The 112,489-nt window shown below is 65.8% G+C and carries 101 protein-coding genes, 2 tRNA genes and 7 pseudogenes (2 of these 110 only partly in view); 66 read left to right on the top strand and 44 right to left on the bottom strand.

Annotated features, from left to right (window positions below):
• Together DIE03_RS11920 and DIE03_RS11915 are read left to right on the top strand one after the other, a co-directional pair.
• On the top strand, positions 1-981 hold the 3' portion of the coding sequence (locus DIE03_RS11920) for a helix-turn-helix transcriptional regulator (RefSeq protein ID WP_124450453.1). It extends 165 nt beyond the left edge of the window; the window shows 981 of its 1,146 coding nt (coding positions 166-1,146); its start codon lies beyond the left edge, outside the window; the stop codon is at positions 979-981.
• A gap of 100 nt (positions 982-1,081) precedes the next feature.
• The gene (locus DIE03_RS11915) at positions 1,082-2,080 is read left to right on the top strand and encodes a 2-dehydropantoate 2-reductase (protein ID WP_124450451.1); all 999 of its coding nucleotides are present in this window, start codon (positions 1,082-1,084) and stop codon (positions 2,078-2,080) included.
• Between the two features lie 170 nt (positions 2,081-2,250).
• On the opposite strand, the gene DIE03_RS11910 is transcribed toward DIE03_RS11915, so the two are convergent.
• Positions 2,251-2,700 carry a MarR family winged helix-turn-helix transcriptional regulator gene (locus DIE03_RS11910; RefSeq protein WP_069256909.1) on the bottom strand — a complete coding sequence of 150 codons (450 nt, stop codon included), beginning with the start codon at positions 2,698-2,700 and terminating at the stop codon, positions 2,251-2,253.
• Positions 2,701-2,762: 62 nt separating this feature from the next.
• Positions 2,763-3,932, bottom strand: a complete 1,170-nt coding sequence (locus DIE03_RS11905) for a glycerate kinase (protein WP_124450449.1) — start codon at positions 3,930-3,932, stop codon at positions 2,763-2,765.
• A 388-nt stretch (positions 3,933-4,320) separates the two neighbouring features.
• On the opposite strand from DIE03_RS11905, the gene tig reads away from it, so the two are divergent.
• The 7 genes from tig (at position 4,321) to DIE03_RS11870 (ending at position 13,166) form a co-directional block, all read left to right on the top strand.
• A complete protein-coding gene (gene tig, locus DIE03_RS11900; protein ID WP_124450448.1) occupies positions 4,321-5,667 on the top strand; it encodes a trigger factor in 1,347 nt (448 codons plus the stop codon).
• Positions 5,668-5,807: 140 nt separating this feature from the next.
• Positions 5,808-6,461 carry an ATP-dependent Clp endopeptidase proteolytic subunit ClpP gene (clpP, locus tag DIE03_RS11895; protein ID WP_010092137.1) on the top strand — a complete coding sequence of 218 codons (654 nt, stop codon included), beginning with the start codon at positions 5,808-5,810 and terminating at the stop codon, positions 6,459-6,461.
• A gap of 164 nt (positions 6,462-6,625) precedes the next feature.
• Entirely contained in the window at positions 6,626-7,897 is a 1,272-nt protein-coding gene (gene clpX, locus DIE03_RS11890; RefSeq protein ID WP_006489345.1) for an ATP-dependent Clp protease ATP-binding subunit ClpX, read from the top strand.
• A 197-nt stretch (positions 7,898-8,094) separates the two neighbouring features.
• Positions 8,095-10,518, top strand: a complete 2,424-nt coding sequence (gene lon / locus DIE03_RS11885; protein WP_124450446.1) for an endopeptidase La — start codon at positions 8,095-8,097, stop codon at positions 10,516-10,518.
• 206 nt (positions 10,519-10,724) lie between these two features.
• A tRNA-Val gene (locus tag DIE03_RS11880) sits at positions 10,725-10,800 on the top strand.
• Positions 10,801-10,823: 23 nt separating this feature from the next.
• Positions 10,824-10,900, top strand: a tRNA-Asp gene (locus tag DIE03_RS11875).
• Positions 10,901-11,231: 331 nt separating this feature from the next.
• Complete coding sequence (locus DIE03_RS11870; protein WP_124450444.1) at positions 11,232-13,166, top strand: SurA N-terminal domain-containing protein; 1,935 nt, start codon at positions 11,232-11,234, stop codon at positions 13,164-13,166.
• Positions 13,167-13,238: 72 nt separating this feature from the next.
• On the opposite strand, the gene DIE03_RS11865 is transcribed toward DIE03_RS11870, so the two are convergent.
• Positions 13,239-13,907 (bottom strand): arylesterase, encoded by a 669-nt coding sequence (locus DIE03_RS11865; RefSeq protein ID WP_124450442.1) that lies wholly within the window; start codon positions 13,905-13,907, stop codon positions 13,239-13,241.
• Here DIE03_RS11865 and DIE03_RS11860 point away from each other — a divergent pair.
• Positions 13,906-14,607, top strand: coding sequence for an ABC transporter ATP-binding protein (locus tag DIE03_RS11860; protein WP_124450440.1), 702 nt, complete (start codon positions 13,906-13,908; stop codon positions 14,605-14,607). The two genes, DIE03_RS11865 and DIE03_RS11860, sit on opposite strands and share 2 nt — an antisense overlap.
• Positions 14,608-14,679: 72 nt before the next feature.
• Here DIE03_RS11860 and pgi read toward each other — a convergent pair whose 3' ends face one another.
• The 3 genes from pgi to DIE03_RS11845 all read right to left on the bottom strand — a co-directional run bounded on the left by pgi (position 14,680) and on the right by DIE03_RS11845 (position 19,313).
• Complete coding sequence (pgi, locus tag DIE03_RS11855; RefSeq protein ID WP_124450438.1) at positions 14,680-16,302, bottom strand: glucose-6-phosphate isomerase; 1,623 nt, start codon at positions 16,300-16,302, stop codon at positions 14,680-14,682.
• Positions 16,303-16,413: 111 nt separating this feature from the next.
• On the bottom strand, positions 16,414-17,958 hold the full coding sequence (locus tag DIE03_RS11850; protein ID WP_124450436.1) for an NAD(P)H-hydrate dehydratase: 1,545 nt from the start codon (positions 17,956-17,958) through the stop codon (positions 16,414-16,416).
• A gap of 53 nt (positions 17,959-18,011) precedes the next feature.
• On the bottom strand, positions 18,012-19,313 hold the full coding sequence (locus DIE03_RS11845) for an FAD-dependent oxidoreductase (RefSeq protein WP_124450434.1): 1,302 nt from the start codon (positions 19,311-19,313) through the stop codon (positions 18,012-18,014).
• Positions 19,314-19,641: 328 nt separating this feature from the next.
• On the opposite strand from DIE03_RS11845, the gene purL reads away from it, so the two are divergent.
• Positions 19,642-23,706, top strand: coding sequence for a phosphoribosylformylglycinamidine synthase (gene purL / locus DIE03_RS11840; RefSeq protein WP_124450432.1), 4,065 nt, complete (start codon positions 19,642-19,644; stop codon positions 23,704-23,706).
• A 5-nt stretch (positions 23,707-23,711) separates the two neighbouring features.
• Positions 23,712-24,255, top strand: a pseudogene (locus DIE03_RS11835) (GNAT family N-acetyltransferase).
• A 138-nt stretch (positions 24,256-24,393) separates the two neighbouring features.
• On the opposite strand, the gene DIE03_RS11830 reads toward DIE03_RS11835, so the two are convergent.
• From DIE03_RS11830 to DIE03_RS11810, 5 genes are all read right to left on the bottom strand, one after another.
• Complete coding sequence (locus tag DIE03_RS11830) at positions 24,394-25,176, bottom strand: peptidylprolyl isomerase (RefSeq protein ID WP_124450430.1); 783 nt, start codon at positions 25,174-25,176, stop codon at positions 24,394-24,396.
• Between the two features lie 18 nt (positions 25,177-25,194).
• Positions 25,195-25,503, bottom strand: coding sequence for a BolA family protein (locus DIE03_RS11825; protein ID WP_124450428.1), 309 nt, complete (start codon positions 25,501-25,503; stop codon positions 25,195-25,197).
• Between the two features lies 1 nt (position 25,504).
• Complete coding sequence (locus DIE03_RS11820) at positions 25,505-26,035, bottom strand: septation protein A (protein ID WP_124450426.1); 531 nt, start codon at positions 26,033-26,035, stop codon at positions 25,505-25,507.
• Positions 26,036-26,179: 144 nt separating this feature from the next.
• Positions 26,180-26,611 carry a peptide-methionine (R)-S-oxide reductase MsrB gene (gene msrB / locus DIE03_RS11815; RefSeq protein ID WP_124450424.1) on the bottom strand — a complete coding sequence of 144 codons (432 nt, stop codon included), beginning with the start codon at positions 26,609-26,611 and terminating at the stop codon, positions 26,180-26,182.
• A gap of 45 nt (positions 26,612-26,656) precedes the next feature.
• Positions 26,657-28,225 (bottom strand): YdiU family protein, encoded by a 1,569-nt coding sequence (locus tag DIE03_RS11810; RefSeq protein ID WP_124450422.1) that lies wholly within the window; start codon positions 28,223-28,225, stop codon positions 26,657-26,659.
• Positions 28,226-28,405: 180 nt separating this feature from the next.
• Between DIE03_RS11810 and DIE03_RS11805 the strand changes: the two genes are divergently transcribed.
• From DIE03_RS11805 to DIE03_RS11785, 5 genes are all read left to right on the top strand, one after another.
• Positions 28,406-30,049 (top strand): 3-(methylthio)propionyl-CoA ligase, encoded by a 1,644-nt coding sequence (locus DIE03_RS11805; RefSeq protein ID WP_124450420.1) that lies wholly within the window; start codon positions 28,406-28,408, stop codon positions 30,047-30,049.
• Positions 30,050-30,238: 189 nt separating this feature from the next.
• The gene (locus tag DIE03_RS11800; RefSeq protein ID WP_124450418.1) at positions 30,239-32,323 is read left to right on the top strand and encodes a 3-hydroxyacyl-CoA dehydrogenase NAD-binding domain-containing protein; all 2,085 of its coding nucleotides are present in this window, start codon (positions 30,239-30,241) and stop codon (positions 32,321-32,323) included.
• 44 nt (positions 32,324-32,367) lie between these two features.
• On the top strand, positions 32,368-33,000 hold the full coding sequence (gene pncA / locus DIE03_RS11795) for a bifunctional nicotinamidase/pyrazinamidase (RefSeq protein ID WP_124450416.1): 633 nt from the start codon (positions 32,368-32,370) through the stop codon (positions 32,998-33,000).
• 61 nt (positions 33,001-33,061) lie between these two features.
• A complete protein-coding gene (locus DIE03_RS11790) occupies positions 33,062-34,240 on the top strand; it encodes an acetyl-CoA C-acyltransferase (protein WP_124450414.1) in 1,179 nt (392 codons plus the stop codon).
• Positions 34,241-34,507: 267 nt separating this feature from the next.
• On the top strand, positions 34,508-35,908 hold the full coding sequence (locus tag DIE03_RS11785) for a GGDEF domain-containing protein (protein WP_124450412.1): 1,401 nt from the start codon (positions 34,508-34,510) through the stop codon (positions 35,906-35,908).
• Between the two features lie 73 nt (positions 35,909-35,981).
• On the opposite strand, the gene DIE03_RS11780 is transcribed toward DIE03_RS11785, so the two are convergent.
• On the bottom strand, positions 35,982-38,123 hold the full coding sequence (locus DIE03_RS11780; RefSeq protein WP_124450410.1) for a hypothetical protein: 2,142 nt from the start codon (positions 38,121-38,123) through the stop codon (positions 35,982-35,984).
• A gap of 756 nt (positions 38,124-38,879) precedes the next feature.
• Here DIE03_RS11780 and DIE03_RS11775 point away from each other — a divergent pair.
• From DIE03_RS11775 to DIE03_RS11765, 3 genes and pseudogenes are all read left to right on the top strand, one after another.
• The gene (locus tag DIE03_RS11775; protein ID WP_124450408.1) at positions 38,880-39,446 is read left to right on the top strand and encodes a nucleotidyltransferase family protein; all 567 of its coding nucleotides are present in this window, start codon (positions 38,880-38,882) and stop codon (positions 39,444-39,446) included.
• A 671-nt stretch (positions 39,447-40,117) separates the two neighbouring features.
• Positions 40,118-42,190, top strand: a complete 2,073-nt coding sequence (locus tag DIE03_RS11770; protein WP_124450406.1) for a Na/Pi cotransporter family protein — start codon at positions 40,118-40,120, stop codon at positions 42,188-42,190.
• Positions 42,191-42,342: 152 nt separating this feature from the next.
• Positions 42,343-42,675: pseudogene (locus tag DIE03_RS11765) on the top strand (hypothetical protein); the annotation flags it as partial.
• Between the two features lie 265 nt (positions 42,676-42,940).
• Here DIE03_RS11765 and DIE03_RS11760 read toward each other — a convergent pair.
• Positions 42,941-43,654 carry a hypothetical protein gene (locus tag DIE03_RS11760; protein WP_124450404.1) on the bottom strand — a complete coding sequence of 238 codons (714 nt, stop codon included), beginning with the start codon at positions 43,652-43,654 and terminating at the stop codon, positions 42,941-42,943.
• A gap of 194 nt (positions 43,655-43,848) precedes the next feature.
• Between DIE03_RS11760 and DIE03_RS38240 the strand changes: the two are divergent.
• From DIE03_RS38240 to DIE03_RS38990, 6 genes and pseudogenes are all read left to right on the top strand, one after another.
• Positions 43,849-44,031 (top strand): annotated as a pseudogene (locus DIE03_RS38240) (MarR family transcriptional regulator); the annotation flags it as partial.
• Positions 44,029-44,618, top strand: a pseudogene (locus DIE03_RS38550) (phage baseplate assembly protein V); the annotation flags it as partial. The pseudogenes DIE03_RS38240 and DIE03_RS38550, both read left to right, overlap by 3 nt.
• Before the next feature lie 30 nt (positions 44,619-44,648).
• Positions 44,649-45,974 carry a hypothetical protein gene (locus DIE03_RS11750; RefSeq protein WP_124450402.1) on the top strand — a complete coding sequence of 442 codons (1,326 nt, stop codon included), beginning with the start codon at positions 44,649-44,651 and terminating at the stop codon, positions 45,972-45,974.
• A 102-nt stretch (positions 45,975-46,076) separates the two neighbouring features.
• Positions 46,077-46,238, top strand: a complete 162-nt coding sequence (locus tag DIE03_RS11745) for a hypothetical protein (protein ID WP_260434865.1) — start codon at positions 46,077-46,079, stop codon at positions 46,236-46,238.
• Positions 46,238-46,547: pseudogene (locus DIE03_RS38710) on the top strand (GPW/gp25 family protein). The gene DIE03_RS11745 and the pseudogene DIE03_RS38710 overlap by 1 nt, the downstream one beginning before the upstream one ends.
• Positions 46,544-46,978: pseudogene (locus DIE03_RS38990) on the top strand (baseplate J protein); the annotation flags it as partial. The pseudogenes DIE03_RS38710 and DIE03_RS38990, both read left to right, overlap by 4 nt.
• 59 nt (positions 46,979-47,037) lie before the next feature.
• On the opposite strand, the gene DIE03_RS11730 reads toward DIE03_RS38990, so the two are convergent.
• The 6 genes from DIE03_RS11730 to DIE03_RS11705 all read right to left on the bottom strand — a co-directional run bounded on the left by DIE03_RS11730 (position 47,038) and on the right by DIE03_RS11705 (position 50,351).
• Positions 47,038-47,772, bottom strand: a complete 735-nt coding sequence (locus DIE03_RS11730; RefSeq protein WP_124450398.1) for an immunity 52 family protein — start codon at positions 47,770-47,772, stop codon at positions 47,038-47,040.
• A 5-nt stretch (positions 47,773-47,777) separates the two neighbouring features.
• Positions 47,778-48,146, bottom strand: coding sequence for a Tox-REase-5 domain-containing protein (locus DIE03_RS11725; RefSeq protein WP_124450396.1), 369 nt, complete (start codon positions 48,144-48,146; stop codon positions 47,778-47,780).
• Positions 48,147-48,252: 106 nt separating this feature from the next.
• On the bottom strand, positions 48,253-48,720 hold the full coding sequence (locus DIE03_RS11720) for a hypothetical protein (protein ID WP_124450394.1): 468 nt from the start codon (positions 48,718-48,720) through the stop codon (positions 48,253-48,255).
• Entirely contained in the window at positions 48,713-49,216 is a 504-nt protein-coding gene (locus DIE03_RS11715) for a DUF4123 domain-containing protein (RefSeq protein ID WP_124450392.1), read from the bottom strand. The genes DIE03_RS11720 and DIE03_RS11715 overlap by 8 nt, the downstream gene beginning before the upstream one ends.
• A 4-nt stretch (positions 49,217-49,220) precedes the next feature.
• Positions 49,221-49,634: a PAAR domain-containing protein gene (locus DIE03_RS11710; protein ID WP_124450390.1), complete on the bottom strand. Its 414-nt coding sequence runs from the start codon at positions 49,632-49,634 to the stop codon at positions 49,221-49,223.
• 90 nt (positions 49,635-49,724) lie between these two features.
• Entirely contained in the window at positions 49,725-50,351 is a 627-nt protein-coding gene (locus DIE03_RS11705; protein ID WP_124450388.1) for a hypothetical protein, read from the bottom strand.
• Between the two features lie 82 nt (positions 50,352-50,433).
• Between DIE03_RS11705 and DIE03_RS11700 the strand changes: the two genes are divergently transcribed.
• The 3 genes from DIE03_RS11700 (at position 50,434) to DIE03_RS11690 (ending at position 53,029) form a co-directional block, all read left to right on the top strand.
• On the top strand, positions 50,434-51,090 hold the full coding sequence (locus DIE03_RS11700) for an SOS response-associated peptidase family protein (RefSeq protein WP_124450386.1): 657 nt from the start codon (positions 50,434-50,436) through the stop codon (positions 51,088-51,090).
• A gap of 124 nt (positions 51,091-51,214) precedes the next feature.
• Positions 51,215-52,156, top strand: coding sequence for a hypothetical protein (locus tag DIE03_RS11695; RefSeq protein WP_124450384.1), 942 nt, complete (start codon positions 51,215-51,217; stop codon positions 52,154-52,156).
• Between the two features lie 66 nt (positions 52,157-52,222).
• A complete protein-coding gene (locus DIE03_RS11690; protein WP_221623685.1) occupies positions 52,223-53,029 on the top strand; it encodes a hypothetical protein in 807 nt (268 codons plus the stop codon).
• Here the strand turns inward: DIE03_RS11690 and DIE03_RS11685 are convergent.
• Complete coding sequence (locus tag DIE03_RS11685; RefSeq protein WP_124450382.1) at positions 52,994-54,232, bottom strand: phage integrase central domain-containing protein; 1,239 nt, start codon at positions 54,230-54,232, stop codon at positions 52,994-52,996. The two genes, DIE03_RS11690 and DIE03_RS11685, sit on opposite strands and share 36 nt — an antisense overlap.
• A gap of 178 nt (positions 54,233-54,410) precedes the next feature.
• On the opposite strand from DIE03_RS11685, the gene DIE03_RS11680 reads away from it, so the two are divergent.
• The 4 genes from DIE03_RS11680 to DIE03_RS11665 all read left to right on the top strand — a co-directional run bounded on the left by DIE03_RS11680 (position 54,411) and on the right by DIE03_RS11665 (position 56,800).
• Entirely contained in the window at positions 54,411-54,725 is a 315-nt protein-coding gene (locus DIE03_RS11680) for a Dabb family protein (RefSeq protein WP_119337996.1), read from the top strand.
• Positions 54,722-55,201, top strand: coding sequence for a PaaI family thioesterase (locus DIE03_RS11675; protein ID WP_124450380.1), 480 nt, complete (start codon positions 54,722-54,724; stop codon positions 55,199-55,201). Before DIE03_RS11680 ends, DIE03_RS11675 begins: the two co-directional genes overlap by 4 nt.
• 157 nt (positions 55,202-55,358) lie before the next feature.
• Positions 55,359-56,318, top strand: a complete 960-nt coding sequence (locus DIE03_RS11670; RefSeq protein WP_124450378.1) for an alpha/beta hydrolase — start codon at positions 55,359-55,361, stop codon at positions 56,316-56,318.
• Positions 56,319-56,359: 41 nt separating this feature from the next.
• A complete protein-coding gene (locus DIE03_RS11665; protein WP_124450652.1) occupies positions 56,360-56,800 on the top strand; it encodes a GNAT family N-acetyltransferase in 441 nt (146 codons plus the stop codon).
• 14 nt (positions 56,801-56,814) lie between these two features.
• On the opposite strand, the gene DIE03_RS11660 is transcribed toward DIE03_RS11665, so the two are convergent.
• Positions 56,815-57,660, bottom strand: a complete 846-nt coding sequence (locus DIE03_RS11660; RefSeq protein ID WP_124450376.1) for an NRDE family protein — start codon at positions 57,658-57,660, stop codon at positions 56,815-56,817.
• A gap of 76 nt (positions 57,661-57,736) precedes the next feature.
• Positions 57,737-58,771: a folate-binding protein YgfZ gene (locus DIE03_RS11655; RefSeq protein WP_124450374.1), complete on the bottom strand. Its 1,035-nt coding sequence runs from the start codon at positions 58,769-58,771 to the stop codon at positions 57,737-57,739.
• A 77-nt stretch (positions 58,772-58,848) separates the two neighbouring features.
• On the opposite strand from DIE03_RS11655, the gene mltG reads away from it, so the two are divergent.
• The 9 genes from mltG (at position 58,849) to DIE03_RS11610 (ending at position 67,482) form a co-directional block, all read left to right on the top strand.
• Complete coding sequence (mltG, locus tag DIE03_RS11650) at positions 58,849-59,868, top strand: endolytic transglycosylase MltG (RefSeq protein ID WP_124450372.1); 1,020 nt, start codon at positions 58,849-58,851, stop codon at positions 59,866-59,868.
• Positions 59,868-60,488, top strand: a complete 621-nt coding sequence (gene tmk, locus DIE03_RS11645; protein ID WP_124450370.1) for a dTMP kinase — start codon at positions 59,868-59,870, stop codon at positions 60,486-60,488. The genes mltG and tmk overlap by 1 nt, the downstream gene beginning before the upstream one ends.
• Positions 60,489-60,507: 19 nt before the next feature.
• Positions 60,508-61,536, top strand: a complete 1,029-nt coding sequence (locus DIE03_RS11640; RefSeq protein ID WP_124450368.1) for a DNA polymerase III subunit delta' — start codon at positions 60,508-60,510, stop codon at positions 61,534-61,536.
• A 114-nt stretch (positions 61,537-61,650) separates the two neighbouring features.
• Entirely contained in the window at positions 61,651-62,430 is a 780-nt protein-coding gene (locus DIE03_RS11635; protein ID WP_124450366.1) for a TatD family hydrolase, read from the top strand.
• A 45-nt stretch (positions 62,431-62,475) separates the two neighbouring features.
• Complete coding sequence (locus tag DIE03_RS11630; RefSeq protein WP_124450364.1) at positions 62,476-63,186, top strand: ankyrin repeat domain-containing protein; 711 nt, start codon at positions 62,476-62,478, stop codon at positions 63,184-63,186.
• 120 nt (positions 63,187-63,306) lie between these two features.
• A complete protein-coding gene (locus DIE03_RS11625) occupies positions 63,307-63,663 on the top strand; it encodes a Rap1a/Tai family immunity protein (RefSeq protein ID WP_006485939.1) in 357 nt (118 codons plus the stop codon).
• A gap of 89 nt (positions 63,664-63,752) precedes the next feature.
• Entirely contained in the window at positions 63,753-64,925 is a 1,173-nt protein-coding gene (locus DIE03_RS11620) for a mechanosensitive ion channel family protein (protein WP_124450363.1), read from the top strand.
• A gap of 37 nt (positions 64,926-64,962) precedes the next feature.
• The gene (locus tag DIE03_RS11615; protein ID WP_124450361.1) at positions 64,963-66,138 is read left to right on the top strand and encodes an AAA family ATPase; all 1,176 of its coding nucleotides are present in this window, start codon (positions 64,963-64,965) and stop codon (positions 66,136-66,138) included.
• A 279-nt stretch (positions 66,139-66,417) separates the two neighbouring features.
• A complete protein-coding gene (locus DIE03_RS11610) occupies positions 66,418-67,482 on the top strand; it encodes a glycosyltransferase family 4 protein (protein WP_124450358.1) in 1,065 nt (354 codons plus the stop codon).
• Positions 67,483-67,587: 105 nt separating this feature from the next.
• On the opposite strand, the gene DIE03_RS11605 is transcribed toward DIE03_RS11610, so the two are convergent.
• From DIE03_RS11605 to DIE03_RS11595, 3 genes are all read right to left on the bottom strand, one after another.
• Entirely contained in the window at positions 67,588-68,175 is a 588-nt protein-coding gene (locus DIE03_RS11605; protein WP_059233959.1) for a YSC84-related protein, read from the bottom strand.
• Positions 68,176-68,419: 244 nt separating this feature from the next.
• On the bottom strand, positions 68,420-68,869 hold the full coding sequence (locus DIE03_RS11600; RefSeq protein ID WP_124450356.1) for a hypothetical protein: 450 nt from the start codon (positions 68,867-68,869) through the stop codon (positions 68,420-68,422).
• A gap of 260 nt (positions 68,870-69,129) precedes the next feature.
• Complete coding sequence (locus tag DIE03_RS11595) at positions 69,130-69,420, bottom strand: PsiF family protein (RefSeq protein ID WP_034181226.1); 291 nt, start codon at positions 69,418-69,420, stop codon at positions 69,130-69,132.
• Positions 69,421-69,691: 271 nt separating this feature from the next.
• On the opposite strand from DIE03_RS11595, the gene DIE03_RS11590 reads away from it, so the two are divergent.
• The gene (locus tag DIE03_RS11590; protein WP_124450354.1) at positions 69,692-70,714 is read left to right on the top strand and encodes an asparaginase; all 1,023 of its coding nucleotides are present in this window, start codon (positions 69,692-69,694) and stop codon (positions 70,712-70,714) included.
• Between the two features lie 92 nt (positions 70,715-70,806).
• On the opposite strand, the gene lysM is transcribed toward DIE03_RS11590, so the two are convergent.
• The 4 genes from lysM to gcl form a co-directional block, all read right to left on the bottom strand.
• Positions 70,807-71,277 carry a peptidoglycan-binding protein LysM gene (lysM, locus tag DIE03_RS11585; RefSeq protein WP_124450352.1) on the bottom strand — a complete coding sequence of 157 codons (471 nt, stop codon included), beginning with the start codon at positions 71,275-71,277 and terminating at the stop codon, positions 70,807-70,809.
• 459 nt (positions 71,278-71,736) lie between these two features.
• A complete protein-coding gene (locus DIE03_RS11580) occupies positions 71,737-72,630 on the bottom strand; it encodes a 2-hydroxy-3-oxopropionate reductase (RefSeq protein ID WP_124450349.1) in 894 nt (297 codons plus the stop codon).
• A 41-nt stretch (positions 72,631-72,671) separates the two neighbouring features.
• Positions 72,672-73,481, bottom strand: a complete 810-nt coding sequence (gene hyi / locus DIE03_RS11575) for a hydroxypyruvate isomerase (RefSeq protein ID WP_124450347.1) — start codon at positions 73,479-73,481, stop codon at positions 72,672-72,674.
• 43 nt (positions 73,482-73,524) lie between these two features.
• Positions 73,525-75,300 (bottom strand): glyoxylate carboligase, encoded by a 1,776-nt coding sequence (gcl, locus tag DIE03_RS11570; protein ID WP_124450345.1) that lies wholly within the window; start codon positions 75,298-75,300, stop codon positions 73,525-73,527.
• A 172-nt stretch (positions 75,301-75,472) separates the two neighbouring features.
• On the opposite strand from gcl, the gene DIE03_RS11565 reads away from it, so the two are divergent.
• From DIE03_RS11565 to DIE03_RS11520, 10 genes are all read left to right on the top strand, one after another.
• Positions 75,473-76,384, top strand: coding sequence for a LysR family transcriptional regulator (locus DIE03_RS11565; protein ID WP_124450343.1), 912 nt, complete (start codon positions 75,473-75,475; stop codon positions 76,382-76,384).
• A gap of 163 nt (positions 76,385-76,547) precedes the next feature.
• A complete protein-coding gene (locus DIE03_RS11560; protein ID WP_124450341.1) occupies positions 76,548-77,189 on the top strand; it encodes an RNA polymerase sigma factor in 642 nt (213 codons plus the stop codon).
• The gene (locus DIE03_RS11555) at positions 77,179-78,081 is read left to right on the top strand and encodes an anti-sigma factor (protein WP_124450338.1); all 903 of its coding nucleotides are present in this window, start codon (positions 77,179-77,181) and stop codon (positions 78,079-78,081) included. Before DIE03_RS11560 ends, DIE03_RS11555 begins: the two co-directional genes overlap by 11 nt.
• Before the next feature lie 241 nt (positions 78,082-78,322).
• A complete protein-coding gene (gene rpsF / locus DIE03_RS11550) occupies positions 78,323-78,697 on the top strand; it encodes a 30S ribosomal protein S6 (protein WP_124450336.1) in 375 nt (124 codons plus the stop codon).
• 40 nt (positions 78,698-78,737) lie between these two features.
• The gene (priB, locus tag DIE03_RS11545; RefSeq protein WP_034188684.1) at positions 78,738-79,037 is read left to right on the top strand and encodes a primosomal replication protein N; all 300 of its coding nucleotides are present in this window, start codon (positions 78,738-78,740) and stop codon (positions 79,035-79,037) included.
• A 4-nt stretch (positions 79,038-79,041) separates the two neighbouring features.
• Complete coding sequence (gene rpsR, locus DIE03_RS11540) at positions 79,042-79,317, top strand: 30S ribosomal protein S18 (RefSeq protein ID WP_006486248.1); 276 nt, start codon at positions 79,042-79,044, stop codon at positions 79,315-79,317.
• Positions 79,318-79,344: 27 nt separating this feature from the next.
• Positions 79,345-79,797, top strand: a complete 453-nt coding sequence (rplI, locus tag DIE03_RS11535; RefSeq protein WP_021156519.1) for a 50S ribosomal protein L9 — start codon at positions 79,345-79,347, stop codon at positions 79,795-79,797.
• A 135-nt stretch (positions 79,798-79,932) separates the two neighbouring features.
• A complete protein-coding gene (locus DIE03_RS11530) occupies positions 79,933-81,315 on the top strand; it encodes a replicative DNA helicase (protein ID WP_006486249.1) in 1,383 nt (460 codons plus the stop codon).
• 138 nt (positions 81,316-81,453) lie between these two features.
• A complete protein-coding gene (locus DIE03_RS11525) occupies positions 81,454-82,080 on the top strand; it encodes a DUF47 domain-containing protein (RefSeq protein ID WP_034188683.1) in 627 nt (208 codons plus the stop codon).
• Between the two features lie 10 nt (positions 82,081-82,090).
• Positions 82,091-83,101, top strand: a complete 1,011-nt coding sequence (locus DIE03_RS11520; RefSeq protein WP_046543500.1) for an inorganic phosphate transporter — start codon at positions 82,091-82,093, stop codon at positions 83,099-83,101.
• Positions 83,102-83,251: 150 nt separating this feature from the next.
• On the opposite strand, the gene DIE03_RS11515 is transcribed toward DIE03_RS11520, so the two are convergent.
• Positions 83,252-84,346: a C40 family peptidase gene (locus tag DIE03_RS11515; RefSeq protein WP_124450334.1), complete on the bottom strand. Its 1,095-nt coding sequence runs from the start codon at positions 84,344-84,346 to the stop codon at positions 83,252-83,254.
• A gap of 237 nt (positions 84,347-84,583) precedes the next feature.
• Positions 84,584-86,386: a PhoH family protein gene (locus tag DIE03_RS11510; protein ID WP_124450332.1), complete on the bottom strand. Its 1,803-nt coding sequence runs from the start codon at positions 86,384-86,386 to the stop codon at positions 84,584-84,586.
• On the opposite strand from DIE03_RS11510, the pseudogene DIE03_RS38985 reads away from it, so the two are divergent.
• Positions 86,282-86,535, top strand: a pseudogene (locus DIE03_RS38985) (hypothetical protein); the annotation flags it as partial. The gene DIE03_RS11510 and the pseudogene DIE03_RS38985 sit on opposite strands and share 105 nt — an antisense overlap.
• A gap of 185 nt (positions 86,536-86,720) precedes the next feature.
• On the opposite strand, the gene DIE03_RS11500 reads toward DIE03_RS38985, so the two are convergent.
• The 9 genes from DIE03_RS11500 to DIE03_RS11460 all read right to left on the bottom strand — a co-directional run bounded on the left by DIE03_RS11500 (position 86,721) and on the right by DIE03_RS11460 (position 95,083).
• The gene (locus DIE03_RS11500; protein WP_034207483.1) at positions 86,721-87,182 is read right to left on the bottom strand and encodes a peroxiredoxin; all 462 of its coding nucleotides are present in this window, start codon (positions 87,180-87,182) and stop codon (positions 86,721-86,723) included.
• A 109-nt stretch (positions 87,183-87,291) separates the two neighbouring features.
• Positions 87,292-88,188, bottom strand: coding sequence for a polysaccharide deacetylase family protein (locus DIE03_RS11495; protein ID WP_124450330.1), 897 nt, complete (start codon positions 88,186-88,188; stop codon positions 87,292-87,294).
• Positions 88,189-88,201: 13 nt separating this feature from the next.
• The gene (locus DIE03_RS11490; protein WP_059233974.1) at positions 88,202-89,257 is read right to left on the bottom strand and encodes a bifunctional UDP-4-keto-pentose/UDP-xylose synthase; all 1,056 of its coding nucleotides are present in this window, start codon (positions 89,255-89,257) and stop codon (positions 88,202-88,204) included.
• On the bottom strand, positions 89,254-90,201 hold the full coding sequence (locus DIE03_RS11485; protein ID WP_124450328.1) for a formyltransferase: 948 nt from the start codon (positions 90,199-90,201) through the stop codon (positions 89,254-89,256). Before DIE03_RS11485 ends, DIE03_RS11490 begins: the two co-directional genes overlap by 4 nt.
• Positions 90,198-91,235, bottom strand: a complete 1,038-nt coding sequence (locus tag DIE03_RS11480) for a glycosyltransferase (RefSeq protein WP_124450326.1) — start codon at positions 91,233-91,235, stop codon at positions 90,198-90,200. Before DIE03_RS11480 ends, DIE03_RS11485 begins: the two co-directional genes overlap by 4 nt.
• Positions 91,236-91,241: 6 nt before the next feature.
• The gene (locus tag DIE03_RS11475) at positions 91,242-92,393 is read right to left on the bottom strand and encodes a DegT/DnrJ/EryC1/StrS aminotransferase family protein (protein WP_124450324.1); all 1,152 of its coding nucleotides are present in this window, start codon (positions 92,391-92,393) and stop codon (positions 91,242-91,244) included.
• A gap of 130 nt (positions 92,394-92,523) precedes the next feature.
• Positions 92,524-92,895 carry an SMR family transporter gene (locus DIE03_RS11470; protein WP_124450322.1) on the bottom strand — a complete coding sequence of 124 codons (372 nt, stop codon included), beginning with the start codon at positions 92,893-92,895 and terminating at the stop codon, positions 92,524-92,526.
• 13 nt (positions 92,896-92,908) lie between these two features.
• A complete protein-coding gene (locus DIE03_RS11465) occupies positions 92,909-94,585 on the bottom strand; it encodes a glycosyltransferase family 39 protein (RefSeq protein WP_124450320.1) in 1,677 nt (558 codons plus the stop codon).
• Between the two features lie 123 nt (positions 94,586-94,708).
• Complete coding sequence (locus DIE03_RS11460) at positions 94,709-95,083, bottom strand: Mth938-like domain-containing protein (protein ID WP_124450318.1); 375 nt, start codon at positions 95,081-95,083, stop codon at positions 94,709-94,711.
• Between the two features lie 315 nt (positions 95,084-95,398).
• Between DIE03_RS11460 and DIE03_RS11455 the strand changes: the two genes are divergently transcribed.
• The 6 genes from DIE03_RS11455 to DIE03_RS11430 all read left to right on the top strand — a co-directional run bounded on the left by DIE03_RS11455 (position 95,399) and on the right by DIE03_RS11430 (position 101,732).
• The gene (locus DIE03_RS11455) at positions 95,399-96,637 is read left to right on the top strand and encodes a pyridoxal phosphate-dependent aminotransferase (RefSeq protein ID WP_124450316.1); all 1,239 of its coding nucleotides are present in this window, start codon (positions 95,399-95,401) and stop codon (positions 96,635-96,637) included.
• Between the two features lie 53 nt (positions 96,638-96,690).
• Complete coding sequence (locus DIE03_RS11450) at positions 96,691-98,019, top strand: homoserine dehydrogenase (RefSeq protein ID WP_124450314.1); 1,329 nt, start codon at positions 96,691-96,693, stop codon at positions 98,017-98,019.
• 14 nt (positions 98,020-98,033) lie between these two features.
• Complete coding sequence (gene thrC, locus DIE03_RS11445) at positions 98,034-99,485, top strand: threonine synthase (protein ID WP_124450312.1); 1,452 nt, start codon at positions 98,034-98,036, stop codon at positions 99,483-99,485.
• A gap of 234 nt (positions 99,486-99,719) precedes the next feature.
• Positions 99,720-100,967 carry a gephyrin-like molybdotransferase Glp gene (gene glp, locus DIE03_RS11440; protein WP_124450310.1) on the top strand — a complete coding sequence of 416 codons (1,248 nt, stop codon included), beginning with the start codon at positions 99,720-99,722 and terminating at the stop codon, positions 100,965-100,967.
• Between the two features lie 19 nt (positions 100,968-100,986).
• Positions 100,987-101,244: a molybdopterin converting factor subunit 1 gene (moaD, locus tag DIE03_RS11435; protein ID WP_012328655.1), complete on the top strand. Its 258-nt coding sequence runs from the start codon at positions 100,987-100,989 to the stop codon at positions 101,242-101,244.
• Between the two features lie 11 nt (positions 101,245-101,255).
• Positions 101,256-101,732, top strand: a complete 477-nt coding sequence (locus DIE03_RS11430) for a molybdenum cofactor biosynthesis protein MoaE (RefSeq protein WP_124450308.1) — start codon at positions 101,256-101,258, stop codon at positions 101,730-101,732.
• 72 nt (positions 101,733-101,804) lie between these two features.
• Here the strand turns inward: DIE03_RS11430 and DIE03_RS11425 are convergent, their stop codons facing one another.
• Positions 101,805-102,365, bottom strand: a complete 561-nt coding sequence (locus DIE03_RS11425; protein WP_124450306.1) for a group III truncated hemoglobin — start codon at positions 102,363-102,365, stop codon at positions 101,805-101,807.
• A gap of 250 nt (positions 102,366-102,615) precedes the next feature.
• Here DIE03_RS11425 and DIE03_RS11420 point away from each other — a divergent pair, with 250 nt between their 5' ends.
• On the top strand, positions 102,616-103,134 hold the full coding sequence (locus DIE03_RS11420) for an Rrf2 family transcriptional regulator (RefSeq protein WP_124450304.1): 519 nt from the start codon (positions 102,616-102,618) through the stop codon (positions 103,132-103,134).
• A 157-nt stretch (positions 103,135-103,291) separates the two neighbouring features.
• Complete coding sequence (gene clpB / locus DIE03_RS11415; RefSeq protein WP_124450301.1) at positions 103,292-105,889, top strand: ATP-dependent chaperone ClpB; 2,598 nt, start codon at positions 103,292-103,294, stop codon at positions 105,887-105,889.
• Positions 105,890-106,007: 118 nt separating this feature from the next.
• Here clpB and DIE03_RS11410 read toward each other — a convergent pair whose 3' ends face one another.
• Positions 106,008-106,439: a YidB family protein gene (locus DIE03_RS11410; RefSeq protein WP_124450299.1), complete on the bottom strand. Its 432-nt coding sequence runs from the start codon at positions 106,437-106,439 to the stop codon at positions 106,008-106,010.
• 88 nt (positions 106,440-106,527) lie between these two features.
• Positions 106,528-107,127 (bottom strand): helix-hairpin-helix domain-containing protein, encoded by a 600-nt coding sequence (locus DIE03_RS11405; protein ID WP_124450297.1) that lies wholly within the window; start codon positions 107,125-107,127, stop codon positions 106,528-106,530.
• A gap of 286 nt (positions 107,128-107,413) precedes the next feature.
• On the opposite strand from DIE03_RS11405, the gene DIE03_RS11400 reads away from it, so the two are divergent.
• Both DIE03_RS11400 and DIE03_RS11395 read left to right on the top strand, forming a co-directional pair.
• Positions 107,414-107,875: a MerR family transcriptional regulator gene (locus DIE03_RS11400; RefSeq protein ID WP_124450295.1), complete on the top strand. Its 462-nt coding sequence runs from the start codon at positions 107,414-107,416 to the stop codon at positions 107,873-107,875.
• A complete protein-coding gene (locus DIE03_RS11395; protein ID WP_124450293.1) occupies positions 107,859-108,293 on the top strand; it encodes a carboxymuconolactone decarboxylase family protein in 435 nt (144 codons plus the stop codon). The genes DIE03_RS11400 and DIE03_RS11395 overlap by 17 nt, the downstream gene beginning before the upstream one ends.
• Before the next feature lie 19 nt (positions 108,294-108,312).
• Here the strand turns inward: DIE03_RS11395 and DIE03_RS11390 are convergent, their stop codons facing one another.
• Positions 108,313-110,229 carry a sigma-54-dependent Fis family transcriptional regulator gene (locus tag DIE03_RS11390; protein ID WP_124450291.1) on the bottom strand — a complete coding sequence of 639 codons (1,917 nt, stop codon included), beginning with the start codon at positions 110,227-110,229 and terminating at the stop codon, positions 108,313-108,315.
• Positions 110,230-110,747: 518 nt separating this feature from the next.
• Here DIE03_RS11390 and DIE03_RS11385 point away from each other — a divergent pair.
• Positions 110,748-111,806 carry an ATP-NAD kinase family protein gene (locus DIE03_RS11385; RefSeq protein ID WP_124450289.1) on the top strand — a complete coding sequence of 353 codons (1,059 nt, stop codon included), beginning with the start codon at positions 110,748-110,750 and terminating at the stop codon, positions 111,804-111,806.
• Positions 111,807-112,027: 221 nt separating this feature from the next.
• Positions 112,028-112,489, top strand: the beginning of a protein-coding gene (locus DIE03_RS11380; RefSeq protein WP_124450287.1) for a thiamine pyrophosphate-dependent dehydrogenase E1 component subunit alpha. The gene runs 522 nt beyond the window's last position; only the first 462 of its 984 coding nucleotides appear in the window; the start codon lies at positions 112,028-112,030; its stop codon lies beyond the right edge, outside the window.

The raw sequence follows: 112,489 nt of genomic DNA, 5'->3' as shown, positions 1-112,489 counted from the left end.
CTCGACCTGTACGCGGTGGCCGCGCGGTCCGGCATCGGCGAATTCGAATGCCGGTTCTTTTCGCTGCTGCAGGCGCTCATTCCGTTCGACGCCGCGTGGACCGGCGTCGCGACCCATGCGCCGACCGGCCCCGTGATGCACAACAGCTTCCTGTACCGTCTGCCACATGCGTTCTTCATCGACTGGAAGCGCGTGCGCGATTGCGATCCGCTGGCACATCGCACGTTGCACGGTGCGCACGGCCGCGCGGTGCGGCTGACGGTCGTCGAGCCGGGGCTCGACGTGCGGTTTCGCGACTGGTGCGTGAAGTACGGGCTCGCGCAGCTGATGTGCGTGTGCACGCTCGATCGCCGCTTCGGCCTGACGACGTTCATGTCGATTTACCGGCAGGGCCTCAACCGCCCGTTCAGCGACGACGATGCGCGTCGCTTCGAGGAGGTGATTCCTCACCTCGCCGCCGCGCTGACGATCAATCGCGCCGCGCAGCTCACGCGCGAGCGTCCCGAGTCGGTGGCGCCGGCGGCACGCGCGCTGTGCGACAACTTCGGGGTGCTGCACCATGCCGATCACGGTTTCGACGACGTACTGCGCACCGAGTGGCCGGCCTGGGCCGGCGCGCGCGTGCCGGAGCCGCTCGTCGCGCACCTGCGGCGCCAGTCGGGCCAGCCGTTCGTCGGCGACGCGCTGCGCATCCAGTGCGTGCCGGTCGCGGGGCTGTTCCAGATCGAGGCGCGGCCGCGCTCGCTGCTCGACCGGTTGAGCCCGCGCGAGCTGGCGGCGATTCGCTATTACGGCGCCGGGCGGTCGCACAAGGAAGTCGCGCAGCAGATGGCCATTTCGCCGACGACGGTGCGTCATTACCTGCGTTGCGCGTACCGCAAGCTCGGCATGCACGACAAGAGCCAGATCGCAGGCGTGCTCGGCGCGACGGGCAGCGTGGCCGACGACGAGCCCGTCGAAGCCGGCGGCATGCCGCGCTGAAGCCTGCGGATGCGGGCGCATGGCGCAGTTCCGCGTGAATGGTTGTGCCCGCAACCATTGAGCGCTATGCTCGTCAGCTTCCATGAGACGGAATTCCATCATGAACAACACGAATTCAGGGTCGGCGCGCGCGGCGGTGGTCGGGGTCGGCGCGATCGGCGGATTGCTCGCGGCCGCGCTGTCGCGGGCCGGCATGACCGTGAGCGCGTACGCGCGCGGCGCGACGCTCGACGCGCTGAACGCGCACGGCGTGCGCGTGATCGACGAAGCGGGCGCAACCTCGTCGGTGCCGGTGCGTGCGAGCGACGATGCGGCCGCGCTCGGCGTGCAGGACTACGTGGTAATCGCGCTGAAGGCGCAGGCGCTGCCGGCGCTGGCCGAGCGCATTGCGCCGCTGGTCGGGCCGGACACCGTGATCGTCGCGGCGATGAACGGGCTGCCGTGGTGGTTCACGCACGGGCTGGCAGGAACGCTCGACGGCGTGCCGCTCGACGCGGTCGATCCGGCCGGCGCGGTGTCGGCGGCGTTGCCGCCTGCGCAGGCGATCGGCTGCGTCGTGCACCTGTCGTCGAGCACCGATGCGCCAGGCGTCGTGCGCCGCGGGCGCGGCAACCGGCTGATCGTCGGCGCGCCGGATCGGCGGCTCGACGTGGCTGCGGCACGGTTTGCCGCGGCGCTCGCGGCAGGCGGTTTCGACGTCGAGTCGACGCCCGCGATCCGGACCGAAATCTGGACGAAGCTGTGGGGCAACATGAACATGAATCCGCTGAGTGCGCTGACGGGGTCGACGGCCGAGCAGTTGCTGGACGATCCGTTCACGCAGGAACTCGCGCTGCGGATGATGGAGGAGGCGGCGGCGATCGGCGCACGGCTCGGCCTGTCCACGGGGATGAGCGGGCCCGAGCGGATCGCGGTTACACGCAAGCTCGGCGCGTTCAAGACGTCGATGCTGCAGGATGTCGAAGCGGGGCGTCCGCTCGAGATCGGGCCGATCCTCGGTGTGTTTCCGGAGCTCGGCCGCAAGCTTGGCGTGCCGACCCCGTACTGCGACGCGGTACTCGGGCTGCTGCGCCAGCGTGCGGCGAACAGCGGGCTCTAGCGCTTGCCGGGCTGCGGGCGGCGCGGCCCGGTGCCGGCGGTAAGGCGCGGGACGTTCGTCGAGCCCGCCGCATGACGCAAAGCGGGCCGCCCGCATTGCCGGTCAGGCAACGTGGGCGGCCCGTCGAATTCGTCGGATCAATATGGCCGGCACGGAGCCGGTGATGCGGCTCAGTCGTCCCGCTCGGTGGCGTGCGCGACGACCTTGTCGAGCAGCCGCTCGAACGTCTGGCGTTCGCTGTCGGACAGGCAGGCGAGCAGGCCGTCGTTCCATTTGCGCACGATCGGCATGATCTTGCGATGCAGCGCGCGGCCATCGGCAGTCAGCGCGATCAGCACGATCCGGCCGTCTTCCTCGCTCGCGCTGCGCTCGAGCAGGCCCTGGCGCAGCAGCGCCTCGGCCGCTCGGCTGGCCTGGCTCTTGTCGAGATTGGTGTGACGCGCGAGATCCATGATCGAGAACGGACCGAACGCACCGACGGCGGCGATCACGCGCGCCTCGGGCAGCGAGATGTCGAGCTTGTGCCGGTACACCTCGCCGATCCCGCGGTCGGAGCGCTTCGTGAGCGCGTGGAGGCGATAGGTCAGAAACTGATCGAGCCCGGCTGGACGGCCTTTCATGTCGAATCCTGAAGAAAAAGGGCGGGCCCGATTGTTCCTGTATCGCGCGCTCGGGTCAACGGTCAATGTGCACCGTATTTCAGGCGCGTCAATTGTTCCGCTTCGTTCGCGAGCAGATTCGCCGCGTCGCGGATCGCGACGTCGAGCGTGATCGGTCCGGGAGCCGGCGAAAAGCAGCCGGAAAAATGTTCGGACAGGCGCGGCAGCGCGGCCGGGTCGACCGCACCCGACAACAGCGACGCGGGCACGCCGGCGGCCTGCGCGTGACGGCACGCGATGAACGGCGCCTTGCCGTGCAGCGTCTGTACGTCGGAGCGGCCTTCGCCGGTGATCAGCCAGTCGGCGCCGGCGAGCGCGGCATCGAGCCCGACCTGGCGCGCGACCACTTCGGCGCCGGCTTCGAACTGCGCGCCGAGCATGTGCAGCGCGAAACCGAGGCCGCCCGCGGCGCCTGCGCCCGGCAGGTCGCGGGCGCGACCGGCGGACGTGCCCGTGGGACGGCGATCGAGCGCGGCTTCGAGCAGGTCGGCGAAGCGGGCGAGGGCGGCGTCGAGGATCGCAACCTGCTCGGGCGTCACGCCCTTTTGCGGGCCGAACACGGCGGTCGCGCCGTGCGCGCCCGTCAGCGGGTTGTCGACGTCGGACATGCCGACGAATTCCGTTTCCTTCAGGCGCGGGTCGAGCGCCGACGCGTCGATGCGCGCGATGTCGGCGAGCCGCGACGGCACGGGCTCGACCGGCTGGCCGGCGGCGTCGAAGCACTGCAGGCCGAGGCCGGCGAGCAGCCCGGCGCCCGCGTCGTTGGTACTGCTGCCGCCGAGCGCGACGAAGAAGCGGCGCACGCCGTCGTCGAGCAGCGTGCGGATCGCCTCGCCCATCCCGCGCGTGCTGCGCGCGTCGACCGGCACGCTCATGCCGACCGCGTCGGTAATGCCGACGATCTCGGCCGTCTCGACGATCGCGGTGCGTGCGTCGATCACGCCGACCGCCGCGTCACGCGCCGCGAGCGACGCGCCGGCCACCCGCAGCGTGCGCCGCGTGCCGCCGCCCGCCAGCATCGCGTCGAGCGTGCCTTCGCCGCCGTCGGCCATCGGGCAGCAGCGCACGACCGCGTCGGGCCGGGCGCGGCGGATGCCGGTGGCGATCGCGTCCGCGACCTGCTCGGCGGAAAGCGAGCCTTTGAACGAATCGGGCGCGATGACGACGACAGGCGCGGACGGGTGTTGCGGCATGGTGTCTCCGGAAGGCGTGATTGGTGTGAAGAATGGCGAGGCCGCCATGACGGCTCACTGTCTATCGGAGCTTACAGGATGGCAGGCCCGCGGAGGATACGGCGTTCGGCATAGCGGCGATCCGCGCGCATTGCCGTGCGCGGGGCCGTCGGCATGGCGGGGAGGCATGCGCGGTGCGCTGATCTGGCGGTACGAGGAAAATTGTTTGCTAGAATAGTCGATTCTTCCGGCCAAAGCCGTGCTCCGAGCCGCTTGCGCTAGCCATCCGGCGCGTGCAGGGATGGCGTGGCGCTCCGGCGCGGCGTGTGGGTGCGACGCACCGCATGCTGCAGGCAGGCACGGCAAGGAAAACCCGATTCGCTCGAATAATTTTAGGACGATTGAAGCCATGGCTAACGTTGTTGAGAACCTCGGCAAGCTTGAACGCCGCGTGACGATTTCCCTGCCGAAAGACACCGTGCAGAAGGAAATCGACGCCCGCATCCAGAAACTCGCGAAGACCGTGCGCATGCCGGGTTTCCGCCCGGGCAAGGTGCCGGTGAAGATGGTCGCCCAGCAATACGCGGGTCAGGTCGAAGCGGAAGTGCTGAGCGACAAGATCGGCCAGGAATTCTTCACGGTCAGCCGCGCGGAAAACCTGCGCGTCGCCGGCCAGCCGAGCTTCGAGCCGAAGCAGGAACAGGCTGAGGACGCCTACGCGTTCGACGCGACGTTCGAGGTCTACCCGGAAGTGAAGATCGGCGATCTGGCGACGGCTGAAGTCGAGCGCTCGACGACGTCGATCGGCGATGCCGAAATCGACCGCACGCTGGACATCCTGCGCAAGCAGCGCGTGCACTTCCACGCACGCGGCGAAGCCGGCGAGCACGGCGACGGCGGTGCGGACACCGCAGCGAAGAACGGCGACCGCGTGACGGTCGACTTCGTCGGCAAGATCGACGATGTCGCGTTCCAGGGCGGCACGGCCGAAGATTTCCCGTTCGTGCTCGGCGAAGGCCGCATGCTGCCGGAATTCGAAACCGCCGCACTGGGCCTGAAGGTCGGTGAAGCGCGTACGTTCGACCTGAAGTTCCCGGACGACTACCACGGTGCCGACGTTGCCGGCAAGACGGCACAGTTCACGGTCACGATGAAGAAGATCGAGTGGCCGCACCTGCCGGAAATCGACGCTGAATTCGCGAAGTCGCTCGGTATCGAAGACGGCGACCTCACGAAGATGCGTGCCGAGATCAAGGAAAACCTCGAGCGCGAAGCGAAGCGTCGCACGCAGTCGATCGTCAAGAACCAGGTGATGGACGCGCTGCTGAAGATCTCCGAACTCGACGTGCCGAAGGCGCTGATCGAGCAGGACCAGCAACGCCTCGTCGAAATGGCTCGCCAGGATCTGGCGCAGCGCGGCGTGCCGAACGCGAAGGACGCACCGATCCCGGCGGAAATGTTCGCCGAGCAGGCCGAGCGTCGCGTGAAGCTGGGCCTCGTGCTGGCCGAGCTGGTGAAGGCGAACGGCCTGGAAGCGAAGCCGGAACAGATCCGCGCGGAAGTCGACGAGTTCGCGAAGAGCTACGAAGACCCGAAGGAAGTGGTCCGCTGGTATTATTCCAACCAGCAGCGCCTCGCCGAGATGGAAGCGTTCGTCGTTGAAAGCAACGTCGTCGATTTCGTGCTGGGCAAGGCGAAGGTGACGGACAAGGAAGTGAGCTTCGAGGCACTCGCGAGCGCATCGGCGCAAGCGTAAGTGCTGCTCTAGCGGCGTGCCGGCTGTCGGAGCGACGGCCCGCACGCCGTTTTTACGTCAAGCGCACGGTTGCCATTAATATGGCGATTGAGCGGGCGGCTTCCTTCCGTTCAATTTTCCATTCGAACAAGGTTCATTGAATGATCACTCGCGCTGAATTGCTGGACATGCTTGCTTCGAACGCGCCGCAGGGTTTCGAGGCGCAAGCGCTGGGGCTGGTGCCGATCGTCGTCGAAACGAGCGGCCGCGGCGAGCGTTCGTACGATATCTACTCGCGTCTCCTGAAGGAGCGCCTGGTGTTCATGGTCGGCGAAGTGAACGACCAGACCGCCAACCTCGTGGTCGCGCAATTGCTGTTCCTGGAGAGCGAGAATCCCGACAAGGACATCAGCCTCTACATCAACAGCCCGGGCGGCTCGGTGTCGGCCGGCATGGCGATCTACGACACGATGCAGTTCATCAAGCCGGACGTGTCGACGCTGTGCATGGGCCTCGCGGCCAGCATGGGCGCATTCCTGCTCGCATCGGGTGCGAAGGGCAAGCGCTTTGCACTGCCGAACTCGCGCGTGATGATTCACCAGCCGCTCGGCGGCGCGCGCGGCCAGGCGTCCGACATCGAGATCCAGGCGCGCGAAATCCTCTACCTGAAGGAGCGGTTGAACCAACTGCTCGCGCAGCACACGGGCCAGGACGTCGAGCGCATCGCGCGCGACACCGACCGTGATAACTTCATGTCGAGCGAGGACGCGAAGGCGTACGGGCTGATCGATCAGGTGCTGCTGAAGCGCCCGTGAGCATAAGTGGGGTGCCGCCCCGTTTCGTCCGGCGGCCCCTGCTGTCCCGAACGCCCTTGAGCATCTGCGGCAAGCACATCCAGCCGGCTCCGGTCGCGCCCTAGGCGCGGCGTCCGGAGCATTCGGCGTATCATGTCATTTACCTGTCCGGAGGCTCTACATTCATGGCGGACAAAAAAGGTTCGAACAGCGAGAAGCTGTTGTATTGCTCGTTTTGCGGGAAAAGCCAGCATGAGGTGAAAAAACTCATCGCGGGCCCGTCGGTGTTCATCTGCGATGAATGTATCGACCTCTGCAACGAGATCATTCGCGACGAGGCGGCTGCCGCCGGCGTCGAGGCCAGCCTGTCCCGGTCGGATCTGCCGAGCCCGCAGGAAATTCGCGACATCCTCGATCAGTACGTGATCGGCCAGGAGCGCGCGAAGAAAATCCTCGCGGTGGCCGTGTACAACCACTACAAGCGCCTGAAGCATCTCGACAAGAAGGACGACGTCGAGCTGTCGAAGAGCAACATCCTGCTGATCGGCCCGACGGGCTCCGGCAAGACGCTGCTCGCGCAGACGCTCGCGCGGTTGCTGAACGTGCCGTTCGTGATCGCCGATGCGACGACGCTGACCGAAGCCGGCTACGTCGGCGAGGACGTCGAGAACATCATCCAGAAGCTGTTGCAGAACTGCAACTACGAGGTCGACAAGGCCCAGCGCGGGATCGTCTACATCGACGAAATCGACAAGATCAGCCGCAAGTCGGACAACCCGTCCATCACGCGCGACGTGTCGGGCGAGGGCGTCCAGCAGGCGCTGCTGAAGCTCGTCGAGGGCACGATGGCATCGGTGCCGCCGCAGGGCGGCCGCAAGCACCCGAACCAGGATTTCATCCAGGTCGACACGACCAACATCCTGTTCATCTGCGGCGGCGCGTTCGACGGTCTCGAAAAGGTGATCACCGATCGCACCGAGAAAACCGGCATCGGCTTCGGCGCGACGGTCAAGAGCAAGCAGGAACGCGACGCGGGCGAAGTGCTGCGCGAAACGGAACCGGAAGACCTGATCAAATTCGGTCTGATCCCCGAATTGATCGGCCGCCTGCCGGTGGTCGCGACGCTCGGCAAGCTCGACGAAGCCGCGCTGATGAAGATCCTGGTCGAGCCGAAGAATGCGCTCGTCAAGCAGTATCACAAGCTGTTCGCGATGGAGCGCGTCGAGCTCGAGATCCGGCCGGGCGCGTTGCAGGCAGTCGCCCGCAAGGCGATCCGCCGCAAGACCGGCGCGCGCGGTTTGCGTTCGATCATCGAACAGGCGTTGCTCGACGTGATGTACGAGCTGCCGACGATGAAAGGGGTCAGCAAGGTCATCATCGACGAGAACGTCATCGATGGCGACGGCAAGCCTTTGCTGATCTACGAGGACACGCCGAAGGTGGCGGGTTCGAACTGACCGGCTTGCCGACGATGTTCTGCGAAAAAGGCCGTTCATGAGTCCGTGGGCGGCTTTTTTTCGTTTATCTTGTGGGTAACTCTGACTCGACACGCGGTGGTTACTTTCTTACCGAATATTTCCCGCACTTGAAGGCTTGCAATTCGTTGTGGCGGCCTCAATTACCGAACAATTGATTCCACTCATGGGGAAATGAAATGTCAGGCACCCAACTTCTCCCGCCGGAACGCATCACGCTCCCGCTGCTGCCGCTGCGGGATGTCGTCGTTTTCCCGCACATGGTGATTCCGCTCTTCGTGGGCCGGCCGAAATCGATCAAGGCCCTCGAAGCAGCGATGGAAGGCGGCAAGCACATCATGCTCGTCGCCCAGAAAACCGCGGCCAAGGACGAACCGACCGAAAAGGACATGTACGAGGTCGGTTGTATCGCCAACATCCTGCAGATGCTGAAGCTGCCGGACGGCACCGTGAAGGTGCTCGTCGAGGGCCTGCAGCGCGCGAAGGCGTTGTCGATCGAAGAACAGGAGACGCAGTTCTCCTGCGACGTGATGCCGCTCGAACCCGATCACGCCGACAGCGCTGAAACGGAAGCGCTGCGCCGCGCGATCGTGTCGCAGTTCGACCAGTACGTGAAGCTGAACAAGAAGATCCCGCCGGAGATCCTCACGTCGCTGTCGGGCATCGACGAAGCAGGCCGCCTCGCCGACATGATCGCCGAGCGCCTGCCGCTGAAGCTCGACCAGAAGCAGCACATCCTCGAGATGTTCCCGGTCATCGAGCGCCTCGAGCACCTGCTCGCGCAACTCGAAGCCGAGATCGATATCCTGCAGGTCGAAAAGCGCATCCGCGGGCGCGTGAAGCGCCAGATGGAAAAGAGCCAGCGCGAGTACTACTTGAACGAGCAGGTCAAGGCGATCCAGAAGGAACTGGGCGAAGGCGAGGAAGGTGCGGATCTCGAGGAACTCGAGAAGCGCATCAACGCCGCGCGCATGCCGAAGGAAGCCAAGAAGAAGGCCGACGCCGAGCTGAAGAAGCTGAAGCTGATGTCGCCGATGTCGGCGGAAGCGACCGTCGTGCGCAACTACATCGACACGCTGATCGGCCTGCCGTGGCGCAAGAAGAGCAAGGTCAACAACGACCTGTCGAACGCCGAGCAGGTGCTCGACGAGGATCACTTCGGCCTCGAGAAGGTCAAGGAACGGATCCTCGAGTATCTCGCGGTGCAACAGCGCGTGGACAAGGTCAAGGCGCCGATCCTGTGCCTCGTCGGGCCTCCGGGTGTCGGCAAGACCTCGCTCGGCCAGTCGATCGCCCGTGCGACGAACCGCAAGTTCGTCCGGATGGCGCTCGGTGGCGTGCGTGACGAAGCCGAGATCCGCGGTCACCGCCGTACGTACATCGGTTCGATGCCGGGCAAGATCCTGCAGAGCCTGACGAAGGTCGGCGTGCGCAATCCGCTCTTCCTGCTCGACGAGGTCGACAAGATGGGCATGGATTTCCGCGGCGATCCGTCGTCGGCGCTGCTCGAAGTGCTCGATCCGGAACAGAACCACACGTTCGCCGATCACTACATCGAAGTCGACTTCGATCTGTCGGACGTGATGTTCGTTGCGACGTCGAACTCGCTGAACATCCCGCCGCCGCTGCTCGACCGGATGGAAGTGATCCGTCTGTCGGGTTACACGGAAGACGAGAAGGTCAGCATCGCCCAGCGTTACCTGCTGCCGAAGCAGAAGAAGAACAACGGGCTGAAGGACGGCGAGATCGACGTCACCGAACAGGCGATCCGCGACATCATCCGCTACTACACGCGCGAAGCCGGTGTGCGTTCGCTCGAGCGGGAAGTGTCGAAGATCTGCCGCAAGGTCGTGAAGATGCTGCTGCTGAAGAAGGCATCGGGCGCGATCAAGGTCGACGGCGAGAACCTCGATACGTTCCTGGGCGTGCGCAAGTACGACTTCGGCCTCGCGGCGAAGGAAAACCAGGTCGGTCAGGTCACGGGTCTTGCGTGGACGGAAGTCGGCGGCGATCTGCTGACGATCGAAGCCGCGGTGATGCCGGGCAAGGGCAACGTGATCCGTACGGGTTCGCTCGGCGACGTGATGAAGGAGTCGGTCGAGGCGGCGCGTTCGGTCGTGCGCTCGCGTTCGCGCCGTCTGGGCATCAAGGACGAAGCGTTCGAGAAGCAGGACATCCACATCCACGTGCCGGAAGGCGCGACGCCGAAGGACGGTCCGTCCGCAGGCGGTGCGATGACGACCGCGCTGGTGTCGGTGCTGACGGGTATCCCCGTGCGTGCCGATGTCGCGATGACGGGCGAAATCACGTTGCGCGGCGAAGTGCTGCCGATCGGCGGGCTGAAGGAAAAGCTGCTGGCTGCGCATCGCGGCGGCATCAAGCTCGTGCTGATTCCGGAAGAGAACGTGAAGGATCTCGCGGACATTCCGGACAACGTGAAGAACGCGATCGAGATCGTGCCGGTCCGCTGGATCGACAAGGTGCTGGAGCTCGCGCTCGAGCGTTCGCCGACTCCGCTGCCGCCGGAAGAAGAAGCGAAGGCAGCGGCGCCGGTCGGCGAGGCGGCGAAGGATGCCGGCTCGACGGAAGTCGTCAAGCACTGAGACCCTGAGCGCCGTCGTTGCTGACGGTTGTTCACAAAAACCCGCGGCGTGTCCGCGGGTTTTTTTATGCATCTTGAAAACGCGTGCGCGAGCGTTTAAAAAAATTCGCGGACGGGCTTGGCAAAATGATCGGGGATGAATTAAACTTGCGGGCTCGCTGGTTGTTGATGCGGAAACGCAGATCGCAGTCAGAACGAATCGGAAACGGGTGCTTAGCTCAGCTGGTAGAGCGGCGCCCTTACAAGGCGTAGGTCGGGGGTTCGAACCCCTCAGCACCCACCAGTTTCCCGATTCAGCCAGACCAAGGAGCGGTAGTTCAGTCGGTTAGAATACCGGCCTGTCACGCCGGGGGTCGCGGGTTCGAGTCCCGTCCGCTCCGCCAAAAAAATGAAAAAGCCCGCCTTGTGCGGGCTTTTTCATTTGCGTCGTCGATTGCGCCCGCTGGCGGGCGCGTGGCCGCGGAGCGGAGGAAGCCGCCTGCGCGGCTTCCGGCGGGACTCGAAGGGATGCGCGTGCACGCGCATCCGCGGCCTGCAGGATGTAGGCGAGTCCCGTCCGCTCCGCCAGAAAATGAAAAAGCCCGCCTTGCGCGGGCTTTTTCATTTGTACCGTCGAGTGATTCCGGTTTCGCCCGCACCCAGCACGCCTGCTTTTCTCCCGTCCCACCCCGTATGTTGTAATATCGGACGTTTTGTCCAATTTTCCCGTCACGCATGCTCGATTTCTTCCGTAATCACCAGCGCCTGATGATGGCGCTCCTGCTCCTGATCGTGTTGCCGGGGCTGGGTTTCGTCGGGATCCAAGGCTTCCGCGGCTTCTTCGACGACAGTGCGAACGTCGCGGCAGTCAACGGGCACAAGATCACGCGGGTCGAATTCGACGGCGCGTTCCGCCAGCAGATCGACCAGGCGCGCCAGGCGCTCGGCGGGCAGTTCGACATCAAGATGTTCGATACGCCCGAGCATCGCAAGCAGGTGCTCGACGGCCTGATCCAGCAACGCGTGCTGGCCGACGAGACGCAGCGTCTCCACCTCACCGCCTCCGACAACGCCGTGCGCGATGCGCTGATGAGCGACCCGATGATCGCGGCGCTGAAGAAGCCCGACGGTTCGATCGACGTCGAGCGCTATGCGCAGCTGCTGTCGTTCCAGGGGATGACGCCCGAGCAGTACCAGGAGCGCGTGCGCTACAGCCTGTCGCTGCAGCAGATTCCGGCCAGCATCGTGTCGAGCGCATTCACGCCGAAGAGCCTCGCGCAACGTCTGTCCGAACTCGCCGCGCAGCAGCGCGACGTGCAGGCGCTGGTGCTGAAGACGAGCGACTTCGCGGCGAAGGTCCAGCCGACCGATGCACAGCTCACCGCGTACTACGACGCGCACAAGCAGAGCTTCGCGACGCCGGAGACCGCGACGATCCAGTACCTCGTCTATTCGCCGGCCGCGGCGGCAGCAAGCGCGCAGCCGACCGATGCCGACATCAAGAAGTTCTACGACGACAACCCGACGCACTTCCGCACCGAAGCGCAGGTGCGCGTGAGCCACATCTTCATCGCGGCGCCGGGCAGCGCCAGCGCGGCCGACAAGGCGGCGGCGAAGACGAAGGCCGAGCAACTGCTCGCCGACGTGAAGGCGCATCCGGACCAGTTCGCGCAGATCGCGCAGAAAAACTCGCAGGACGCGCCGTCGGCAGCGAAGGGCGGCGACCTCGGCTTCATCACGCGCGGCTCGACGGCAGGCGGCAAGGCGTTCGACGATGCTGCGTTCGCACTCAAGCAGGGTGACGTGAGCGGTGTCGTGCAATCGGATCTCGGCTTCCACATCCTGAAGGCGACCGAAGTGAAGCCGGCAGCCGTCAAGCCGTTCGCGGAAGTGAAGGACGAGATCGCAGCCAGCCTGAAGCAGCAGTACGCATCGAAGGCGTTCACGGACAACGCGGAAGGCTTCACGTCGACCGTGTACGAAAAGGCGAAGACGCTGCAGCCGGCCGCGGACAAGTACAAGCTGACGATCCAGACGGCCTCCGTCACGCCGACGCCGAATCCGCAGCTGCCGCCGACGAGCCCGCTGAACAATCCGAAGTTCCTGGCCGCCGTGTTCGCGAACGACTCGGTGAAGAGCCAGAACAACACGCAGGCGATCGACGTCGGCAACAACACGCTGATCTCGGCGCGCGTGACCGACTACAAGCCGGCTGCCGTGCCGGCACTCGATGCGATCAAGGACGTCGTGCGCCAGAAGGTCGTCGCCGAGCAGGCCGCGGAACTCGCGAAGAAGGATGGCGCGGCGAAGCTCGCCGAGCTGCAGAAGTCGAAGTCGGCCGACGGGTTCTCGGCTGCGCAGAAGGTGTCGCGCACGCAGTCGCAAGGCCTGACGCCGGCTGCACTGAGCGCCGTCTACAAGGTCGATGCGAAGACGCTGCCGGCCTACGTCGGTGTCGATCTCGGCGCGGACGGCTACGCGATCTACCGCGTGAACTCGGTGATCCCCGGTTCGGCGGTCGATCCGCAGCAACTGGCGGCCGCGCAGCAGCAAATGGCGCAGGTCGACGCACAGAGCGAAGGCGAAGCCTATCTCAGCGCGCTGCGCGATCGCTCGAAGGTGAAGCTGTACGGTTCGACGTCCAGCCAGAAGCAGGACGGCGACAACTGAGCATCGTTGCGCAAGCAACCCGAAAAGCCCCGCTTCGAGCGGGGCTTTTTGTTTTCCGGCAGGGTGGTGGCGTCAGCCGCGCGGCTTGCCGAGCAACGGCTTCAGCGCCGGCCACACGTTGTCGAGCAGAATGCCCTGCGCCTGCTGCGCGGGATGCATCTGGTCGGCCTGGAACATCTCGGGCTTGTTCTCGATGCCGGCCAGCAGGAAAGGCACGAGCGGCACGCCGAGATCCTCCGACAGTCGCGTGTAGACGGCGTGGAACTTCTGCGTGTAGTCGGGGCCGTAATTGGGTGGCACGTACATGCCGACCAGCACGACCCTGGCCTGTGCGCGCCGCGCGCCGGCGATGATGTCGCGCAGGTTCTGCTCGGTCGTCGCGAGCGGCACGCCGCGCAGCGCATCGTTCGAACCGAGCTCGATGACCACGATCGACGGCTTGAGCCGCTGCAGCACCGCGGGCAGCCGCGCACGGCCGCCGCTCGTGGTGTCGCCGCTGACGCTGGCGTTCGCGACGCTATAATCGATTCGCTCGGTCGTGAGCCGTTGCCGTAGCAGCGCCACCCAGCCGGTGTCGCGCGGCAGCCCGTATTCGGCCGACAGGCTGTCGCCGAGCACGACGATCACGGGCTGGCTCGATGCGGGCGCCGTCGCGGCGCGTGCCGGCACGGTGACGGCCAGCAGGGTGCCCAGCAGCGCGGCAGCCGCCGTGCGTCTTTTCCAGCGAAATGTCGTGTCCATGTTCAAGATTACCGATCCGATCATCGAAGTCCATGACGTGTGCAAGCGGGTCGCCGATGCGACGGGCGAGCTGACGATCCTCGACGGCATCACGCTTGCCGTGCGGCCGGGCAGCAGCCTTGCGATCGTCGGCGCGTCGGGGTCGGGTAAATCGACGCTGCTCGGCCTGCTCGCAGGATTGGACAGCGCGACGAGCGGCACGGTTCGCCTGCTCGGCCGTGCGCTCGACCAGCTCGACGAGGACGAGCGCGCCGCGCTGCGCAACGGCGCGGTCGGGTTCGTGTTCCAGTCGTTCCAGCTGATGCCGCACCTGACGGCGCTCGAGAACGTGATGCTGCCGCTCGAGCTGCAGGGCGGCATCAGCGCGCGCGATGCCGCCGACCGCGCCCGCGCGCTGCTTGTGCAGGTCGGGCTCGGCGAACGCACCGCGCATTATCCGAAGCTGTTGTCGGGCGGCGAGCAGCAACGCGTCGCGCTGGCGCGCGCGTTCGTCACGCGTCCGGCGATCCTGTTTGCCGACGAGCCGACCGGCAGTCTCGACGCCGCGACGGGCCATGCGGTCATCGACCTGATGTTCGAACTGAACCGCACGCACGGCGCCACGCTCGTGCTCGTCACGCACGATGCCGAACTCGCGCGCCGCTGCGCGACGACCGTCACGCTCGACACCGGACGTATCGTCGCGCCGCACACGGCATAGCGCCGCGCGGCGATTCATCTGCCGGCCACGCAGCGGGTACTGCGTGGCCGGCACGGGCATCGCGCCGTTGCGTCAGCGCTTCAGCGCCGCGCGGGCGCGCTCGATCAGCGCCGTGGTCGACGAGTCGTGCTTCGCGGGATCGACCGATTCGGCCGACAGGTCGGCTTCCACCACCTTGCCGAGAATCTTGCCGAGCTCGACGCCCCACTGGTCGAACGGATTGATGTCCCACACCGTGGCCTGCACGAGCACCTTGTGTTCGTAAAGCGCGATCAGCGCGCCGAGCGTGCGCGGCGTCAGCGCATCGACGAGCAGCGTCGTGGTCGGGCGATTGCCGGGGAACGTCAGGTGCGGCGCGAGCGCCTCCTTGCCGGGCCCGGCGACCTTGCGCGCTTCTTCAAGGGTGCGGCCGAGCATCAGTGCCTCGCTCTGCGCGAAGCAGTTCGCGAGCAGCTTCGGATGATGGCTCGCGAGCGGATGCTCGGGCGTCAGCACCGCGATGAAGTCGATCGGCACGATCGTCGGCCCCTGGTGCAGCATCTGGAAGAACGCATGCTGGCCGTTGGTGCCCGGCTCGCCCCACGTGACGGCCGACGTCGGGTAATCGACGAAGGTGCCGTCCAGGCGCGCGGATTTGCCGTTGCTCTCCATTTCGAGCTGCTGCAGGTACGACGGCAGGTAGTGCAGCGCTTCCGAGTACGGCGCGACGAGATAGCTCTGCGAACCGAAGAAATTCCGGTACCAGATGCCGATCAGGCCGAGCAGCACCGGCAGGTTGCGCTCCAGCGGCGCTTCGCGGAAATGGCGGTCCATGTCGTTCGCGCCGGCCAGCAGCTCGTCGAACTGCTCGGGGCCGATCGCGATCATGATCGACAGGCCGACCGCCGACCACAGCGAATAGCGGCCGCCGACCCAGTCCCACATTTCGAACACGTTTTCCGCGGCGATGCCGAACTTCACGACTTCGGCCGGATTTGCCGACACGCCGACGAAGTGCTTCGACAGCGCGTCCTCGGGGCAGCCGCGCGCGACGAACCAGTCGCGCAGCGAGCGGGCGTTCGTCATCGTCTCGAGCGTCGTGAAGGTCTTCGACACGATGATCGCGAGCGTTTCCTCGGGATCGACCTGTTCGAGCACGCGCGCGAGATCGGCGCCGTCGACGTTCGACACGAAGTGGGTCGAGATTTCCGGCGTCGCGACGTGATGCAGCGCATGCACGACCATCTTCGGCCCGAGATCGGAGCCGCCGATGCCGATGTTGATCACGTGACGGATGCGCTTGCCCGTGTAGCCCGTCCACGTGCCGCTGCGCACGGCGCGCGCGAACGTCGCCATCTTCGCGCGCTCGGCGCTCACCTGCGCGTGGAACGGCGCTTGCGGGTCGGTCGCGCGCAGCGCGGTATGCAATGCCGCGCGGCCTTCGGTCGGGTTGACGATCTCGCCCGCGAACATCGCGTCGCGGCGCGCTTCGACACCTGCGTCGCGCGCAAGCTGCACGAGCAGGCGCAGCGTTTCGTCGTTGATGCGGTTCTTCGAGAAATCGGCCGCGAGACCGCCGCCCGGAATCGTGAAGCGCTCGGCGCGGGTCGGCGCGCGGTCGTGTTCCGGCGCGAACCAGTCGCGCAGGCGGGCGTGACGGATTTGTTCGAAGTGGGATTGAAGGGCAGTCCAGGCGGGGAGCGAATTCAGCGTCATGGCGGTTCGAGTGAAGCGTGAATCGGGAGGAATGCCGCGCCGGCTCATCGGGATCGGAAGGCCGGCGGACGAGAGGGCCCGCCGTGCGGCGGGGCAGTCAGTATAGCGGCGTTACGTGTCGGCGCGCGGCGACGGATAAAAAAGGCGATTGATCAGCGTGCGCACCATCGGGGCGAGTTCGCCCGCGGTGAGCCCGGCCGGGCCGATGCCGTTCGCGGTCAGCGTGTCGGCCGCGAGCCCGTGCAGGTAGACGCCCGCGAGCGCTGCTTCGTACGGCGCGACGCGCTGCGCGAGCAGGGCTCCGATCAGGCCGCCGAGCACGTCGCCGGTGCCGCCCGTGGCCAGCGCCGCGTTGCCGGTCGGGTTGATCGTCACGCGGCCGTCGGGTGCCGCAATCACCGTGCCCGAGCCTTTCAGCACGACGATCGCCGCATGACGTGCCGCAAGCGCTTGCGCGGCCGCGATGCGATCCCGCTGCACGGTGGCCGTGTCGCTGCCGAGCAGCCGCGCGGCTTCGAGCGGATGCGGCGTCAGCACGCACGGATTGCCGCGCGCGCCGCGTGCGGCGACGGCGGCCGCGAGATCCGCATGCGTCGCGACGAGATTCAGTGCGTCGGCATCGAGCAGCGTCGCGGCGTCGTGCGTGAGCACGTCGCGCACGAGCGTCGCCGCGGCCTCGCGCGTGCCGAGCCCGCAACCGGCGGCAATCGCGGTCATCGCGTCGAGATCGAGGCTGTCGGCCGGGTGCAGCATCAGTTCGGGGAAGGGCGGATCGTACGGCGGCGCGCCGGCGCCGAGGAAGCCGACGTGCACCTTGCCGGCGCCCGCGAACAGCGCGGCGCGCGCGGCCAGGATCGGCGCGCCGCACATGCCGGTATCGCCGCCGAGTACCGCAAGGCTGCCGTACGTGCCCTTGTGGGATGAGAACGCGCGTGCGGGCAGCGCCGTGGCGAATCGCGCGGGCGCATTCAGCACGATGGCCGGTGCGGCCGGCGGCGCGACGTCGAGCGAGGCGACGTCGACCTCGCCGGCGAGGTCGCGGCCGTCGCCCGTGTACAGGCCCGGTTTCGCGCCGATGAAGGTGAGCGTGTGGGTGGCCGCGACGGCGACGCCCGCGCCGACGATCCGGCCGGTATCGCTGTCGAGCCCGCTCGGCACGTCGAGTGCGAGTACGTGGCCGCCGTTGCGTGCATGCGCGGCGATGCGTTCGGCCTGTTCGGCGAATGCGCCGTCGAGCGCGCGGCCCAGCCCGATGCCGAACAGCCCGTCGACGACCCACGCGAATTCGTCCAGCGAGGCGGGCGGTGAGGCCGACAGCGGCACGCCGGACGAGCGTGCGAGGCCGAGCGCCCATTGCGCATCGTCCGGTTTGACCGGTACCGGCATCCATGCCTGCGTCGCGACGCCGAGCTGCTGGAGGTGCGCGGCGGCCACCAGTGCGTCGCCGCCGTTGTTGCCGGGGCCGACCGCGAACCAGACGGGGCGGTCGTCGCCGGCGGCGCGCTCGGACAGCCAGTGCGCGGCGGCGGCGCCTGCGCGGCCCATCAGCGTGTGCGGCGGCAGTGCCGCGGCGGCGTCGGCTTCGGCCGCGCGCAGGTCGGCGACGCGCAGCAGCGCGATCGGATCGGAATCGGGAAGCGGGCGGGTAGCGGTCATCGCGGGATCGTGGCGGCTGGCAAGGATGCCGCCACGGGGCGAACCCGCGGCGGTCAGGTCGTGAAGCGGCCGGCGCCGAGCGCGGCGAGCGTGTCGGCGGGCCACTGCCGGGCGTCGCCGCCCAGGTAGTCGGCCACCACTTTAGCAGACCCGCATGCGAGCCCCCAGCCGGTCGGGCCATGGCCGAAATTGACGAACACGCGCGGATGCGGGGTCGGACCCACGACGGGCAGGCCGTCCGGCGACAGCAGCTGCATGCCCTGCCACGACAGCGCGGCCGAGATTTTGGCGGCGCCCGGCACCCAGTCGTGGACGGCCTGGCCGAGCAGCGCGAGCGCGGCCTCGGACAGCGGCTCGGCGAGCGGTTTCGCGGTGTCGGCGAGGCTCTGCAGCACGGCGCCGCCGCCGATGCGCAGCCGCTGATGGGTGCGCGTGATCGAGATCCGCTTGATCGAATCGACGACGCTCAGGTGCGGCGCGTGTTCTTCGTACGCGACCGGCGCGGTGAGCGTGTGGACGCGCACCGGGTGCAGCGGCAGGCGCCAGCCGAGCTTGTCGAGCAGCGGCACGCTGCCGGCGCCGGCGGCGACCACGATCGCGTCGGCGGACATCACGTCGACCTCGCGCGCCTTGGCCGCGGTCCGGTGGCCGGACGGCACGAGCTCGACCGCGGCGCGGCCGTTGTCGACGCGGATCGCGGCGACGTCCGCGCCGAAGCGGAACTGCACGCCGTGCTCGTCGAGCGTCTGCTTGACCAGTTTCGCGAACAGCGGGCAGTTGCCGGTGCGTTCGGTTTCGAGCAGCACGCCGCCGGCGAAGCCGGGCTCGGCCGGCACCGACGGTTCGAGCGCCGCGCATTCGTCGGCGGTGAGCGTGCGGTACGGCTGGTCGAGCGTGCGCAGCAAGTCGAGCGCGGGCTGCAGCGCGTCCCAGTCGCGCGGGTCGCGCACCACGTGCAGGATGCCGGGCTTCTGCTCGAATTCGAGTTCGAGGCGCGCCTCGATGTCGGCGAGCGTGTCGCGCGACGCGTCGATCAGCGGGCGCAGCCGCGCGTACTGCGCGGCGAACGCGTCGGGCTCGCGCAGCGTGCCGAGCTGCTTGACGAAGCGGCGCACGCCGCCGTTCAAGCCCGGCTTGTAGACGATGCCGCTGTCGCGCGGCTGGCGCTGGCGCATGAAGGTCGGGCCGAACCAGACGTCGAGCGGGCTCGGCAGCAGTGCGCCGCCGTCGCCGTAGGTCGCACCCTGCGCGACGGTCGCGTGGCGTTCGACCACGCACACGCGATGGCCGGCCGCGCGCAGCTGGTAGGCGGTGGCGACGCCGCTGATTCCGCCGCCGATGACGATGACATCCATGGATTGCTTCGATGACGGGCGGCGCGCACGCCGCCCGGTGAGGATTCGCTGAGGGCCCCGGCCCGGTGAACCCGGAATGATAGCGCCAAAATCGCGTGAACCGGCGTCGGGCGAGCATGCGCCGTGCAGCCGCACCACGGCGGCCGGCGCCCGTACCCGCGCGGGCCGGCCCGGCGGGCGGCTGTGCGCGGCAGGCACCGGGGCACCGATGCGGTGCACGCGGACTACCGATCGGCCAGTCTTGGGCGCCCGACTTCCGGGTATAATTACAGCCTTCCTTTCGCCCCACGTCGCCACCTCGCGCGACTCATCGACGTCAGTCCAGCCCATGGCTCACTTCTCGTGTTTTCCCGGCGCTTCGGCCCTCTCCGATTTCCGTCAAACCCGTCTGCTCGACACGCTCAGGCAAATCGACGCCAACATCGTCGCGGTGCGCGGGCAGTTCCTGCACTTCGTCAATGCGGCCGAGCCGCTGTCGGCCGACGACAGCACGCGCATCGACGCGCTGATGCACTACGGCGAGCCGTTCCAGCCGGCAGCCGAGAAGGGCGCGGTCGAGACGTTCGTCGTGCTGCCGCGCTTCGGCACGGTTTCGCCGTGGGCGAGCAAGGCGACCGACATCGCGCAGCACTGCGGCCTCACGCAGGTGCGCCGCATCGAGCGCGGCGTCGAATTCACGGTCACGCTGAAGTCGGGCCTGCTCGGCGGCAAGAAGGCGCTGTCGGACGACGCGCGCGCAGCCGTCGCGGCCGCGCTGCATGACCGGATGACCGAAAGCGTGGTCGCGGCGCGCGACGACGCGAAGCACCTGTTCGACGAGCTGCCGGCCAAGCCGCTCGAGACCGTCGACGTGCTGGGCGTGGGCCGCGGCGCGCTGGAGCGTGCGAACGTCGAGCTGGGCCTCGCGCTCGCCGACGACGAGATCGACTACCTGGTCGACGCGTTCCGCAAACTCGAACGCAACCCGACCGACGTCGAACTGATGATGTTCGCGCAGGCGAACAGCGAGCACTGCCGCCACAAGATCTTCAACGCGCAGTGGACGATCGACGGCGAAGCGCAGGACATGTCGCTGTTCGCGATGATCCGCAACACCGAAAAGCTGAACCCGCAGGGCACGATCGTCGCGTATTCGGACAACTCGTCGATCATGGTCGGCGCCGAAGCCGAGCGCTGGTTCCCGCGCAACGCGGGCACGGCCGGCGAGCCGGGTGAGCGCTACGGCCGCCACACCGAGCTCACGCACACGCTGATGAAGGTCGAGACGCACAATCACCCGACGGCGATCTCGCCGTTCCCGGGTGCGGCGACCGGCGCGGGCGGCGAGATCCGCGACGAAGGCGCGACGGGCCGCGGCGCGCGTCCGAAGGCCGGCCTGACGGGCTTCACCGTGTCGAACCTCGACCTGCCGGACGCCCGCCAGTCGTGGGAAAACGCACGTGACGCGGCACAGCCGGTCGGCGAGCGCAACCCGAACGACGCGCACGGCCCGTACGGCCGTCCGGACCGCATCGCATCGCCGCTGCAGATCATGATCGACGGCCCGCTCGGCGGCGCCGCGTTCAACAACGAATTCGGCCGCCCGAACCTCGGCGGCTACTTCCGCGTGTACGAGCAGAACGTCGGCGGGAAGGTGCACGGCTATCACAAGCCGATCATGATCGCGGGCGGCCTCGGCAACATCGCGGACCAGCACACGCACAAGCACGACGTGCCGGCCGGCTCGCTGCTGATCCAGATCGGCGGCCCCGGCATGCGGATCGGGATGGGCGGCGGCGCCGCGAGCTCGATGGCGACCGGCGCGAACACGGCCGAGCTCGACTTCGACTCGGTACAGCGCGGCAACCCGGAAATCGAGCGTCGCGCGCAGGAAGTGATCAACGGCTGCTGGCAGCTCGGCGCGGAAAACCCGATCCTGAGCATCCACGACGTCGGCGCGGGCGGCCTGTCGAACGCGTTCCCGGAAATCGTCGACGGCGCGGGCAAGGGCGCGCACTTCGAACTGCGCAAGGTCGCGCTCGAGGAATCGGGCCTGTCGCCGCGCGAAATCTGGTCGAACGAAGCGCAGGAGCGCTACGTGCTGGCGATCGCGCCGGCCGATCTGCCGCGCTTCGAGGCGATCTGCGCACGTGAGCGCTGCCCGTTCGCGGTGGTCGGTGTCGCGACCGACGAGCGCCAGCTTAAGCTCGTCGACGACGAGGCGAAGGGTGCGGACGAATACCCGGTCGACATGCCGATGGAAGTGCTGCTCGGCAAGCCGCCGCGCATGCATCGCGACGTCACGCGCGTGACGACCGAGCGCGCACCGGTCGACGTGACCGGCATCGCGCTGTCGGAAGTCGCGGTCGACGTGCTGAAGCATCCGACGGTCGGCAGCAAGTCGTTCCTGATCACGATCGGCGACCGTACGGTCGGCGGCACGTCGGTGCGCGACCAGATGGTCGGCCCGTGGCAGGTGCCCGTGGCCGACTGCGCGGTTACCGCGCTCGACTACGCGGGCTTCAAGGGCGAGGCGATGACGATGGCCGAGCGCACGCCGCTCGCGGTGATCGACGCGCCGGCGTCGGGCCGCATGGCCGTCGGCGAAGCGATCACGAACATCGCGAGCGCGCCGATCGCGTCGCTCGACAAGCTGAAGCTGTCGGCGAACTGGATGGCCGCGTGCGGCACGGCCGGCGAGGACGCCGCGCTGTTCGACACGGTCAAGGCGATCGGCATGGAGCTGTGCCCGGCACTCGGGATCGGCATCCCGGTCGGCAAGGATTCGCTGTCGATGAAGACGAAGTGGGACGAGCAGGGCGTCGCGAAGGAAGTGGTGTCGCCGGTGTCGCTGATCATCTCCGCGTTCGCGCCGGTCGAGGACGTGCGCCGCCACCTGACGCCGCAATTGCGCCGCATCGCCGACGCGGGCGACAGCGTGCTGATCGCGATCGATCTCGGCCGCGGCAAGAACCGGATGGGCGGCAGCATCTTCGCGCAGGTCACGCAGCAGGTCGGCGACACGACGCCGGACGTCGACGACGCCGAAGACCTGAAGCGCTTCTTCAACGCGATCCAGTCGCTCAATGCGCAAGACAAGCTGCTCGCGTACCACGACCGCTCGGACGGCGGCCTGTGGGCGACGGTGTGCGAAATGGCGTTTGCGGGCCACGCGGGCGTGTCGCTGAACGTCGACATGCTGACGCTCGACCCGAACCACGAGTCCGACTACGGCGACGCGAAGGACTGGGCGAAGCAGACGAGCGGCCGCCGTGAGGACCGCACGCTGCGCGCGCTGTTCTCGGAAGAACTCGGCGCCGTCGTGCAGGTGCGCGCGTCCGACCGCGACGCGGTGCTCGGCGCGCTGCGCGAATTCGGCCTGTCGGCGTGCTCGCACGTGATCGGCTCGGTCAACGACCGCGACGTGATCGAGGTGTACCGCGACGCGAAGAAGATCTTCGACGCACCGCGTACCGAACTCCATCGCGCATGGAGCGAAGTGAGCTGGCGCATCGCGCGCCTGCGCGACAACCCCGCTTGCGCGGATGCCGAATACGACGCGCTGCTCGATGCGGCCGATCCGGGCATCTCGCCGGTGCTGAGCTTCGATCCGGCCGACGACATCGCCGCGCCGTTCATCGCGACGGGCGCACGGCCGCGCGTCGCGATCCTGCGCGAGCAGGGCGTGAACTCGCACCTGGAAACGGCATACGCGTTCGACCGCGCGGGCTTCGACGCGCACGACGTGCACATGAGCGACCTGCTCGCGGGCCGTGCGACGCTCGCCGATTTCGCGGGTGCGGTCGCGTGCGGCGGCTTCTCGTACGGCGACGTGCTGGGCGCCGGCGAAGGCTGGGCGAAGACGATCCGCTTCAACGCGAACCTTGCCGACATGTTCTCGGCGTTCTTCGCGCGTCCGGACACATTCGCCCTCGGCATCTGCAACGGCTGCCAGATGCTGTCGAGCATCGCGTCGATGATCCCGGGCGCGGAGGCGTGGCCGAAGTTCACGCGCAACAAGTCCGAGCAGTTCGAGGCGCGCTTCTCGTTCGTCGAGGTGGAGAAGTCGCCGTCGATCTTCTTCTCGGGCATGGAAGGTTCGCGGATTCCGGTCGCGGTCGCGCACGGCGAAGGCTATGCGGATTTCTCGCAGCAGGGCGACATCGATCGCGTCGCGGTTGCGATGCGTTTCGTCGACCACCGCGGCGAAGCGACCGAGCGCTATCCGTTCAATCCGAACGGCTCGCCGGCCGGCATCACGTCGGTCACGACGGCCGACGGCCGCTTCTCGGTGCTGATGCCGCACATGGAGCGCGTGCATCGCACGGTCACGATGAGCTGGCACCCGGAAAGCTGGGGCGAGGCAAGCCCGTGGATGCGCGTGTTCCGCAACGCGCGCCGCTGGATCGGCTGATCCGGATGATGTTCGATCCGCACGCGCCGGTCGAGGTCGTCACGCTGCGCGACGCGCGCGCGCGAGGCCGACGCGATCGGCCGCGTGATCCGTGCGGCGTTCGCGGGTGAACCGCAGGGCGGGCAGTTCGAGCAGCGTATCGTCGAGTCGCTGCGCGCGGACGGTGCGCTGAGCGTGTCGCTCGTCGCGGAGCGCGACGGGCGCATCATCGGTCACGTCGCGTTCTCGCCGGTCACGATCGGCGGCGCGGCAACCGGCAGCCAGTCGTGGTACGGGCTCGCGCCGCTCGCGGTGCTGCCCGATTGCCAGCGGCAGAGCATCGGCGCGGGGCTCGTGCGCACGGGGCTCGATGCGTTGTGCCGGCTCGGCGCGCGCGGCTGCGTCGTGCTCGGCGAGCCGGCATACTACGCGCGCTTCGGGTTCGAGCCCTCCGGCGACATCGTGTTTCCGGGCGTGCCGCCCGAGTATTTCCTCGCGCTGTCATTCGACGAAGCGGCATCGCGGCCGTCGGGCGACGTGCGCTATCACGACGTGTTCTATCCCGCGTAGTGCGAGTGACGTCCGGTACGGAAAAGGCCGCTCTTCGGAGCGGCCTTTTTTTCGCGCGTGCGCTGATGTTCCTGCGCACCCCAAGAAAAAGCCGCTCCGAAGAGCGGCTTTGCGTTGCACGGGCGACGCGCGCCGGCGTTACTGGATCTTCGCCTGCTGGCGCAGACCTTCCTCGAACGCCTGCAGCTTCTGCTGCACGAGCTGCTGCGCGATCTGCGCCTTCACCTGCTCGAGCGGCGGCGGGGCGATGTCGCGGATGTCGTCGACGCGGATGATGTGCCAGCCGAACTGCGTCTTCACCGGCGCGTCGGTCATCTGGCCTTTCTGCAGTTTCTGCGCGGCCGCCGCGAATTCCGGCACGTACGCCTTCGGGTCGGACCAGTCGAGATCGCCACCGTTCTTGCCCGAGCCCGGATCCTTCGAGTATTGCTTCGCGAGATCCTCGAACTTCGCGCCGGCCTTGATCTTCGCGATCAGGTCCTTCGCCTGCTGCTCGTCGCTGACGAGGATGTGGTGCAGGTGGTATTCGCGGTTGCCGCCGGCGCCCTTGACGAGGTCGTCGTAGCGCGCCTTCACTTCGGCGTCGGTCGGCTGGTTCTTCTTCAGGAAGCTCTCGATCATCGAACGCAGCACGACGGTCTGCTGCGCGACGGCGACCTGCGCCTTCACGTCAGGACGGTTCGGGATGCCTTCGCGGATCGCTTCCTGCATCAGGATTTCGCGGTTCACGAGTTCCTGGCGCACGGCCTGCTGCAGTTGCGGGCCGTCGGCCTGGCCTTGCTGGACGAGCTGCGCGACCATCGCGTCGGCGCGCGACTTCGGAATCGGCGTGCCGTTGACGACGGCGATGTTCTGGGCAAATGCCGGTGCCGCTGCGAAAGCAGCCGCCGCGACCCACAGGCGGGGGGATTTCAGGATCATCGGGAATTCCTAATGAGACTAGATTGAAGATTCGTTGAATTCTTCGGGCGTGTAAGCCACGATCGCGAGCGCGTGAATGCCGCGCTGCATCGCATCAGCGAGCGCATCATACACCAGCCGGTGCCGCGCGACGCGCGGCTTGCCGGCGAAGGCGGCCGCCACGATCGTGACCGTGAAGTGGCCGCCGGCGGATGCGCCGGCGTGGCCCGCGTGCTGCGCGCTGTCGTCGCGCACGGTAAGCGCCAGCGGCGCCAGCGCCGCGTTGAGGCGCGCTTCGATCAGCGCGATGCGTTCGTCGGGCGAGGCGTGGAGAAAGGCGTCCGTCATGTCACTCGTCCTTCAGGTATTTCGTGAGCCACAGGCTCTGCAGGATGATGAACACGACCATCGCGCCCGTCGTACCGAACAGCTTGAAGTTCACCCATTGCGATTCGGTGAAGTTGTGCACCACGTACAGGTTCGCGACGCCGAGCACCGCGAAGAACAGCGCCCATGCGACGTTCAGCCTGTCCCACACGGGCGGCGGCAGCGTGAGCTGCTTGCCCATCATCTTCTCGATCAGGTTCTTGCTGAACGCATAACGCGCGGCGAGCAGCCCGATCGCAAACAACCAGTACAGCACAGTCGGCTTCCATTGAATGAATTTCTCGTCATGCAGGACGAGGGTGGCGCCACCGAAGACGACGATCACGCCGAGGCTGACCCACAGCATCGTGTCGACCTTCCGGTGCCGGAAGGCGACCCACGCGACCTGGGCCAGCGTCGCGATGATCGCGACGGCGGTGGCGGTAAAGATGCCCCAGACCTTGAAGGCGACAAAAAACAGGATGATCGGAAACAGATCGAACAGGAATTTCATGGCGCTCGCAGCTGCGTGAAAGGCCGCTCGCGCGGCCTTTCACCGTTGTAGGGACCCGCCAGGCACCACCGTTGCGGATCGGGGCGGCCAGCCCGGGGCCGGCCTGCCGGCGAGGGTCGACCTCGCCGATCCGCCCGGCGCCGCTCAGTCGTTTTCGGGTCGGGACTCGAAGTTTAACGCAGCCGAATTGATGCAGTACCGCAAACCGGTCTTGTCGCGCGGGCCGTCCTCGAACACGTGGCCCAGATGCGCGCCGCAGTGGTTGCAGCGCACCTCGACGCGCACCATCCCGTGCGAGTAGTCGACCTTCTCGTCGATCACCTCGCCGTTGAGCGGCTTGAAGTAGCTGGGCCAGCCGCAGCCCGAGTGGAATTTGGCACCGGATTCGAACAGCGGCGTGCTGCAGACGACGCATTTGTAGATGCCGTCGTCTTCCGTATCGGTGTATTCGCCGGTGAACGCGCGCTCGGTCGCCGCATGCTGCGTGACCTCGTACTGCATCGGCGTGAGCCGGCGGCGCAGGTCGGCGTCGTCCTTCTGGTACGGGAAGGTCTTGTCGTCGGAATCGTGGGACATGTGGGGTTCTCCTGATCGGTCGGTCGAGATGCGCGGGTTGCGGGCTCAGGACGAGCAGCTCACTTCGAGCGACCCGGCCCAGTCGGGCGGCAACGCCGCGTAGGCTTCGTGTTCGGGTTGTTCGTCGAACGGGCGGCGCAGGATCTGCGCGAGCCGCTCGACTTCCGAAAAATCCTTTTCCTTCGCGCGCCGGATCGCGACTTCGGCCAGATGGTTGCGAAGCACGTATTTGGGGTTCGCGCGGTTCATTGCAACCGCGCGGGCCGCGTCGTCGCGCGTTTCCTCGGACAGCCGCGCGCGGTAGAGGTTCGCCCACGCATCGAACGCTTCGCGGTCGATGAACAGGTCGCGCACCGGTGCATCGCGGCTCGCGTCGTGCTTCGAGATCTGCGCGAGGCGGCGGAACGTCAGCGTGAAATCCGCGTGGCTCGCGTGCATCGTCTCGAGCAGCTTGTTCGCGAGTTCGGCGTCGCTCTCGCGTTCGAGTTCGAGGCCGAGCTTCGCGCGCATCGCGCGTTCGAGCGCGGGGCCGAAACGTTCCGGAAATTTCGCGAGCACGGCCTGTGCGTCGTCCACCGCGCGCTCGGCGCGCGCATTGTCGTCGGCGATACCGTGCTGCAGCCCGATCAGCGGCAGCAGCGCCTGCGCGAGACAGTAGCAGTTCCAGTGCGCGATGCGCGGCTGCATCCGGTACGCATAGCGGCCGCCGTTGTCCGAGTGGTTGCAGATGTGATTCGCATCGAACGCGTCGACGAAGCCGAACGGGCCGTAGTCGATCGTCACGCCGAGGATCGACATGTTGTCGGTGTTCATCACGCCGTGGCAGAAGCCGACGGCCTGCCACTGCGCGACGAGGTCGGCCGTGCGCAGCGTCGCGGCTTCGAGCAGCGCGAGGTATGGATCGTCCGCGTCGCGGCAGGCCGGATAGAAGCGGTCGATCACGTGATCGGCGAGCTGGCGCAGCAGGTCGGGGCGATCATTCGAGAAGAAGTGCTCGAAGTGGCCGAAGCGCACGAAGCTCTCCGATACGCGCGTGACGACGGCCGACGTCTCGATTTCCTCGCGCACCACCGGCTGGTCGGAGCCGATCACCGTCAGTGCGCGCGTGGTCGGGATGCCGAGGTGATGCATCGCTTCCGAGCACAGGAATTCGCGGATCGACGAACGCAGCACCGCGCGGCCGTCGCCCATCCGCGAATACGGCGTGCGGCCGCTGCCTTTCAGCTGCAGCTCGTAGCGGCGGCCGTCGGCGCCGGTGCGTTCGCCGATCGTCAGCGCGCGGCCGTCGCCGAGCTGGCCGGCCCACACGCCGAACTGGTGGCCGGAATAGACCGACGCGTACGGCATCGCGTGCGCGGGCCAGTCGCGCGTCGGGTTGCCGGCGAACAGTTCGGCGAAGCCGGGCTGCGCGGCGATCGACGGCGGCAGGTCGAGCAGCTGCGCGACTTCGTCGGAAAAGCCGACGACGTACGGCGCGGCGAGCGGCGCGGCCGGCAGCCGCGTATGAAACGCATCGCCGAGCGTGACGAACGCGCCTGTGGCGGGCGCGCCGAGCGTGGCGGCGAGGTCGGGGAGGGTGTCAGCCGCATCGGCTGCGCTTCGGGAAAACGACATGTTGAGCGCCTCTGGGTAAGCCGATATTGTAAGGCGGCGCCGCGCCGCCCGCATGGCGGCCCGCGCGCCGTGCGCCACGCCCGTCCGGGGCCGCTGACGGGCGCGTCGCAGGGGGCGTTTCCGCACGGACGCCGCCCCCCAGGCTGGTCACCGATTCGCATCCTCACGGAGAACAAGACGATGGGTAAGCCGTTGCTGGGCCAGATGATGGACGTGCCGTTGCTCGTGTCCTCGCTGATTTCGCATGCCGCGCGGCACGCCGGCGACACCGAGATCGTGTCGAAGCGCGTGGAAGGCGACCTGCATCGCTACACGTACCGCGATTGCGAACGCCGCGCGAAGCAGCTGGCGCAGGCGCTTGCGCGGCTCGGCGTCGAAACCGGCGACCGCGTCGGCACGCTGGCGTGGAACGGCTACCGGCACCTGGAGGCCTACTACGGGATCGGCGGAATGGGTGCCGTCTGCCACACGATCAATCCGCGCCTGTTCCCCGAGCAGATCGCATACATCGTCAATCACGCGGAAGACCGCTACGTCTTCTTCGACATCAATTTCGCGCCGCTCGTCGACGCCATCGCGCCGCAGTGCCCGCACGTGAAGGGCTGGGTCGCGATGACCGATGCCGCGCACCTGCCGTCGGGCGCGACGCCGTTCCTCTGCTACGAAACGCTCGTCGAAGCCGAGGACGGCCGCTACGACTGGCCGCGCCTCGACGAGCAGCAGGCATCGGGGCTCTGCTACACGTCAGGTACGACCGGCAACCCGAAGGGCGTGCTGTATTCGCACCGCTCGACGGTGCTGCATGCGTACGGCGCCGCGCTGCCCGATGCGATGAACCTGTCCGCGATGGATGCCGTGCTGCCCGTCGTGCCGATGTTCCACGTCAACGCGTGGGGGCTGCCGTACGCGGTGCCGCTGACCGGCGGCAAGCTCGTGCTGCCCGGCAAGGATCTCGACGGCAAGTCGCTGTACGAGCTGATGGAGGCCGAGCGCGTGACGTTCTCCGCGGGCGTGCCGACCGTGTGGCTCGGGCTGCTGAATTACATGCGCGAAGCCGGCGTGCGTTTCTCGACGCTGAACCGCACGGTGATCGGCGGCTCCGCGTGCCCGCCCGCCATGTTGCGCACGTTCGAGGATGAATACGGCGTGCGCGTGATCCATGCGTGGGGAATGACCGAACTGTCGCCGCTCGGCACGCTCGCGAAGCTCAACTGGGCGCAGTCGCAGCGGCCGCTCGACGCGCAGCGCCGGCTGCTCGAGAAGCAGGGGCGCGTGATTTGCGGCGTCGACATGCGCATCGTCGGCGAGGACGGCCGCGAACTGCCGTGGGACGGCGTCGCGTTCGGCGAGCTGCAGGTGCGCGGGCCTTGGGTGATCGATCACTACTTTCGCGGCACTGAGTCGCCGCTGTCGGACGGCTGGTTCCCGACCGGCGACGTCGCGACGATCGATCCCGACGGCTTCCTGCAGATCACCGACCGCAGCAAGGACGTGATCAAGTCGGGCGGCGAGTGGATCAGCTCGATCGACATCGAGAACGTCGCGATCGCCCATCCGGGCGTGGCCGAGGCCGCGTGCATCGCCTGTGCGCACCCGAAATGGACCGAGCGCCCGCTGCTCGTCGTGGTGCCGCGCGAAGGCGCGAACCTGAACCGCGATACATTGCTCGCGTTCTACGAAGGCAAGGTCGCGAAATGGTGGATCCCCGACGACGTCGTGTTCGTCGAATCGCTGCCGCACACCGCGACCGGCAAGCTGCAGAAGCTGAAGCTGCGCGAGACGTTCCGCGACTACGTGTTGCCGACGGCGGCGTGCGAGCCGTAAGCGTCGCACCCGGGCCGGCGACGGCCCGCGAAGCGGTCGCCCGATCCGTCCCCGGGTCGGGAACAAAATTCAAATTGAACGACCGTGCTTTTTCGTTGTATGCTGCCTCAGTTCATTCGGACATGCGGCCGTTCGACCGCGCACAATGAAGCGCAGCCACCCCGGCGCGCGATGCATGGAGGCAGGCAGATGGCAGTAGATTACTCGACTCGCGACGGCGTGGCCGTCATCACGCTCAACAATCCGCCCGTCAACGGGCTCGGCCTGTCGACCCGCCAGGGCATCATGGACGCGCTCGATCGCGCCGCTCAGGATCCGTCGGTCGCGGCGATCGTGCTGACCGGCGCGGGCCGCGCGTTCTCGGGCGGCGCGGACATCACCGAATTCAATACGCCGAAGGCGCTGCAGGAGCCGACGCTGCACACCGTGATCCGCGCGGTGGAGGCGAGCGCGAAGCCTGTCGTTGCCGCGCTGCACAGCGTCGTGATGGGCGGCGGCCTGGAACTCGCGCTCGGCGCGCACTACCGCGTCGCGGCGCCCGGCGCGCAGGTCGCGCTGCCCGAAGTGAAGCTCGGCCTGCTGCCGGGCGCGGGCGGCACGCAGCGCCTGCCGCGCGCGGTAGGGCTCGAAACCGCGCTGAACATGATCGTGTCGGGCGCGCCCGTGCTGTCGGAGCAGCTCGCGAAGAGCGGGCTGTTCGACGCGATGGCCGACGGCGACCTGCTCGACGCGGCCGTCGCGTTCGCGCAGAAGGTCGGCGCGCAGAAGGGGCCGCATCCGCGCGTGCGCGATCGCAAGATCGTCCATGAAAACGCCGCGGGCTTCATCCAGTTCGCGCGCAATTCCGCGCAGGCCGCTGCGCCGAATTTCCCTGCTCCGCACAAGTGCATCGACGCGATCGAGGCCGGCGTGCTGAACGGTTTCGACAAGGGCAGCATTGCCGAGCGCGAGGGTTTCGTCGCGCTGATGATGACGCCGGAAAGCCGCGCGCTGCGCCACGCGTTCTTCGGCGAGCGGGCGGCGAGCAAGATTCCCGACGTGCCGGCCGATACGCCGCTGCGCGAGATCCGCCGCGTCGGCGTGATCGGCGCGGGCACGATGGGCGGCGGGATCGCGATGAACTTCATCAATGCGGGCCTGCCCGTCACGCTGCTCGAGACGAAGCAGGACGCGCTCGAGCGCGGCCTCGCGACGATCCGCAAGAACTACGACGCGCAGGTGAAGAAGGGCAAGCTCACGCAGGACAAGCTCGACGCGCGCATGGCGCTGATCACGCCGACATTGTCCTACGACGACCTGAAGGACGCCGACCTGATCGTCGAAGCCGTGTTCGAGGAACTCGGCGTGAAGGAGCAGGTGTTCAAGAAGCTCGACGAAGTCGCGAAGCCGGGTGCGATCCTCGCGTCGAACACGTCGACGCTCGACGTCGACAAGATCGCGGCGTTCACGAAGCGCCCGCAGGACGTCGTCGGCATGCACTTCTTCAGCCCGGCGAACGTGATGAAGCTGCTCGAAGTCGTGCGCGGCGCACAGACCGCGAAGGACGTGCTCGCGACCGTGATGGCGGTGGCGAAGAAGATCCGCAAGACGGCGGTCGTGTCGGGCGTGTGCGACGGCTTCATCGGCAACCGGATGATCGAGCAGTACATCCGCCAGGCGCTGTTCATGCTCGAGGAAGGCGCGCTGCCCGCGCAGGTCGATCGCGCGATCGAGAAGTTCGGTTTCGCGATGGGGCCGTTCCGGATGAGCGACCTCGCAGGCAACGACATCGGCTGGGCGATCCGCAAGCGCCGTTACGTCGAGAAGCCCGACCTGCAGTACTCGAAGATTGCCGACCGCCTGTGCGAACAGGGCCGCTTCGGCCAGAAGACGGGCGCCGGCTGGTACGACTACGTGCCGGGCGATCGCAAGGCGAAGCCATCGTCGCTGGTCGACGAGCTGGTCGTCGCGTATTCGAAGGAGCGCGGCATCGAGCGGCGCAAGATCGGCGACGACGAGATCGTCGAGCGGCTGGTGCTGGCGCTCGTCAACGAAGGCGCGAAGATCCTCGAGGAGAAGATCGCGTCGAAGGCATCCGACATCGACATGGTCTACCTGACCGGTTATGGCTTCCCGCTGTGGCGCGGCGGCCCGATGCTGTACGCGGACGTGGTGGGCCTCTACAACGTCGAGCGCGCGATTCGTCGCTACGCCGCGGCACCGAACGGCGACGCATGGCAGCTCGCGCCGTCGATCGCGGAACTGGCGAAGGCCGGCCGCGGGTTCAACGGCTGACGACGCCGAATGGCGGCGCGACCGATCCTGTCTGGAGACACGCAATGAAACGCACCGACGACGTCCTGCTCGTGATCGACGTGCAATACGACTTCATGCCGGGCGGCGCGCTCGCGGTGCCGGACGGCGATGCGGTCGTGCCGGTGATCAACGCGCTCGCGCAGCGCTTCGACCAGGTCGTGCTGACGCAGGACTGGCACCCGCGCGAACACGTGTCGTTCGCGGCGAACCATCCGGGCCGCGAGCCGTTTTCCACGCTCACGCTGCCGTACGGCGAGCAGGTGCTGTGGCCCGTGCATTGCGTGCAGGACACCGACGGCGCGGCGCTGCATCGCGACCTCGACATCCCGCACGCGCGGCTCGTGATCCGCAAGGGCGGCGACGCGCAGGTCGACAGTTATTCCGCGTTCGTCGAAGCCGATCGCACGACGCGCACGGGGCTCGCGGGCTACCTGCGCGAGCTCGGTGCGAAGCGCGTGTGGTGCTGCGGGCTCGCGACCGACTATTGCGTCGCGTGGTCGGCGCTCGATGCGCGCGCGGCCGGTTTCGAAGCCGCGGTGATCAACGATGCGTGCCGTGCGATCGACCTGAACGGGTCGCTCGCGCACGCATGGCAGCAGATGCAGGCAGCGGGCGTCGCGCATGTGACGTCCGCAGGCGCGCGCCCGGCGGCGTAGCGCATTCCCTATCCGATTCAGGGTCTGTTTACATATCGAAGCAGGACCGAAGGAGACTCGCATGACCGAAGCCGTAATCGTATCGACCGCACGCACGCCGCTGGCGAAATCCTGGCGCGGCGCCTTCAACATGACGCACGGCGCGACGCTCGGCGGCCACGTGGTCGCGGCCGCGCTCGAACGCGCGAAGCTCGACCCCGCACGCGTCGAGGACGTGATCATGGGCTGCGCGAACCCCGAAGGCGCGACCGGCGCGAACATCGCGCGGCAGATCGCACTGCGCGCGGGGCTGCCCGTGACCGTGCCGGGGATGACGGTGAACCGCTTCTGCTCGTCGGGGCTGCAGACCATTGCGCTGGCCGCGCAGCGGATCATCGCGGGCGAAGGCGAGGTCTACGTCGCCGGCGGCGTCGAATCGATCTCGTGCGTGCAGAACGAGATGAACCGGCACATGGTTCAGGAAGGCTGGCTCGTCCAGCACAAGCCGGAGATCTACTGGAACATGCTGCAGACGGCCGAGAACGTCGCGAAGCGCTACGGCATCTCGAAGGAGCGGCAGGACGCGTATGGCGTGCAGTCGCAATTGCGCGCCGCGGCCGCCCAGGAAGCCGGCCGTTTCCGCGACGAGATCGTGCCGATCACGGTGCTCGCGGGCATCGCCGACAAGGCGACGGGCCGCTTGTTCACGAAGGAAGTGACGGTAGCGGCCGACGAAGGCATTCGCCCCGATACGACGCTCGAAGGCGTGTCGAAGATCCGTTCGGCCGTGCCGGGCGGCGTGATCACCGCCGGCAACGCGAGTCAGTTTTCGGACGGCGCGTCGGCGTGCGTCGTGATGAGCGCCGATGCCGCGCAGCGCGACGGGCTGCAGCCGCTGGGCGTGTTCCGCGGCTTCGCGGTGGCCGGCTGCGAGCCGGACGAGATGGGTATCGGCCCCGTGTTCGCCGTGCCCAAGCTGCTGAAGCAGGCTGGGTTGAAGGTCGACGACATCGGCCTGTGGGAGTTGAACGAGGCGTTCGCGGTGCAGGTGCTGTACTGCCGCGACACGCTCGGGATTCCTGAGGACCGGCTGAACGTGAACGGCGGCGCGATCGCGGTCGGCCATCCGTACGGCGTGTCGGGCGCGCGCTTGACGGGCCATGCACTGATCGAAGGCAAGCGGCGCGGCGTGAAGTACGTGGTCGTCACGATGTGCATCGGCGGCGGGCAGGGGGCGGCCGGCCTGTTCGAAATCCTCTGATCTTTGCTGGTGGCGGCCGCGGGTTCGTTTCGGCGGTACCCGCGGCCGCGACGTGAATCGGCACGACAGTACCGCGATTCGAAACAATCGGGAAGCAAAAGGCATGCGCCCGGCAATGCCGTTTCCCCTTACTTGTCAAACCAATTGCCCCACCTATACTTGCTCTGACATTTGCCTTTCGGCACGATGGGCCGGATCGTGCATCGTGCATCGTGCGATCCGTGCCGCGAAGGTTCGAACCAACGCAGCAGACCGACCGGGGACCGAATGAGTACGACTTATGCAGCCGGGGAACCGCCGCGCGTCGTCAGCGCGGCCGCGAGGCTCTACGCGAAATGCCTGCTGGTCGGATTCGCGTTGCTGCCTGCCTATCTGATTGCCTACCTGTGGATCTTCAGCGACCCGCACGTCGTGTTCGAGAACCACGCATTCCATGAAATCGCGATCGCGGCCGCGACCCTCGAAGGCGCGTTCGTCACCTACGTGACCTGGGTGTGCTACCGGTCGTCCGGCGAGCCGTTGCTGCGCTGGCTGACGCTCGGCTTTCTCGGCTTCGCGATGATCTATGCGCTGCACGGTGCGTTCACCGGGATGGCGCACCACAACATCTGGCTGTTCCTGCTGTACGGGCCCGCGTCGCGGCTCGTGATGTCGATCCTGTTGCTCACGGGCCTGCTGTCGTATTCGCGTCCACCCGACCGGATCGAGAAACGCACGAGCGCGCGGACGTGGCTGCCGTGGATCGTGTTCTTCGTGATCGTCAACGTCGTCGTCGCCTACATTGCGTATTCGCCGATCGCCGGCGCGCCGGGGACGCGGCTGTCGATGGAAGGCGGCGCGCTCGTGTTCTCGCTGTTGAACGTCTGCCTGCTGCTCGCGCGGCGGATTCGCTCGCCGCTGATGATGATCTACGGCGTGTCGATCATGGCGTTCGCGCTGTCGTCGCTCGCATTCATTCTCGGCAAGCCGTGGAATCACATGTGGTGGCTGGCGCATGCGATCTTCGCGGGCGGCTTCTTCCTGCTCAGCTACGGCGTCGTGCAGGCGCTGCAGACGACGCGCTCGTTCTCGGCGATCTACAGCCAGGAAGACCTGATGAGCCGGCTGGCGGAATCGATGTCGCGGACCGAGAGCGCGCTGCAGGAACTGCGGCGCACGAACCAGAAGCTCGAGTACATGGCCGCGACCGATCCGATGACGGGCGCGTCGAACCGCCGGCAGTTCATCACGCAGGTCGAGCGCGAGATGGTGCGGGCGGAACGCGACGGCACGCCGTTCTGCCTGCTCGCGCTCGATCTCGACAATTTCAAGAACATCAACGACGCGTACGGGCACCAGATCGGCGACGAAGTGCTGCGCGGCGTCGTGCGCCAGTGCCTCGAGGCGATCCGGCCGGCGGGCGGGCTCGCGCGTGTCGGTGGCGAGGAGTTCATGGCCCTGCTGCCGGACATGCCGCTCGAAGGCGCGCGGATGACGGCCGAGCGCGTGCGCTCGTCGATTGCGAGTTCGCCGTTCGGGCTGGATTTCAAGCGCGTGCAGGTGACGGTCAGCGTCGGCGTCGCGCAATACGGCGTCGATGGAAGTACGGTCGACGCGTTGCTGAGGGTGGTCGACGAGCGGCTGTACGCGGCGAAGCGGGAAGGGCGCAACCGCGTCGTGTCGCGGTAAGCCGGTTTTTGCCGAAGCCCCGGAGGCGGTAATTCCCCCGGGGCTTTTGCATGCCGGTTGGCAGGGTGATGCGCTAGCGCGACGCCACCGACGTCTCATGCTTCGGCTGCCCGTCCTGCATCTGCTGCGATGCCTGCCACCAGTACTTGCCCGCGCGCTGCTGCGGATCGCGGATCGCGAGATACGTCGTACTCCACAGCTGCGCCGCGTTGGCTTCGGTTGCATCGGCGCTGCGCGTGCCGAACGCGTCGGTCTGGTACTTGCCGTTCACGTAGGACCACGTCCACATCTCCGACGTCCGCATGTCGCGCCCGTTCGAGATCACCTGCCAGATCGTCTGCCGCGCCTGCGTGAGCAGCGTGCGCGTCGTGGCCGACAGGTCCTGGCGTGCGAGCTGGCGATCGAGCCCGGCCACCCACATCGCCTGCTGCCACGACCAGATGACCGTGCCGTGATACGCGGAACTCGTGAATTTCGGCCACAGTGCCTGGCTCGCATACGCCGGGTTCGCGATCAGCATCCCGGCATCGGTCACGAGCCCGGTCGGGAACGGCCGCGTGACGTCGGCGACGATCCGCTGGAGCTGGTCGTCCGGCGGCGTGCCGAACAGCAATGCGAAGCCGCCGTCCGAATTCATCACCGGAATCGGGTTGCCCTGCTGATCGAGCGACAGCGCGTAGAACGCCAGCGGTGCGCTCGGCGCGGCACCGGCCGGCACGCCGGCGGACGGCGCATACGCCGACACGTCGGTGGCTGCCTGCGCGGCCGGCACGCTGACCTGGAACAGCGGCGGCGCCTGCGTCTCCCACGTGGCGGCCTCGTTCGCCGTGTTGGCGAGCGTCGCGCGCTGGCCGGCATCGAGGTACGGATCGAGCAGGCCGTGTGCGAGAAACGCGTTTGCCGCGCGCAGCGCGGCCGGCACGAGCACTGCGTTCACGTCGTACGGGTAGACGCCGCCGCCGAGGCCGTCGGTACTATCGCGCCAGTTGCCGACGATCTCGCCGGGCCGCAGGTGGATCAGGTTCGCGACCGACGGCTGCTGCGCGAACGCCTGCGCGGTCGTCGCGACGTGCAGCAGGTTCACGACCAGGCGGCTGCCGTTGGTCTGCCCGTCGCTGCCGCGCTGCGCGAGATACGCGGCCGCACGCGCCTGGCCGCGCGTATCGTCGATCAGCCACGCGGCCGCGATCGGCGCGAGCAGGTAGTCGCTGTCGATCATCTTGTAGTCGTAGGTCGGCGTCGGATCGTTCGGCTTGCCGTTCTTCTGGTTGTCGACCAGTGCGAATTCGCCGATGCCTTCCTCGTGCGCGACCATGCCGTCGACCGACAGGCGGCTCAGCACCGACGACAGGCCGGCCTCGATCGCCGCGGGTTCGAGCACGGGCATCAGCATGCGGACCGAGATCAGCGTGTCGCGGCCGAAGTATGTGTCGTACTGCCACGAGCCGGCCAGCAGCTTGTCGTTGAAGCTCAGGAATTCGAGCACGTTCTGGCTCACCGGGTCGGGGTTCACGGACGGGGCGAACAGGTCGGCGCGCGTGATCGGCGACAGCGGCGTCTCGCCCGACAGCGCATCGATGTGCAGCTTAAGCGTATGCGAGCCGGGCGGTGCATTCAGCACGAGCTTGCCGCCGGCGGCCGGCGCGATGCTGCCGCCGTCGCGCAGCGTGATGCGCAGCGAATAGCCGGGCGCCCCGTCGATCCGGTCGCGTTGCCATTGCGCGGCGCTGCCCTGGACAGTCGGCGCGGTGAGGATCTGCTGCGGAATCGTCGCGCCGCCGTTGAAGTCGCGCAGGAAGCGGACGTTGCTGAGCACGCCCTGGCGGATCGTCAGCGTACTGGTGTCGACTGACACATCGGCGCCGATGCCGTACAGCGGCCGGCCGCGCGCGTCGGGCGCGGACAGCGCGGACGGCGGCGTGTCGAGGCTCCAGTTCACCGGCTGCGCGGTGTCGTCGAACCATAGCCCCGTGCCGCTGTTGCCGGCGGGGAAGACCACGAGCAGCCGCGGCTTCGTCGACGAACGCACGAGCAGGTGCGCGGCGACCTTGTCCTGCCGGTAGAACGCATTGATCTGGCCGCCGGTGTCCATGCGGAACGACAGCGCGGCGGTGTTCGACGGCGGGGTGGTCGACTTGACGTCGTCGTCGTTGCAGGCCGCGAGCAGGCCGGCGCAGACAAGCCCGAGACACAGCGACTTCGCAAGGCGATGCATGTTGATGTCCCTCCTGATGAATGGCGATTTTTTATCTGGATGTTCGAATCGACGGATCTTGGGTCCGTTTGGTCTCGCGTCGCGGTCCTTTCGGTGAATGGCTGGAATTAATCGGGGGGTAGTGCGTGGTAAAAAATAAAATCAGGCTGCAAATACGCGGATGGCTGATAAAGACGGATGACGCGGGGGCGCCTTTGCACGACAACGGAAAGCGATCGCGAGGAGCGCTCGCGGGCGTGAGTGGCGAATCGTGCGCGACGAAAGAAAACGAAACGTAAGCCGCTGTAGCGGATTTTAGATTTGCATAAAAGTCGAAGTCAATAATATTTTGTGACTTTCGATCAATTGATTTGAAAAGAGGTCGCAATTATTGCTCACTGGGTCGGTAAAATATGCGATTTAATTGATTCGGAGAATGTAGTCCCGGATATCCGGTCATGAAACGATGAGCAATAGCATTTCATTCCGGAGATTAATGCCGGAGAGGAAAGGAAGCGTCGCGTCGGTACCGGTCGTTGTCGTGAAGGGCCGGGTGCGCCGATACGGCGCGCGAAATCGAGCAATCCGCATTCCCGCCAGTCGACCGAGGATCGCGTTCGCATCATTGTGTCGGTAGCGCGGTTCACGGTATCGCTGCCGGATGAGAAAAGAACGAAGCTGCCGGGGAAGCGTGGGCCGGCTTCGATGACTCGACGAGGCGATCGAATCTGGTGACAATCTCAACTGTCCTGCTCGTTTAGGTCATGCAGATCCGCGATGAATCTCGACGAAAGATTAATCGACATAGCCCGACAGTCATCTTGGTGTATGTCTGCGCTGTCGGCGGCACGTGCAATGGGCCTGAAATCCTGGTGCATTGGCGCGGGGGCCATTCGTAATTTGGTCTGGGACTCGCTTCACGGATATGTGACTCCGACGCGCCCGGCCGATGTCGATTTGGCCTACTTCGACCCGTCCGATTTGTCGTCGATGCGCGATGCCGAAATCCAGCGCAGCCTCATGGCGCAGTGTGCCGACGTTCCGTGGGAGGTCACCAATCAGGCCGGTGTCCATCTCTGGTTCGAGAGAACCTTTGGCCATCCAGTGCCTCCGTTTAGATCACTGGCCCAAGCCATTGCATCGTGGCCAGAGTACGCGACGGCGGTAGGACTTACTTTGCTTAACGACGGGACAATTGATGTCTGTGCGCCATACGGACTCGATGACCTTTTCTCCATGGTGGTGCGACGCAATCCGGCGCGCGTCAGCATGGATACCTATCTTCGGCGAATCCGGCAGAAAAGATACAAGGACCGCTGGCCCCGTGTGACCATCATCGTTTAGACATGCCACAGGCAGTCATGAGGAGTGTTGTCGACGGAAATCCATCCTCACGTGTCGTCGACCTGCCTTTCTGTCGTTCCGGCTAGCGGAATCGGCGTTGGAGAGCCCTCTCTGAAGGCCGCCGACCCGGACGCTCTCTCTGCCCCCTTCCTGGCTGTACTCGTCCACGTGTCGCACCGCGCGTTTCAATTTCGAAACGATCCGATGCGTCTGAAAAGCGGCGCGCCCGGGTGGCTCGTGGCGGCGATACCGCCCGCTGTATGGTCACTGGGCGCTTGCAGCACTGGAAATCGACATAGGCCGTCGCACGATAGATGCAGGCCTGTATCAGTGCTGAAACGCATTCACTCGGCCAACGTGCCCATCTCCGTATTTCTGGTTTCAAGTCGCCTTGCACGCCCATCCCGCATTGGTGGCATGCCACTTGCATCGGGGAATGCGGTTGCAGGCGCGTGATTTCATGGAAACCGCCGCGGGTGGCCGAATCGTGGCGCACGGAGTCTTCGGGGGAAGGTCGCGTCGCCTGATCTACGGTTCGGTCGTGCGTTTCTCTCCATCGTGACGAGACGCATTCGAGTTCGCCTTTCCTTGCGCACCGGCTACGGGCGTGAGCGAACCGCAGTACGGAGAACGTTGCAAAAGCAACCGGTCGGCGTCGGGGAGCAAGAACTATGACATTCACGTTTACGCTGATTGATCTCGCGGGCTCAATTGCGCTGGTGCTACTGGGCACGCAAATGGCCCAGACCGGCGTGCAGCGTGCATTCGGCGCCGAACTTCGGGCACTTCTTGGGCGGATGCTTCACGGGCGATTTCCTGCCTTCTTCGGCGGCCTGGGCGTCACGGCGGTGCTGCAAGGCAGTGCGACAACGGCAGTCATGACGCGGGAGTTTGCAACGGAAGGGCGCGTCGGGCTGGTTTCCTCGCTGGCCGTCATGCTTGGCGCGAACGTGGGTGCGACGTTGATCGTGCAGGCGCTTTCGTTCGCAGTCGAGACCGTATCGCCCGCACTCGTCCTCGTTGGCGTGCTGATGTTCCGCAAGGCATCCAACACGCGCGCGCACGACTTGGGGCGCATGTTCATCGGTCTGGGCCTGTTGCTGCTCGCATTGCATCACCTGCAGGAACTGATGACGGATTACGAGGATGCACCGAGCCTCCGGATGTTGCTGGGGGCTGCCTCGACGGAACCGCTGGTCGATTTCCTGCTGGCGGCCGGCCTGACTTGGGCCGCCGATTCGAACGTGGCAGCCGTTCTCCTGATCGTGTCACTCTGCGGGCAGAACGTGGTTCCACCCGATACAGCTTTCGCATTGGTGTTGGGTGCGAATCTGGGCGCTGCCGTTCACCCGGTGCTGGACGGAACCGTCACGCACGATCCGGTGTCCAGGCGCGTGCCGGTTGGCAATCTGCTCGTCATGTCGGTCGGTGTCGTGCTTGTTCTTGCAGCTCTCACGCCGATCGGCTGCGTCATGGTCAGAATCGAGCCGGACAACGGGCGGGTGGTGGCCGATTTTTATACCCTGTTCAATCTGTCACTGGCCTGCCTGTTCCTGCCGCTGCTTGTGCCATACGCAGACCTGTTGAGCCGGCTGCTTCCGTCGCCTGTGAATGTTTCAGGCACGCCTCGGCCCCAGCATGTTGATCCGCTCACGCGACAGGCACCTGAGGCAACATCCGGCCAGGGTGCCCGCGACGTGCTCCCCGTCGCCGGTACGCAATACGGGAGGCTCTCGCGATCTTGTCCTGCATCGGGCGGACGCGACGAAATGCTGGTTACGAAAGTCCGGATCCACGATGACATTCTGGATAACGTCAGGGTCGTGCCCAGGACACCGGCGACATGTCCCGGCGTCGGTCAACTTGCCGGATACGATGAACGGCGCCGGCATGAAAGCGGTGGCCGGTTACGCGAGGACACGCAGAAGGGTAGCGAGATCAGGGCATGCGCCGATCATACGCTTCAGCATGCGAATGCCGATGGCAATGTGCGGACGTATTACCCGGCGAAGTCGCTGTGGCTCACTCTGCAGGACATTCAGGTCATCAGGCGGCTGGAGCCAGCCGGCGGGACAACGCATTCGACGCTATCGACCTATGTCCAGGGGACTGCGAGTCTGGACGACTGCTGTCTGTCGATCATCGGGGAAGGGCAGAACGACACGCGCACGGTACACATCACCTTCGCGGCTCGCGAGATCGGCGAGACTGAACGGCAAGGCCTTCGCAACTTGCAGGACGCACTGGGCATCGCTCATTCGGACGATCCGCTTGGCACGGCAAGGCTCGGCTACAACGAGTCCGATGACGAGATGCTGGAACCGGCTCAGTGGTGGGCATCGTGCGACGTGCCGGCGAGCAGCTTGCAGGCACTTGCCGACGGCGTCGAGGCGGGACAGGTCACCGCCGTCAAGGCCGGGCTGTGCCTGCGGGACATCTACACGTCGATTCCGTCCGGTGCTGCGCTGACGAGTGGATTCCGCGCGTTCCTCAAGCCCGGCGACGATGGCAGCACATTTGAGACGCCGGCAACCGCCAGCGGATATGTCGTGTATCTCGCCATTGATCTCCCGAAGGTCAGCCTGCCGGGAGATGGCCGGCCAGCGCAGATGTCGCTGCGCACGGACGACAGGAATCCCGTCGTGGCGCTGGCGGAGCGGCTCGACAAGGTGTTCTCCGGCTTGAAGTGGCTCGCTGCGCTGGTCGCGATCCTGGTTGTCGTGCTTCTGATCAAAGGGCGGTGACCACCCGAGGGCCAGGCCTGCAGTTCGCAACCCGATCAATTGGGCTGACGACTCCAGGTGACGGCCTTTGCGGCAATTCGGTCCTTGTACCGCCAGAGGCTGGAGCCGGACGGATTCACCAACAGATGCAGCCCATTGTCGCCGGTAAGTTTGGTAGGCTTTGTGTATCGGAGGAGCGTATCCCGTTTTTCCATGGGCGTAACGGTCCGCTGGTATTTCGGGAATACGAACCATGCGACGACTGCGGCGGGATGGGACGAATCGTTGCGTCGCCGGTTTCGGATGCGAAGGGCCGGCACATTTGCCCCGACTGTTCAGGTTCCGGCAAGCGACAGGTCGACGACTCTGGCCGGGCGCACGCGCTCGGCGTATCGCTCGACGAGTATCGTAAGAACTGGTCGTGGCGCTTTCACGACATGCTCGCGCTGTTGGATGCGGTAGATGGATCGGTGTACGACACATTGCGTCGACAATTGCGAGGATGAAACGTATTCCATTTCAAGAGCGGATTGCGTAAACTTTGCACATCCTTTACCGCGTCACTGGATAAATGAGCGACCACATACTCGTGTCGCAACCTTCGCCCGACAGGCGTACTGAATCGCGGGAGCGCCGCGACCAACAACGATAACTGTCTGTCGGGACCTGTTGGGAGGGCGTTCGCCCGTACGAAATGAATATCGAAGCTCTGAGTGCGAAAGCAGTCAGGGTTTTTGTGTTTTCTAGCCTTAGAAGTTCAGCCGGCGCAAGCTACGAATTCGCCTTTTTCTTTCCGGCCGTTCCAGACGCGGGTTTCGGCGCGTCCGCTCCAGACGCCGGCGCAGTCGTATCCGCACCAGATGCTGGCTTAGGAGTATTGGTTGTATTAGTCCCAGTACCAGAGTCTCCGGCTTGAGGTTTTCCTGAACCAAGAAGTTGTGCCGCGACAGTGGCTGCGGCGACTTGACCCGTCGGCATGGACGCAGCTTTGTCGACTATGTGTGTGAACGCCGAAAGCACCTGGCCCGACGACAACTGTTGATTCGACGTGAACATACAAAGATTAAACAGTGCGATGCTCAGGAAAGTGCCGCGTACGTCTTGGCTGGCCAGCAGAATCGCGGCTTCAGCACGTTGGCTGGAAGCACCGGCATCGATGTTCGTCACTTTGCTGCCTAGCGCATCAGCCTTGAGCTGTGCATCAGCGGCGGCAGACGCAACGCGATACACGTCGGCTGCTTGGATGCAAGCTGCGCCAGATTGAGATATATACGCCGCGTTGGTGTTGGGATTCCAGATAAGGAGATCGCCTGCCTTGGTTTGTTTGTCTCCGTTCGGACCTGCGCTATTCAATACATAGCTGTATTGGGGTTTGTCCGGTCCGTAACGAAGTCCCCAAACTGAAATCGGCTGAGCGCAAGAAGCGAGGAGCAGTGAGCTGATACAGCAAAGCGTCACACGTACTGCGGCACGTGATGCTGGCATGGTCGACCCCGATAGTTGTTGTTATTGCTGTTGAATTGTTCGTAGCGCGCATTGAGTTGTAGCGCATCAGTATTTCGAATTCAAGGCGAACGGCACCTCGGGATTTCCACGGGACCCTGAGTGGACTCTTGGACGCGGGGGCTCGCACCCGCGTTTTTTCTCTGCTGTCGAATCTCCATAGGGGGGGCATATTCATGCCGACCCAACAACAGATCGCCGACCATCTCGACATGGATCAGTCGGCCGTTTTACGGTTTGTCGACAAGGTCCAGCTCGACTATCGCGAGGCGACGCTCGACGCGATCCGCATCGCGTATATCCGGCAACTGCGGGAGATGGCTGCGGGCCGCGCGAGCGGCACCGGCATCGATCTGGTCCGTGTCGGCGATTGGGTGAGCGACTGGCTAAAATTGCAGGCTGGTGCCGCCGGTAATGTCCGACATTGGCGTTCGTCGTCCACCGTCCGTCGACGAGGAGGTCGCCCTGTGGGCACCGTCCGGCGACCTCACGAGTGCGTTCGTCGCGCCGGGTTACTACACGGAGCAGCACGGCGGGGCCGGTCGGGTGAATCCTGACGAGACCGCGACCGACTTTCCAGACGGCGCGTTCGAGCAGTGCAACCATGCAAGCCATGAATACGTGCTGTCGGTACCGGCGGGCCGCCGGATCGTGTTCCGTATCGGCGGGACCGAGTTCGAGCTGAAGGCGGACGGTACGACGCTGCGTAGCAGCAAAGCTGCTGGCGGACGTTCAGGATTCGATGTTCACGGGCAACACGACGACCGAGCAATTGCTGGCGTTTAACGGCGGCATGCAGGGCGAGCCGGGCGAGGGCGGCGGTGTCGCGATGAATATCTTGGGTGGTGCTGAATATACCGAAGACGTTGTAGCGGCAGGTAAGTCGGTTAGTAAGCACCGCCATCGTGAGCGAGGAGACGGCGAGCTGGTTGGCATGCCTGTTTAACGTCGCGATCCTGTGACTTTTGCGAGGGCGATGAAACACAACAAGCTCTTAGAATTGACCCTATACAACAATGCTACTTTGGGGAAAGGAGTCAACTCGATGAATTCCGCTGGGTCAAATCAAAATGGTACCGGAGGGCAGCTAGCCACGGGGAATCAGCCAACTGACGCGGGGTGGGAAGATTTCAAGAGGTTCTACAAGAACTACGTCGCTGCGATTGCGGTTGTCAAAGATACGCTAGACGTCCTTTGGAAGCTCGCTCCAATCGGTTTGATCATGCCTGCTGTTTTGATATGGTCGTATCTGAAGAAAATTGGATGGCAGCAGTTATTTCAGGAGTCGGTGGTGTCGGTTCCGGGGTTGATCGTCATGATCGTGTCAGCATGTTTGCTGACATTCGTGCTGGCGGTTCAATTTTGTGTGCCATCAATAATTTCAGTCGGTGCTGCTGGCGTCTATGACGAGCAGAGTAAGGTGGCGAAGGCTGCAGGAGTACCCAGTATTCGAGGTCCGATCGCGTGCTTATTCATTTTTTCTCCGGTTGTGTGGCTGGGAACAGCCGGGGCTCTGGCTCTGATTGCGGATTTTTCTGGTGGCTGGGCGTTTCTGACAAGCATTGGTGTGATGGTTTTGTTTGAGGTTGCAGTAATTTATCGATGGAGAAAATCGCTTTCGGATTCGAGTAAATCTGGCTTTATCAGTGTCATGGCGCATTGGCTCAAGCTTGTGGTGGCGCCAACATGCGCCGCGTTGCCAGTGTCACTATCTTTGTTGATCTGTCTAGGTGTTTTCTCTTCGTTAAAAATGTCGGACTGGGCAGCTTTTGGGGTATTTGTTGCATGTGTTTTTTTTAGTGTTATAGGTGTGCTTCCGGGAATGGTCTATTTGCTCGAAAAAATTTCGGACAAGAAGCCATTCGATATTTTTAAAACGACGACTGTCGCTGGTGTGATGGTGTTTTATGTGCTGTGGATTGTGGCGCTGACGCTCGGTCCAGTTACATCTACGATCCTACGATCAATTGGCGCTATTGACGAGAATCGATACGTCTTTCAGGTTCTCAAGCCGGACCTTGTAACCGGAATGCAGGGGGCCGGGTTTACGGTCCATATGGTCGCTCAATCACCATATAGTAAGGATTTGCCTGCCTACTTTGTGGACAGCTATGTGCGTTTCAATTTCGCCAGTGTCCTGTTGCTTTGCCGAGACCCGCTCGCCTTTAACAAGGCTGACGGCGGCTCCATGACTGACAAGGACGTGCAGAGCAAAAATTTGATCTGGCGTGCAGGTGGATACTTTTGCGTGAAAGCGCGCGCTGATGAGGTTCGGTTGTTGCAAAGCCTTCACAAACCTTGATCACAAGTTTGCTTACTACTAGGACCCCGCATAACGCGGGGTTTTTTATTTTCCGGCGGTTGTATGCGGAAAGACGCACAGCCAAGCGGGGTGGCGGCGCCCGTGACGTTCATCGATACGGAGTTCCGCAGCCGCGTGATCGTGTTTCCGGACGGCTCGCACGTTGCCGTGCTGGCCGGCAAGACCGAGGTGACGGAGCCGGAACATGTCACGTATCTCGAATCGCGCGAGTGCTTCAAGCGCATTCCGACCAAAGCGCGGTGATGGTCGCGCTGGTCGGTATGTGTCGCCGCACGGGCCGACTGATCGGCGGACTCGATCATCTGGTGCAGAGCATCGCGGACGTTCTCAGCACACGCAAGGGAACCCGCCGCGAGCGCCCCGATTACGGCTTGGATCTCCCGGCAATGGTTGACCTACCCGTCACGCGTGGATGGATCTCGGCGGCACAGGCCGAAGCCGCGCATTGCGCTGGACAGCGTGAAGGCACTGTCTGTCGTGGACGGCAAAGTTACTTTTCGAATCGCCGGGCACTACAACGGCGACGATGTTGTATTCGAGGTGACTATATGACAGTGATCGATCTGTCGGCGCTCGATCCGCCGGATTTCGTCGAAACGCTCGACTTCGAGGAGGTGTATCAGCGCAAGCTGAAGCACTTCAAGAGCATCTATCCGGACTGGACTGCGGCACTCGAATCCGATCCGGTCGTCAAGCTGCTGGAGCTGGCCGCGTACGAGGACGTCCGGTTTCGGGCGCGCGTGAACGATGCTGGTCGTGCTGTGTTACTGGCCTACGCGACGGGCGCTCATCTCGAATATCTCGCTGCGCTTTGGAACCTGAAGAAAGAGATCGTTGACCCCGGTGATCCGGAGGCGCATTCGCCGATTCCAGTCACATACGAGCGGGACGAGCGGCTGCGGTTGCGTACGCAGATGGGGATCGAGCGCGCATCGACGGCCGGGCCGTCTGGCTCGTATCGATCGCTCGCAATGGATGCGTCGCGGATGTGGGGCTGTTCTAACGGACGGTGCCGGCGCGGATTCTCGCGCCGGCACCGTGCTTACAGGTCAGCGAATGCGGGCAGAAGGTCTTGGTCGACGAGACGAATCTCGATACGGTTAGCAACTTCGACGTGTTCGGAGTTGTCCACTGAAAAAACGGCATCTGGGACGCTCACAATGATCGTCCCGGTCTGCTTCCGGCCGGCTTCAGGAACTGGAATCAACTCGCGTGCTTCCGGAATTTGCTGAGTCGTGAGTATCTTCGGGAGATACAGCATCCAGCCAACGCCCGGCTTGTCATCAAACACCTGTCGGGGAAAATACTCTCGTGGTGCAACAGAGACATACATCGGGTCATAAACCGAAACCATCGAGGCCACTATCTTAGCCACACCCTCATAGCTGCGCTCGTCCGCGGAGACTGCGCCCTGTGCCGGTAGCCCGATTTCTATCTCGCTGGGCCGCCTTTTCGCATCGATGGCTAATTTCAGCCTCGCGCTGTCGGCGGCGTCCATCTGACCATTCCAGAAGCCAAATACTTTAGGAAGGTCCATCTTTTTTTCATACCGTTGCGCCAAGACTGCCAAAACGGCTGTCGAAGGTATGCCAGGCGCTTCAAACATGGGATAGAGACGGGCTTCTTCCTCGGTATCAGCCTTCAGCCACCACTGCCCTAAACGTTCGTCCTCGCGCGACATGGCCTCAACCACCGGCCATAGACGGACAAGATGAGCCGCAAAATCGCCAAGCTGGGCGAAGTCGGCAGGGCTACGAAATTGCGTAACTATTTCCATGTTTGTCACGGCACCCATTCTGATTGGATGTGAAGACGGGCAAGCGGCGCTCTCATGTAGTTCCAAGTCCGCTCCGTCTGAAAATACCATTTCAACCTCGCAGGAGGATGATCATCTACAATCGCTGCCTGACCGGCAGCCTGCTCCTCCATGTCATCAAAGGCCTTGGTGTACGGTACATCGAGCTTGTTCAAGAACTGATCGTACTTTGCCTTCGCTTCTATCAACAAACAGCTTTCCGGTCGAAAGCCGTCGAAGTCACGCTGCCAGACCCACTCCATGCTCCAGGCCTCTTCAACGCTATAGGGGAACCCCGTAATTCGCCCTTGATACTCTCGGGAGTTGTCACTCATGCTCCAGTTGCGGCGCTGCATGCTCCCCGCCTCAGGTGGGCACTTCTTGCAGCTCTCTCCTGTACGCGGTATAGCACGGACGGCAGGCTCCGCCTTACTTGTGTCTTTCGACGTGTCTCCCGGCAGACTAGCCGTCCCGGCCACTGCGGCCCCGCCCAATAAGGCGGTTCCAGCGCGAGCCAAGACTGGTCCAAGTTCCACTATCGCCGCTTCGATCGCCGGCACCACCAATCCCCCCATGCTCAGCCCCTCCCTTGTCGTCCTGATGTTCGATGCGCCATTTCATGACGCGTAGGTAGTCGTGAAAACGTTCGTCGGCCGAGCGTCCGGGCCGAGTCAGCCACGCGCGCGTCGCAGGTCTCTCGTAAAACTTTGGAGCGTATGCCTCGATACGAAGAAACGCGGCGACATTTTCGTCGGACTGAATGCCGAGCCGTCGAGCGGCGATGTACGCGCTCCATAGGCGCGTCGATAGCGTGCCGTCTTCGGCCAGCTTCGGGTCCGCTTTGACGAGATCCTGCCGAACGTGTTCGACATATCCGCGCGCGTCGATCTCGGCAAGGCCGGCGACCTGTTCGCTTGTCAGCTCAAGCATGCGGGTGTACTCCCCTGAGTTTTCCATTTACTTCGACGAGCCAGTCGAATGTCGGCACGAAGAACTGCATGCGCTGCGTGAATTCCATCAGCGACGCCATGTCGGCCATGATGCGGGCATCGTAGAAGCGGAGGAGGGCTGTGCTTCCATCCGGCAAGCGTACGTCGAGGCGGCTGCGCAGCTCGTCAGCGAGTGATTCGATCGGATATGCGCTGATCAGCCACGACACGCCGGTGGAGCTGCTGGCCAGTGTGGAGATAGTTCGTCGGATAGTGCCAGCCGCCGCCTCGTACGAAAACAGCCACGGTCCAGCGTCTGCGAGTGACGCGTCCTGCGTGCCATCGAATACGGCTACGGCCGAGCGTGATCGTTGGGGCGATGAACCGCCGGCCGCATCGGCATACAGAAGGCCGTCGACAAGGGCGTACAGATGCACCTGCATGGTCAACTGCTGTTGACGCTTGAAGAAGAAAGCCTCAATCGAATTTTCAGTCATGGGCCTATCCGCGCGCGATCATCGTCGCGGCGTTCTCGGCCGCAGCTTTCAGGCATTCGAGACAGAGCGTGGGCGAGGGGGCAAGCGCTGCAGCCGTGGCAGCGACAGCTGCGCCTGCGCCGCCAGTCGTCGCTTTGCCAGATCCGACATCGTCGAACGTCGCTGACGACTGAGATGCGATCAGCGTCGCTCCGCATGCGGTTTTCATGCCCTCGACGGCGGTTTCTCGTCCGTCGAACGTGTGCGAGTATTGCCGCCCCGTCGGCAGGATTGGAAAGACGCCTTTGCATTGCGGGCAAAGTACCTTGTGTCCGACGCCAGCAATGGGCTTTCCGTCAATTGTCGCGGTCGCGCTGCCCTCCAGCACGCGGCCGCCATGCGTCGTCGTATCGCCGACGCAAATCATGGCTCGGGCCATATGTTCTCTCGTAGGTGTGGTTTTCGTATGAATTTACCATTTCCGGGAGAACGTCTGATCGTTGGCTAACTCGCGCTCAGTCAACTATGGTCAATCGAAGCGAGCGCCGTCGATCATGCGACGGAGCTGATCGAGTGCGAACGAATCTGGATAGCCGCTCTTCTTCAATTCCAGCTCTGCCGCGCAGACCGTCCTTTCCATGAGTCGCAACGCTCGACGGACGTGCACGATTTCCAGCACGAAGCGCTGTTCGAGCGTCAGCAAACGCCTTTTCTTGAAGTCGGCCACGCTCCACGCGCCGCGTAATTCCTTCCATGTCACGCGTTGAAACTCGGGCAGCTTTGTTGCCTTGTCCGAGCCGGGATCTGGTTCGTCCGGGGTGTCATGGAGCCGGCATTTCATGGCTTCGCGTGCGCGCCACTCGTCGGAAAACGGAGCAACGTGCGCGCGTGGGTTCCCCATCCTGCCTGCCCGCATGATCTCCTTGTCGATCTTGATCGACAAGCGGCGCAGCGGTGCTGCGTACTTCAGCTCGTCGGCCTGTTCGAGGTACGCGATCATGCGCGTAGCATCGCCGGTAAGGGTGCCCATTTCGCGCAGCGTGAGTCGCAGGTGTAGCACTTCGAGGATCAGCCGGTGGACGTCGGCATACGTGCACGTGCGCCACCATTGAGACATCGCGTCGAAATGTGGCGGATCGAATGGGGGCAGAATCATGATGCACGTGAAATACTGTATGGATATACAGTTTAGAGCGGGGTAAGATGGTGCCGTCAAGTCTCGAAAATGGGGGCGGGCAGTGTGTACAAACTACAAAGCGCCAGACGAAGATCCGGGCATCAACGAGCTGAAGGTCGGCATTGGTGACCTGTACCGTCGTGACCCGTGGGAGCCGGATGTCTACCCGGACTATGCGGCACCGATCGCTTGGCCAGACGGGGATGGCCTTGGTGTCGTCAAGGCCGTGTTTGGCTTCTGGCCGAAGTTCATGCAGCCCGAGCGCGTCGACGACAACGGGAAGAAGCGGCGAAAGCTCGACACGGTCAATGCCCGTTCCGAAACGGTCGGTGAGTTCCGGCTCTACGGAAAGGCGTGGCGAGCTGGTCAGCGCTGCTTGATCCCGGTCCAATGGATATTCGAGCCGTGTTACGAAACGGGCCGGAACGTCTGGCAGCGGATCGGGCTAACGGATTGGCAGCCGTATTGTGTCGCCGGCATCTGGCGGCGCTATGAAGATTCCGACGGCCGCTCGCTTGTCGGCATGACCATGATGACCGTCAACGCGGACGGCCATGCTGTGATGGGGCGCATGCATAAGCCCGGCGACGAGAAACGGTCGGTGGTCATATTGCGGCCAGTTGACTACGATGAATGGTTACATACGAAGAATGTCGAGGCTGCGCGGACAATGCTCCGGCTCTACCCTGCGGGGGAGGTGAATTTTTCCGACAGGTAGTTTTGAGGTGCGGCGACAAGTTTATTTGCTCGTCGTCGGTGAGTAGATTTCCGACTTGCATTCGTAACAGTTTTTCAGATATACACAATCAACTATATGCGGGGTGAGAGTGTTGATAGCGTGGATGCGGAAGTTTCTTAGCGACCCTGCTTGGACTTTTGTTGGGGTTGTAGTTGCTTTGTGTATTGGTTTGATTTCCATCCTGCCTCGATCACCCGGGCAGCTACCTGGCGTACTACATATTCAGCGCACGCTTGCGATGCCGATGTTCGGGACAGCTGAGCTACTGACGGCTGGCAATGCTCCAAAGTTCGGCTTGACTCTCAATGGTCAGGCGCTTTCAATGGGGCACATTCAACTGCGAAATTACGCGTTGACAAATCTAAGTGGTCGTCATTTGGAGAAATCTGATTTTGAGTCGCCGATCACGATTAGTGCTGTGCAGGGGCAGAAAATTCTTTATGTCGGAATTACGCCGGCTCCTGGTCATGCGCCAATTGATGTTGCATTAAATGGCGACTCTCAGGCGGTGATTTCGCCCATGCTGTTGAATATCAATGAGGCGGCATCTATCAACATTATTCTTTATAAAAATAATAAAGATCCTGTTTACGATAACGCATACTCGGATGATTCGGGTGTTTTGAATTGGACTGCGGATATCCGAGGGGCTGACCTGAATGTGAGCGGATTACCCCGGCCGGAGCCGTCATGGTTTCAATCGCATGGAATCGTGCTTTATGTATTACATGCTGATTATGCTGTTATCGCGTTGGTGCTGGCTGGTTTTATTTTGAGTGGGTTGCAAATAAAACGACACGATGCCACCGAGGTAGGGCGGCGTCATGATTTGAGGGGTATCGTCGTTCTGTCGATGCGCGTATCCCTTGCTTGGATTGCTGCCGATGTATTGGTTAGAATTTTTGATAATACAATTATTCCCATTGCGCCATGGAACAATTGGTCCGTAATTGTGTTGTATGTGGCTTCTATGTTTTTTCCATTGCCGATTGGTTTTGCTCAGAGGGGCGATAAAAAGAACGACGTCGATGGCGCTACATCGTAACCGCGGTGAATTGACGGTGTTTTCGCGTTGCGCGAATTAATGATTACTTAATTTAAATGGATGGCGATGTCTAAGATCGAAAAATTCAAGAAGGACCTCGAAAGTCTCAGCGATCGTGGGGCGTTGATTCTTGCGGCGATGAGATATGAGACGATGCGGGAAGAGTTTTTGGAGGCATGTCGAAAGAAATTCAAAGACAAGACTGATGAGTATCTTAAGAATCTTCCATCTTTTAGTACGGGGTATCAGGCTTGGTATTCTGAGGCGCTTGCTTTCTTGCGTCAGATATTACCGGACCGTGTCGAGGATTTTCGTCGGCATTACGAAAAACCGAAAGGGAGAAAGGATATAACGAATGATAATTATAGATTGGAGGATTGCTTGCAGGGGCTAGAGCTTACGAATGCCGCTACAGGGGCGGTCGTGGTGTCTAGGACCGCCGCATTTCCACACTTGCTTCAACAAATCGCCATCGTGGAGGCCGCGAAAGGTCGATTCGAAAGCTCGCTTTTTGATATTCGTCACATTGTCCAAGCAGATCTCATGGATTCAGAGCTAGATGCTGCAGAGCATTTGGCTAAATTTAAGTTTGTTCGTGCTGCAGGTGCAGTGGCAGGTGTGGTGCTAGAGCGTCATCTCGGACAAGTTTGTTCTGATCGTCAAGTGGCAATTGGTAAAAAAAATCCAACAATTGCTGATTTTAATGAGGCGCTTAAAGGTGTCGATGCGATTGAAATTCATCAGTGGCGTTTTATTCAGCATTTGGCGGATATTCGCAATAAATGTGATCATGCTAAGACCCCGGAGCCAACTATGGAGGAGGTCGAGGACTTGATTTCAGGGGTAAAGAAGATCATTAAAACTGTATTTTAGATTTAGTGGGGCGATTGCGTCTCTGTCGATTTCATCAAGCCAATCGGCCCAAGCTTGCATCATTATTCTCCGGTCGGGAAAGTACTTTGCATGATTGTATGTGGAGCGAGTTTTGTCTTTGTCTTTGTGTGAAAGCTGCATTTCAACAACCTCGTCCTTCCATCCCATCTCATGAAGGTTGGTTGACGCCGTTGCTCGAAAATCGTGTCCTGTTATAGGTTCAGGATTATCGGGCACCATGTAGTCGATTGCCCTATTGATTGTGGCTCTGCTCATATGGGGGAGCTTTCGATTGCTATGTAGAATGGGTAGGATATATCCACGGTTGCCGAACATCCCCTGCAACTCGCGTAATAGGCTCAGTGCTTGTCGAGGCAACGGAACGATGTGCAGCCGCCGAGACTTGATCTTCTCCGCCGGGATCTTCCATTCTGCAGCATCTAGATCAATCTCTTCCCATCGTGCTCGACAAAGCTCGATCGTACGGGGAAAGAGCATCATCAGTAACCGAATCGCAATCACGGTTCGCTTGCTTTTGTATGTGGGGAGCTGCCGAAATATCGCCTTCAGTTCGTCGCGACTCAGCGCACGTGCGTTCTGAGTCGGTGGTTTTACGACCGAACCACGCAAAACCGACGCGGGGTCCGAATCGGCCCGCAAAGTGATAACGGCGTACTGAAACACGTTCGACACGTATTGTCGAAGTTTGATCGCGACGGAAGGAGACCCACGCTCTTCGACTCGGCGCACCAAGGACAGAACGTCGTGTGCGGTAATTGAGCGCATTGGTCGGCTACCAATAAATGGATACGCGTCCGCCTCAAGCATGCGCAGGATCTCGCCATAATGCCGCTCAGTCCAAGTCTTCCGCTTCTTCTCCAGCCACTCGTCGCTGACAGCGCGAAAAGTTGCTTTGCCTTCGTCGATACGCGCCGACAGCGCTTTCTGTCGCGCATGCGACGGGCGCAGTCCCTTCTTGACGCGTTCGCGAGCATCGTCACGCGCCGCGCGTACGTCTTGAAGGCTGACAGTTCGATCTTCACCGATCGCAAAGAGATTCTCCTCCCCGGCAATTCTGGACTTGTAACGCCAGAGCTTGGAGCCGGACGGCTTCACCAACAGATATCGTCCATTGGCGTCAGTAAGTTTGGTAGGCTTATCGCCTGTCTTCGCTTGTCGGATCTTGATGCCGGTAAGTGGCACGGTGAAAAAGGGGGTATCGTCTCCGCATGGTCGAAATGATCCCCCCTTTTATACCCCGCTTTTTCTCGGCTGGACGCGATTACCGGCGAACGCAAGCGAACGGTGGAAGGGCATGGAACGCCCAACTGGCACGGGGTTATGGCAAGCTGCCGAACCCACACGAACAGGAGCAACCGAAGTGATCAGACATATCGTCATGTGGAAGTTGAAGGAATCGGCCGAAGGCGCGACGCGCGCACAGAACGCGCTGAAGCTGAAGGAAAAGCTCGAAGGCTGCCGCGACCTCGTGCCGGGCACCTTGCAGATCGACGTCGGCGTGGCGACGCCGGGCCTCGATGCGACCGCCGACATCGTGCTCGTGTCCGATTTCGCGGACAAGGCCGCGCTCGACGCGTACCAGGTGCACCCGGTCCATCAGGAAGTGAAGAAATTCGTCGTCGCGGTGGCTGAATCGCGCGAATGCGTCGACTACATCGTCGACACCGCACGATGAGCGACGCGGCAACGCCGACGGACGGCCCGTCGATCGAAAGCCCGTTCGTCGACATGCTCGGCGTGCAGCTCGTGTCCGCGAAGGACGGGGCGAGCGAGATCGTGCTGTCGCTCGAGGAGCGCCACATGAACACGTGGAGCATCGCGCACGGCGGCGTGACGATGACGCTCGCGGACATCGCGCTCGCGATGGCGGCGCGCAGCCTGACCGACGACGGCATCGGCGTCGTCACGGTCGAGATGAAGGTGAACTTCATGCAGCCGGGGCGCGGCGAGCTGCGCGCTTACGGGCGCGTGATGCACCGCTCGACGACGATGGCCTACTGCGAAGGCGAAGTGCGCGACAGCGACGGCAACTTCGTCGCGAAGGCACTCGGCACGTTCAAGTACATGCGGCGGCTCGCGGTGGGCCGCGACATCAAGCGGCAACGCTCGCGCACGGCGCCGGACGCCCAGCCCGGCCCGAGCGACGCGTAAGCCCCCACACGCACGGCCCTGTCCCTGGAATGAGGCAGGGCCGCTTCATTTTGCGGCACGGGATTCCGGTATGTCGCGCGCCACGCCTGTCCGGCGCGGGCATGGCATCATGTGACGCTTGTCCGCTCACGGCGCCGCACAGGCGCTGTCTTCACCGATGCCGCTGAATCCTAAGATCGCCCAGGTGCTCGACATGATCGAGCGCGCGAAACGTCCGTCGTATCACCACCAGACGGCGCAGCAGGCGCGCGCCGCGTACGAGAAAAGCGCGCCGATCCTCGACGTCGCACCGGCGCCGATGCATTCGGTCGAGGCATGCGTCGTGCCGACGCGCGACGGCCGCACGATCGGTGCGCGGCTGTACCTGCCCGTCGAGCCGAGCCTCGCGGAGCCGCTGCCCGCGCTCGTCTACTACCACGGCGGCGGCTTCACGGTCGGTAGCGTCGACACGCACGATGGGCTGTGCCGGATGTTCGCGCGCGATGCACAGTGCGCGGTGCTGTCGGTCGATTACCGGCTTGCGCCCGAACACCGGTTCCCGACCGCGGTGAACGACGCCGACGACGCATTGCAGTGGCTGCATCGCGAGGCCGCCACGTTCGGCATCGACGCCGCGCGGCTGGCAGTCGGCGGCGACAGCGCGGGCGGCACGCTCGCCACCGTCTGCGCAGTGCTCGCGCGCGACGCGGGGATTCGCCTGGCATTGCAGCTGCTGATCTACCCGGGCGTGACGGGCCACCAGGACACCGAATCGCATGCACGGCTCGCGAACGGCTACCTGCTGACGCAGGACACGATCCAGTGGTTCTTCACGCAATACGTGCGCGATCGGGCGGATCGCGACGACTGGCGCTTCGCGCCGCTCGACGGCACGCGCGGCGCGCCGTCGTTCGCGGGCGTCGCGCCGGCGTGGATCGCGACGGCCGAATACGATCCGCTGAGCGACGAGGGTGCCGCGTACGCGGACAAGTTGCGCGCGGCCGGCAACGCGGTCACGCTGGTCTGCTATCCGGGGATGATCCACGAATTCTTCAAGATGGGCGGCTACATCCCCGAGGTGCGGGCCGCGCATGCCGATGCGGTCGCGGCGCTGAAGGCCGCATTCGACGACGTTTGACGGCGGGCGTTTGGCGGCGAACGCGCCGCATGGGAGCTGCGATGACGGACGGCGTGGTGGAAACGGGCGACTGGACGGTACTGGGCGGCGACGCGGCGCGCATCCGCGACGCGGTGTTCGTGCGCGAGCAGCAGATTCCGCCGGAATGGGAACTCGACGACGACGATCCGCTGTCGCTCCATGCGGTCGCCTACCGGATCGATGCGGCGACGGGCAGGCGCCGGGCGGTCGCGACGGGAAGGCTGCTGCCGTCCGGCACGATCGGCCGTGTCGCGGTGCTGGCCGATGTCCGCGGGCAGGGTGTCGGGTCAGCCGTGCTGAACGCGCTGCTGGATGCCGCGCGGCACCGCGGCGAAACCGCCGTGCGGCTCTACGCGCAGGATTCGGCCGTGGCGTTCTATGTGAGGCACGGCTTCACGGCGGTCGGTGAGCCGTTCGTCGAGGCCGGCGTGCCGCACGTCGAGATGGCGCGCGCGCCGTAGCGCGATGCGTGCGTTCAGCGCGGCCGCGTTGCGTCGAGGTCGAACGTGAGCGCGCGCTCGAACGAACCCGGACGAACGGTGCGGTGCGAGCCGTCGTCGTCGCAGCGCTCCTTGATCTCGACCGTCAGCCGCACGCCTTCCTTCATCGTGACGCGCAGCGCGGTCGTGCCGCGCGTGCCGTATTCGGGCGTCTCGATGAACGCGGCCGACAGCGCACGTTCGCGCTCGATCGGGATACCGGTATGCGGCAGCGCGTCGTCGTCCGCGACATGCGGGTCGCGCATCAGCGCGATCAGTTCGTCGAGCGACGGGGTCGGATTGTCGGTGAGCAGCGTGCCGAGCTCCGCGCGCTTGCGCACGACTTTCGGCCAGGGCGTATCGAGCCGCGCATTCGACAGCGCATGCACGCCGGGCGTGACCGCGACGGGCCCGGCGACCCTGCTTTCGCCTTCGGGCGCCCGGTTGCAGAACCACGCGAGCTCGCGCCGCCGCCAGTCGCCGACGAGCAGGTTGAAGCCGTTGTACACGGCCGCATGCTCGGCCAGCCGCCCGAGATAATCGAGCGGCGCGATGGACGGGCCACCGAGGAAGTCGGACACGAGCTTGCCGCGGGTCGGTGCACCCGCGCGGATGTCGAACGGTGCGCGGTAGTTCGTCAGCGCGGCGAAACGGCCGTCGCGCGAGACGCCGAGCCACGTGCCGCCCGCTTCGAGATCGCGGCCGGCCAGGACGCCCGGCACGTCTTCCCACCACGAGAGCGGCGCGCTGGTCCGGCGAAAGAACTCGTCGCGGTTGGCGACGAGGGTAAAGAGGGGACCGGCGGCGGCATCAGGCTGCCAGTCGAAGGCAATCAGACACATCGGGCGAATCTCTCGCAGGAAACATCGGGCGCCGGCTGCGACTCGCGAGCCGGCGCCCGAACGGGTTGTCAGTGCATCACGCTTCCGTCGGCCATGCGTACGGCAGCGCGTCGAACGCGAGCACCGGGCCGTCGGCCGAACCAAGGTGCACCGTACCGCTGTCGAGCGCGGCGAGCTTGATCTCGACGAGCGCGTCGACGCCGCCCGCGGGCGCGGCTGCCGCGTTGACGATCATCCCGCACGGCTGGCCGGGATCGTCGCTGTGGAACAACTCGACGCCGGCATGCACGGTATCGGTGTCGCCGGCGACGTGCGCGAGCGCGGTGCGGCGCTTGATCGTGCCGCGGTACTGGCTGCGTGCGACGATTTCCTGGCCCGGGTAGCACCCTTTCCTGAAGTTAACGGCGCCGATCACGTCGAAGTTGACCATCTGCGGCACGAACTGTTCGACGGCCGGCTGCGTGATGCGCGGCTCGCCCGCGCGCACGTCGAGCCAGTCCCACACGGCCGGCGACACGACCGGCAGCGTGCCGGCGAGCGCCGCGAGGCGCGCATCGACTTCCGCGCGCGGGCCGATCCACAGATAGCGCTTGCGGCCGGCCGCGTCGGGCACCCGGATCAGCGCGCCGGCCGGGCCGTCGACCTTCACGTGCACGCCGTCCGGCAGCGCATCGAAGATGCCCGACAGCGCTTCGCGCACGTCGCCCGCAAAGCCGGCCACCGCGAGCGTGTCGCTCGCGTCGGTCAGCTTCGCCTTCGCGCGCAGCACGAACATCGACAGCCGCTTCTGCACGGCCGGCTGCACGTCCTTCGACACGAGCAGGCGCACGCCGTGACCGGCGCGCCACGCGAGGAACGAGCCGAGGAGGCGCCCCTTCGGCGAGCAATAGCCGGACAGCCGCGCGCTCGCGGCATCGAGATGCTCGATGTCGTTGGTCAGCTGGCTGTGCAGGAACGTCGCGGCGTCATCGCCGGCCACGTCGATCACGCCGAACTGCGGCAGCGGCATGCAGGCGCCCGGCGCATCGAATTCGGCGGCGGACGGGCGGGGGAAAACGGGGAGCGAGGCAGATGCGGCCTGGGCAGCCGGTGAAGCGAACGGTGTGCTCATGGAATGAGGGAACAGTCAACCCTGACTTTGACGAAGGCGAGCAAGTATTATATGGGTCTTACCTGAGTCACGTTTCCATGTCCCTACTGAAGAAATGCGCCGCGACGATCGTGGCGCTGGCCGTCGTTGTGGCCGCTGCCGGCGCGGGCGGCGGGTATTACTGGGCGAACCGGCCGCTGCTGCTGGGCTCGGCATCGCTCGACGTCACGATCAAGCCGCGCAGCACCGTGAAGAGCGTCGCGCTGCAGCTCAAGCGCGGCGGCGTGCCGGTCGAGCCGTTCGGGTTCGTCGCGATGACGCGCGTGCTCGGGCTGTCGAGCCGCCTCAAGTCCGGCAACTACGAGTTCAAGACCGGCATCACGCCTTACGAGGTGCTGCAGAAGATCGCGCGCGGCGACGTGAACGAGTACGTCGCGACGGTCATCGAAGGCTGGACCTTCAAGCGGATGCGCGCGGAACTCGATGCGAACCCCGACCTGGCGCACGCGACGGCCGGCATGAGCGACGCCGAGCTGCTGCGCGCGATCGGCGCACCCGACAGCACCGTGCAGCGCGGCAGCGGCGAGGGGCTGTTCTTCCCCGATACCTACCTGTTCGACAAGGGCACGAGCGACCTGAACATCTACCGGCGCGCGTACCACCTGATGCAGACGCGTCTCGACGAGGCGTGGGCCGCCCGCGTACCGGGGCTGCCGTACAAGTCGCCTTACGAAGCGCTGACGATCGCGTCGATCGTCGAGAAGGAAACGGGCCACGCGGCCGACCGCGCATTCGTCGCGGCCGTGTTCGCGAACCGGCTGCGCATCGGCATGCCGCTGCAGACCGATCCGTCGGTGATCTACGGGCTCGGCGACGCGTACGACGGCCGCCTGCGCAAGCGCGACCTGCAGGCCGACACTCCTTACAATACCTACACAAGACGCGGCCTGCCGCCGACGCCGATCGCGTTGCCGGGTGTAGCCGCGCTGCAGGCGGCGATCAATCCGGCACCGACGAGCGCGCTCTATTTCGTCGCGAAGGGCGACGGCACGAGCGTGTTCTCGGACACGCTGGGCGATCACAACAAGGCCGTGGACAAGTACATACGAGGTCAATAATGGCGAGCGGTAAATTCATCACGTTCGAAGGCATCGACGGGGCGGGGAAGACCACCCACCTGCAATGGTTCTGCGAACGGCTCCAGGGCAAGCTGGCCGCGGCCGGCCGGCAGGTCGTCGTCACCCGCGAGCCGGGCGGCACGCAGCTCGGCGAGAAACTGCGCGAGATCCTGCTGAACCAGCCGATGGATCTCGAGACGGAAGCGCTGCTGATGTTCGCCGCGCGACGCGAGCATCTCGCGCTCGTGATCGAGCCGGCGCTCGCGCGCGGCGACTGGGTCGTGTCCGATCGCTTCACCGACGCGACGTTCGCGTACCAGGGCGGCGGCCGCGGGCTGCCGCGCGACAAGCTCGAGACGCTCGAGCGCTGGGTGCAGGGCGGTTTCCAGCCCGACCTCACGGTGCTGTTCGACGTCGCGCCGCACGTCGCGAGCGAACGCCGCGGCGCCGCGCGCATGCCCGACAAGTTCGAAAGCGAGTCGGACGCGTTCTTCTCGCGCACGCGCATCGAATACCTGCGGCGCGCGGAAGAGGCGCCGCACCGTTTCGCGATCATCGACGCGACGCAGTCGATTCCCGAGATCCGCCAGCAGCTCGAACGCGTGCTCGCCGCGCTGTAACCCGCAAGGAACGCACCACATGATCTATCCGTGGCAGACCGACGACTGGAACCGCCTGCAGCAACTGCGCGCGCAATGGCCGCACGCGCTGTTGCTGCACGGCCAGGCCGGGATCGGCAAGCTGCAGTTCGCGCAGCATCTCGCCCAGGGCTTCCTGTGCGAATCGCCGCAGCCGAACGGCGAGCCGTGCGGCACCTGCGCGGCCTGCACGTGGTTTTCGCAGGGCAACCATCCGGACTACCGGATCGTGCTGCCCGAGGCGCTGGCCGGCGAAGCGCCGGGCGCCGCGGACGACGCGAAGCCGGCCGATGCGGACGAAGGCGGCAAGAAGACGCGTGCACCGAGCAAGGAAATCAAGATCGAGCAGGTGCGTGCGCTGCTCGACTTCTGCGGGGTCGGCTCGCATCGCGGCGGCGCGCGCGTCGTCGTGCTGTATCCGGCCGAGGCGCTCAACGTCGCCGCGTCGAATGCATTGCTGAAAACGCTGGAGGAGCCGCCGTCCGGCGTCGTGTTCCTGCTCGTGTCGGCACGCATCGACCGCCTGCTGCCGACGATCATCAGCCGCTGCCGGCAGTGGCCGATGACGGTACCGGCGCCCGGCGCGGCCGAGGCATGGCTCGCGGCGCAGGGCGTCGACCACGCGAGCGCGCTGCTCGCCGAAGCCGGCGGCGCGCCGCTCGCCGCGCTGGCGCTCGCGAGCGACGAGAACCGCCCGCTGCGCGACTACACGCTCGGGCAGCTCGCGGCCGGTGCGCAATGCGATCCGTTCGCGTGCGGGGAGACGCTGCAGAAGCTGCCGGTGCCGCTGGTGCTCGGCTGGCTGCAGCGCTGGCTGTACGATCTGCTCGCGCAGCGGATGGCGGGCACGCCGCGCTACTTCCCGACGCACGCGGCGGCGCTCGCGCGCTGCGCGGAGTCGGTGGACGCGAACGCGTTCGCCCGCTTCATGAAAGCCGTGACGCGGCAGCGGACGGTCGAGAACCATCCGCTCAACGCGCGGCTCGTATTCGAGGAATTGTTTCTCGGATATCGGGAAATGTTCGCGTGATCCGCCATTGCTTCTCGTGGATTGTGAAACGGTGAACGGATCACGCGGCGATGCGGCCCGCTGCCGCCTGCCGGCGAGCGCTTGAGCGCGCGTCTTACGTATTCAGGAAACACGATGTTCGTCGACTCTCACTGCCACATCAATTTCAAGGGCCTGGCCGACCGCCTGCCGGCCGTTCTCGAGAACATGCGCGAGCATGACGTCACGCACGCGCTGTGCGTGTCCGTCGATTTCGAGACGCTGCCCGACGTGCTCGCGATCGCCGAAGCGCACGACAACGTCTACGCGTCGGTCGGCGTGCATCCCGATCACGAGGACGCGCGCGAGCCGACGCTCGCGGAGCTCGTCGAGCTGGCCGCGCACCCGAAGGTCGTCGCGATCGGCGAAACGGGCCTCGACTACTACCGCCTCGAAGGCCGCTCGATCGACGACATGGAGTGGCAGCGCGAGCGCTTTCGCACGCACATCCGCGCGGCGACCGCGACGATGAAGCCGCTGATCATTCATACGCGCTCGTCGTCGGAAGACACGCTGCGGATCATGGCCGAGGAGCGCGCGCACGTGCCGGGCGGCGTGATGCACTGCTTCACCGAGCCGTGGTCGGTCGCCGAGCAGGCGCTCGCGCAGAACTTCCATATCTCGCTGTCGGGCATCGTCACGTTCAAGAACGCGACCGACGTGCAGGACGTCGCGCGGCGCGTGCCGCTCGAGCGGCTGCTGATCGAGACCGACTCGCCGTACCTCGCGCCGGTGCCGTATCGCGGCAAGCCGAATGAACCTGCGTACGTCAGCCATGTCGGACGCTTTATCGCATCCGAACGCGGTGTCGCCGTCGAGGCGCTCGCCGATGCGACGACGCAGAACTTTTTCCGGCTGTTCAAGATCGCCCGCTAACGACGGGCGCGCAGCCGACACAACCCAGGGAAGGAGCCCACAACAATGACGAAGCCGACCAATCATCTGCCCAAACGCGCACTCGCCGCCGCCGTGCTGGTCGCGAGCGGCCTGTTCGCCGCTGCCGGCGCACACGCCGAGTCGCTCGACGCGATCGTCAAGGCCGTCAAGTTCGACGACATCGCCGACATCGGCAAGCAGCTCAAGAGCGGCAAGCTCGACCCGAACACGCTCGCGCCGAACGGCGATCCGATCCTGGTGATCGCCGCGCGCGAGAAATCGGACAAGGTCGCGGCCGCGATCGCGACGACGCCGAACGTCGACCTCGAGAAGGAAGACAAGGCCGGCGAGAACGCGCTGATGCTCGCGTCGCTGAACGGCGACGTCGGCCTCGCGAAGCTGCTGATCGACAAGGGCGCGGAAGTCAGCAAGAAAGGCTGGGCGCCGCTGCACTACGCGGCGACCAACGGCCAGGACGCGGTCGTCAAGCTGCTGCTCGACCACGACGCTTATATCGATACCGCGTCGCCGAACGGCACGACCCCGCTGATGATGGCCGCGCGCGGCAACCATGCGTCGACGGTCACGCTGCTGCTCGACCAGGGCGCCGATCCGCAGGTGAAGAACCAGCTCGGCATCACCGCGCTCGAGTTCGCGAAGCACTACAACGCGCCGGACGCGATCGAGATCCTGAGCAAGCGGACGACGCGCATCGGTGCAGCGACGCCGGCAGATGCGCAAAAGAGTGCAAAATGACGGTTTTCGGTGCGGCGCACGGTGCGCCCGCCCGGCCGGACTCCGGCCGGAGCAGGGAGCCTGGCGCCGCGCTGGCCAAGGCAGCAGGCGGTCTCGGGCCGCATTGACATAAGGAACACCATGTTGCGCGCAATGTTTTGTGCCGCGGCGTTTGCCGTGCCGTTGTCGGCGGCGGCTTTCACGGGCGCGGATCTCGACCGGCTGTGCGCGAAGACGGACGTCAAGTCGCGGGCGTCGTGCGCGGCCTATATCGAAGGCGCCGCCGACGGCGTCTACAACACGATCGACGCGATCGGCGGCACCACGGGGCCGCGTGTCGGCCAGTATTTCTGCCTGCCGCCCGACATCCGGGCGCAGCAGATGACCGACGCGGTGCGCAAGTACATCGCGGAAAATCCGAAGCTCGCCGACTACAACGCGAGCACCGCGGTGTCGCTCGGTCTCGGCAAGGCGTTTCCGTGCAGGAGTGGCAACTGACCTGACGCCGTGTCCGGCCGCGTGCGCGGCCCGGACGTCGCCGACGCATCCAGGACGAGGCGCGTGCGCCTCATCACCCAAGGGCGCCGATGATTTCAATCGAGGAACTGCAGCACATCGCCGATGCGCCGTTGCATTCGTGGCTCGGCACGCTGGCCGTGTCGGTCATCGTCGTACTGGTCGTCACGATCGTGCACCGTCTCGGCGCACGCATCGTCAAGCGCATCGCGCAGCCATATCCGCTGATGAGCGCGATCCTGCGCTACATCGACAAGCCGTCGCTCGTCGTACTCGCGCTGCTGGCGCTCGAATTCCTGTGGGTCCAGGCGGACGACGGCATGTCGTTCGTGGGCGGCATGCGCACCGCGGCCGCGGTCGGCTCGATCGTATCGCTCACGTGGCTGCTGGTGCGGCTCGCGGCCGGCGTCGGCGACGCGATCATCCAGGCCCATCCGATCGATACGGCCGACAATCTCCAGGCGCGGCGCATCCATACGCAGGCCAAGGTGCTCGTGCGGACCGTGATGGTGCTGATCGTGATCATCGGCACCGGCGCCGCGCTGATGACGTTCCCGAACGTGCGCCAGGTGGGCGCGAGCCTGCTGGCGTCGGCCGGCGTCGCGGGGCTGGTTGCCGGTATCGCCGCGCGGCCGGTGCTCGGCAACCTGATCGCCGGGCTGCAGATCGCGCTCACGCAGCCGATCCGGCTCGACGACGTGGTCGTGATCCAGGGCGAGTGGGGGCGCATCGAGGAAATCACCGGGTCGTTCGTGTCGGTGCGGCTGTGGGACCAGCGGCGCCTCGTCGTGCCGCTGCAATGGATCATCGAGAACCCGTTCACGAACTGGACGCGCAGCAGCTCGGAGATCATCGGCTCCGTCTACCTGTCGGTCGACTACCGCACGCCGCTCGCGCCGCTGCGCGAGGAGCTCGCGCGGCTCGTCCATGCGGCGCCCGAGTGGGACGGCCGCGTGCAGGTGCTGCAGGTGACCGACGCGACCGAGCGCTCGATGCAGTTGCGCGCGCTCGTCAGCGCGGCCGATTCGTCGTCGTGCTGGGATCTGCGCTGCCGCGTGCGCGAAGGGTTGATCGCGTACCTGCAGGACCGCTATCCGCAATGCCTGCCGCGCAGCCGGATGGAGCTGTATCCGCACGAATCGGCGCCGGACGCGCCGAATCCCGAACGGCCGCACGCGCGGGCGCCAGCCGCCAGCACCGCGGCCAACACTGCAGCCGATCCGCAGGCCGTCGAAGGCCGCTGAACGCGGCCCGGTGCCCGTCATTCCCCTCTCCGTTCCCATGACCGCGCTGAAGACGCTCGCCATCGCCAATTACCGCTCGCTGCGCGAGCTGACCGTGCCGCTCGCGGCGCTCAACGTCGTCACGGGGCCGAACGGCAGCGGCAAGTCGAGCGTATATCGCGCGCTGCGCTTGCTCGCCGACACCGCGCAGGGCCGCGTGATCCCGTCGCTCGCCCGCGAAGGCGGGTTGCCGTCGACGCTGTGGGCCGGCCCTGAACGCTTCTCGCGCGCGATGCTGGCCGGCGATGCGCCGGTCACGGGCACGGTGCGCAACGGCCCCGTGAGCCTGAAGCTCGGCTTCGCGTGCGACGATTTTGGCTATTCGATCGATCTCGGCCTGCCGGTCCCGAGCGGTTCGCAGTTCGCGCTCGACCCGGTGGTCAAGCGCGAATGCATCTGGGGCGGTGCGTTGCTGCGCCCGTCGACGCTGCTGGTCGACCGGCAGGGCGCGCAGATCCGCGCACGCACGGCGTCGGGCGACTGGCGGACGATTCCGCAGCCGGTCGCGAGCTTCGACAGCATGATGACCGAGTTCGCCGATCCGACCGGCGCACCCGAGATGATCGCGGTGCGCGAGCGGATCCGCTCGTGGCGCTTCTACGACCATTTCCGCACCGACGCGCAGGCGCCGGCGCGGCAGTCGCACATTGGCACCCATACGCCGGTGCTCGCGGACGATGGCGCCGACCTGGCCGCCGCGCTGCAGACGATCCGCGAAATCGGCGACGGGGCGGCACTCGATGCGGCGATCGACGACGCGTTTCCCGGCGCGTCGGTCGAGATCAACAACCCGGGCGGCCGTGGCCGTTTCGACGTGCTGATGCGCCAGCCGGGGCTGCTGCGGCCGCTGGCGGCGGCCGAGCTGTCCGACGGCACGCTGCGCTACCTGCTGCTCGCGGCCGCGCTGCTGACGCCGCGGCCGCCTGCGCTGATGGTGCTGAACGAACCGGAGACGAGCCTGCATCCCGATCTGCTGCCGGCGCTCGGCCGCCTGATCGCGCAGGCGGCGCGGCGTTCGCAGGTGCTCGTCGTGTCGCACGCGGCGCGGCTCATCGCGACGCTCGAGCGCGAGGCCGGCTGCGAATCGCTGGTGCTCGACAAGCAGCTCGGCGCGACCGCGCTCGTCGATGCCGACACGCGCGACCTGCCGGCCTGGAAGTGGCCGTCGCGTTGACGCGCCGGGCAGCGCGTGCGTCCGTCTGTATCGTCAAAAGGGGGCGGATCGACCCGGCCACGCCCGACGCGGGCCGGCTGGCGCGGCGAACGGAATGTATCCTGCCTGTAACAACGCCCATAAAATGCAAGACGGGCGGTTCCGGGCACCGGGATCGCGAATAATGACGGGATATCCGGCCGGCGCCTTGCCGGCCAGCGCTGCATGGGGAGGGCGCGCGCAATGGCGCAATCGCCCGCCGGCCGTGCCGCGAGGGACAGGACACAGGAGACGTGGACCATGAGAATTGCGCAGATCGCCCCGCTGACCGAATCCGTGCCGCCGAAGCTGTACGGCGGCACCGAGCGCGTCGTGTCCTACATCACCGAGGCGCTCGTCGAGCTCGGCCATGACGTGACGCTGTTCGCGAGCGGCGACTCGACGACGCGGGCGAAGCTCGAGCCCGTCTGGCCGCGCGCGCTGCGGCTCGATTCGTCGATCCGCGACCGCGTCGCCCCGCACATGCTGCTGATGGAGACGGTCGCGCGCCGCGCGAAGGATTTCGACGTGCTCCATTTCCACATGGACTACTACTCGTTCTCGGTCTTCAACCGGCAGGAAACGCCGTACGTGACGACGCTGCACGGCCGGCTCGACCTGCCCGAGCAGCAGCCGGTGTTCGACACGTTCAACACGGCGCCGGTGATCTCGATTTCGAACTCGCAGCGCCAGCCGCTGCCCCAGGCGAAATGGCTGACGACCGTCTATCACGGGCTGCCCGACACGCTGTACATGCCGCAACCCGTCGAGCCGCGCTATCTCGCGTTCCTCGGCCGTATCTCGCCGGAGAAGCGCGTCGACACCGCGATCCGCATCGCGCGCCAGTGCGGGCTGCCGATCCGGATCGCCGCGAAGATCGACGCGGCCGACCAGGAGTACTTCGACCGCGAGATCAAGCCGCTCTTCGCGCTGCCGCACGTCGAATTCATCGGCGAGATCGCCGATCACCAGAAGGCAGAGTTCCTGTCGGGCGCGCATGCGCTGCTGTTTCCGATCGACTGGCCGGAGCCGTTCGGCCTCGTGATGATCGAGGCGATGTCGTGCGGCACGCCGGTGATCGCGTTCAATCGCGGCGCGGTGCCTGAAGTGGTGGACGAGGGCGTGTCGGGGTTCATCGTCGAGGATGAAATCAGCGCGGTCGCGGCCGTGAACCGGCTGCACCTGCTGCCGCGTGCGCGCGTGCGGCAGCGCTTCGAGGAGCGCTTCACGTCGCGCCGGATGGCGCAGCAGTACGTCGACGTCTACCAGTCGGTGATCCGCGCGCAGAAGCGCTCGCGCTTCAAGGTGATCGACTCGACGACCTGAGCCTCCCGACGCAGCACGCGGACGGATAAAAAAACGGCGATGCCCGCAAGGACATCGCCGTTTGCGCATGGCCCGTGCGCGGCGCGCACGGGCCATGCGTCAGCGTCAGATCTTGAGCTTCGTGACCTTCGTGCCGTTGATCGACACGTCGCCCATCAGTCCCGCGTTCGTCAGCACGACGACCTGGACCGGCGCGGTGGCCGTGGTCGTGTCGACCGCGCCGTTCGCGCCCATCTTCACGAGCGCGACCGATGCGCCGGCGCCGGCTGCCCAGCCGTCCGAGCCGCGGAATTCGTCGAGCGCTTCCTGCGTCATGAACAGGAACACGATCGCCTTCGACTGCGCACCGGCCTGCAGGCCGACCGACAGCGACGACGTGTTGTAGTAGCCGACCGTGCTGCCGCCGACGCGCAGCGCGCCGTTGCCGGACTGGCCGCCGACGATGAAGCCGGCCTGGATCACTTCCGGGAACACCAGCACGCCGCGCGACTTCGCGACGAGTTCGCGCGAACCCTTGACCGTGGAGTACATGCGCGACAGCGTGGCGTCGACGCTCGCGTCGATCGACTGACGCTTCGACGCGTTGGTCGCGGCGTTGTCCGGCTTGTCCGGAGTGGTGGTGCAACCGGTGAGCGCGAGGCTACCGACGATGAGCGCCGCGGCGGCTTTCAGCACGAGATTCCGTTTTTGCATCGTTCTTCTCCATCGGATGATGTTCGGAGTGAGTCTCGCTCAGGGAGCGGATCACGTCGGCAGTTATATCACAGCGGATTACAGCCTCTTTTCGTCGGCGCGTGAAAAAGCGTCAAATCGCTCGGGGGTGTCGCGGCGCGCCAACGGACGAAACGGCGCCGGCGCGTGGGGTGCGTCCGCGCGTGGTCGGTGCGCGGCGCGCTGGACGGTCGGTCGGGAGGGCGGCAGGCGTCGGCGGCGCACGTCAGTGCGTGACCGGCGGTACGGGCGGCTTGATCGGCGGGCGGCGCAGCGCGCGACGGATCAGCGCGATCACGACGCCGCACGCGAACAGGAACACGGCCGGGACGACCCAGTAGCCGACGAACGCGTGCCACAGATAGCCGGCGAGCGTATTGCGGCGCACCACGTATTCGTCGCGGGCCGCCTGCTGGCGCGGTGCGTTGGCAGCGAGCACGTCGGCCGGGCAGCCGGCCGCGCGCGCCTCGTCAGGATCCCCGTGGCACTTCGCGGCCACGCCGGCGGCCTGCTGCGCGTCGGTGAGCTGCCAGGTGGTCAGCGCGAGTTGCAGGTCCGCCTTGTTGTAGGCCATTTCCTCGCGGATCTCGCGGACGGCGACGATCGCGACGGGCACGGCCCAGAACACGATCACGATCAGCCAGCGGCGGAACCAGCGGTGTTGTCTCCATGCCATCCAAGCCTCCGTTTGACGCGCGCGTGCGCGTCCGTCTCGAGGGCGGCCCGATGGCGCTTCTTGGTCTTGGATGGGCCGCGTTGCAGCCATCATAGAAGAAAACGCGGCGAATTGCCGCACCATGTGGCAGCGGGCCGGAAAAGCGGGGCGGGAAGGGGGAAATCAGGCGGGCAACACGTGTGTCGATGCGCGTGCAACGAAAACGAAAATGCCGCGCCCGCCGAAGCGGTGCACGGCATTCGATACGGGAGCGCCGGAACTCAGGCGGCCGGCTGACTGCTCAGGCAGCTCTTCATGAACGCCTTGCGGTCGTCGCCCTTCTTGCCGGTGGCCTGCGTGTTGCACGCCTTCATCTTTTCCTGCTGCGTCATCGCCTTCGCGGGCTTCGCCGACAGGCAGTCCTTCATGAACGCCTTGCGTTCGTCGCCCGTCTTGCCGGCTGCCTGGGTGTTGCAGGCCTTCATCTTGTCCTGCTGGCTGTTCGCCGCGAATGCGGGGGAAGCCAGCATGCCGCCGAGAAGCACTGCGGCTACGAGCGATTGGATTTTCATTTCGACACTCCCATGGGGTGAATTGCGTGTTATCGCCGCCGTCACGAAGCACGCCGCGCTGCGGATAGGGTCGCATCGCACCGTGCGTTCCGATTATGGCAAATCAATGTGAAAACACCAAAACGGCACTTTCTATAACGTTGCGGACGCCATGGCCGTTGACGGCGCGCGCGTTCCGGAGATCGGGACAAACCATGACGCGCGGCCGCCGGCACCGGCCGCTTAGCCGGAACCTGCCGGAACCCGGCCGCGAGCCATTACAATCGCGGCCATGAATACACAGAACTCCGCATCATCTTCGTCCGCGCAGGCACTGCCGCGCATCGCCGTGCTCGCCACCGGCGGCACGATCGCCGGTGCCGCGCCCGACGCGGCCAGCACGGCCGGCTACCAGGCCGGCGCGCTTGGCGTCAATTTCCTGGTCGACGCGGTGCCGGCGCTCGCGTCGGTCGCGCGCATCGATGCCGAACAGGTCGCCAGCATCGACAGCAAGGATCTCGCGCTGCCGCTGTGGAACACGCTTGCCGCGCGTATCGCCGCGCTGATGGCCGATCCGACGGTCGACGGCATCGTGATCACGCACGGCACCGACACGCTCGAGGAAACCGCGTACGCGCTGCATCTGGTCGTGACAGGCGACAAGCCGGTCGTGCTGACGGCCGCGATGCGGCCGGCGACCGCGCTGTCGTCCGACGGCCCGCTGAACCTGCTGAACGCAGTGACGGTGGCCGGCCATCCGGCCGCGCGCGGGCAGGGTGTGCTGATCGCGTTCAACAACCGGATCCACGGCGCGCGCGACGTCGTGAAGACGAGCACCTATGCGGTCGACGCATTCCAGTCGCCGGAGCTCGGCGCGCTCGGCTGGGTGCAGGACGGCCGCGTCGAATTCGCGCGCCGCGCCACGCGTTCGCGCGACACGCAACTGGCGATCGCCGCGGCCTGGCCGCCCGTCGAAGTCGTCACGAGCTATGCGGGCGTGACGCGCACGGCCGTCGACGCGCTGGTTGCCGCCGGCGTGCGCGGCCTCGTCGTCGCGGGCACCGGCAACGGGTCGATCCATGCGACGCTGCAGGCGGCGCTCGCCGATGCGGCGAACGCGGGCGTGGCGGTGGTCCGGGCGTCGCGTGTCGGGTCGGGGCATGTGATGCGCAACGGCGCCGCGAACGACGACGCGCTCGGTTTCGTCAGCGCAGGCTCGCTGAATCCGTTCAAGGCGCGCGTGCTGCTGATGCTCGCGCTCGCGAACGGCATTCACGATCGCGACGCGCTGCAGCACGCGTTCGATACGCTGTAGCCGGTACGCGCCGCTCGGGCGGCGCGCGGCGCCCAATGAAAAAGGCAGGCCATGTCGGCCTGCCTTTTTTGCGTCGGTCGGAGCGGAAATGCTCAGGACTGCGGCGGAATCACGAGCTTCTGGCCCGGATAGATCCGGTCCGGGCTCGACAGCATCGGCTTGTTCGCCTCGAAGATCACCGGATACTTGTTCGCGTCGCCGTAGACTTCCTTGGCGATCGCCGACAGCGTGTCGCCCGATTTCACGTCGTGATACTGCACTTCCGGATCGTCCGGCTGCAGATCGTCGTCGTTGACGCCCGCGACGCCCTGCACGTTGCCGGCCGCGACCTTGACCTTCGCCTTCGTGTCGAGGTCGGCAACGCTGCCCGACAGCGTGACGGTGCGCGACGCGCCGTCGAACGCGACGGTCAGGTTCGACGTGTCGAGACCTTGCGAGTTGATGTAATTCTTGATTGCATCGGCCGCGGTCTGGTTCGCGGCATTCGGATCTTCCGCCGCTTGCGCGTCGGCATGACCCAGCAGTTTTTCACCCGCCTCTTTGATAAACGAAAGAAGACCCATCGCTGCACTCCCTAGGTGGTTGAAAAGAAAACGCGCCGTGAAGTGGCGAAAAAAACACCGCGCTGGGCGCGATCACCGGCGGTGATCGCAAGCGCGGCGGTTTTCTCGAAAGGCGTGGCGAAAGTGTAGGCGTTCAGCGCGACGATTGCATGAAAAATCGCGCGCTCGAACGTAAAGAAATGTAATACGCGAAATCCGACAGGCGGACACCCGACGACGACGTCTGACCGACCAAGGCTTCCCCGGCGCCGCCGGGTGCCGCTGCGGACCCCACCACGCCGCTCTCAGCCCAGAGCGGCGTTTTTCGCCCCGTCCCGCATGCCGTTGGCGATGCGGGGCGGGGCGCCCCACCGTGATGCGCATGTCTTCGCGCATCGATGCGACCGGCCGCAGCCGGGTCGCGCATGTCTGTCGCGCGCCTCCGCCATTGCAGCGGAAACGCGCGTTGCGGCAGTCGCGTTACGCGGCCGGCGTCTGGCCGATCTCGAAGTTCGACATGATCTCGAGCGCACGCACGAGTGCCGAGTGATCCCATGCCTTGCCGCCGTGCGATGCGCACACGCTGAACAGCTGCTGCGCGCTTGCCGTGTGCGGCAGCGCGAGGCCGAGCTTGCGTGCGCCGTCGAGCGCGAGGTTCAGGTCCTTCTGGTGCAGCTCGATGCGGAAGCCCGGATCGAACGTGCGCTTCGTCATCCGCGCGCCGTGCACTTCGAGGATGCGCGACGCGGCGAAGCCGCCCATCAGCGCCTGGCGAACGCGTTCCGGATCGGCGCCCGAGCGTGCGGCGAACAGCAGCGCTTCGCCGACGGCCTCGATGTTCAGCGCGACGATGATCTGGTTCGCGACCTTGCAGGTCTGGCCCGCACCGTTGTCGCCGACGAGCGTGATGTTCTTGCCCATCTTCTCGAACAGCGGCTTCGCGCGCTCGAAGGCCTTCTCCGGGCCGCCGACCATGATCGTCAGCGATGCTTCGCGTGCGCCGACTTCGCCGCCGGACACCGGCGCGTCGAGGTAGTCGCAGCCGAGCGCGTTGATCTGTTTCGCGAATGCCTGCGTGTCGAGCGGCGAGATCGAGCTCATGTCGATCACGACCTTGCCGGCCGTCAGGCCCTTCGCGACGCCGTCGTCGGCGAACAGCACGTTACGCACGTCCGGCGTGTCCGGCACCATCGCGATGATGATGTCCGCGTTCTGCGCGACTTCGGTCGAGTTCGCGACGACCTTCGCGCTCGCGCGCAGGTCGTCGGGAATCGGGAACGCGCCGTTCACGACGAGCTGGTGGTCGCCCTTGAGCAGGTTGCGCGCCATGTGCGCGCCCATGATGCCGAGGCCGATGAAACCGATGGTTGCCATGTGAAAGTCTCCTATAGGGCTGAAAACGGGAAGGGCGCTTCTCAGGCGGCGCGGCGCGCCGAGCCCGGTGCACAGCCGGCCACGCTCTGCAGCCAGCCGAGGCCTTCCGTCGTGGTGGTACGGGGCTTGTATTCGCAGCCGACGTAGCCGGCATAGCCGAGCCGGTCGAGCAGCGCGAACAGGAACGCGTAGTTGATCTCGCCCGTGCCCGGCTCGTTGCGGCCCGGGTTGTCCGCGAGCTGGACGTGGCCGATCGACGCGAGGTTGCGTTCGATCGTCGCGGCCAGTTCGCCTTCCATGCGCTGCATGTGATAGATGTCGTACTGCAGGAACAGGTTGTCCGAGCCGACCGCGCGGATCACGTCGAGCCCTTCCGACGAGCGGTTCAGCGCGAAGCCCGGGATGTCGAAGCGGTTGCACGGCTCGACGAGCAGGCGGATGCCTTCGCGCTTCAGTGCGTCGGCCGCGAAGCGCAGGTTGTCGACGATCGTGACGAACGTCTTGTCGCGCGCCGTGCTGGCCGACGGGATGCCGACGAGGCAGTTCAGCTGCGGCACCTTCAGTGCCTTCGCGTACTCGATCGCACGGCCGACCCCTTCCTGGAATTCGCCGACGCGATCGGGCAGGCACGCGATGCCGCGTTCGCCCTGGTCCCAGTTGCCGGCCGGCAGGTTGTGCAGCACGAGGCGCAGGCGATGCGTCTCGAGCCGCTCGGCGAGTTCCTCTTTCGCGTACGGGTACGGGAACAGGAATTCGACGGCGTCGAAGCCCGCGTCCGCGGCCGCCTTGAAGCGGTCGAGGAACGGCACTTCGTTGAACAGCATGGTCAGGTTTGCAGCAAACTTCGGCATGAGCTAAGCCTCTTCGGTCGGTCAGTCAAAAATGTCGTGCGGTTCAGTCGAGCATCGAGATCGCGGTCGGTGCGTGCTCGGCCTTTTCGGCGAGATCCTCGAATTCGTTGATCGCGTCGATTTCGGTGCCCATCGAGATGTTCGTCACGCGCTCGAGGATCACTTCGACGACCACCGGCACGCTGAACTCTTCCGCGAGCGTTTGCGCCTGGCGCAGCGCCGGCTCGATCTCTTCCGGCTTGAACACGCGCAGCGCCTTGCAGCCGAGGCCTTCCGCGACGGCCACGTGGTCGACGCCATAACCGTTCAGTTCCGGCGCGTTCACGTTGTCGAACGCGAGCTGCACGCAGTAGTCCATGTCGAATGCGCGCTGGGCCTGGCGGATCAGCCCGAGGTACGAGTTGTTCACGACGACGTGCACATACGGCAGCTTGAATTGCGCGCCGGCCGCCAGTTCCTCGATCATGAACTGGAAGTCGTAGTCGCCGGACAGCGCGACGATCGGGCGGCTCGGATCGGCAGCACGCACGCCGAGCGCGGCGGGGATCGTCCAGCCGAGCGGGCCGGCCTGGCCGCAGTTGATCCAGTTGCGTGCCTTGAACACGTGCAGGAACTGCGCGGCGGCGATCTGCGACAGGCCGATCGTGCTGACGTAGCACGTATCGCGGCCGAACACCTTGTTCATCTCTTCGTACACGCGCTGCGGCTTGACCGGCACGTTGTCGAAGTGGGTCTTGCGCTGCAGCGTGCGCTTGCGTGCCTGGCAGTCGGCGACCCACGCGCTGCGGTCCTTCAGCTTGCCGGCGGCCTTCCATTCCTGCGCGACCGCGACGAACAGCTCGAGTGCGGCCTTCGCGTCGGACACGATGCCGAGATCCGGGCCGAACACGCGGCCGATCTGCGTCGGCTCGATGTCGACGTGCACGAACTTGCGGCCCTTCGTGTAGACCTCGACGCTGCCCGTGTGGCGGTTCGCCCAGCGGTTGCCGATGCCGAGCACGAAGTCCGATGCCAGCAGCGTGGCGTTGCCGTAGCGATGCGACGTCTGCAGGCCGACCATGCCGGCCATCAGCGGGTGATCGTCGGCAATCGCGCCCCACGACATCAGCGTCGGGATCACCGGCACGCCGATCGTTTCGGCGAACTCCACGAGCAGGTCTTCGGCCGCTGCGTTGAGCACGCCGCCGCCCGACACGATCAGCGGCTTGTCCGCGTCGTTGAGCATCGCGAGCGCCTTCTCGACCTGCGCGCGGGTGGCCGCGGGCTTGTAGACCGGCAGCGGTTCATACGTGTCGATGTCGAATTCGATTTCGGCGAGCTGCACGTCGATCGGCAGGTCGACCAGCACCGGGCCCGGACGGCCCGAGCGCATCAGGTGGAAGGCCTGCTGGAACACGCGCGGCACGAGCGCCGGTTCGCGCACGGTGACGGCCCACTTCGTGACGGGCTTCGCGATCGACTCGATGTCGACGGCCTGGAAGTCTTCCTTGTACAGGCGGGCGCGCGGTGCCTGGCCCGTGATCGCGAGGATGGGGATCGAGTCGGCGGAAGCGGAGTAGAGACCGGTGATCATGTCGGTGCCGGCGGGGCCCGACGTGCCGATGCACACGCCGATGTTGCCGGGCGCGGCACGCGTGAAGCCTTCGGCCATGTGCGATGCACCTTCGACGTGGCGCGCCAGCACGTGGCTGATGCCGCCCGACTTGCGCATGGCCGAGTAGAACGGGTTGATCGCCGCGCCCGGCACGCCGAACGCGGTCTGGATGCCTTCTTTCTCGAGCACGAGCACTGCTGCGTCGACGGCTCTCATCTTGGCCATGAATGTCTCCTTGAATGTGGCGGATCTTGCGATCGGGTCTGTTGGGGACACTTTAGGGATGCAGGAAAGGTTTGATAAGATCAGCCGGAGTCGCTTATTTCGAAACTAAAAGTATGGAATGACGGCCGGGCGGGGCTTCCCGCCGGGGCTGGAACAGAGACGGAGACAGGAGATGGATCGCTTCAAGCAGATCGAGACGTTCGTGCGGGTGGCCGACGCCGGCAGCCTCGCGGCGGCGGCGCTCGAGGAGGGCGTGTCGCCGGTGGTGCTCGGGCGGCGCATCGACGCGCTGGAGAAGCGCCTCGGCGTGAAGCTGATGTACCGCTCGACGCGGCGGCTGGTGGTCAGCGAGGAGGGCGCCGCGTTCCTCGAGCGCTGCCGCGGGCTGCTGTCCGAATGGGACCAGGCCGAGAACGAGCTGGCCGCCGGGCGGCGCGCGGTCAGCGGGCACCTGATCGTTTCGGCGCCGGCCGCGTTCGGGCGCAAGCACGTCGCGCCGCACGCGCCCGGCTTTCTGGCCGACAAGCCGGAGATGCAGCTGTCGTTCAACCTGACCGACCGCGTCGTCGACCTCGTGCGCGAAGGCTACGACCTGTCGATCCGGATCGGCGGCGCCGTCGACCCGAACTTCGTCGCGGTGAAGCTCGCGTCGAACCGGCGCGTCGTGTGCGGCACGCCCGGGTATTTCCGCCGGCACGGCCGGCCGAAGTCGCTCGACGACCTGCTGAAGCACAACTGCCTCGCATTCAACCTGCAGGGCGGGCAGAACCGCGGCTGGTATTTCCAGCGCCACGGCAAGATCGCGACGATGCGCGTGGCCGGCAACCTCGACTGCAACGACGGCGAGCTGCTGCACCGCTGGGTGGCCGAAGGGCTCGGGCTCGGCTGGCGTTCGACCTGGGAAATCGCCGCGCAGCTGGAGACGGGCGAGCTCGAGACCGTCCTCGACGAATACGCGCTGCCCGACTACGACATCCTCGCGGTGTATCCGCAGCAGCGCTACGTGCCGGCGCGCGTGCGCTATTTCATCGACTACCTGCGCGACGCCTATGCGCGCCCCGGCTACTGGAGCACCACGCCGTAACGGGAGGCAGGCGCTCCGGCGATTTTTTTACGCATCGAGCGCCCGGCGCGGGAATAAACTCGACGCAGCAACGGTATGGTCGTCGAGCGTGCACGTTGCCGGTCTGTCCGGGCGCCGTGCGCGGAACGGGCGCGGCATCGGCCGCCGGGACCAGGGAGGCCATGTGGGGCAAGCCGGACAGGCGGTCGATGAACGGGGGGCAGACGACGCGGTCGCGCGCGGCGAGCGGTTTCGCGTGCTCGTGCTGCCGCATCTCGACGCCGCGTACAATCTCGCGCGCTGGCTGAGCGGCAATGCCGGCGACGCGGACGACGTCGTCCAGGACGCGTGCATGCGCGCGCTGCGCTTCGTCGATTCGTGTCGCGGCGACAACGCGCGGCCGTGGCTGCTGACGATCGTGCGCCATACCTGGTACACCGAGTGGCGGCGCCGCACGCATGCGCACGAGGTCGCGCTGCCCGACACGCTCGACGACACCGACGTGCCCGACGATTGGCAGCCGGCGACGGAAGATCCGCTGGCGCACCTGCTGCGCGGCGAGAACGTGCGGCTCGTGAACGCGGCGCTCGCGAAGCTGCCGCCCGAATACCGCGAGGTGCTCGTGCTGCGCGAGATGGAGGACCTGAGTTACCGCGAGATCGCGGCGATCGCGGACGTGCCGGTCGGCACCGTGATGTCGCGGCTCGCGCGCGGCCGGCGCAAGCTCGCCGCGCTGCTGGGCGGCGCGCCGGCACCGGCGCCCGAAGGCAGGCCGGGCCGTACGCCGGCCGGCGGAACCGCATCGGAGGCTATCGATGGACTGTAACGAAGCGCGAGCGTTGCTGGACGCGGACGTCGACCGCGAGCTGTCGGCGCCCGATGCGTTGCGGGTCCAGCAGCATGTCGAAGAGTGCGGCGTGTGCCGCCGCGAACGCGCGCGGATCGTCACGCTGGTGCAGGCCGTGCGGCAGGCCGATTATCACCGTGCGCCCGATGCGTTGCGGGCAAGCATCCTGGCCGGCCTGCCGGCCGCGGCCGATGCGCCCGTTCGCGAGCCGGCGCCGGCCGAGTCGCGGCCCGAGCCGCGCTCGCAGCCGAAGTCGCCGCCGCGTCCGCGCGGTCGTGGCTGGTTTCCCTGGCTGCCGGGGCGTGGCGGGTCGGCACGCCCGGCCACGGCCGGCACCGGGCCGGGCGTCGCCGCATGGCCGGGGCTCGGCTGGGGCGTCGCGCTGCTGGTGGCGCTCGCGGCGGCGGGCGGGATGACGTTGTCCGCGCGCCACGCCGACACCGACCGCACCGTCGACGAACTCGTGTCGAGCCACGTGCGGGCCGACCTGTCGGCGCGCGACATCGACGTGATCTCGACCGACCGCCACACGGTCAAGCCGTGGTTCAACGGCCGGCTCGACTATGCGCCGCCGGTCGAGGATCTCGCGGCGAACGGCTTCGCGCTGGTCGGCGGCCGGCTCGACTACGTCGGGCGCCGCCGCGTGGCGGTGCTCGTCTACCGGTACCGGCAGCACGTGATCGACGTCTACGTACGGCCGGCCGGGGAAGGGCCCGCGGCCCCGTACTCGACCGTGTCGCAGGGCTATGCGCTCGACCGCTGGGACGCGGCGGGGATGACGTGGTGGGCCGTGACCGACGCCGAGCCGTCGGCGCTCGCGGCGTTCAAGGCCGCGCTCGACACGCGGCTCTCCGGCACGCGCAGCGAGTGACGGCGCGGCGCCCGTTGCACGCCGCCGCGTGTCCGGCTTGCCTTCGGACCCCGATAAAAAAGAGCCGACGGGCGGGCGCGGGTATCGGCCCGCCGTTCAAGTCTTTGAAAACATGGCCGAATCCGCGCGCCGATCGTTGATTGGCCTTGCATGCGCCCCGTAATCGGGTTAGAATCTTCGGCTTCTCACTTGCCACACCGGTTCAGACGCCCGGGTGGCTTTAATCCACAAGGAGTGTGTAATGCGTCATTACGAAATCGTCTTCATCGTGCACCCGGATCAAAGCGAGCAAGTGCCCGCGATGATCGAGCGCTACAAGTCCACGATCACGTCGCACGGCGGTCAGGTCCACCGTGTCGAAGACTGGGGCCGTCGCCAACTGGCCTACATGATCGAGAAACTCGCGAAGGCTCACTACGTCTGCATGAACATCGAGTGCGACCAGACGACGCTCGACGAACTCGAACACGCGTTCAAGTTCAACGACGCCGTGCTGCGTCACCTCATCGTCAAGATGAAGAAGGCCGAAACCGGCCCGTCGCCGATGATGAAGGAAGTTCAGCGCGAAGAAGCCAAGAAGGCGGCTGCAGCTCAGCCGACCGAAGCGCAGGCTTAAGTTCGTCATTCATTAAGCCATCAAGGAGCGCGCCACTCTCGTGAACAGGTTGCAATTGACGGCGAGCGTCGTCGAACGCGCACCGGTGCGATATACGCCGGCAGGTGTTCCGATCGCTAGCGCCACATTGCAGCACCGCACGGAAGTCGTCGAAGCAGGCATTCCCCGTCAGGTCGAAATGACGATCGAGGCGGTGGCGGCCGGTGAGGCGAGCGGCAGGCTGGAAAGTCGTGAAATGGGCGTCGAAACGCTGTTCACGGGCTTCCTGGCCAAGAAAAGCCGCAACGCGAGAACCTTGGTGTTTCACATCACAGCATTGCAGGACATTGGAAAGGACTGAAATCATGCCCCGCCCGACTGGTAAGAAATTCGACAAGCGTCGTCAGCAACAAAACCCGCTCTTCAAGCGCAAGAAGTTCTGCCGTTTCACGGCTGCCGGCGTCGAGCAGATCGACTACAAGGACACGGAAACGCTGAAGGACTTCATCGGCGAAAACGGCAAGATCACGCCGGCTCGCCTGACGGGTACGAAGGCGCACTATCAGCGTCAGCTGGATACGGCCATCAAGCGTGCGCGTTTCCTCGCGCTGCTGCCGTACACCGATCAGCACAAGGCGTAATCAGGCGACGCAATAAGGAGAATTCGAATGCAAATCATTCTGTTGGAAAAAGTCGCCAATCTGGGCAACCTCGGCGACATCGTCAAGGTCAAGGACGGTTACGCTCGCAACTTCCTGATCCCGAACCGCAAGGCTCGCCGTGCAACGAAGGAAGCGATCGCCGAATTCGAAGTTCGCCGCGCTGAACTCGAAAAGATCGCCGCTGAAAAGCTGGCAGCATCGCAGGCAGTCGGCGAGAAGCTGAACGGCCAGTCGTTCGAAATCACGCAGAAGTCGGGCGTTGACGGCCGTCTGTTCGGCTCGGTCACGAACGGCGACGTCGCTGAACTGCTGAAGAAGGCAGGTTTCGAAGTCGAGAAGCTGCAAGTTCGCATGCCGGAAGGCCCGCTGAAGATGATCGGCGAGCACAACGTCCAGGTCGCGCTGCACACGGACGTCGTCGTCGACGTCACGATCAACGTGATCGGCGACCACGCGTAAGCGTATGCAAGCTTTCCGGGCGGCTTCCGCCGTCCGGACAAGGGCAGGCGCCCGGGCAACCGGGGCCTGCCTTTTTTATTGCCCGATCGCCTGAGCGGTAGCGCTGCAGCGATCAATTCGCGATAATCCCAACCCATGAACGCGCCGCAAGATCCCCAAATCGAATCGCTGAAAGTCCCGCCGCATTCGGTCGAAGCCGAACAGTCGGTGCTCGGCGGCCTGTTGCTCGACAACGCGGCATGGGACCGGATTGCCGATTTCCTGTCGCAGGGCGATTTCTACCGCTACGACCACCGGATCATCTACGAGCACATCGGCCGCCTGATCGCGTCGACGCGCCCGGCCGACGTCGTGACCGTGTACGAAGCGCTGACCACGTCCGGCAAGGCCGATGACGTCGGCGGGCTCGCGTACCTGAACGCGCTCGCGCAGAACACGCCGAGCGCCGCGAACATCCGTCGCTACGCGGAAATCGTGCGCGACCGCGCGGTGTTGCGCCGGCTCGTGTCGGTCGCCGACGAAATCTCGGCCGACGCATTCAATCCGCAGGGCAAGGAAGTTCGCCAGCTGCTCGACGAAGCCGAATCGAAGGTGTTCTCGATCGCGGAAGAAGGCGCGCGCGGCAACCAGGGCTTCCTCGAGATCGGGCCGCTGCTCACGCAGGTGGTCGAGCGCATCGACACGCTGTACCACACCGCGAACCCGAGCGACGTCACGGGCACGCCGACGGGCTTCGTCGACCTCGACCGGATGACGTCCGGGATGCACGGCGGCGAACTGATCATCGTTGCAGGACGCCCGTCGATGGGTAAGACCGCGTTCTCGATGAACATCGGCGAATACGTCGCGGTCGAGTACGGGCTGCCGGTCGCGGTGTTCTCGATGGAAATGCCGGGTACCCAGCTCGTGATGCGTATGCTCGGCTCGATCGGCCGGCTCGACCAGCACCGGATGCGCACGGGCCGCCTGACGGACGAGGACTGGCCGAAGCTGACGCATGCGGTGCAGAAGATGAGCGAGGCACAGCTCTTCATCGACGAGACGGGCGGCCTGAACCCGATGGAATTGCGTTCTCGCGCGCGGCGTCTGGCGCGGCAATGCGGCAAGCTCGGCCTGATCATCGTCGACTACCTGCAGCTGATGTCGGGTTCGTCTCAGGGCGAGAACCGCGCAACCGAAATCTCGGAAATCTCGCGATCGCTGAAGAGCCTCGCGAAGGAGCTCGACGTGCCGGTGATCGCGCTGTCGCAGCTGAACCGCGGCCTCGAACAGCGCCCGAACAAGCGCCCGGTGATGTCGGATTTGCGCGAATCAGGCGCAATCGAACAGGATGCGGACGTGATCCTGTTCATTTACCGTGACGAAGTCTACAATCCGGACAGCCCCGACAAGGGCACGGCCGAAATCATCATCGGCAAGCAGCGTAATGGCCCGATCGGCCCCGTTCGGCTCACGTTCCTGGGTCAATACACGAAGTTCGATAACTTTGCGGGGGCGCAGACGTTCTACGGCGAGTAACGCCGCTTGTAAAGCCCTAAATCGCCAAACGTTGTATCCAATCCCGGCGCGCGCATGTGCGCGCGTCGCGTCGCGACCGAAAACGGTACAATGTCGCCCGTTTTCGTGACAGTAGTTTGACAATCTCTCAGGAATCCCATGTTCGGTCGATTCATGCCCACCGAGGGCAAGTTCTTTGAACTCTTCAACGCGCACGCGAAGCACATCGTTTCCGGTGGCCGCGAGCTCGAACTGCTGATCGACAATCTCGCCGACGCCGAGATTCACAAGCAAAACGTGCAAACCGCCGAGAAGGCCGCCGACAAGCTCACGCACGAGGCGATCGATCTGTTGCACAAGACTTTCATCACGCCGCTCGATCGCGACGAGATCCACAAGCTGATCACGACGATGGACGACATCCTCGACCTGATGGAAGACGTCGCGACGGCCGTGTCGCTGTACGACGTGCGTTCGGTCACGTCCGAGGCGAGCCAGCTCGCGCACATCGTCACGCAGTCGGCGCAGCACGTGCAGCAGGCGGTCGGGTTGCTGTCCGACATGAAGCAGTCGGCACAAATCCTCAAGCAGTGCGAGGAGATCGACCGCTGGGAGTCGGAGGCCGATCGCGTGCTGCGTGCGGCGATGTCGAAGCTGTTCCGCGAGGAAGACGACGTGAAGACGCTCATCAAGCTGAAGGCGATCTACGAGCTGCTCGAAGAGATCACCGACAAGTGCGAGGACGTCGCGAACATCATCGAAGGCATCGTGCTGGAAAACGCCTGAGCGGATCACGATGCATTCGATACAACTCGCCCTATGGATGGTCGCGGCACTCGTGCTCGTCGCGCTCGTATTCGACTTCATGAACGGCTTTCACGACGCGGCGAACTCGATCGCCACCGTCGTGTCGACCGGGGTGCTGAAGCCCCAGCAGGCCGTCGTGTTCGCGGCCGCGTTCAACGTGATCGCGTACTTCATCTTCCACCTGAAAGTCGCCCAGACCGTCGGTAAAGGCACGATCGACCCCGAGATCGTCGACCACTACGTCATCTTCGGCGCGCTGGTCGGCGCGATCGGCTGGAACGTGATCACGTGGTACTACGGGATTCCGTCGAGCTCGTCGCACGCGCTGATCGGCGGCCTCGTCGGCGCGGCGCTCGCGAAGTCGGGCTGGAGCTCGCTGAACATCGACGGGCTGCTGAAGACGATCGCGTTCATCTTCATTTCGCCGCTGCTCGGCTTCATCCTCGGTTCGCTGTTCATGCTCGGCGTGTCGTGGCTGTACTTCCGTACCGCGCCCAGCAAGGTCGACCGGCGCTTCCGGCGGCTGCAGCTGCTGTCGGCCGGCCTGTACAGCCTCGGCCACGGCGGCAACGACGCGCAGAAGACGATCGGCATCATCTGGATGCTGCTGATCGCGAGCGGCTACGCGTCGGCCACCGCCGATGCGCCGCCCGCGTGGGTGATCGGCGCATGCTACCTGTCGATGGGCCTCGGCACGCTGTTCGGCGGCTGGCGCATCGTGCGCACGATGGGCCAGAAGATCACGAAGCTCAAGCCGGTCGGCGGGTTCTGTGCGGAAACCGGTGGCGCGATGACGCTGTTCCTCGCGTCGTTCCTCGGCATCCCGGTGTCGACCACGCATACGATCACCGGCGCGATCGTCGGCGTCGGCGCGACGCAGAAGCTGTCGGCCGTGCGCTGGGGCGTCGCCGGCAACATCGTGTGGGCGTGGGTGCTGACACTGCCGGCAGCCGCGCTGTTCGCGGCCGGCGGATGGTGGCTCGGCCACCAGATCTTCTGATCGTCGACGCAGCAGGTTCGATATCCGATGCGCCGCAAGCCGAAAGGCTGCGGCGCATTTTCTTTTGGAGCAGGGGCGTTTCAGGCGGAGCAGGCAGGCGCGGCGGCAGATGCCGGCGGCGATACCGGCCGTCGGGGTTCGGGCGACCGGTCAGTAACTGCCGTTCGCAAATCGCGCGATCGGATCGTCTGCGGTGCCGGTACGCGGGCTGACGGGCGCGGATTGCGTCGACGCGCGCAATACCTGCACGGGGCCAGGCTCGATACTGCGTGGAGCAGCGGATGCAGCGGCGGGCGGCGGTTCGGCATCGAAGGCGGCAGCCTGGGCGGCCGTCAGCGCCGTCGTCGGAATCTGCGTGCCGGATTCCGCCGCGGTGATGGGCACTGAATTGGCCGTCATTGCGGTCGTGCCGTCATTCACCGACGTCGCCTGTTGCTGCGCGGCCTGCATACGCGGCGGCGGCGGTTCGTACGGATCGGCGGCCGGGGCCGCAGGTGCGGCTGCGGCGGTCGTCACGATCGGTGCGGCCGGGACCGCCGGAGCGGGCGCCGGCGCCTGCGTTGCTCTCGCTTGCGACGAAGCATACGCGGGCGGCCGCGACGCAGCGGCAGTCACGACCACTGGGGCGGGTGCTGCTGCCGGCGCGTTGCGCGGCTCGTCGCGCTTCGCCTCGTAGGTCGGCGCATCGAACGGCGTCGGCGCCGTGCGCGGCGGCGCGACGCGGCGAATGCCGTCGAAACGCTTGGCCCAGTACGGGTTCGTCAGGTAGTCGAGCCGCACGGTGCCGCCCGTCGACGGTGCGTTGACGAAGCGCAGCTTGCCGACATAGATGCCGACGTGCGAATGCGGCCGCCCGGTCGTATTGAAGAAAATCAGGTCGCCCGGCGCGATTTCCTCGGGTTCGACCGACACGCCGCGGCCGCTCATGTCGGCGGTCGTGCGCGGCAGGTTCACGTCGGCCGCGCGGCCGATCACGTAGCGCACGAGCCCGCTGCAGTCGAAGCCGCTCGTCGGCGTGTTGCCGCCCCAGCGATACGGGATGCCGACGAGGCTCATCGCCTGGATCGAGATTTCTTCCTGGCCGACGCTGTGATCGACGAATTTCGGGAAATTGGCGGGAGCGGGGAACGCGCGCGGCGTCGTGATCTTCATGCCCGACGCGGGACGCGATGCCGACTGCTGCGGCACGCTGGAGCAGGCCGCAAGCAGGGAAACGACGGCAACGGGAACCCAGATTCGAAGCATGGCGAGGCGGGCGAGCGCGGCGCGCTCGCGAATCGTATGACAACAGACAGACCCGATGGTAGACGCTCCGACGGGGCTTAAGCAACCATTCCTGAGAATTTACTTGAAGTTTCGCGCGTAAACTGCGTTGTTGCGTGACGAAGCATTACTTTTGTCTTCGACCCCAAATAAAAACGGCGCTCCGTTTCCAGAGCGCCGCGAGGCGTCGACAGCCGGCCGACCGGCCGGCTTGCGGTGTTACAGGATGTCCGACGCGTAGTCGGCAAGCCGCGAACGTTCGCCGCGGGCGAGCGTCACGTGGCCGCCGTGGCCCCAGCCCTTGAAGCGGTCGACGACGTAGGTCAGGCCCGAGCTGCCTTCGGTCAGGTAAGGCGTGTCGATCTGCGCGATGTTGCCGAGGCACACGATCTTCGTGCCGGGGCCCGCGCGCGTGACGAGCGTCTTCATCTGCTTCGGCGTCAGGTTCTGCGCCTCGTCGATAATCAGGTACTTGTCGACGAACGTGCGGCCGCGCATGAAGTTCATGCTCTTCACCTTCAGGCGCGAACGGATCAGCTCCTGCGTCGCGGCACGGCCCCATTCGCCGGCCGCGTCGTCGGTCTTCTGCAGCACTTCGAGGTTGTCGTCGAATGCACCCATCCACGGCTGCATCTTCTCTTCCTCGGTACCGGGCAGGAAACCGATGTCCTCGCCGACGGGCACGGTTGCGCGCGTCACGATGATCTCGTTGTAGCGCTTGTCGTCGAGCACCTGCGCGAGGCCGGCCGCGAGCGCGACGAGCGTCTTGCCGGTGCCGGCCTGGCCGAGCAGCGTGACGAAGTCGATCTCGGGGTTCATCAGCAGGTTCAGCGCGAAGTTCTGCTCGCGGTTGCGTGCGGTGATGCCCCACACGTTGTTCTTGTGGTGGCTGTAGTCGCGCAGCGTCTGCAGCAGCGCCGTCTTGCCGTTCAGTTCGCGGACGATCGCATGGAACGTCGGCTCGCCGTTCTGCGGCTCGAAATAGACGAACTCGTTGACGAGCATCGACGCGACGAGCGGGCCCGTCACGCGGTAGTACGTGGTGCCCGTCTTCGTGTCCTGCCAGCTCTCCATGCCCTTCGCGTGCTTGGTCCAGAAGTCCTGCGGCAGTTCGCGCACGCCGGAGTAGAGGAGATCCTTGTCCTCGAGCACCTGGTCGTTGAAGTAGTCTTCCGCGGGCAGGCCGAGCGCATGCGCCTTGATCCGCATGTTGATGTCTTTCGACACCAGCACGACCTGGCGGTCGGGCCGGTCGCGCTGCAGCGCGCGCACGACGCCGAGGATCTGGTTGTCGGCCTTGCCTTCGGGCAAGCCTTCGATCGGCGCGATGTCGGCGAGCTTCGTCTGGAAGTACAGGCGGCCGAGCGCCTCGCGGCTGCCGAGGCGCGACAGCGGGATGCCGTCCGAGATCGGGCCGCCATCGGCGACGAGCGCGTCGAGCGTGCGGCTGACCTGGCGTGCGTTGCGCGCGACTTCGGACATCCCCTTCTTGTGGTTGTCGAGTTCCTCGAGCGTCATCATCGGCAGATAGACGTCGTGTTCCTCGAAGCGGAAGAGGCTGCTCGGGTCGTGCATCAGCACGTTGGTGTCGAGCACGAACAGTTTCTGCAGTTCGGCTTCGGCGGGCTTGCGGCTGCGCGACTTCGTCGCGGCACCGGCGTCGCGCACGGGTGCGGCGGCCGGTTTGCCGGCGGCCGGCTTGTCGTTGCGTGCGACGACCGGCGCCGCGGGTTCGGCGGGGGCCGGCATCGGCTGCAACAGCGCGGCCGTCTGCTTGGTCTTGCGGCCGCGTGCGGGTGCGCTCGCGGCATCAGGCGCCGAAGACGCGACGGCACGCAGCGGCGCGGCCGTGTTCGCGGCTTCGATCATCGGTTGGGCCACGCTGGCCGGACCATAGTCACCGGCTGTGGATGCGTCCCCTTCGGCGGATTTCTTCGCGGCTTTCGCGGGCCGCGCTTTCGCCTTGTATTCGTCGGGCGGCAGCAGGCTGCCGAGCTTGCTGGGGGGGGTAGGCAAAGGCATGGTGTCCCTCGGGAGGAATCGTGTCGCATGGCGTGCGCCGCTGATCGCATCCTGCGTGACGTAGACGCATGCAGTTTGCGCGCGGTGGCGCACAGGAAGTTCGTCTAGCCGGTTCGCCTAAGTGTCGATCAGCTCCTCGATGCGGTTAGGGCCGGACCGGGAGGGCCGGCGCGCAATCCATAAAAAAAGCCGCTGCCCCGTCGACAGGGGCATGCGGCTCGGCTGATATCGTCGTGATGCGCGTCAGGTGCCGGGAAGCATCGCATCGAGCACCGGCGCAGCTACGAGAAATATGGGGCGAACTGGCATTCATTGCGGCCCAATATAACGCGCCTCAAAGCGCTTGTACAGCCTTTAGCACGTCGTCCACGTGACCCGGCACCTTGATGCCGCGCCATGCCTGGCGGAGCACGCCGTCGGCGTCGATCAGGAACGTCGAGCGCTCGATTCCGCGCACTTCCTTGCCATACATTTTCTTCATCTTGATGACATCGAACAGCGCGCACAGCGCTTCGTCGGCATCGGAGATGAGCGGGAACGGCAGTTCGAGCTTTGCCTTGAAATTGTCATGCGAGCGCAGGCTGTCGCGCGACACGCCGATGACTTCCGCACCGGCTTTCTTGAACTTCGGATAGAGATCGCGGAACTGCAGCCCCTCGGTCGTGCAGCCCGGCGTGTTGTCCTTCGGATAGAAGTACAGCACGAGCTTCTTGCCTTTCAGGTCGGACAGCGAAATGTCGCCGCCCGTGGCCGGTGCGGTGAAATCGGGAACTTGACGGTCAACTTCGACAGACACGTGTTTCTCCTGTTGTTATGGAAAGGCGCCGCTGCGACGGCGCTGTGCGGCGGGGCGCCGCCGCAGCACGGCCAAGCGCGCTGCGGGCGACGCCGGCTCGCGCGCGAACTCAGTCGGGCTGGACGATCAGTTCGCCGGAGCGGCCGGGGATTTCGCCCCACGTGACAGGGTACGATGGCAGCGAGTCGCGGTCCAGCGTCGCGTGGTAGTCGCCCATCGTCGCAAACGTGTGGCCCTGCGCGCGCCAGCCGGCGAGCAGTTGCTCGAACACGGGCGCGAGCTTCTGGCCTTCCAGTTCCGCATGCAGCGTGAAGACCTGGTCGTGCGGATTGGTTTCGGTGAACTTGAGGATGTGCGCGGCGACGTTGTGCGTGTCGACGCCGTCGATGCCGAGCACTTCGTCGAGCGTCGGCAGCGTGGTCGGCATCTGCACGTGCGACAGCGTGCGGCCGCCGACGACGGGCAGGTACGGCGAGTGGCCGCGCCCGTCCGATGCGTAGCGCATCCCCCACGCATCGATCTGCTCGAACGCCGAATCGTTCATCTGCCAGCCGGCCGCGCCGTGCGTGACGGGCGGTGCGCCGAAAATCTCGATGAAGCGCGCGTGAGACTTCTGCATTTCACGCGCGGTCCAGTCGCGATCGCGCGCGCGGACGTTGTCCTGCCAGTACACGTGATCCCACGTGTGGATCCCGCATTCGAAACCGGCCTCGTGGATCGCGCGCATGTCGGCGATCGCACGGCGGCCGATGTCGGGGCCCGGCAGCAGCACGCCGTACATCAGCTGCTTCACGCCGTAGTGTTCGACCACCGACGTGCGCGACACCTTCTTCAGGAAGCCCGGGCGAAACACGCGCCGCAGCGCCCAGCCCGTGTGATCGGGCCCGAGGCTGAAGAGGAAGGTCGCGCGCGCACTGAAGCGGTCGAAGATGCGCGCGAGATTGGGCACGCCTTCGCGCGTGCCGCGCAGCGTGTCGACGTCGATCTTGAGGACGATACGAGCCAAGCGAGCGTCCCGGTCAGCCTTGCTGTTCGACGAGCGCGCGCGCGTCGGCGACGTGGCCGCGATACGCTTCGAAGATGTTGCGCAGCGCGTCGTCGAACGTCGCCTGCGGCGCCCAGCCGAGCTCCTGCATCGTGTTGTCGATCTTCGGCACGCGGTTCTGCACGTCCTGGTAGCCGTTGCCGTAGTAGGCGCCGGACGTCGTTTCGACGAGCTTCACCTGCTTGGCCGAATCGGCGTACTCGGGGTATTCCGCGGCCAGTTCGAGCATCTTGTGCGCGAGTTCGCGAACCGAGAAGTTGTTCTTCGGATTCCCGATGTTGTAGATCTTGCCCGACGCGACGCCGTCCTTGTTCTCGATGATCTTCATCAGCGCGCTGATGCCGTCGCCGATGTCGGTGAACGCGCGCTTCTGCGAGCCGCCGTCGACGAGGCTGATGTTCTCGCCGCGCACGATGTGGCCGAGGAACTGCGTGACCACGCGCGAGCTGCCTTCCTTCGGCGTGTAGATCGAGTCGAGGCCCGGGCCGATCCAGTTGAACGGGCGGAACAGCGTGAAGTTCAGGCCTTCCATCCCGTAGCCCCAGATCACGCGGTCCATCAGCTGCTTCGAGCACGCGTAGATCCAGCGCGGCTTGTTGATCGGGCCGTAGGTGAGGGCCGATGCGTCCGGATCGAACTGCTCGTCCGAGCACATGCCGTAGACCTCGGAGGTCGACGGGAACACGAGGTGCTTGCCGTACTTGACGGCCGAACGCACGATCGGCAGGTTCGCCTCGAAGTCGAGTTCGAACACGCGCAGCGGCTGCTGGACGTAGGTGGCGGGCGTCGCGATCGCGACGAGCGGCAGGATCACGTCGCACTTCTTCACGTGATACTCGACCCACTCCTTGTTGATCGTGATGTCGCCTTCGAAGAAATGCATCCGCTCGTGGTTGACGAGGTCGCCCAGCCGATCGGTCTGCATGTCCATGCCGAACACTTCCCAATCGGTGGTTTCAAGAATGCGCTTCGACAGGTGATGGCCGATGAAGCCGTTCACACCCAGGATCAGGACTTTTTTTGCTTTCATGAATGACGGGAAGAATGAATGAACTGCGCGAATTCCGCGGGCGTCACGACGGTTTCGCTGCCGTCGCGCTGCTGCCACAGCTCGAGAATGGATAGGGCGCGGCTGTCGCCGCAGACGCCGAATAGCGCATTATCGCTTACGTGCAGGCCGGGCGGCAAATCTGCCGCGGCGGCCGCTGCCGCGCTGCCGGGCGCCGCGAGGCGCGCGCGCGCGATCACGAAACGCGTGCCGGCGACGTCCGTGAACGCGCCCGGATACGGGGGCGCGACCGCGCGCACCAGGTTGTAGACCTGTGCGGCCGGTTTCGACCAGTCGACGCGGCCGTCCTCGGGCTTGCGCCCGCCGTAGTAGCTGCCGGTCGACAGGTCGTTCGGCAGGTGCGCGGCCTCGCCTGCGAGCAGCGCGGGCAGCACGCGCCAGAGCGTCTGCTCGGCGGCCACCGTGACCTTGTCGAATACCTGCGTGGCCGTGTCGTCCGGCAGGATCGGCACCGCGGTCTGGCCGATGATCGCGCCCGCGTCGGGCTTCGCGGCCATCTCGTGCAGCGTCGCGCCGGTCTCGGTCTCGCCGTTCAGCACGGCCCAGTTGGTCGGTACCCGACCCCGGTATTTCGGCAGCAGCGAACCGTGCATGTTGTACGCACCGCGCGGCGCGATCGCGAGCAGGTCCACCGGCAGCATGTGCCGGTAATAGAACGAGAAGATGAAATCGGGCCGGGCATCCGACACCGCGCGGCGCAGGGCCGGATCGGCGGGATCGGCCGGCGTGACGACCGGAATGCCGTGCTCGGCCGCCACGGACGCGACGCTGCCGAACCAGATGTTCTCGTTCGGGTTGTCCTCGTGCGTGACGACGAGCGCGACGTCGACGCCGCGCGCGAGCAGTACCTGCAGGCAGCGCACGCCGACGTTGTGATACGCGAAGACGACCGCGCGCGGCTTCATTGCGGCGCTCCCGTGCGGTTCGTGCCGGCCGGCACCGGCGGCATGCCGTCGTGCTGCTCGAGCACGGCCTGGATCAGGTAGCGGGGACGCGCGCGCACCTGCTGGTAGATGCGGCCGACATACTCGCCGAGTAGGCCGAGCGCGAAGATGATCACGCCGAGCAGGAAGAACGTGATCGCGAACAGCGTGAACACGCCTTGCACTTCCGCGCCGACGATGAAGCGGCGCACCAGCAGCAGCACGAACAGCGCGGCGGAGCCGAGCGACAGGATCACGCCGATGAACGACAGCCACTGCAGCGGCACGACCGAGAAGCCGGTCACGAGGTCGAAGTTCAGCCGGATCAGGCTGTACAGCGAATACTTCGATTCGCCCGCGAAGCGTTCCTCGTGCGCGACCTCGATTTCGGTCGGCTTCTGCGCGAACGTGTACGCGAGCGCGGGAATGAATGTGTTGACTTCGCCGCACACGTTGATCGTGTCGATGATGCGGCGGCTGTACGCGCGCAGCATGCAGCCCTGGTCGGTCATCTTGATGCGCGTGATGCGCTCGCGCAGCCGGTTCATCATCTGCGACGCCTTGCGCCGCCACAGGCTGTCCTGGCGCTGCTTGCGGATCGAGCCGACGTAGTCGTAGCCCTCGCGCATCTTCGCGATCAGCTTGCCGATTTCCTCGGGCGGATTCTGCAGGTCGGCGTCGAGCGTGATGACGATCTCGCCGCGCGACTGCGCGAAGCCCGCGAGGATGGCCATGTGCTGGCCGTAGTTGCCGTTGAGCAGCACGACACGCGTCGTGTCGGGCCGTACGTGGAACTGATCGGCGAGCATCGCGGCCGAGCGGTCGCGGCTGCCGTCGTTGATCAGGATCACTTCGTACGACGTGTCGAGTGCGTCGAGCGCCGGATACAGCCGCGCGAACAGCGCGGCGAGGCCGTCTTCCTCGTTGTACACGGGGATGATGACCGATACTTCGGGCCGGCCTGCGTCCTGGTGCCCGGCGACCGGATGTCCGGCGCGTGCTTCAAGATGACTCATGTACGCTTATTTTCCGTATTGTTCGCAAATCTGGTTGATGGCGTCGACCACGCGACGCACGTCGTCTTCCGTCATCTGCGTGAACAGCGGCAGCGTGACGGTCGACGCGCCGTACCGTTCGGCGTGGGGGAACATGCCCTCCTTGAAGCCGCGTGCACGGTACAGCGTGAAAAGATGGATCGCCGGGTAGTGGATGCCCGTGCCGATGCCGCGTTCCTTCAGCTGCGCCATGAACTCGGCGCGCGTGATCGTCAGCCGCTCGAGCGGCAGCGTGATGAGGAACATGTGCCAGTTGCTGTTCGCGAAGTCGGCGACCGGCAGGCCGACGCCGAGCTTCGCGGCCGCGCTGCCGTCGAACGCGGCGAAATACGCACGGGCGAGCGCGCGGCGCTGCGCGGTGAAGCGGTCGATGTGCGGCAACTGGCCGAGGCCGACGCGGGCGGCGACGTCGGTCAGGTTGTACTTGCCGCCGAGCACGTCGCAATCCATCCCGTCGAAGCCGGTGCGCGTGATGCCCTGCAGCCGGTACTTCTGCGCGAGCGTCGCTTCGTCCTCGTTGTTCAGCACGAGTGCGCCGCCTTCGATCGTCGTCAGGTTCTTGTTCGCGTGGAAGCTGAACGACACGAGGTCGCCGATCGCGCCGATGCGCTTGCCGTTCCAGGTCGAGCCGAACGCCTGTGCGGCGTCTTCGATCACGCGCAGCTTGTGCGCGCGCGCGATCGAGTACAGGCGGTCCATGTCGACCGGCAGGCCGGACAGGAACACCGGGATGATCGCCTTCGTGCGCGGCGTGATCGCCTGCTCGAGCTTGTCGAGATCGATGTTGCGCGTGACGGGATCGATGTCGGCGAACACGGGCGTCGCGCCCGTTTCGATGATCACGTTGCTGGTCGAGACCCACGACGCCGGCGTCGTGATCACTTCGTCGCCGGCACCGACGCCCGCGATGCGCAGGCCGATCTCGAGCGTGCAGGTGCCCGAATTGAACACGCGGACCGGACGGCCGCCGCAGTACTCGGACAGCGCTGCCTCGAACTTCTGGCTCTGCGGGCCGGTGGTGATCCAGCCCGAGCGCAGCACGTCGACGACGCCCTGGATGGTTTCCTCGTCGATTTCCGGGCGGGTGAACGGCAGAAACGGAGCGGTAGTCTGGCTCATGAACGCGTTGGCCTGTAATGGCGTGTAATAAAAGGGTCGGGCGATCCCGCCCGAAACCGGCATTAAACACCGGTTGGCGGATTCGCACCGTGATTTTTTGTAGGCGGGCGCTTAACGCCGCGGGGCATGCTCAGCTGCGCGCGAGCACGAGCACCCCGACCAGGATGATGCCGATCCCGATGAGCCGCTGGACGGACAGCACTTCGCCGAACAGGTACCACGCCGCGAACGCATTCACGACGTAGCCGAGCGACAGCATCGGGTACGCGATCGACACGTCGACCCGCGACAGCCCGAGAATCCAGACCACGACGCTCAGCACGTAGCAGCCGAGGCCGCCGATGATCGGCAGCTGGGTCGCGATCTTCAGGCCGACAGGGATAATGTTCGCACGGCTGAATTCGAAGTGCCCGACGGCGTTGACGCCGGCCTTGAGCAGCAGCTGCGCAACGGCGTTGAGCATCACGCCGGTGACGATGCACACAAGTGAAACGGGATTCATGCGATGGGCGTCCTTACGATTGCGGTTTCTCGACGATCACGCGGCGGTTGTCGCGCGCGACCACGCGCATCGGCACGCCCTGCTTGACCAGCGTGTCGTACTGGCCGGGCGGCATGATCGCGAGTGCATGGGTTTCCTGCTTCCAGCGCGTGACCCATTCGTCGACCGTCGGAATCCATTTGTTCGGCTCCATCGAGATCCCGAACGCGAGCTCGTCCTGGCGCTGGACCATGATCGTCGTGTGGCCCATGTAGAACGGGAACGTGTGGTCGAGCATCTCGACCGAATAGAACGGCGTGTCGGGCGGCAGTTTCGCCAGTTCGGCGCGCACGGCGGGCGCGAGCAGCGCGCCCGAGCTGTAGCGGCCGAATTCGTCGTGCCCGGTGCCGCCGATCGTGCCGAACGCGAGCCAGGCGGCGCCGAACGCGGCGATCGCGGCCGCGACGCCCGTGCGGCGGTTCAGCCACGCGGCCGCGAGCGTCAGCGCGGCCGAGACCGCGAGGCCCGCGTACAGCCACATCTGGAACGCGCGGTACAGCGCGTTCGGCGTACGGGCATCGCCCAGGTACGCGAGGAAGATGATCCCGAACGCCGCGGCGACGAAGAACACGAGGTAGCCGAGCAGGTGGCGGCGGAACCGGTCGGCCGTCATCAGCGGCAGGTACGCGCCGATGATCAGCGCGAGCGCCGGCGCGACCGGCAGCACGTACGAGATCAGCTTCGAGTGCGACGTGCTGAAGAACAGGAAGATGAAGGCGCTCCAGATCAGCAGCACCAGCATCGGCGAGAAGCCGTTCGGCTGGCGCGGCATCCGCAGCGCATGGCGGATGCTCTGCCACGCGACCGACAGCCACGGCAGGAAGCCGACCAGCAGCACCGGTACGAAGTAGTACACCGGGCCCGGGCGGTTCTGTTCCGGGGTCAGGTACCGGCGGAACTGCTGGACGATGAAGAAGAAGTTGAAGAATTCGGGGTTGCGCTGCTGGACGAGCACGAACCACGGCGTGACGATCGCGAAGAAGATCACGAGGCCGCTGACGAGGTACAGGCGCTTCCACAGTGCCCAGTCGCGCGCGATCAGCGTATAGAGCACGAGCACGGCGCCGGGCAGGATCAGCCCGACGAGGCCCTTGGACAGCACCGCGAACGCCATCGCGGCCCAGCATGCCCACATCCAGCCGCGCACGGCGGCCGGGCGCAGCCCGGGCTGTTGCGCGAGCAGCAGCGAGCAGAGCGACAGCGCCATCCAGAACGCGAGCCCCATGTCGAGCGCGTTGAAGTGGCCCATCAGGTTCCAGTACGGCGAGCTCGCGAGCACGACGGCCGCGAGGAAGCCCGACAGCGGGTTGAACAGGCGCGCGCCGGTGTAGCCGACGAGCAGGATGCCGGCGAAGCTCGCGACGGCCGTGTAGAGGCGCGCCTGCCATTCGCCGATGCCGAACCACGCGAACGTGAGCGCATTCAGCCAGGTCTGCAGCGGCGGCTTCTCGAAGTACTTGTAGCCGTTGTAGCGCGGCGTGATCCAGTCGCCGGTGACGAACATCTCGCGCGCCATCTCCGCGTAGCGGCCTTCGTCGCTCGGGATCAGGTGGCGCAGCCCGAGCGGCGCGAACCAGACGATCGCGAGCGCGACGAGCAGGAGGACGAGCGTGATGCGATTGAGCGGTAGCCTCGACGGCGTATCGTTCATGGATTTTCAGCCTGTTGGTTGTTGTGACGGGCCGCCGGCGGGTTGCGCCGGGGCGGGCGGCCTGGCCGGGCCGATCGAAGGGATCGACCCGTTGCGCCGGCCCGAGTTTTACCGCATCCGGGATTAACGTTCAATTAAGAGCGCGGCGGCGACTTTGCGGCCCTCGGCCATCAGGATGTTGTAGGTGCGGCAGGCCGCCTGGAAATCCATCGTCTCGACGCCGATCCGCTTGGCCGTGAGCGCCGCGACGAGGCGCGGGTGCGGGAAGCGCAGCCGCGCGCCGCTGCCGAAGATCACGAGCTCGGGCGTCGGATCGAGCAGCATCGCGAAATGCTCCGGCGCGAGCGCGTCGAACGACGCCACGGGCCATGCCCGGACCGGCGCGCCGGGCAGCACGATGACGCTCGTTTCATGGCGTTCGAGATTGACGTCGACGTAATCGGGGCCGTAGCCGGTGACGGTGTTGAGCGCGCCGCTCGTGTCCTGGTGCAGTTTCAAATCGGTATTCCGCGGTTCCGAGGGGAATGGTTCGCAGGGCCGAAGCGGCCCGGATGGCCGGTTTCACGCGCCTGGCCGCGCGGGGACGCCTGACGGCGCGGGCCCGGCGCGGCTATGGTGCATTGCGAAAGTCGGCCAAAATCCGCTAAATTATAACTTTTTGGTCGCCCCCGGGCGCCACTTGCGTCGTGCGTCGCCACAAGCCGCGTCCGACCGCCCGCTTTTTCCCAGTCTAGACAGCGCGCACAGACCGGCCGCTTTCCAGTTTTGATCCCGTCCCCCCGGCCGCAAGGCCAACCCAGGAACCGTGTCGTCGTGAAACCGATTCAGAAGTCGAACAAGCTGCTCAACGTCTGCTACGACATCCGTGGCCCGGTGCTCGAGCACGCGAAGCGCCTCGAGGAAGAAGGCCACCGCATCATCAAGCTGAACATCGGCAACCTCGCGCCGTTCGGTTTCGACGCGCCGGACGAGATCATCCAGGACATGATCCGCAACCTGCCGGCGTCGTCCGGCTATTCGGATTCGAAGGGCGTGTTCTCGGCGCGCAAGGCCGTGATGCACTACACGCAGGAAAAGGGCGTCGTGGGCGTCGGCCTCGACGACATCTACATCGGCAACGGCGCGTCCGAGCTGATCGTGATGGCGACCCAGGCGCTGCTGAACGACGGCGACGAAGTGCTGCTGCCCGCGCCCGATTACCCGCTGTGGACGGCGGCCGTGAGCCTGTCGGGCGGCACGCCCGTGCACTACGTGTGCGACGAGCAGAATGCGTGGATGCCCGATCTCGACGACATCCGCAGCAAGATCACGCCGAACACGAAGGCGATCGTCGTGATCAACCCGAACAACCCGACGGGCGCGCTTTATTCCGACGAATTGCTGCTCGAGCTGATCGACATCGCGCGCCAGCACGGGCTGATCGTGTTTGCCGACGAGGTCTACGACAAGATCGTCTACGACGGCCTCGAGCACACGGCGATGGGGGCGCTGTCGGAAGACGTGATCACCGTCACGTTCAACAGCCTGTCGAAGAGCTATCGCTCGTGCGGCTACCGCGCGGGCTGGATGGCCGTGTCGGGCCTCGGCGGCGACAACCGCCGGCGCGCGAAGGATTACCTCGAGGGGCTCGGCATCCTGTCGTCGATGCGCCTGTGCGCGAACGTGCCCGGCCAGTTCGCGATCCAGACGGCGCTCGGCGGCTACCAGAGCATCAACGAGCTGATCGTGCCGAGCGGGCGCCTGTACAAGCAGCGCGAGCTCGCGTACGACATGCTGACGTCGATCCCGGGCGTGACCTGCGTGAAGCCGCAGGCCGCGCTGTACATGTTCCCGCGCCTCGACCCGAAGCTCTACCCGATCCAGAACGACCAGCAATTCATTCTCGACCTGTTGCTCGAAGAGCGCGTGCTGCTGGTGCAGGGCACGGGTTTCAACTGGGCGACGCCGGACCACTTCCGCGTGGTCTTCCTGCCGAACCTCGACGACCTGACCGATTCGATCAACCGGATCGCACGCTTCCTCGACGGCTACCGCAAGCGCCATTCGGTCTGAGCGGGCAGCGTCACACGGAATTCACTACTACTTACTCATCGATCACACGCAGCATGGAACCGATCAAAGTTGGCCTGTTGGGCTTCGGCACGGTGGGCAGCGGCACCTTCACGGTGCTGCGCCGCAACCAGGAAGAAATCAAGCGACGCGCGGGGCGCGGCATCGAGGTGGCGCGCATTGCCGTGCGCAACCCGGCCAAGGCGCAGGCTGCGCTCGGCGGTGACGCCGCCGCCGCACAGATCACCGACGACTTCAATGCAGTCGTCGACGATCCGTCGATCGCGATCATCGCCGAGATGATCGGCGGCACGGGCATCGCGCGCGAGCTCGTGCTGCGCGCGATCGCGAACGGCAAGCACGTCGTGACGGCGAACAAGGCGCTGCTCGCGGTGCACGGCACCGAGATCTTCGAAGCCGCGCGCGAGAAGGGCGTGATGGTCGCGTTCGAAGCGGCCGTCGCCGGCGGCATCCCGATCATCAAGGCGCTGCGCGAAGGCCTGACCGCGAACCGCATCCAGTACATCGCGGGCATCATCAACGGCACGACCAACTACATCCTGTCGGAAATGCGCGACCGCGGGCTCGACTTCGCGACCGCGCTGAAGGCCGCGCAGGAACTCGGCTACGCGGAAGCCGATCCGACCTTCGACATCGAAGGCGTCGACGCCGCGCACAAGGCGACGATCATGAGCGCGATCGCGTTCGGCGTGCCGGTGCAGTTCGACCGTGCCTACGTCGAAGGCATCAGCAAGCTCGACGCGACCGACATCCGCTACGCGGAAGAGCTCGGCTACCGGATCAAGCTGCTCGGCATCACGCGCCGCGCCGAAAACGGCATCGAGCTGCGCGTGCACCCGACGCTGATCCCCGAGAAGCGCCTGCTCGCGAACGTCGAGGGGGCGATGAACGCGGTCGTCGTGCACGGCGACGCGGTCGGCACGACGCTGTACTACGGCAAGGGCGCGGGCGCGGAGCCGACCGCATCGGCCGTGGTCGCGGATCTCGTCGACGTCACGCGCCTGCATACGGCCGACCCGGAGCATCGCGTGCCGCATCTCGCGTTCCAGCCGGACAGCCTGTCGAACACGCCGATCTTGCCGATCGAGGAAGTGACGAGCGGCTATTACCTGCGCCTGCGCGTGGCCGACCAGACCGGCGTGCTCGCCGCCATCACGCGCATCCTCGCCGAATCGGGCATCTCGATCGACGCGCTGCTGCAGAAGGAGTCGGAGCAGGTCGACGGTGCGAACGGCGAAACCGACATCATCCTGATCACGCACGAAACGGTCGAGAAGAACGTCAATGCGGCGATCGCGCAAATCGAGAGCCTCGCGACGGTCGTGTCGAAGGTGACGAAGCTGCGCATGGAAGCGCTGAACTGAGGACGGAAGGCGACATGAACTACATCTCCACGCGCGGCGCCGGCATCGGCGAGCGCCATACGTTCTCCGACATCCTGCTCGGCGGCCTCGCAAAGGACGGCGGGCTCTACCTGCCGGCCGAGTATCCGAAGGTGTCCGCCGACGAGCTCGCGCGCTGGCGCACGCTGTCGTACGCGGATCTCGCGTTCGAGATCCTGTCGAAGTTCTGCGACGACGTGCCGGCCGACGACCTGCGCGCGATCACGCGCCGCACGTACACGGCCGCCGTGTACAGCAACACGCGCCACGGCGAGAACGCGTCCGACATCACGCCGCTGAAGACGCTCGGCACCGAGAACGGCGCGGCGCTGTCGCTGCTCGAACTGTCGAACGGCCCGACGCTCGCGTTCAAGGACATGGCGATGCAGCTGCTCGGCAACCTGTTCGAGTACACGCTCGCGAAGCACGGCGAAGCGCTGAACATCCTCGGCGCGACGTCCGGCGACACGGGCAGCGCGGCCGAGTACGCAATGCGCGGCAAGGCCGGCGTGCGCGTGTTCATGCTGTCGCCGCACAAGAAGATGAGCGCGTTCCAGACGGCGCAGATGTTCAGCCTGCAGGATCCGAACATCTTCAACCTCGCGGTCGAAGGCGTGTTCGACGACTGCCAGGACATCGTGAAGGCCGTGTCGAACGATCACGCGTTCAAGGCACAGCAGAAGATCGGCACGGTCAATTCGATCAACTGGGCGCGCGTCGTTGCGCAGGTCGTGTACTACTTCAAGGGCTACTTTGCGGCGACGCAGTCCAACGACGAGCGCGTGTCGTTCACGGTGCCGTCGGGCAACTTCGGCAACGTCTGCGCGGGCCACATCGCGCGGATGATGGGGCTGCCGATCGCGAAGCTCGTGGTCGCGACCAACGAGAACGACGTGCTCGACGAGTTCTTCCGCACCGGTGCGTATCGCGTGCGCAGCGCCGAGAACACGTATCACACCAGCAGCCCGAGCATGGACATCTCGAAGGCGTCGAACTTCGAGCGCTTCGTGTTCGACCTGCTCGGCCGCGATCCGGCGCGCGTGATGCAGCTGTTCCGCGACGTCGAGGAAAAGGGCGGCTTCGATCTCGCGGCGAGCGGCGATTTCGCGCGCGTCGCCGAGTTCGGCTTCGTATCGGGCCGCAGCAGCCACACCGACCGCATCGCGACGATCCGCGACGTGTTCTCGCGCTACGACACGATGATCGACACGCACACGGCCGACGGCGTGAAGGTCGCACGCGAGCACCTGGATGCCGGCGTGCCGATGGTCGTGCTCGAGACGGCTCAGCCGATCAAGTTCGGCGAGACGATCCGCGAGGCGCTCGATCGCGAAGCCGAGCGGCCGGCCGCGTTCGACGGGCTCGAGTCGCTGCCGCAGCGCTTCGAGGTCGTGAAGGCCGATGCCCAGCAGGTGAAGGACTTCATCGTCGCTCACACGGGCGCGTGACGCACGGCCGGGCCAGCAGGCCCGGCTGCGCAGGACGGCCGGAATGCCGATTCGTCGAACGGATCGGGGTTCCGGCCGTTTCAATTGGCGCGCGGGCATCGCCTGTCGCGCGAAACAAGTGCCAGACCCGCGCGTTCGCGCCGATCACAGTTTTCGCATGTCCGCCATATTGCGCGCCCGTGCGACGGCGTCGCTACAATGACGTATTGACTTCAACGATCCCCGATTCCATCGATGTCGAACCCGAATCCCGCGGCGCCGCGCGCGCCGATGCTGTCGACCGCCGAGGCGCTCGCCGCGCTGCTCGATGCCGCGAAGCCGCTGCCCGGCGCCGAAACCGTCGCCACGCTCGATGCGCTCGGCCGCGTGCTGGCCGCCGACGTGAGTTCGCCGCTCGACGTGCCGCCGATGCATACGAGCGCGATGGACGGCTATGCGGTGCGCGTCGCCGACCTGCTGCACGGCGATCGGCGGTTGCCGGTGTCGCAGCGCATTCCGGCCGGCCATCCGGCTCAACCGCTCGCGGCCGGCACGGCTGCGCGGATCTTCACCGGAGCCTCGGTGCCGGCCGGCGCCGATGCGGTCGTGATGCAGGAGCAGGCATCGGCCGACGGCGACGCCGTCGAGATCCTGCACACGCCGAAGGCCGGCGAGTGGATCACCGCGCAGGGCGCGGACATCCGCCAGGGTTCGGTGATCCTGCCGGCCGGCACGCGGCTCACGCCGCAGGCGCTCGGCCTCGCCGCATCGGTCGGCTGCGCGCAGCTGTCGGTGGCTCGGCGGATCCGCGTCGCGGTGTTCTTCACCGGCGACGAACTGACGATGCCCGGCGAGCCGCTGAAGCCTGGCGCGATCTACAACTCGAACCGCTTCACGGTGCGCGGGCTGCTGGAGCGGCTCGGCTGCCACGTGACCGACTACGGGATCGTGCCCGACTCGCTCGCCGCGACGCGCGACACACTGCGCGAGGCCGCGCGCAATCACGACGTGATCCTGACGAGCGGCGGCGTATCGGTCGGCGACGAGGATCACGTGAAGCCGGCCGTCGAGGCCGAAGGGCGGCTCGCGCTGTGGCAGATCGCGATGAAGCCGGGCAAGCCGCTCGCGTATGGCGCGGTGCGTCGCGGCGACGAGCGCGCCGATGCGCACTTCATCGGGCTGCCCGGCAATCCCGTATCGAGCTTCGTCACGTTCCTGCTGTTCGTGCGGCCGTTCCTGCTGCGTCTGTCCGGCGTGCGTGACGTCGCGCCGCGCGCGCTGTCGCTGCGGGCGGACTTTTCGCAAAGCAAGGGCGACCGGCGCAACGAATTCCTGCGTGCGCGCGTGAACGCGGCCGGCGGCCTCGACCTGTTCCCGAACCAGAGCTCGGCGGTGCTGACGTCGACGGTCTGGGGCGACGGCCTGATCGACAATCCGCCGCAGCACGCGATCAGCGCCGGCGAGACCGTGCGTTTCATTCCGTTTTCCGAACTGCTGTCGTAACGCGACGGCTTCCCGAACCATGAAGATTCAGCTGAAATTTTTTGCAAGCGTGCGCGAGGCACTGGGCGTCGCCGATGAAGAGGCAAACGTGCCGGACAGCGTGACGACCGTCGGCGACGTGCGCGCGTGGCTGCGCGTGCGCGGCGGCGCGTGGGCCGAGACGCTCGCCGAAGGGCGCGCGCTGCGCATGGCGTGCAACCACGAGATGACCGATCCCGACACGCGGCTCACCGAAGGCTGCGAGGTCGCGTTCTTTCCGCCGGTGACGGGCGGTTGAGAGGGCGTGCGATGGCAACGGTACGAGTCCAGGCAGACGATTTCGATCTGAATGCGGAAGTCGCGGCATTGCGCGCGCGCAACCCGAAGATCGGCGCGCTCGCGTGCTTCGTCGGCACGGTGCGCGACCTGAACGAAGGCGACTCGATCGCCGCGCTGGAGCTCGAGCACTATCCGGGGATGACCGAGAAGGCGCTCGAGAAGATCGCCGCGGAGGCCTCCCGGCGCTGGCCGGGCATCGACGTCGCGATCGTGCATCGCGTCGGCAGGCTGCTGCCGCTCGACCAGATCGTGATGGTCGCGACGGTCGCGTCGCATCGCGGCGATGCGTTCGCGTCGTGCGAGTTCGTGATGGACTATCTGAAGACCGAGGCGCCGTTCTGGAAGAAGGAAACGACGCCGGACGGCGAGCGCTGGGTCGATGCGCGCAGCACCGACGATGCCGCGCTCGCGCGCTGGGGTGTCGAGTCGGGCAATACGCCGCGCTGAACACGGCATCGGGACGGACGGTGCGGCCATGTGCCGCAGGCGGCACGCGTGCCTGGCGCCACGGGCCGCGCGTTACGCGTCCGGATCGACGCTGCGCCCGATGATCTTCGTCGGAAACGGCTCGCCGCGGGTACGCGACAGCGACGCGTGCGGAGCGTCGTTCGCGTCGCGGCGGCGCGGCGCGATCGCGTCGAGCAGTGCCTGCTGCTCGGGCGGAATCCGGTAGTCCCAGCCGAACCGGCTCAACTGCAGGCTCTGCGCGATCCGCAGCGCGGGCTCCATGAAGCGGATCGCCGCGGGCGGCGCGTAGCGCGCCTCGACGGTCTTCAGGAACAGCGACAGCCAGCGGCTGAAATGGGCCGGCTCGATCCCGTCGAGCGGCTGGTGCGCCTGCTGCACGTTGCCGCGATAGCCCTTGGTGCCGAGCACTAGGCTCGACCAGAACGTGACCATCTTCGGCAGGTGGTCGTCCCAGCGGCCGGCCAGCTTCGCGTCGAACACGGGCCCGAGCAGCGGATCGGCGCGCACGCGGTCGTAGAACGCGTAGACGAGATCGCGGATGTTGTCTTCGGTCGGCTCGGTGTCGCGAGGGCGGGCCGGTGCGGTGTCGGGCGAGGCGGGCAGGGCAGTCATGGCAAAAAGGGGCCGGTAGATCGGGGGCGCCGACGGGCGTGGCGTGGGTGTCAGGCAGGACGCCGGTCGGATTTTGACGCAAAATAGCGTCCAATACCCGCTGAAAACGTGTAACTGTCACGCATCTTATTGCGCGCACGCGATCCCGGCAACCCGGGGCGCGGAACGGGACCGTCGGCCGGTCCCGCGGGCACCGCGATCGGCCCGCCTCACGTCATCGGAACACGTTCGCTCACTTCCGTATTCGCTCATGAGACTCACCGACTACACCGACTATTCGCTGCGCGTGATGCTGTACCTTGCGGTACGCGGAGAGGGGCTCGCGACGATCCAGGAGATCTCGGATGCCTACGGCATCTCGAAGAACCATCTGATGAAAGTCGTGCAGCAGCTCGGCGAGCTGGGATGGGTCGACACGGTTCGCGGCCGCAATGGCGGGCTGCGGCTCTTCCCGCAATCGCTGCAGCTGACGGTCGGCCAGGTCGTGCGCGCGACCGAGAGCGACTTCGCGCTGGTCGGTTGCTTTTTGACCGACAGCGGCGAATCGCGCGGCTGCGTGATCGAGCCGCAGTGCCGCCTGAAGGGGGTGCTGGCGGCCGCGCGCGACGCGTTCTTCGCCGAACTCGACCGTCACCGGCTCAGTGAACTCGTCGAGCCCGCGTCGCCGATCGCGGCGCTGCTCGGTATCCGTCCGGTTGCGCTCGTGCGTGCCGAAGCGCCGCCGGACGACGCGCCGGCGACCGTCGAGCCGCCGTCGGCGGCCGGCTGACACGCAGGCGCCGCGCCCCGCGATCCGCGCGCGGCCCGTCCAGGAGCCGCTTCCAGTCAATCCAGCAATTTTTGCGCTGAATCAACCCGAATTTCGCTTGAAAGCCGCATAACCATCCTCATCTTGGTGTTAATCGAAAATTGGAGGTCTCGACTAAATGAGAATCGACAAGCTCACCACCAAGTTCCAGGAAGCACTCGCGGACGCGCAAAGCCTCGCGGCAGGCCGCGACAATCAATACATCGAACCCGTTCACGTCCTCGCGGCGCTGGTCGCGCAGCAGGACGGTTCCGCGCGCTCGCTGATGTCGCGCGCGGGCGTTCACATTCAGGCGCTGCAAGGCGCGCTGAACGAAGCCATCTCGCGCCTGCCGCAAGTGACGGGCACGGGCGGCGACATCCAGATCGGCCGTGAACTGGCCGGGCTGCTGAACCAGGCCGACAAGGAAGCGCAGAAGCTCAACGACACGTTCATCGCGAGCGAAATGTTCCTGCTCGCCGTGTCCGACGACAAGGGCGAAGCCGGCAAGCTCGCGCGTCAGCACGGCCTCACGCGCAAGGCGCTCGAAGCCGCGATCGCCGCGGTGCGCGGCGGCTCGCAGGTGCATAGCCAGGACGCGGAAAGCCAGCGCGAGGCGCTGAAGAAATACACGGTCGACCTGACCGAGCGCGCGCGTGCGGGCAAGCTCGACCCGGTGATCGGCCGCGACGACGAAATCCGCCGCTCGATCCAGATCCTGCAGCGCCGCACGAAGAACAACCCGGTGCTGATCGGCGAGCCGGGTGTCGGCAAGACCGCGATCGTCGAAGGGCTCGCGCAACGGATCGTCAACGGCGAGGTGCCGGAGACGCTGAAGGGCAAGCGCGTGCTGTCGCTCGACATGGCCGCGCTGCTCGCCGGTGCGAAGTACCGCGGCGAATTCGAGGAGCGCCTGAAGGCCGTGCTGAACGACATCGCGAAGGACGAAGGCCAGACGATCGTCTTCATCGACGAAATCCACACGATGGTCGGCGCGGGCAAGGCCGAAGGCGCGATGGACGCGGGCAACATGCTGAAGCCGGCGCTGTCGCGCGGCGAGCTGCACTGCATCGGCGCGACCACGCTCGACGAATACCGCAAGTACATCGAGAAGGACGCCGCGCTCGAGCGCCGCTTCCAGAAGGTGCTCGTCGACGAGCCGAGCGTCGAGGCGACGATCGCGATCCTGCGCGGGCTGCAGGAGAAGTACGAACTGCATCACGGCGTCGACATCACCGACCCGGCGATCGTCGCCGCGGCCGAGCTGTCGCACCGCTACATCACCGACCGCTTCCTGCCCGACAAGGCCATCGACCTGATCGACGAAGCCGCTTCGAAGATCAAGATGGAAATCGATTCGAAGCCCGAAGAGATGGACAAGCTCGACCGCCGGCTGATCCAGCTGAAGATCGAGCGCGAAGCCGTGAAGAAGGAGCAGGACGAAGCGTCGCAGAAGCGCCTGCAGCTGATCGAGGAAGAGATCGACCGCCTCGGCCGCGAGTACGCGGACCTGGAAGAGATCTGGACCGCCGAGAAGGCCGCGGTGCAGGGCAGCGCACAGCTCAAGGAAGAAATCGAGAAGGTGCGGGCGGACATCGCGCGGCTGCAGCGTGACGGCAAGCTGGAGAAGGTCGCCGAGCTGCAGTACGGCAAGCTGCCGCAGCTCGAGGCGCAGCTGAAGCAGGTCACGCAGGCCGAAGAGCAGGAGCAGCACAGCCCGACGCGTCCGCGCCTGTTGCGCACGCAGGTCGGTGCCGAGGAAATCGCTGAAGTCGTGTCGCGTTCGACGGGGATTCCCGTGTCGCGGATGATGCAGGGCGAACGCGAGAAGCTGCTGCACATCGAGGAAAAGCTGCACGAGCGCGTGGTCGGCCAGCATGAGGCGATCGGCGCGGTGGCCGACGCGATCCGCCGTTCGCGTGCGGGTCTCGCCGATCCGAACCGTCCGTACGGCTCGTTCCTGTTCCTCGGCCCGACGGGTGTCGGCAAGACCGAGCTGTGCAAGGCGCTGGCGTCGTTCCTGTTCGACTCGGAAGAGCACCTGATCCGCATCGACATGAGCGAGTTCATGGAGAAGCACAGCGTCGCGCGGCTGATCGGCGCGCCGCCGGGCTATGTCGGCTACGAGGAAGGCGGCTACCTGACGGAAGCCGTGCGCCGCAAGCCGTACAGCGTGATCCTGCTCGACGAGATCGAGAAGGCGCACCCGGACGTGTTCAACGTGCTGCTGCAGGTGCTCGACGACGGTCGCATGACGGACGGGCAGGGGCGTACGGTCGACTTCAAGAACACGGTGATCGTGATGACGTCGAACCTCGGCTCGCAGGTGATCCAGGCGATGACGGGCGCGCCGCAGGAAGAGATCAAGGACGCGGTGTGGCTCGAGGTGAAGCAGCATTTCCGCCCCGAGTTCCTGAACCGGATCGACGACGTCGTCGTGTTCCATGCGCTCGACCGCAGCAACATCGAGTCGATCGCGAAGATCCAGCTGGCGCGCCTGCACGACCGGCTCGCGAAGCTCGACATGGCGCTCGACGTGTCGGACGCGGCGCTCGAGCAGATCGGGAAGGTCGGCTACGATCCGCTGTTCGGTGCACGGCCGCTGAAGCGCGCGATCCAGCAGGAGATCGAGAACCCGGTCGCGAAGCTGATCCTCGCCGGCCGCTTCGGTCCGAAGGACGTGATTCCGGTCGACGTCCACGACGGCAAGTTCGTGTTCGACCGCGTCGTGCACTGATCGCCTGCCATCGGTCGCCCGCCCGGCTCACGCCGGGCGCGCAAAAACGAACACCCCGCCTGAAGCGGGGTGTTTGCTTATGGAGCGGCACAACGGGCTGCCGCGCCGGCTGGAATGCTTAGCCCTGCTTGTTGCCGCCGAACATGCCGGCAAGCTGCGTGAGCGTGCCGAGCACGTTCGACGTGTCGACCTGGCCGCCGGCCGGCACTTCGCCGTTCGGCGTCGCGCCGTTGACGACGTGCGGCAGCACCTGCGCGAGAATCGACGAGGCTTGCGACGGATCGATACCGACCTTGCTCGCGAGCGAGCCGACCACGTCCGAGCCAAGCACGTTCTGCAGCGTCTCGCCCGAGATCGGCTGGTTTTCGCCGTTGCCGACCCACGAGCCGATGATGTCGCCGGCGCCGCCTGCCTTGAACTTCTCGATCAGGCCGTTCAGGCCGCCCGGCTGGTTGTTGATGAATTCGAGCGCGGTCGTGATGAGCGCGCTTTGCGAGTTGCCGCCGGCCTGGCCGCCGATCAGACCGCCGACGATGTCGAGGAGACCCATGGTTCTTCACCTTCACTGAAAAGGGCGCCGTGACGACGGCGCCCGTTGAACGAATACCGCGCGCACGCCGTCGCGCGCGCGGCGCACATCAGGCGCCCGACGCCGCGGCGGCGGAGGCTGCCTTGTCCTTCTTGCTCTTCTTCTTCGAACCCTTCGTCGCCTTCGCGGACGACGCGGCGGCCGGTGCGCTCGCACCCGCGTCGGCGGATGCCGCCGCTGCGGCCGCTGCCTTTTCCTTCTTCGACGCGCGCTTCGCCTTCGCCGGTTTCGCCGCCGCATCCGGTGCGCTTGCCGCCGGGGCCGGCGCTGCAGTCGTCGTGCCGGCCGTCGCGGTCGTGGACGTCGATGCGGTGCCGGCAGTCGTCGTGGCCGGTGCGGTTGCGGCCGGCTTCGACAGTTTCACGCCCTTCGGCGGCGTCGACGAGCCGCCGATCGTCAGGCCGTTTTCCTCCAGGTGCCCGACCGATTTCGTGCCGAGGCCCTTCACGCGGTTCGCGAGATCGTCGGCATCCTTGAACGGGCCGTTCTTGGTGCGTTCGTCGATGATCGCCTTCGACTTCACGGGGCCGAGACCCTTCACGGATTCGAGCGCGGCCTGGTCAGCCGAGTTGACTTCGACAGCCGCGGCAAGGCCGGCGGCGAGCGACAGCGACAGCGCGACGAACAGCATCAGCAGCTTTTTCAGCATGGCAAAGGCTCCCTGGTTCTGACGGATGAATGGCTGTTGCAACGGACGGCGGCGCGAGATCGGGCCGGCCGTCGCCGTTAAGCATAGGACAAATGCGTGCCCTTTTTAAGACAGGCTGACCGAATCTTGCTGAAGGCTTGCGGTGCTGTAAAGGCCGAAACCCGTGCCGGGTGCCGGTTTTGACCATTCTTTACGGTGTCGCAGGGCGTGCACGGATCGTCGTTGCGCTGGCCGTTCGATAACGCTTGACTTAGAGTGAACTCTAACTCCTAACCTTGTTCCTGCCATGTCGAAAACCGCATCCCAACCCTCCGCCGCCGGTCCGCTGACGATCGGGCAAGTCGCCGAATTGACGGGCGTGTCCACGCACACGCTGCGGTACTACGAGCAGGCCGGCCTGCTGCGCGCGATTTCGCGCACGGCAGCCGGGCACCGGCTCTATGCACCGGCCGACCTTGCCGGGCTGGCCTTCGTGATGCGCCTGAAGGCGACCGGCATGCCGATCGCGCAGATCCAGGCGTTCGCGGTGCTGCGCGAGCAAGGCGAGTCGACGTTCGGCGCGCGGCGCGACTTGCTGGTCGCGCATCGCGACGCGGTGCGCGCGCATCTCGCGGAGCTGCAGGCGAGCCTCGACGCGATCGGCGACAAGATCGCGTACTACGAGGCGCAGGAACGGGAAACGGAGCGACGGGCGAAACCTTCTCACGCTTTATCGGAACAGGACGGACACCATGGAACGACTCGTTGAGGATCGCTACACGCGCGGCTGGAACAAACTGAAGGAAATCGACGGCGAAGTGGGCGAACGCGTGATCGCGGCGCTCGCGCCGATCGCACCGGACTTCGGGCGGCTCCTGGTCGAGTTCAGCTTCGGCGACATCTACAGCCGGCCGCAGCTCGACCTGAAGGCGCGCGAAATCGCGACGATCGCGGCGCTGGCCGCGCTCGGCAACGCGCAGCCGCAACTGAAGGTGCATATCGAGGCCGCGCTGAACGTCGGTTGCACGCGCGACGAGATCGTCGAGGTGTTCATGCAGATGGCCGTGTATGCGGGGATGCCGGCCGCGCTCAACGCGCTGTTCGCCGCGCACGAAGTGTTCACGCGGCGCGACGAAGCGGCCGGCGTGGCAGGCAACGCGAACGAAGCGGCCGGGCAGGCCGCATGACCGCAGTCGTGCCCGTGCGTCACGCGCGGTGCGGTGCGACGATCCGGTGCTTCGCGATGCGCCGGTACAGCGTCGCACGCGACATGCCGAGCGCCTTGGCGGCCGCGTCGGGCCGCCAGCGGTGCGCGGTGAGCGCCGCGACGATGCGGCCGCGCTCGTCGTCGGGCAGTGCGCCGGCCGCATCGGCGCCGAGTTGCGCGACGAGGTCGGCCGGCAGGTCGTGCCGCGTCACGCGCGCGGCGTCGCACACCGCGCACGCATAGCGCAGCACGTTGCGAAGTTGCCGCACGTTGCCGGGCCACGCGTATGCGGCGAGCTGCTCGGCGAGCGTCGGATCGAGCGTGAGCACGTGGCCGGTCGCCTGCGCTTCCTCGGCGAACACGGCGGCAATCACGTCGCGCACGTCCGAGCGTTCACGCAGCGGCGGCAGTTCGAACGTCGCGCCGCTCAGCCGGTAGTACAGATCTTCGCGGAACGTCCCGTCGGCCACCATCCGCGCGAGATCGCGGTGGGTCGCGCAGATCACGTCGAGATCGACGCGCACGGGCGTATCGCTGCCGAGCGGCACGACCTCGCCGTCGGCGAGCACGCGCAGCAGGCGCGTCTGCAGCGCGAGCGGCATGTCGCCGATTTCATCGAGAAACAGCGTGCCGCCGTCGGCGAGCGCGATCTTGCCGCGTGCACCGTGCTTGCGCGCGCCGGTGAACGCGCCGGCCGCATAGCCGAACAGTTCGCTCTCGATCAGCGCATCCGGCAGCGCGCCGCAGTTGACGGCGACGAACGGTCGCGCGCGCCGCGCACCGGCATCGTGGATCGCGCGCGCGAACACTTCCTTGCCCGCGCCGGTTTCGCCGAGCACGAGAATCGGCAGCCGCTTGCTCGCGACGCGCAGCGCGAGCTCGGCTTGCTGCGCGATATGCGCGTCGCTGCTGTGCAGGAACGGCGTCAGCGCGCCGACGTGGCGTGGCGCGGTGCCCGCGCGGCGCGATACCGTGCCGGGCTCGCGGCCGGCGCGCCGTAGCGGCGCCCGCAATCGCGCATAGAGCGGCGCGCCGGTCGCGCGCAGCCGCAGCGCGACGATCGTATCGAGCCGCGCGGCATCGCGCAGCGGCATCTCGGTCGCATCGAAGATCTCGTCGATATGGCGCGGCTCGCGCAGCGCCGGCAGCGCGTCGCGCGCCTGCCGGTTCGCGGCGACGATATTGCCGCATTCGTCAAACGCGATCAGCCATTCGGGTTGTGCTTCGACGTAGTGACGGTTCGGATGCCCGAACAGGATCCAGTATTGCGCGGTGCTGTGGACGAAGTAGCCGTCCTCGATCAGCGCCGCGCTTTGCCGCACAAGCTGGTAGACGAGCCGCTGGCTGTCGCGGCTGTCGGGCGAATGCACGGCCGACGCGTCGAGCACGCCGATCAGTTCGCCGCCCGGCGAGAAGATCGGCGCCGCGCTGCAGGTGAGTGTCGTGAACGCCGCGCGAAAGTGATCGGTCTTGTGCACGGTGATCGGTGCGAGATCGGTCAGCACGCTCGCGACGCCGCACGTTCCTTCCTCGCTTTCCGACCAGCACGAGCCGATGTGCAGCCCTGCATGACGGAAATCGTTGCGGCGCTCGCGGTCGATCCGGTAGTCGATCGTCACGCCGTGCGCGTCGGTCAGCATCACGCAGTAGTCGGCGACGCGGATCATGTCGTGCAGCCGCGTCAGGCACTGGCCCGACGCGCGCAGGAAGGCCTCTTCCTTGTCGCGCACTTCGCGCAGCTCGGCCGCGGTCAGCACACGCGGGCCGATCGACGAAGCAGGGTCGAGACAGTAGCGCTCCAGCGAGCGTTGCCACGACGACACGAGGCGCTCGGAGTCGGCCGGCGCAGGCAGGCGCCCGGCGAGCGCGCCGAGTACACGGTCGGCGTGCTGGGCCTGGGGGACGGCATAGGGCATGGTCGGCTCCGGTTCCGTACGGCGGGGATATCGATGTCCTTGTAGCACATCCGGTTCGGCGGATCACATTGCATCGCAGCACGCGGCGGGCGTGAGACGTTCGTCTCACCGGGATCTCGCCGCGTCTCGCGCGATTGAGACATCCGCATGCGTGGCGCGCGGCGGTTGTCCGGCCGGCCGGCGCAGGCGCCGAACCGCACGTGTGCGGGGTTTGCAGGCACGGCGGCGCGCACACGCGGATGCCGGGACGATCGGTTCGTCGCATCGACTTCGTGAGACGCCCGCGCCGGTTCGCGACGCGCGACGCCGTCACGGTCGCGAATCCGGAACGTGCGCCTGTCCGCCGCGCCAGCGTGCACGCGGGTTCCACGGTTATTGCAGTGACGATGGCACGCCGCTTGCAGAGATCAAGGGCAAGCCGATGCGGTCGCGTCGGCGACGACGATCCGCTGCCCGTCGATGGCAGCGGACGAAACAGGCAGGGCCGGCATGCCGGCCCACTGGATGGAGACGAACCCGTGACGACGCCCGTTACCGTCGGCGTGATCGCGAACCCCGCATCGGGGCGCGACATTCGCCGCCTCACGACGCATGCATCCGTGTTTCCGACGGCCGAGAAGGCGAACATGATCGTGCGCCTGCTGGCCGGCCTCGGTGCGATGGGCGTCGAGCGCGTGCTGACGCTGCGCGACCGCACGGGCATCGCGACGCTGCTGCTGCGCGCGATCGACACGCATCGCGCGGTCGCGCCGCACGAACGCTGGCCCGAGGTCGAATTCGTCGACCTGCCGATCACCGACAGCGTCGCCGACACGCAAGCCGGCGCCGCCTACCTGCACCGGATGGAAGTCGCGCTGATCGTCGTGCTTGGCGGCGACGGCACCCATCGCGCGGTGGCCGCGCATTGCGGCGCGACGCCGCTCGTCGCGCTGTCCACCGGCACCAACAACGCGTTTCCCGAACATCGCGAGGCGACTGTCGCCGGCGTCGCGGCAGCGCTCGCGGCGACCGGCGCCGTGCCGCCCGAAGTCGCGTTCGTGCACAACAAGCGGCTCGTCGTGCGCTGCGTGGCGGGCGCGCAGCCGGGGCGCGAGGAAATCGCGCTCGTCGACGTGTGCGCCGCGCGGCAGCGTTTCATCGGCGCGCGTGCGATCTCCGCTTCCGACGACATCGATTCGCTCTACCTGACGTTCGCGGAGCCGGACGGCATCGGCCTGTCGGCGCTCGGCGGCGCGTGGGCGCCGCTCGAACGCAGCGCGCCGCACGGGCTCGCGATGCGCTTCGCGGAGGCCGGCAAGACGGGGGGCACGCCGCTCGCCGCACCGATCGCACCGGGGCGCATCGACCGCGTCGTGATGCGCAGTTGCGAGCGGCTCGAACCGGACACGTGGCAGGTGATTCCATTCGAGCGCGGCACGCTTGCGTTCGACGGCGAGCGCGAGATCGAGGTCGCGCGCGGCGATCGCTACGAGATCTCGCTCGACTGGCGCGGGCCGCTGACGGTCGACGTCGGCCGCACGCTGCGCTACGCGTCTTCGCGGCAGCTGCTGCGCGACGCCGGCGCGCGGCATGACTGAGCGCCGGTTTCACGCGGCACATTTCGATATCCATAACGATCATCAAGGAGACATCGCCATGACAGCCCCAGTCGAGGGATCGGTTGCCATCGTCACGGGCCACGCCGTGAACGTCGACGGCGGCTTCACGTTCCACTGACGGCCGCAGGCCGTGCAATCCGTCGCCACGGCAGCGCCGCGGCGGCATTCGCAGTCAGACCAGACCTACCCAGGAGACACACATGACCGCTTCGACACAGCTCAGCAGGGACACGCTGCTGGACGCCTACCGGCTGATGCGCACGATCCGCGAATTCGAGGAGCGCCTGCACGTCGAATTCGCGACCGGCGAGATCCCCGGCTTCGTTCACCTGTACGCGGGCGAGGAGGCGTCCGCGGTCGGCACGATGCTGCACCTCGGTCTCGCCGATTACGTCGCGACCACGCACCGCGGCCACGGCCATTGCATCGCGAAGGGCGTCGACGTGCACGGGATGATGGCCGAGATCTACGGCAAGAAGACGGGCGTCTGCCACGGCAAGGGCGGCTCGATGCACATCGCCGACCTGTCGATGGGGATGCTCGGCGCGAACGGGATCGTCGGCGCGGGCGGCCCGCTCGTATGCGGCGCGGCGCTCGCGGCGAAGCACCGGAAGACGGGCGGCGTCGGCGTGTGCTTCTTCGGCGACGGCGCGTCGAACCAG

The sequence above is a fragment of the Burkholderia sp. Bp8992 genome, from assembly GCF_003853705.1.
GTDB lineage: Bacteria > Pseudomonadota > Gammaproteobacteria > Burkholderiales > Burkholderiaceae > Burkholderia.
This window is presented reverse-complemented; position numbering and strand designations above follow the sequence as displayed.

What these genes read in the sequence shown, in the direction of transcription:
- DIE03_RS11915 (WP_124450451.1), top strand. Translation starts at nt 1,082, where the DNA reads ATGAACAACACGAATTCAGGGTCGGCGCGCGCGGCGGTGGTCGGGGTC.
- DIE03_RS11910 (WP_069256909.1), bottom strand. Translation starts at nt 2,700, where the DNA reads ATGAAAGGCCGTCCAGCCGGGCTCGATCAGTTTCTGACCTATCGCCTC.
- DIE03_RS11905 (WP_124450449.1), bottom strand. Translation starts at nt 3,932, where the DNA reads ATGCCGCAACACCCGTCCGCGCCTGTCGTCGTCATCGCGCCCGATTCG.
- tig (WP_124450448.1), top strand. Translation starts at nt 4,321, where the DNA reads ATGGCTAACGTTGTTGAGAACCTCGGCAAGCTTGAACGCCGCGTGACG.
- clpP (WP_010092137.1), top strand. Translation starts at nt 5,808, where the DNA reads ATGATCACTCGCGCTGAATTGCTGGACATGCTTGCTTCGAACGCGCCG.
- clpX (WP_006489345.1), top strand. Translation starts at nt 6,626, where the DNA reads ATGGCGGACAAAAAAGGTTCGAACAGCGAGAAGCTGTTGTATTGCTCG.
- lon (WP_124450446.1), top strand. Translation starts at nt 8,095, where the DNA reads ATGTCAGGCACCCAACTTCTCCCGCCGGAACGCATCACGCTCCCGCTG.
- DIE03_RS11870 (WP_124450444.1), top strand. Translation starts at nt 11,232, where the DNA reads ATGCTCGATTTCTTCCGTAATCACCAGCGCCTGATGATGGCGCTCCTG.
- DIE03_RS11860 (WP_124450440.1), top strand. Translation starts at nt 13,906, where the DNA reads ATGTTCAAGATTACCGATCCGATCATCGAAGTCCATGACGTGTGCAAG.
- DIE03_RS11865 (WP_124450442.1), bottom strand. Translation starts at nt 13,907, where the DNA reads ATGGACACGACATTTCGCTGGAAAAGACGCACGGCGGCTGCCGCGCTG.
- pgi (WP_124450438.1), bottom strand. Translation starts at nt 16,302, where the DNA reads ATGACGCTGAATTCGCTCCCCGCCTGGACTGCCCTTCAATCCCACTTC.
- DIE03_RS11850 (WP_124450436.1), bottom strand. Translation starts at nt 17,958, where the DNA reads ATGACCGCTACCCGCCCGCTTCCCGATTCCGATCCGATCGCGCTGCTG.
- DIE03_RS11845 (WP_124450434.1), bottom strand. Translation starts at nt 19,313, where the DNA reads ATGGATGTCATCGTCATCGGCGGCGGAATCAGCGGCGTCGCCACCGCC.
- purL (WP_124450432.1), top strand. Translation starts at nt 19,642, where the DNA reads ATGGCTCACTTCTCGTGTTTTCCCGGCGCTTCGGCCCTCTCCGATTTC.
- DIE03_RS11830 (WP_124450430.1), bottom strand. Translation starts at nt 25,176, where the DNA reads ATGATCCTGAAATCCCCCCGCCTGTGGGTCGCGGCGGCTGCTTTCGCA.
- DIE03_RS11825 (WP_124450428.1), bottom strand. Translation starts at nt 25,503, where the DNA reads ATGACGGACGCCTTTCTCCACGCCTCGCCCGACGAACGCATCGCGCTG.
- DIE03_RS11820 (WP_124450426.1), bottom strand. Translation starts at nt 26,035, where the DNA reads ATGAAATTCCTGTTCGATCTGTTTCCGATCATCCTGTTTTTTGTCGCC.
- msrB (WP_124450424.1), bottom strand. Translation starts at nt 26,611, where the DNA reads ATGTCCCACGATTCCGACGACAAGACCTTCCCGTACCAGAAGGACGAC.
- DIE03_RS11810 (WP_124450422.1), bottom strand. Translation starts at nt 28,225, where the DNA reads ATGTCGTTTTCCCGAAGCGCAGCCGATGCGGCTGACACCCTCCCCGAC.
- DIE03_RS11805 (WP_124450420.1), top strand. Translation starts at nt 28,406, where the DNA reads ATGGGTAAGCCGTTGCTGGGCCAGATGATGGACGTGCCGTTGCTCGTG.
- DIE03_RS11800 (WP_124450418.1), top strand. Translation starts at nt 30,239, where the DNA reads ATGGCAGTAGATTACTCGACTCGCGACGGCGTGGCCGTCATCACGCTC.
- pncA (WP_124450416.1), top strand. Translation starts at nt 32,368, where the DNA reads ATGAAACGCACCGACGACGTCCTGCTCGTGATCGACGTGCAATACGAC.
- DIE03_RS11790 (WP_124450414.1), top strand. Translation starts at nt 33,062, where the DNA reads ATGACCGAAGCCGTAATCGTATCGACCGCACGCACGCCGCTGGCGAAA.
- DIE03_RS11785 (WP_124450412.1), top strand. Translation starts at nt 34,508, where the DNA reads ATGAGTACGACTTATGCAGCCGGGGAACCGCCGCGCGTCGTCAGCGCG.
- DIE03_RS11780 (WP_124450410.1), bottom strand. Translation starts at nt 38,123, where the DNA reads ATGCATCGCCTTGCGAAGTCGCTGTGTCTCGGGCTTGTCTGCGCCGGC.
- DIE03_RS11775 (WP_124450408.1), top strand. Translation starts at nt 38,880, where the DNA reads ATGAATCTCGACGAAAGATTAATCGACATAGCCCGACAGTCATCTTGG.
- DIE03_RS11770 (WP_124450406.1), top strand. Translation starts at nt 40,118, where the DNA reads ATGACATTCACGTTTACGCTGATTGATCTCGCGGGCTCAATTGCGCTG.
- DIE03_RS11760 (WP_124450404.1), bottom strand. Translation starts at nt 43,654, where the DNA reads ATGCCAGCATCACGTGCCGCAGTACGTGTGACGCTTTGCTGTATCAGC.
- DIE03_RS11750 (WP_124450402.1), top strand. Translation starts at nt 44,649, where the DNA reads ATGAAACACAACAAGCTCTTAGAATTGACCCTATACAACAATGCTACT.
- DIE03_RS11730 (WP_124450398.1), bottom strand. Translation starts at nt 47,772, where the DNA reads ATGGAAATAGTTACGCAATTTCGTAGCCCTGCCGACTTCGCCCAGCTT.
- DIE03_RS11725 (WP_124450396.1), bottom strand. Translation starts at nt 48,146, where the DNA reads ATGCAGCGCCGCAACTGGAGCATGAGTGACAACTCCCGAGAGTATCAA.
- DIE03_RS11720 (WP_124450394.1), bottom strand. Translation starts at nt 48,720, where the DNA reads ATGCTTGAGCTGACAAGCGAACAGGTCGCCGGCCTTGCCGAGATCGAC.
- DIE03_RS11715 (WP_124450392.1), bottom strand. Translation starts at nt 49,216, where the DNA reads ATGACTGAAAATTCGATTGAGGCTTTCTTCTTCAAGCGTCAACAGCAG.
- DIE03_RS11710 (WP_124450390.1), bottom strand. Translation starts at nt 49,634, where the DNA reads ATGGCCCGAGCCATGATTTGCGTCGGCGATACGACGACGCATGGCGGC.
- DIE03_RS11705 (WP_124450388.1), bottom strand. Translation starts at nt 50,351, where the DNA reads ATGATTCTGCCCCCATTCGATCCGCCACATTTCGACGCGATGTCTCAA.
- DIE03_RS11695 (WP_124450384.1), top strand. Translation starts at nt 51,215, where the DNA reads ATGCGGAAGTTTCTTAGCGACCCTGCTTGGACTTTTGTTGGGGTTGTA.
- DIE03_RS11690 (WP_221623685.1), top strand. Translation starts at nt 52,223, where the DNA reads ATGTCTAAGATCGAAAAATTCAAGAAGGACCTCGAAAGTCTCAGCGAT.
- DIE03_RS11675 (WP_124450380.1), top strand. Translation starts at nt 54,722, where the DNA reads ATGAGCGACGCGGCAACGCCGACGGACGGCCCGTCGATCGAAAGCCCG.
- DIE03_RS11670 (WP_124450378.1), top strand. Translation starts at nt 55,359, where the DNA reads ATGCCGCTGAATCCTAAGATCGCCCAGGTGCTCGACATGATCGAGCGC.
- DIE03_RS11665 (WP_124450652.1), top strand. Translation starts at nt 56,360, where the DNA reads ATGACGGACGGCGTGGTGGAAACGGGCGACTGGACGGTACTGGGCGGC.
- DIE03_RS11660 (WP_124450376.1), bottom strand. Translation starts at nt 57,660, where the DNA reads ATGTGTCTGATTGCCTTCGACTGGCAGCCTGATGCCGCCGCCGGTCCC.
- DIE03_RS11655 (WP_124450374.1), bottom strand. Translation starts at nt 58,771, where the DNA reads ATGAGCACACCGTTCGCTTCACCGGCTGCCCAGGCCGCATCTGCCTCG.
- mltG (WP_124450372.1), top strand. Translation starts at nt 58,849, where the DNA reads ATGTCCCTACTGAAGAAATGCGCCGCGACGATCGTGGCGCTGGCCGTC.
- tmk (WP_124450370.1), top strand. Translation starts at nt 59,868, where the DNA reads ATGGCGAGCGGTAAATTCATCACGTTCGAAGGCATCGACGGGGCGGGG.
- DIE03_RS11640 (WP_124450368.1), top strand. Translation starts at nt 60,508, where the DNA reads ATGATCTATCCGTGGCAGACCGACGACTGGAACCGCCTGCAGCAACTG.
- DIE03_RS11635 (WP_124450366.1), top strand. Translation starts at nt 61,651, where the DNA reads ATGTTCGTCGACTCTCACTGCCACATCAATTTCAAGGGCCTGGCCGAC.
- DIE03_RS11630 (WP_124450364.1), top strand. Translation starts at nt 62,476, where the DNA reads ATGACGAAGCCGACCAATCATCTGCCCAAACGCGCACTCGCCGCCGCC.
- DIE03_RS11625 (WP_006485939.1), top strand. Translation starts at nt 63,307, where the DNA reads ATGTTGCGCGCAATGTTTTGTGCCGCGGCGTTTGCCGTGCCGTTGTCG.
- DIE03_RS11620 (WP_124450363.1), top strand. Translation starts at nt 63,753, where the DNA reads ATGATTTCAATCGAGGAACTGCAGCACATCGCCGATGCGCCGTTGCAT.
- DIE03_RS11615 (WP_124450361.1), top strand. Translation starts at nt 64,963, where the DNA reads ATGACCGCGCTGAAGACGCTCGCCATCGCCAATTACCGCTCGCTGCGC.
- DIE03_RS11610 (WP_124450358.1), top strand. Translation starts at nt 66,418, where the DNA reads ATGAGAATTGCGCAGATCGCCCCGCTGACCGAATCCGTGCCGCCGAAG.
- DIE03_RS11605 (WP_059233959.1), bottom strand. Translation starts at nt 68,175, where the DNA reads ATGCAAAAACGGAATCTCGTGCTGAAAGCCGCCGCGGCGCTCATCGTC.
- DIE03_RS11600 (WP_124450356.1), bottom strand. Translation starts at nt 68,869, where the DNA reads ATGGCATGGAGACAACACCGCTGGTTCCGCCGCTGGCTGATCGTGATC.
- DIE03_RS11595 (WP_034181226.1), bottom strand. Translation starts at nt 69,420, where the DNA reads ATGAAAATCCAATCGCTCGTAGCCGCAGTGCTTCTCGGCGGCATGCTG.
- DIE03_RS11590 (WP_124450354.1), top strand. Translation starts at nt 69,692, where the DNA reads ATGAATACACAGAACTCCGCATCATCTTCGTCCGCGCAGGCACTGCCG.
- lysM (WP_124450352.1), bottom strand. Translation starts at nt 71,277, where the DNA reads ATGGGTCTTCTTTCGTTTATCAAAGAGGCGGGTGAAAAACTGCTGGGT.
- DIE03_RS11580 (WP_124450349.1), bottom strand. Translation starts at nt 72,630, where the DNA reads ATGGCAACCATCGGTTTCATCGGCCTCGGCATCATGGGCGCGCACATG.
- hyi (WP_124450347.1), bottom strand. Translation starts at nt 73,481, where the DNA reads ATGCCGAAGTTTGCTGCAAACCTGACCATGCTGTTCAACGAAGTGCCG.
- gcl (WP_124450345.1), bottom strand. Translation starts at nt 75,300, where the DNA reads ATGGCCAAGATGAGAGCCGTCGACGCAGCAGTGCTCGTGCTCGAGAAA.
- DIE03_RS11565 (WP_124450343.1), top strand. Translation starts at nt 75,473, where the DNA reads ATGGATCGCTTCAAGCAGATCGAGACGTTCGTGCGGGTGGCCGACGCC.
- DIE03_RS11555 (WP_124450338.1), top strand. Translation starts at nt 77,179, where the DNA reads ATGGACTGTAACGAAGCGCGAGCGTTGCTGGACGCGGACGTCGACCGC.
- rpsF (WP_124450336.1), top strand. Translation starts at nt 78,323, where the DNA reads ATGCGTCATTACGAAATCGTCTTCATCGTGCACCCGGATCAAAGCGAG.
- rpsR (WP_006486248.1), top strand. Translation starts at nt 79,042, where the DNA reads ATGCCCCGCCCGACTGGTAAGAAATTCGACAAGCGTCGTCAGCAACAA.
- rplI (WP_021156519.1), top strand. Translation starts at nt 79,345, where the DNA reads ATGCAAATCATTCTGTTGGAAAAAGTCGCCAATCTGGGCAACCTCGGC.
- DIE03_RS11530 (WP_006486249.1), top strand. Translation starts at nt 79,933, where the DNA reads ATGAACGCGCCGCAAGATCCCCAAATCGAATCGCTGAAAGTCCCGCCG.
- DIE03_RS11525 (WP_034188683.1), top strand. Translation starts at nt 81,454, where the DNA reads ATGTTCGGTCGATTCATGCCCACCGAGGGCAAGTTCTTTGAACTCTTC.
- DIE03_RS11520 (WP_046543500.1), top strand. Translation starts at nt 82,091, where the DNA reads ATGCATTCGATACAACTCGCCCTATGGATGGTCGCGGCACTCGTGCTC.
- DIE03_RS11515 (WP_124450334.1), bottom strand. Translation starts at nt 84,346, where the DNA reads ATGCTTCGAATCTGGGTTCCCGTTGCCGTCGTTTCCCTGCTTGCGGCC.
- DIE03_RS11510 (WP_124450332.1), bottom strand. Translation starts at nt 86,386, where the DNA reads ATGCCTTTGCCTACCCCCCCCAGCAAGCTCGGCAGCCTGCTGCCGCCC.
- DIE03_RS11490 (WP_059233974.1), bottom strand. Translation starts at nt 89,257, where the DNA reads ATGAAAGCAAAAAAAGTCCTGATCCTGGGTGTGAACGGCTTCATCGGC.
- DIE03_RS11485 (WP_124450328.1), bottom strand. Translation starts at nt 90,201, where the DNA reads ATGAAGCCGCGCGCGGTCGTCTTCGCGTATCACAACGTCGGCGTGCGC.
- DIE03_RS11480 (WP_124450326.1), bottom strand. Translation starts at nt 91,235, where the DNA reads ATGAGTCATCTTGAAGCACGCGCCGGACATCCGGTCGCCGGGCACCAG.
- DIE03_RS11475 (WP_124450324.1), bottom strand. Translation starts at nt 92,393, where the DNA reads ATGAGCCAGACTACCGCTCCGTTTCTGCCGTTCACCCGCCCGGAAATC.
- DIE03_RS11470 (WP_124450322.1), bottom strand. Translation starts at nt 92,895, where the DNA reads ATGAATCCCGTTTCACTTGTGTGCATCGTCACCGGCGTGATGCTCAAC.
- DIE03_RS11465 (WP_124450320.1), bottom strand. Translation starts at nt 94,585, where the DNA reads ATGAACGATACGCCGTCGAGGCTACCGCTCAATCGCATCACGCTCGTC.
- DIE03_RS11450 (WP_124450314.1), top strand. Translation starts at nt 96,691, where the DNA reads ATGGAACCGATCAAAGTTGGCCTGTTGGGCTTCGGCACGGTGGGCAGC.
- thrC (WP_124450312.1), top strand. Translation starts at nt 98,034, where the DNA reads ATGAACTACATCTCCACGCGCGGCGCCGGCATCGGCGAGCGCCATACG.
- glp (WP_124450310.1), top strand. Translation starts at nt 99,720, where the DNA reads ATGTCGAACCCGAATCCCGCGGCGCCGCGCGCGCCGATGCTGTCGACC.
- moaD (WP_012328655.1), top strand. Translation starts at nt 100,987, where the DNA reads ATGAAGATTCAGCTGAAATTTTTTGCAAGCGTGCGCGAGGCACTGGGC.
- DIE03_RS11430 (WP_124450308.1), top strand. Translation starts at nt 101,256, where the DNA reads ATGGCAACGGTACGAGTCCAGGCAGACGATTTCGATCTGAATGCGGAA.
- DIE03_RS11425 (WP_124450306.1), bottom strand. Translation starts at nt 102,365, where the DNA reads ATGACTGCCCTGCCCGCCTCGCCCGACACCGCACCGGCCCGCCCTCGC.
- DIE03_RS11420 (WP_124450304.1), top strand. Translation starts at nt 102,616, where the DNA reads ATGAGACTCACCGACTACACCGACTATTCGCTGCGCGTGATGCTGTAC.
- clpB (WP_124450301.1), top strand. Translation starts at nt 103,292, where the DNA reads ATGAGAATCGACAAGCTCACCACCAAGTTCCAGGAAGCACTCGCGGAC.
- DIE03_RS11410 (WP_124450299.1), bottom strand. Translation starts at nt 106,439, where the DNA reads ATGGGTCTCCTCGACATCGTCGGCGGTCTGATCGGCGGCCAGGCCGGC.
- DIE03_RS11405 (WP_124450297.1), bottom strand. Translation starts at nt 107,127, where the DNA reads ATGCTGAAAAAGCTGCTGATGCTGTTCGTCGCGCTGTCGCTGTCGCTC.
- DIE03_RS11400 (WP_124450295.1), top strand. Translation starts at nt 107,414, where the DNA reads ATGTCGAAAACCGCATCCCAACCCTCCGCCGCCGGTCCGCTGACGATC.
- DIE03_RS11395 (WP_124450293.1), top strand. Translation starts at nt 107,859, where the DNA reads ATGGAACGACTCGTTGAGGATCGCTACACGCGCGGCTGGAACAAACTG.
- DIE03_RS11390 (WP_124450291.1), bottom strand. Translation starts at nt 110,229, where the DNA reads ATGCCCTATGCCGTCCCCCAGGCCCAGCACGCCGACCGTGTACTCGGC.